The 113,552-nt window shown below is 61.4% G+C and carries 101 protein-coding genes and 16 pseudogenes (2 of these 117 running past the window's edge); 51 read left to right on the top strand and 66 right to left on the bottom strand.

What is annotated here, in order from left to right:
* Positions 1-588, bottom strand: partial view of an NAD(P)-dependent alcohol dehydrogenase gene (locus BJG93_RS24025; protein ID WP_027193848.1) — the 5' portion only. Its footprint begins 465 nt before the window's first position; only the first 588 of its 1,053 coding nucleotides appear in the window; its start codon is at positions 586-588; its stop codon lies beyond the left edge, outside the window.
* Positions 589-922: 334 nt separating this feature from the next.
* On the opposite strand from BJG93_RS24025, the gene BJG93_RS24020 reads away from it, so the two are divergent.
* A complete protein-coding gene (locus BJG93_RS24020) occupies positions 923-1,891 on the top strand; it encodes an AraC family transcriptional regulator (protein ID WP_027193847.1) in 969 nt (322 codons plus the stop codon).
* On the opposite strand, the gene BJG93_RS24015 is transcribed toward BJG93_RS24020, so the two are convergent.
* From BJG93_RS24015 to BJG93_RS24005, 3 genes are read right to left on the bottom strand one after another with little or no spacing between them, the layout of a single operon-like run.
* Positions 1,888-2,694 (bottom strand): molybdopterin-dependent oxidoreductase, encoded by an 807-nt coding sequence (locus tag BJG93_RS24015; protein ID WP_034476986.1) that lies wholly within the window; start codon positions 2,692-2,694, stop codon positions 1,888-1,890. The two genes, BJG93_RS24020 and BJG93_RS24015, sit on opposite strands and share 4 nt — an antisense overlap.
* The gene (locus BJG93_RS24010) at positions 2,691-3,341 is read right to left on the bottom strand and encodes a cytochrome b/b6 domain-containing protein (RefSeq protein WP_027193845.1); all 651 of its coding nucleotides are present in this window, start codon (positions 3,339-3,341) and stop codon (positions 2,691-2,693) included. The genes BJG93_RS24015 and BJG93_RS24010 overlap by 4 nt, the downstream gene beginning before the upstream one ends.
* A gap of 41 nt (positions 3,342-3,382) precedes the next feature.
* Positions 3,383-4,024: a hypothetical protein gene (locus tag BJG93_RS24005; RefSeq protein WP_034476984.1), complete on the bottom strand. Its 642-nt coding sequence runs from the start codon at positions 4,022-4,024 to the stop codon at positions 3,383-3,385.
* Between the two features lie 229 nt (positions 4,025-4,253).
* Here BJG93_RS24005 and BJG93_RS24000 point away from each other — a divergent pair, with 229 nt between their 5' ends.
* The 3 genes from BJG93_RS24000 to BJG93_RS23990 all read left to right on the top strand — a co-directional run bounded on the left by BJG93_RS24000 (position 4,254) and on the right by BJG93_RS23990 (position 6,730).
* Entirely contained in the window at positions 4,254-4,925 is a 672-nt protein-coding gene (locus tag BJG93_RS24000) for a heavy metal response regulator transcription factor (protein ID WP_027193843.1), read from the top strand.
* Complete coding sequence (locus BJG93_RS23995; protein ID WP_027193842.1) at positions 4,922-6,322, top strand: heavy metal sensor histidine kinase; 1,401 nt, start codon at positions 4,922-4,924, stop codon at positions 6,320-6,322. The genes BJG93_RS24000 and BJG93_RS23995 overlap by 4 nt, the downstream gene beginning before the upstream one ends.
* Positions 6,323-6,427: 105 nt before the next feature.
* Entirely contained in the window at positions 6,428-6,730 is a 303-nt protein-coding gene (locus BJG93_RS23990; RefSeq protein ID WP_027193841.1) for a putative quinol monooxygenase, read from the top strand.
* A gap of 388 nt (positions 6,731-7,118) precedes the next feature.
* Here BJG93_RS23990 and BJG93_RS23985 read toward each other — a convergent pair whose 3' ends face one another.
* Positions 7,119-7,301 (bottom strand): hypothetical protein, encoded by a 183-nt coding sequence (locus BJG93_RS23985; protein WP_154671668.1) that lies wholly within the window; start codon positions 7,299-7,301, stop codon positions 7,119-7,121.
* 252 nt (positions 7,302-7,553) lie between these two features.
* Between BJG93_RS23985 and BJG93_RS23980 the strand changes: the two genes are divergently transcribed.
* Together BJG93_RS23980 and BJG93_RS23975 are read left to right on the top strand one after the other, a co-directional pair.
* Entirely contained in the window at positions 7,554-9,266 is a 1,713-nt protein-coding gene (locus BJG93_RS23980) for a ShlB/FhaC/HecB family hemolysin secretion/activation protein (RefSeq protein ID WP_231337511.1), read from the top strand.
* A gap of 26 nt (positions 9,267-9,292) precedes the next feature.
* Positions 9,293-16,660 carry a YDG domain-containing protein gene (locus BJG93_RS23975; RefSeq protein WP_231337510.1) on the top strand — a complete coding sequence of 2,456 codons (7,368 nt, stop codon included), beginning with the start codon at positions 9,293-9,295 and terminating at the stop codon, positions 16,658-16,660.
* 280 nt (positions 16,661-16,940) lie between these two features.
* Here the strand turns inward: BJG93_RS23975 and BJG93_RS23970 are convergent, their stop codons facing one another.
* The 3 genes from BJG93_RS23970 to BJG93_RS23960 form a co-directional block, all read right to left on the bottom strand.
* Entirely contained in the window at positions 16,941-19,190 is a 2,250-nt protein-coding gene (locus BJG93_RS23970; protein ID WP_027193838.1) for a two-partner secretion domain-containing protein, read from the bottom strand.
* 454 nt (positions 19,191-19,644) lie between these two features.
* The gene (locus BJG93_RS23965; RefSeq protein ID WP_231337509.1) at positions 19,645-19,998 is read right to left on the bottom strand and encodes a TetR/AcrR family transcriptional regulator C-terminal domain-containing protein; all 354 of its coding nucleotides are present in this window, start codon (positions 19,996-19,998) and stop codon (positions 19,645-19,647) included.
* A 96-nt stretch (positions 19,999-20,094) separates the two neighbouring features.
* Positions 20,095-20,922: an SDR family oxidoreductase gene (locus tag BJG93_RS23960; RefSeq protein WP_027193837.1), complete on the bottom strand. Its 828-nt coding sequence runs from the start codon at positions 20,920-20,922 to the stop codon at positions 20,095-20,097.
* A gap of 100 nt (positions 20,923-21,022) precedes the next feature.
* Between BJG93_RS23960 and BJG93_RS23955 the strand changes: the two genes are divergently transcribed.
* Positions 21,023-21,937, top strand: coding sequence for a LysR family transcriptional regulator (locus BJG93_RS23955; RefSeq protein WP_027193836.1), 915 nt, complete (start codon positions 21,023-21,025; stop codon positions 21,935-21,937).
* 86 nt (positions 21,938-22,023) lie between these two features.
* On the opposite strand, the gene BJG93_RS23950 is transcribed toward BJG93_RS23955, so the two are convergent.
* Both BJG93_RS23950 and BJG93_RS23945 read right to left on the bottom strand, forming a co-directional pair.
* Entirely contained in the window at positions 22,024-24,618 is a 2,595-nt protein-coding gene (locus BJG93_RS23950; RefSeq protein ID WP_027193835.1) for an adenosylcobalamin-dependent ribonucleoside-diphosphate reductase, read from the bottom strand.
* Between the two features lie 234 nt (positions 24,619-24,852).
* A complete protein-coding gene (locus BJG93_RS23945) occupies positions 24,853-25,140 on the bottom strand; it encodes a DUF3331 domain-containing protein (RefSeq protein WP_027193834.1) in 288 nt (95 codons plus the stop codon).
* Positions 25,141-25,481: 341 nt separating this feature from the next.
* On the opposite strand from BJG93_RS23945, the gene BJG93_RS23940 reads away from it, so the two are divergent.
* A complete protein-coding gene (locus BJG93_RS23940) occupies positions 25,482-26,576 on the top strand; it encodes an AI-2E family transporter (RefSeq protein ID WP_027193833.1) in 1,095 nt (364 codons plus the stop codon).
* A 61-nt stretch (positions 26,577-26,637) separates the two neighbouring features.
* On the opposite strand, the gene BJG93_RS23935 is transcribed toward BJG93_RS23940, so the two are convergent.
* On the bottom strand, positions 26,638-27,510 hold the full coding sequence (locus BJG93_RS23935) for an alpha/beta hydrolase (protein ID WP_027193832.1): 873 nt from the start codon (positions 27,508-27,510) through the stop codon (positions 26,638-26,640).
* A gap of 109 nt (positions 27,511-27,619) precedes the next feature.
* Positions 27,620-28,729 (bottom strand): OpgC domain-containing protein, encoded by a 1,110-nt coding sequence (locus BJG93_RS23930; protein WP_027193831.1) that lies wholly within the window; start codon positions 28,727-28,729, stop codon positions 27,620-27,622.
* A 522-nt stretch (positions 28,730-29,251) separates the two neighbouring features.
* Between BJG93_RS23930 and BJG93_RS23925 the strand changes: the two genes are divergently transcribed.
* Positions 29,252-30,430, top strand: a complete 1,179-nt coding sequence (locus BJG93_RS23925) for a porin (RefSeq protein WP_027193830.1) — start codon at positions 29,252-29,254, stop codon at positions 30,428-30,430.
* A 422-nt stretch (positions 30,431-30,852) separates the two neighbouring features.
* On the top strand, positions 30,853-31,800 hold the full coding sequence (locus BJG93_RS23920) for a peptidoglycan DD-metalloendopeptidase family protein (RefSeq protein WP_027193829.1): 948 nt from the start codon (positions 30,853-30,855) through the stop codon (positions 31,798-31,800).
* 250 nt (positions 31,801-32,050) lie between these two features.
* On the opposite strand, the gene BJG93_RS23915 is transcribed toward BJG93_RS23920, so the two are convergent.
* On the bottom strand, positions 32,051-32,449 hold the full coding sequence (locus BJG93_RS23915; RefSeq protein WP_027193828.1) for a hypothetical protein: 399 nt from the start codon (positions 32,447-32,449) through the stop codon (positions 32,051-32,053).
* A gap of 359 nt (positions 32,450-32,808) precedes the next feature.
* On the opposite strand from BJG93_RS23915, the gene BJG93_RS23910 reads away from it, so the two are divergent.
* The 3 genes from BJG93_RS23910 to BJG93_RS23900 are packed head-to-tail and all read left to right on the top strand — an operon-like array spanning position 32,809 to position 36,807.
* Positions 32,809-33,264, top strand: coding sequence for a (2Fe-2S)-binding protein (locus BJG93_RS23910; RefSeq protein ID WP_027193827.1), 456 nt, complete (start codon positions 32,809-32,811; stop codon positions 33,262-33,264).
* A gap of 1 nt (position 33,265) precedes the next feature.
* The gene (locus tag BJG93_RS23905) at positions 33,266-35,518 is read left to right on the top strand and encodes a xanthine dehydrogenase family protein molybdopterin-binding subunit (protein WP_071336598.1); all 2,253 of its coding nucleotides are present in this window, start codon (positions 33,266-33,268) and stop codon (positions 35,516-35,518) included.
* A gap of 17 nt (positions 35,519-35,535) precedes the next feature.
* Positions 35,536-36,807 carry a c-type cytochrome gene (locus BJG93_RS23900; RefSeq protein ID WP_027193826.1) on the top strand — a complete coding sequence of 424 codons (1,272 nt, stop codon included), beginning with the start codon at positions 35,536-35,538 and terminating at the stop codon, positions 36,805-36,807.
* 229 nt (positions 36,808-37,036) lie between these two features.
* Here the strand turns inward: BJG93_RS23900 and BJG93_RS23895 are convergent, their stop codons facing one another.
* Positions 37,037-37,651: a TetR/AcrR family transcriptional regulator gene (locus tag BJG93_RS23895; RefSeq protein ID WP_027193825.1), complete on the bottom strand. Its 615-nt coding sequence runs from the start codon at positions 37,649-37,651 to the stop codon at positions 37,037-37,039.
* 131 nt (positions 37,652-37,782) lie between these two features.
* Here BJG93_RS23895 and BJG93_RS23890 point away from each other — a divergent pair, with 131 nt between their 5' ends.
* From BJG93_RS23890 to BJG93_RS23875, 4 genes are read left to right on the top strand one after another with little or no spacing between them, the layout of a single operon-like run.
* Complete coding sequence (locus BJG93_RS23890; protein ID WP_027193824.1) at positions 37,783-38,865, top strand: alkene reductase; 1,083 nt, start codon at positions 37,783-37,785, stop codon at positions 38,863-38,865.
* 53 nt (positions 38,866-38,918) lie between these two features.
* Entirely contained in the window at positions 38,919-39,707 is a 789-nt protein-coding gene (locus BJG93_RS23885) for an SDR family NAD(P)-dependent oxidoreductase (protein WP_027193823.1), read from the top strand.
* A gap of 3 nt (positions 39,708-39,710) precedes the next feature.
* Positions 39,711-40,541 carry an alpha/beta fold hydrolase gene (locus BJG93_RS23880; protein ID WP_027193822.1) on the top strand — a complete coding sequence of 277 codons (831 nt, stop codon included), beginning with the start codon at positions 39,711-39,713 and terminating at the stop codon, positions 40,539-40,541.
* 47 nt (positions 40,542-40,588) lie between these two features.
* Complete coding sequence (locus BJG93_RS23875; RefSeq protein WP_027193821.1) at positions 40,589-41,590, top strand: NADP-dependent oxidoreductase; 1,002 nt, start codon at positions 40,589-40,591, stop codon at positions 41,588-41,590.
* Positions 41,591-41,704: 114 nt separating this feature from the next.
* Here the strand turns inward: BJG93_RS23875 and BJG93_RS23870 are convergent, their stop codons facing one another.
* The 7 genes from BJG93_RS23870 to BJG93_RS23840 form a co-directional block, all read right to left on the bottom strand.
* The gene (locus tag BJG93_RS23870) at positions 41,705-42,361 is read right to left on the bottom strand and encodes an amino acid ABC transporter permease (RefSeq protein WP_027193820.1); all 657 of its coding nucleotides are present in this window, start codon (positions 42,359-42,361) and stop codon (positions 41,705-41,707) included.
* Between the two features lie 2 nt (positions 42,362-42,363).
* Positions 42,364-43,122, bottom strand: a complete 759-nt coding sequence (locus BJG93_RS23865) for an amino acid ABC transporter permease (RefSeq protein WP_027193819.1) — start codon at positions 43,120-43,122, stop codon at positions 42,364-42,366.
* Positions 43,123-43,184: 62 nt separating this feature from the next.
* Positions 43,185-44,006, bottom strand: a complete 822-nt coding sequence (locus BJG93_RS23860) for a transporter substrate-binding domain-containing protein (RefSeq protein ID WP_027193818.1) — start codon at positions 44,004-44,006, stop codon at positions 43,185-43,187.
* 60 nt (positions 44,007-44,066) lie between these two features.
* A complete protein-coding gene (locus BJG93_RS23855; protein ID WP_027193817.1) occupies positions 44,067-45,164 on the bottom strand; it encodes an ABC transporter ATP-binding protein in 1,098 nt (365 codons plus the stop codon).
* Positions 45,165-45,189: 25 nt separating this feature from the next.
* The gene (locus tag BJG93_RS23850; protein ID WP_027193816.1) at positions 45,190-46,083 is read right to left on the bottom strand and encodes an ABC transporter permease; all 894 of its coding nucleotides are present in this window, start codon (positions 46,081-46,083) and stop codon (positions 45,190-45,192) included.
* Positions 46,080-47,051 (bottom strand): ABC transporter permease, encoded by a 972-nt coding sequence (locus tag BJG93_RS23845; protein WP_027193815.1) that lies wholly within the window; start codon positions 47,049-47,051, stop codon positions 46,080-46,082. Before BJG93_RS23845 ends, BJG93_RS23850 begins: the two co-directional genes overlap by 4 nt.
* Before the next feature lie 5 nt (positions 47,052-47,056).
* Complete coding sequence (locus tag BJG93_RS23840; RefSeq protein ID WP_027193814.1) at positions 47,057-48,151, bottom strand: ABC transporter substrate-binding protein; 1,095 nt, start codon at positions 48,149-48,151, stop codon at positions 47,057-47,059.
* A gap of 317 nt (positions 48,152-48,468) precedes the next feature.
* On the opposite strand from BJG93_RS23840, the gene BJG93_RS23835 reads away from it, so the two are divergent.
* Entirely contained in the window at positions 48,469-49,362 is an 894-nt protein-coding gene (locus BJG93_RS23835) for a LysR substrate-binding domain-containing protein (protein WP_027193813.1), read from the top strand.
* A gap of 35 nt (positions 49,363-49,397) precedes the next feature.
* On the opposite strand, the gene BJG93_RS23830 is transcribed toward BJG93_RS23835, so the two are convergent.
* On the bottom strand, positions 49,398-50,480 hold the full coding sequence (locus tag BJG93_RS23830; RefSeq protein ID WP_027193812.1) for a calcium:proton antiporter: 1,083 nt from the start codon (positions 50,478-50,480) through the stop codon (positions 49,398-49,400).
* 252 nt (positions 50,481-50,732) lie between these two features.
* Positions 50,733-51,095, bottom strand: a complete 363-nt coding sequence (locus BJG93_RS23825) for a BON domain-containing protein (RefSeq protein ID WP_027193811.1) — start codon at positions 51,093-51,095, stop codon at positions 50,733-50,735.
* Between the two features lie 366 nt (positions 51,096-51,461).
* On the opposite strand from BJG93_RS23825, the gene BJG93_RS23820 reads away from it, so the two are divergent.
* Together BJG93_RS23820 and BJG93_RS23815 are read left to right on the top strand one after the other, a co-directional pair.
* Positions 51,462-52,091 (top strand): DNA-3-methyladenine glycosylase, encoded by a 630-nt coding sequence (locus BJG93_RS23820; protein WP_027193810.1) that lies wholly within the window; start codon positions 51,462-51,464, stop codon positions 52,089-52,091.
* Between the two features lie 230 nt (positions 52,092-52,321).
* On the top strand, positions 52,322-52,663 hold the full coding sequence (locus BJG93_RS23815; RefSeq protein ID WP_027193809.1) for a DUF4148 domain-containing protein: 342 nt from the start codon (positions 52,322-52,324) through the stop codon (positions 52,661-52,663).
* Positions 52,664-52,912: 249 nt separating this feature from the next.
* Here the strand turns inward: BJG93_RS23815 and BJG93_RS23810 are convergent, their stop codons facing one another.
* Positions 52,913-53,356 carry a CBS domain-containing protein gene (locus BJG93_RS23810; RefSeq protein ID WP_027193808.1) on the bottom strand — a complete coding sequence of 148 codons (444 nt, stop codon included), beginning with the start codon at positions 53,354-53,356 and terminating at the stop codon, positions 52,913-52,915.
* Positions 53,357-53,678: 322 nt separating this feature from the next.
* Here BJG93_RS23810 and ribA point away from each other — a divergent pair, with 322 nt between their 5' ends.
* Together ribA and BJG93_RS23800 are read left to right on the top strand one after the other, a co-directional pair.
* Positions 53,679-54,329: a GTP cyclohydrolase II gene (gene ribA / locus BJG93_RS23805; RefSeq protein WP_027193807.1), complete on the top strand. Its 651-nt coding sequence runs from the start codon at positions 53,679-53,681 to the stop codon at positions 54,327-54,329.
* A gap of 221 nt (positions 54,330-54,550) precedes the next feature.
* Positions 54,551-55,825, top strand: coding sequence for a tyrosine-type recombinase/integrase (locus tag BJG93_RS23800; RefSeq protein WP_027193806.1), 1,275 nt, complete (start codon positions 54,551-54,553; stop codon positions 55,823-55,825).
* Here BJG93_RS23800 and BJG93_RS23795 read toward each other — a convergent pair.
* Positions 55,770-56,051, bottom strand: a complete 282-nt coding sequence (locus BJG93_RS23795) for a helix-turn-helix transcriptional regulator (RefSeq protein WP_082194463.1) — start codon at positions 56,049-56,051, stop codon at positions 55,770-55,772. The genes BJG93_RS23800 and BJG93_RS23795 overlap by 56 nt on opposite strands.
* Before the next feature lie 1,211 nt (positions 56,052-57,262).
* Between BJG93_RS23795 and BJG93_RS23790 the strand changes: the two genes are divergently transcribed.
* Both BJG93_RS23790 and BJG93_RS36125 read left to right on the top strand, forming a co-directional pair.
* Positions 57,263-57,544, top strand: a complete 282-nt coding sequence (locus BJG93_RS23790; RefSeq protein WP_027193805.1) for a MotA/TolQ/ExbB proton channel family protein — start codon at positions 57,263-57,265, stop codon at positions 57,542-57,544.
* A complete protein-coding gene (locus BJG93_RS36125) occupies positions 57,513-57,641 on the top strand; it encodes a hypothetical protein (protein WP_269217462.1) in 129 nt (42 codons plus the stop codon). The genes BJG93_RS23790 and BJG93_RS36125 overlap by 32 nt, the downstream gene beginning before the upstream one ends.
* Positions 57,642-57,756: 115 nt before the next feature.
* Here BJG93_RS36125 and BJG93_RS23785 read toward each other — a convergent pair.
* The 4 genes and pseudogenes from BJG93_RS23785 to BJG93_RS23770 all read right to left on the bottom strand — a co-directional run.
* Positions 57,757-58,653 (bottom strand): annotated as a pseudogene (locus tag BJG93_RS23785) (IS701 family transposase); the annotation flags it as partial.
* 46 nt (positions 58,654-58,699) lie between these two features.
* Positions 58,700-59,893: an MFS transporter gene (locus BJG93_RS23780; protein WP_051374136.1), complete on the bottom strand. Its 1,194-nt coding sequence runs from the start codon at positions 59,891-59,893 to the stop codon at positions 58,700-58,702.
* A 4-nt stretch (positions 59,894-59,897) separates the two neighbouring features.
* A complete protein-coding gene (locus tag BJG93_RS23775; protein WP_202904053.1) occupies positions 59,898-60,227 on the bottom strand; it encodes a hypothetical protein in 330 nt (109 codons plus the stop codon).
* Positions 60,187-61,221, bottom strand: a complete 1,035-nt coding sequence (locus tag BJG93_RS23770; RefSeq protein ID WP_202904052.1) for a SidA/IucD/PvdA family monooxygenase — start codon at positions 61,219-61,221, stop codon at positions 60,187-60,189. The genes BJG93_RS23775 and BJG93_RS23770 overlap by 41 nt, the downstream gene beginning before the upstream one ends.
* A gap of 375 nt (positions 61,222-61,596) precedes the next feature.
* On the opposite strand from BJG93_RS23770, the pseudogene BJG93_RS23765 reads away from it, so the two are divergent.
* The 3 pseudogenes from BJG93_RS23765 to BJG93_RS23750 all read left to right on the top strand — a co-directional run.
* Positions 61,597-61,816, top strand: a pseudogene (locus tag BJG93_RS23765) (IS6 family transposase); the annotation flags it as partial.
* A gap of 936 nt (positions 61,817-62,752) precedes the next feature.
* Positions 62,753-63,577: pseudogene (locus BJG93_RS36720) on the top strand (IS110 family transposase); the annotation flags it as partial.
* Positions 63,578-63,598: 21 nt separating this feature from the next.
* Positions 63,599-63,800, top strand: a pseudogene (locus BJG93_RS23750) (IS3 family transposase); the annotation flags it as partial.
* A 7-nt stretch (positions 63,801-63,807) separates the two neighbouring features.
* On the opposite strand, the gene BJG93_RS23745 reads toward BJG93_RS23750, so the two are convergent.
* Entirely contained in the window at positions 63,808-64,587 is a 780-nt protein-coding gene (locus tag BJG93_RS23745) for an IclR family transcriptional regulator (protein ID WP_051374135.1), read from the bottom strand.
* Positions 64,588-64,651: 64 nt separating this feature from the next.
* Positions 64,652-65,848 carry a M24 family metallopeptidase gene (locus BJG93_RS23740; RefSeq protein WP_027193800.1) on the bottom strand — a complete coding sequence of 399 codons (1,197 nt, stop codon included), beginning with the start codon at positions 65,846-65,848 and terminating at the stop codon, positions 64,652-64,654.
* Positions 65,849-66,155: 307 nt separating this feature from the next.
* Between BJG93_RS23740 and BJG93_RS23735 the strand changes: the two genes are divergently transcribed.
* Positions 66,156-67,055, top strand: a complete 900-nt coding sequence (locus BJG93_RS23735) for an EamA family transporter (RefSeq protein ID WP_027193799.1) — start codon at positions 66,156-66,158, stop codon at positions 67,053-67,055.
* Positions 67,056-67,255: 200 nt separating this feature from the next.
* Complete coding sequence (locus BJG93_RS23730; RefSeq protein WP_167544160.1) at positions 67,256-67,429, top strand: hypothetical protein; 174 nt, start codon at positions 67,256-67,258, stop codon at positions 67,427-67,429.
* 727 nt (positions 67,430-68,156) lie between these two features.
* Here the strand turns inward: BJG93_RS23730 and BJG93_RS36500 are convergent.
* Positions 68,157-68,546 (bottom strand): helix-turn-helix domain-containing protein, encoded by a 390-nt coding sequence (locus tag BJG93_RS36500; protein ID WP_407675321.1) that lies wholly within the window; start codon positions 68,544-68,546, stop codon positions 68,157-68,159.
* A gap of 661 nt (positions 68,547-69,207) precedes the next feature.
* Here BJG93_RS36500 and BJG93_RS23725 point away from each other — a divergent pair.
* The 5 genes and pseudogenes from BJG93_RS23725 to BJG93_RS23710 all read left to right on the top strand — a co-directional run.
* On the top strand, positions 69,208-69,621 hold the full coding sequence (locus BJG93_RS23725; protein ID WP_174566115.1) for a ParB N-terminal domain-containing protein: 414 nt from the start codon (positions 69,208-69,210) through the stop codon (positions 69,619-69,621).
* A 636-nt stretch (positions 69,622-70,257) separates the two neighbouring features.
* Positions 70,258-71,253 carry a PLP-dependent cysteine synthase family protein gene (locus BJG93_RS23720; RefSeq protein WP_051374134.1) on the top strand — a complete coding sequence of 332 codons (996 nt, stop codon included), beginning with the start codon at positions 70,258-70,260 and terminating at the stop codon, positions 71,251-71,253.
* Between the two features lie 69 nt (positions 71,254-71,322).
* Positions 71,323-71,958 (top strand): transposase, encoded by a 636-nt coding sequence (locus BJG93_RS23715; RefSeq protein ID WP_202904051.1) that lies wholly within the window; start codon positions 71,323-71,325, stop codon positions 71,956-71,958.
* On the top strand, positions 71,846-72,220 hold the full coding sequence (locus BJG93_RS36495) for a transposase (protein ID WP_202904050.1): 375 nt from the start codon (positions 71,846-71,848) through the stop codon (positions 72,218-72,220). The genes BJG93_RS23715 and BJG93_RS36495 overlap by 113 nt, the downstream gene beginning before the upstream one ends.
* A gap of 352 nt (positions 72,221-72,572) precedes the next feature.
* Positions 72,573-72,752, top strand: a pseudogene (locus BJG93_RS23710) (DDE-type integrase/transposase/recombinase); the annotation flags it as partial.
* Between the two features lie 179 nt (positions 72,753-72,931).
* Here BJG93_RS23710 and BJG93_RS23705 read toward each other — a convergent pair.
* Both BJG93_RS23705 and BJG93_RS23700 read right to left on the bottom strand, forming a co-directional pair.
* Positions 72,932-73,690, bottom strand: a complete 759-nt coding sequence (locus tag BJG93_RS23705) for an IclR family transcriptional regulator (protein WP_071336596.1) — start codon at positions 73,688-73,690, stop codon at positions 72,932-72,934.
* Between the two features lie 64 nt (positions 73,691-73,754).
* Positions 73,755-74,951 carry a M24 family metallopeptidase gene (locus BJG93_RS23700; protein WP_027193800.1) on the bottom strand — a complete coding sequence of 399 codons (1,197 nt, stop codon included), beginning with the start codon at positions 74,949-74,951 and terminating at the stop codon, positions 73,755-73,757.
* 198 nt (positions 74,952-75,149) lie between these two features.
* Here BJG93_RS23700 and BJG93_RS23695 point away from each other — a divergent pair, with 198 nt between their 5' ends.
* The 6 genes and pseudogenes from BJG93_RS23695 to BJG93_RS23670 form a co-directional block, all read left to right on the top strand.
* Positions 75,150-75,917: a substrate-binding periplasmic protein gene (locus BJG93_RS23695; RefSeq protein WP_154671663.1), complete on the top strand. Its 768-nt coding sequence runs from the start codon at positions 75,150-75,152 to the stop codon at positions 75,915-75,917.
* A 13-nt stretch (positions 75,918-75,930) separates the two neighbouring features.
* Complete coding sequence (locus tag BJG93_RS23690; protein WP_034476975.1) at positions 75,931-76,581, top strand: amino acid ABC transporter permease; 651 nt, start codon at positions 75,931-75,933, stop codon at positions 76,579-76,581.
* An 86-nt stretch (positions 76,582-76,667) separates the two neighbouring features.
* Positions 76,668-77,390: an amino acid ABC transporter ATP-binding protein gene (locus BJG93_RS23685; RefSeq protein ID WP_027193795.1), complete on the top strand. Its 723-nt coding sequence runs from the start codon at positions 76,668-76,670 to the stop codon at positions 77,388-77,390.
* A 10-nt stretch (positions 77,391-77,400) separates the two neighbouring features.
* On the top strand, positions 77,401-78,576 hold the full coding sequence (locus tag BJG93_RS23680) for a trans-sulfuration enzyme family protein (protein ID WP_202904049.1): 1,176 nt from the start codon (positions 77,401-77,403) through the stop codon (positions 78,574-78,576).
* A 264-nt stretch (positions 78,577-78,840) separates the two neighbouring features.
* Positions 78,841-79,989: a porin gene (locus tag BJG93_RS23675; protein ID WP_027193793.1), complete on the top strand. Its 1,149-nt coding sequence runs from the start codon at positions 78,841-78,843 to the stop codon at positions 79,987-79,989.
* A 209-nt stretch (positions 79,990-80,198) separates the two neighbouring features.
* Positions 80,199-80,395: pseudogene (locus BJG93_RS23670) on the top strand (IS110 family transposase); the annotation flags it as partial.
* A gap of 171 nt (positions 80,396-80,566) precedes the next feature.
* On the opposite strand, the gene BJG93_RS23665 reads toward BJG93_RS23670, so the two are convergent.
* Positions 80,567-81,865 (bottom strand): cytochrome P450, encoded by a 1,299-nt coding sequence (locus tag BJG93_RS23665; protein ID WP_027193792.1) that lies wholly within the window; start codon positions 81,863-81,865, stop codon positions 80,567-80,569.
* 397 nt (positions 81,866-82,262) lie between these two features.
* Between BJG93_RS23665 and BJG93_RS23660 the strand changes: the two are divergent.
* A pseudogene (locus BJG93_RS23660) lies at positions 82,263-82,561 on the top strand (transposase); the annotation flags it as partial.
* Positions 82,562-83,521: 960 nt separating this feature from the next.
* Here BJG93_RS23660 and nodU read toward each other — a convergent pair.
* The 3 genes from nodU to BJG93_RS23645 form a co-directional block, all read right to left on the bottom strand.
* Positions 83,522-85,279 (bottom strand): nodulation protein NodU, encoded by a 1,758-nt coding sequence (nodU, locus tag BJG93_RS23655; RefSeq protein WP_269217461.1) that lies wholly within the window; start codon positions 85,277-85,279, stop codon positions 83,522-83,524.
* Positions 85,257-85,886, bottom strand: coding sequence for a nodulation methyltransferase NodS (gene nodS / locus BJG93_RS23650; protein ID WP_027193788.1), 630 nt, complete (start codon positions 85,884-85,886; stop codon positions 85,257-85,259). The genes nodU and nodS overlap by 23 nt, the downstream gene beginning before the upstream one ends.
* Positions 85,887-86,077: 191 nt before the next feature.
* Positions 86,078-88,090 carry a carbamoyltransferase family protein gene (locus BJG93_RS23645; protein ID WP_071336679.1) on the bottom strand — a complete coding sequence of 671 codons (2,013 nt, stop codon included), beginning with the start codon at positions 88,088-88,090 and terminating at the stop codon, positions 86,078-86,080.
* Here BJG93_RS23645 and BJG93_RS36120 point away from each other — a divergent pair.
* Positions 88,089-88,532: a hypothetical protein gene (locus tag BJG93_RS36120; protein WP_154677405.1), complete on the top strand. Its 444-nt coding sequence runs from the start codon at positions 88,089-88,091 to the stop codon at positions 88,530-88,532. The genes BJG93_RS23645 and BJG93_RS36120 overlap by 2 nt on opposite strands.
* A 49-nt stretch (positions 88,533-88,581) precedes the next feature.
* On the top strand, positions 88,582-89,502 hold the full coding sequence (locus BJG93_RS23635) for a LysR family transcriptional regulator (RefSeq protein WP_071336594.1): 921 nt from the start codon (positions 88,582-88,584) through the stop codon (positions 89,500-89,502).
* Here BJG93_RS23635 and BJG93_RS23630 read toward each other — a convergent pair.
* The 11 genes and pseudogenes from BJG93_RS23630 to BJG93_RS36115 form a co-directional block, all read right to left on the bottom strand.
* A pseudogene (locus BJG93_RS23630) lies at positions 89,489-89,634 on the bottom strand (IS3-like element ISBvi4 family transposase); the annotation flags it as partial. The gene BJG93_RS23635 and the pseudogene BJG93_RS23630 sit on opposite strands and share 14 nt — an antisense overlap.
* 198 nt (positions 89,635-89,832) lie before the next feature.
* Positions 89,833-90,318 (bottom strand): hypothetical protein, encoded by a 486-nt coding sequence (locus BJG93_RS23625; protein ID WP_027193789.1) that lies wholly within the window; start codon positions 90,316-90,318, stop codon positions 89,833-89,835.
* Positions 90,319-90,490: 172 nt separating this feature from the next.
* Positions 90,491-90,975 (bottom strand): annotated as a pseudogene (locus tag BJG93_RS23620) (electron transfer flavoprotein subunit alpha/FixB family protein); the annotation flags it as partial.
* Positions 90,972-91,328 (bottom strand): nitrogenase-stabilizing/protective protein NifW, encoded by a 357-nt coding sequence (gene nifW / locus BJG93_RS23615; protein WP_167544159.1) that lies wholly within the window; start codon positions 91,326-91,328, stop codon positions 90,972-90,974. The gene nifW (BJG93_RS23615) and the pseudogene BJG93_RS23620, both read right to left, overlap by 4 nt.
* Positions 91,329-91,370: 42 nt before the next feature.
* On the bottom strand, positions 91,371-92,507 hold the full coding sequence (gene nifV / locus BJG93_RS23610; RefSeq protein ID WP_071336593.1) for a homocitrate synthase: 1,137 nt from the start codon (positions 92,505-92,507) through the stop codon (positions 91,371-91,373).
* Positions 92,508-92,860: 353 nt separating this feature from the next.
* Positions 92,861-93,088, bottom strand: a pseudogene (locus BJG93_RS23605) (glutamine synthetase); the annotation flags it as partial.
* A gap of 302 nt (positions 93,089-93,390) precedes the next feature.
* On the bottom strand, positions 93,391-94,107 hold the full coding sequence (locus BJG93_RS23600; RefSeq protein WP_231337508.1) for a glycosyltransferase family 2 protein: 717 nt from the start codon (positions 94,105-94,107) through the stop codon (positions 93,391-93,393).
* On the bottom strand, positions 94,085-94,777 hold the full coding sequence (gene nodB / locus BJG93_RS23595; protein WP_082194575.1) for a chitooligosaccharide deacetylase NodB: 693 nt from the start codon (positions 94,775-94,777) through the stop codon (positions 94,085-94,087). Before nodB ends, BJG93_RS23600 begins: the two co-directional genes overlap by 23 nt.
* Positions 94,774-95,406 carry a NodA family N-acyltransferase gene (locus tag BJG93_RS23590; protein ID WP_027193781.1) on the bottom strand — a complete coding sequence of 211 codons (633 nt, stop codon included), beginning with the start codon at positions 95,404-95,406 and terminating at the stop codon, positions 94,774-94,776. The genes nodB and BJG93_RS23590 overlap by 4 nt, the downstream gene beginning before the upstream one ends.
* Positions 95,403-96,050 (bottom strand): response regulator, encoded by a 648-nt coding sequence (locus BJG93_RS23585; protein WP_154677404.1) that lies wholly within the window; start codon positions 96,048-96,050, stop codon positions 95,403-95,405. Before BJG93_RS23585 ends, BJG93_RS23590 begins: the two co-directional genes overlap by 4 nt.
* Entirely contained in the window at positions 96,047-96,169 is a 123-nt protein-coding gene (locus tag BJG93_RS36115) for a hypothetical protein (protein WP_018423232.1), read from the bottom strand. The genes BJG93_RS23585 and BJG93_RS36115 overlap by 4 nt, the downstream gene beginning before the upstream one ends.
* Before the next feature lie 381 nt (positions 96,170-96,550).
* On the opposite strand from BJG93_RS36115, the gene BJG93_RS23580 reads away from it, so the two are divergent.
* Entirely contained in the window at positions 96,551-97,498 is a 948-nt protein-coding gene (locus tag BJG93_RS23580) for a LysR family transcriptional regulator (protein WP_027193780.1), read from the top strand.
* A gap of 56 nt (positions 97,499-97,554) precedes the next feature.
* Here the strand turns inward: BJG93_RS23580 and BJG93_RS23575 are convergent.
* Both BJG93_RS23575 and BJG93_RS23570 read right to left on the bottom strand, forming a co-directional pair.
* Positions 97,555-97,680: pseudogene (locus tag BJG93_RS23575) on the bottom strand (IS3-like element ISBvi4 family transposase); the annotation flags it as partial.
* A gap of 218 nt (positions 97,681-97,898) precedes the next feature.
* A pseudogene (locus BJG93_RS23570) lies at positions 97,899-98,213 on the bottom strand (transposase); the annotation flags it as partial.
* 397 nt (positions 98,214-98,610) lie between these two features.
* Here BJG93_RS23570 and BJG93_RS23565 point away from each other — a divergent pair.
* From BJG93_RS23565 to BJG93_RS23550, 4 genes and pseudogenes are all read left to right on the top strand, one after another.
* Positions 98,611-98,847, top strand: a complete 237-nt coding sequence (locus BJG93_RS23565; protein ID WP_027193778.1) for a hypothetical protein — start codon at positions 98,611-98,613, stop codon at positions 98,845-98,847.
* A gap of 216 nt (positions 98,848-99,063) precedes the next feature.
* Positions 99,064-99,207, top strand: a pseudogene (locus BJG93_RS23560) (ATP-binding protein); the annotation flags it as partial.
* A gap of 169 nt (positions 99,208-99,376) precedes the next feature.
* Positions 99,377-100,165, top strand: a complete 789-nt coding sequence (locus BJG93_RS23555; RefSeq protein WP_231337507.1) for a helix-turn-helix domain-containing protein — start codon at positions 99,377-99,379, stop codon at positions 100,163-100,165.
* Positions 100,166-100,363: 198 nt separating this feature from the next.
* The gene (locus tag BJG93_RS23550; RefSeq protein WP_027193775.1) at positions 100,364-100,744 is read left to right on the top strand and encodes a CBS domain-containing protein; all 381 of its coding nucleotides are present in this window, start codon (positions 100,364-100,366) and stop codon (positions 100,742-100,744) included.
* Positions 100,745-100,872: 128 nt separating this feature from the next.
* Here BJG93_RS23550 and BJG93_RS36490 read toward each other — a convergent pair whose 3' ends face one another.
* The gene (locus BJG93_RS36490; RefSeq protein ID WP_162162767.1) at positions 100,873-101,133 is read right to left on the bottom strand and encodes a group II intron maturase-specific domain-containing protein; all 261 of its coding nucleotides are present in this window, start codon (positions 101,131-101,133) and stop codon (positions 100,873-100,875) included.
* A 472-nt stretch (positions 101,134-101,605) separates the two neighbouring features.
* Between BJG93_RS36490 and nifA the strand changes: the two genes are divergently transcribed.
* Positions 101,606-103,441 carry a nif-specific transcriptional activator NifA gene (gene nifA, locus BJG93_RS23545; protein WP_051374168.1) on the top strand — a complete coding sequence of 612 codons (1,836 nt, stop codon included), beginning with the start codon at positions 101,606-101,608 and terminating at the stop codon, positions 103,439-103,441.
* Between the two features lie 420 nt (positions 103,442-103,861).
* On the opposite strand, the pseudogene BJG93_RS23540 reads toward nifA, so the two are convergent.
* The 14 genes and pseudogenes from BJG93_RS23540 to BJG93_RS23480 all read right to left on the bottom strand — a co-directional run.
* Positions 103,862-104,591: pseudogene (locus tag BJG93_RS23540) on the bottom strand (IclR family transcriptional regulator).
* An 11-nt stretch (positions 104,592-104,602) separates the two neighbouring features.
* Entirely contained in the window at positions 104,603-104,806 is a 204-nt protein-coding gene (locus BJG93_RS36265) for a hypothetical protein (protein WP_322786929.1), read from the bottom strand.
* 41 nt (positions 104,807-104,847) lie between these two features.
* The gene (locus BJG93_RS36260) at positions 104,848-105,021 is read right to left on the bottom strand and encodes a hypothetical protein (protein WP_322786928.1); all 174 of its coding nucleotides are present in this window, start codon (positions 105,019-105,021) and stop codon (positions 104,848-104,850) included.
* Positions 105,022-105,416: 395 nt separating this feature from the next.
* On the bottom strand, positions 105,417-105,716 hold the full coding sequence (locus BJG93_RS23530; protein WP_027193773.1) for a ferredoxin family protein: 300 nt from the start codon (positions 105,714-105,716) through the stop codon (positions 105,417-105,419).
* On the bottom strand, positions 105,713-107,023 hold the full coding sequence (locus tag BJG93_RS23525) for an FAD-dependent oxidoreductase (protein ID WP_027193772.1): 1,311 nt from the start codon (positions 107,021-107,023) through the stop codon (positions 105,713-105,715). The genes BJG93_RS23530 and BJG93_RS23525 overlap by 4 nt, the downstream gene beginning before the upstream one ends.
* Before the next feature lie 11 nt (positions 107,024-107,034).
* Complete coding sequence (locus BJG93_RS23520) at positions 107,035-108,138, bottom strand: electron transfer flavoprotein subunit alpha/FixB family protein (RefSeq protein WP_027193771.1); 1,104 nt, start codon at positions 108,136-108,138, stop codon at positions 107,035-107,037.
* Complete coding sequence (locus BJG93_RS23515) at positions 108,135-108,983, bottom strand: electron transfer flavoprotein subunit beta/FixA family protein (RefSeq protein WP_027193770.1); 849 nt, start codon at positions 108,981-108,983, stop codon at positions 108,135-108,137. Before BJG93_RS23515 ends, BJG93_RS23520 begins: the two co-directional genes overlap by 4 nt.
* Positions 108,984-108,999: 16 nt before the next feature.
* Positions 109,000-109,338, bottom strand: a complete 339-nt coding sequence (gene nifW / locus BJG93_RS23510; RefSeq protein WP_027193769.1) for a nitrogenase stabilizing/protective protein NifW — start codon at positions 109,336-109,338, stop codon at positions 109,000-109,002.
* 5 nt (positions 109,339-109,343) lie between these two features.
* Positions 109,344-109,496 carry a hypothetical protein gene (locus BJG93_RS23505; protein WP_154671662.1) on the bottom strand — a complete coding sequence of 51 codons (153 nt, stop codon included), beginning with the start codon at positions 109,494-109,496 and terminating at the stop codon, positions 109,344-109,346.
* A complete protein-coding gene (gene nifV, locus BJG93_RS23500) occupies positions 109,493-110,629 on the bottom strand; it encodes a homocitrate synthase (protein WP_027193768.1) in 1,137 nt (378 codons plus the stop codon). The genes BJG93_RS23505 and nifV (BJG93_RS23500) overlap by 4 nt, the downstream gene beginning before the upstream one ends.
* Before the next feature lie 216 nt (positions 110,630-110,845).
* Positions 110,846-111,118 carry a hypothetical protein gene (locus BJG93_RS36485; RefSeq protein ID WP_407675303.1) on the bottom strand — a complete coding sequence of 91 codons (273 nt, stop codon included), beginning with the start codon at positions 111,116-111,118 and terminating at the stop codon, positions 110,846-110,848.
* Positions 111,119-111,195: 77 nt separating this feature from the next.
* Entirely contained in the window at positions 111,196-111,570 is a 375-nt protein-coding gene (gene erpA, locus BJG93_RS23490) for an iron-sulfur cluster insertion protein ErpA (RefSeq protein ID WP_027193766.1), read from the bottom strand.
* Between the two features lie 66 nt (positions 111,571-111,636).
* Complete coding sequence (locus BJG93_RS23485) at positions 111,637-111,750, bottom strand: iron-sulfur cluster assembly scaffold protein (RefSeq protein ID WP_231337596.1); 114 nt, start codon at positions 111,748-111,750, stop codon at positions 111,637-111,639.
* A 12-nt stretch (positions 111,751-111,762) separates the two neighbouring features.
* Positions 111,763-112,548, bottom strand: a pseudogene (locus BJG93_RS23480) (aminotransferase class V-fold PLP-dependent enzyme); the annotation flags it as partial.
* Between the two features lie 270 nt (positions 112,549-112,818).
* Here BJG93_RS23480 and BJG93_RS36480 point away from each other — a divergent pair.
* Positions 112,819-112,975 (top strand): annotated as a pseudogene (locus BJG93_RS36480) (helix-turn-helix domain-containing protein); the annotation flags it as partial.
* 245 nt (positions 112,976-113,220) lie between these two features.
* Positions 113,221-113,552, top strand: the 5' portion of a protein-coding gene (gene nifB / locus BJG93_RS23475; protein WP_231337506.1) for a nitrogenase cofactor biosynthesis protein NifB. Its footprint extends 1,264 nt past the window's final position; 332 of the gene's 1,596 nt are visible here — the first part of the coding sequence; its start codon is at positions 113,221-113,223; the stop codon falls past the right edge of the window.

Below are 113,552 nucleotides of genomic sequence, written 5' to 3'. Positions count from 1 at the left end.
CCGCGCCAGCTTCACGCCCATATGGCCGAGACCGCCGAGGCCGACAATGCCGACCTTCTTGCCCGGACCCGCGCCCCACGTGCGCAGCGGCGAATACGTGGTGATGCCCGCGCACAGCAACGGTGCGACACCCGCGGGGTCGAGATTCTGCGGCACGCGCAGCGTGAAAGCCTCATCGACGACCAGTTGCGTCGAATAGCCGCCGTACGTGACCTGCCCGTCGACGCGATCGACACCGTTATACGTGCCCACCCAACCGTTTTCGCAATACTGCTCGAGACCTTCCGCGCAACTCGCACAAGTGCGACAAGAATCGACCAGACAGCCCACCGCGACGAGTTCGCCGACCTTGTACTTCGTCACGTTCGGACCGACCGCGGTCACGCGGCCCACGATCTCGTGGCCCGGCACCACCGGGTAAATCGTGTTCTTCCATTCGTTGCGCGCCTGATGCAGGTCGGAGTGGCATACGCCGCAGTACAGCACTTCCATCTGCACATCATGGGCGCGCGGCGCACGGCGCTGGATTTCGAACGGGGCGAGCGGCGTGGTGGCGTCGGTCGCTGCATAGGCATACGTCGTGGTCATGGGTAGCTCCAGCAAAAAGGGTGATGGCGCAACCTGCGACGCGCCGGCGATCCGCAACACGAGGTTGCGAATGCGGCGGGCCGCAGCATGAACCGGGATCGGGGCGCAAGCGCCGTGGCCGCCGTTGGCAAGCTGCGGCTCATGGCGGTCGATGACCGTGCACGCTGCGCGCGGCGAAAAGGCGATCCGGCAGGGTTCCCATGTTAGGAGCCCAGCACCGCTGGGGGAATACCTGATCGTCTTGAAGGTTTGCCTAAAACTCCGGAGGGGCAGCGCGGTAGGCTGTTTGATGCTAAATTTCAAGCACTATTCTCTTGACCGTCACCCTATCGTCATGTCCACCCAAGCTGTCGGTTCCGCTACGGACCACCCCGCGCAACGCCGCGTGCTGGAACTGTTCAATCTCCTCGCGCCGCATGCCGGCATGACGCGCTCGAGCCTCGAAGGCGTCAGCTTCCTGCGCGCGAATCGTCCGATGCCGCGTATGCCAGTCATGTACGAGCCGAGCATCGTGATCGTCTGTCAGGGACGCAAGCGTGGCTATCTTGGCGATCAGGTGTTCCAGTACGACGCGCAGCAGTATCTGGTGCTGTCGGTGCCGCTGCCGTTCGAATGCGAGACCGAGGCGAGCGAACAGGAGCCGTTTCTCGGCATCTCCGTGCGCGTCGATCTGACGATGGTCGCCGAGCTGCTGATGGCACTCAACGAAACTCAGGCCATCGGGCAGCACGAACCGGCTGGCATCTACTCGACGCCGCTCGATTCCGCACTGAGCAGCGCTGTGCAGCGTCTGATGGAAGCGCTCGCGTCGCCGCTCGACGCGCAAATCCTTGCACCCGGCATCGTGCGAGAAATCTGTTATCGCGTGCTGACCGGCGAGCAGGGCGGCGCGATTCGCGCGGCGCTCACGCACCAGAATCACTTCGGCCGCATCGCGAAGGCGCTGCGGCGCATTCATGGCGACTACCACGCGTCGCTCGACGTCGATACGCTCGCGGCCGAAGCCGGCATGAGCCTCGCGGTGTTTCATGCGCAGTTCAAGGCGGTCACCGCGACCTCGCCGATGCAGTACGTGAAGACCACGCGCCTGCATCACGCGCGTCTGTTGATGGTGCAGGATGGCTTGAATGCGGGTGCGGCTGCCGCGCGGGTCGGGTACGAGAGCGCGTCGCAGTTTAGCCGCGAGTTCAAGCGGCTGTTCGGCCTGAGTCCCGTCGACGAGGTCAAGCGCATGCGCATCGCTCACGATGCGCCGCCGCCACGCGTACCCAAGCCGGTGCCGCGTTACGTCACCGCGGTCTAAAGCCCGCTGAACCAGTTGTAGCCCTGATCTTCCCAGTAGCCGCCCGGATTCGTGTTCGTCACGAAGATCGCGGCAATATGCTTCGGGTTCTTGAAGCCGAGCTTGGTCGGTACGCGCAGCTTCAGCGGATACCCGTATTTGGCCGGCAGCGGCGCGTTGCGGAAATCGAGCGTCAATTGCGTTTGCGGATGCAGCGCGGTCGCCATGTCGAGGCTCGAGTAGTAGCGGTCCGCGCATTTGAAGCCTACGTAGCGCGCGCTCAGATCGGCGCCGATCCGTTCGAGGAACGTGCGAAACGGCACGCCGCTCCATTGTCCGATCGCGCTCCATCCTTCGATGCACACGTGACGCGTGATCTGCGAGACCTGTGGCAACGCGCGCAACTGTTCGAGGCTCCAGCTGCGTTTGTCCGCGACGAGCCCGGATACCTCGAGCCGATAGGCCGAACCGTCGACGTCGGGCGCATCGAACTCGGCATAGAACGAGTTGAACGGAAATGGATCGGTGATATCGCGCGCCGAATAGGTCGGCGCGAGCTTGTTACGATCGAACAGCCACGCCTGCACGCGATCGTTCCAGCGCGACATCGCCCATAGCACCTTGTCGACGGAATCGTTGTCCTGCAGGTTGCAGCCGGACAGCATCGCGAGCGCGCCGATCGATAGCGACGAGCGCAGGAATAAACGGCGTTGCAACTGTTCGATCCGCGGCCGGTGCTCCGCCAGCACGATGCGGGAGCGGCCCGCGTCTTCTGCACTGATGGGCGTATCGTGCGCCGTATCGTTTGATTGCGGGGCGCTCATGCGCGAGTCCTCTCGGATGCTTGATCGATGCGAGGCGCGCTCGGCCGCGCGCGTCCGGTGAACATCGGTGGCAACGTGCGCGGCACCAGCAGCACCAGCAGCAGATGCACGACGAGGAAGCCGACCACGCCGGCCATCGCGACGAAGTGCACGCGCCGGGCGAAATCGAAGCCGCCGAACAGCGCGCTCAGCCAGCAGAATTGCACCGGCTTCCAGATCGACAGTCCCGACGCCACCAGCAGCACGCCGAGCAGCAACACCAACAGATACAGCGCGCGCTGCACGGCGTTGTATCGGCCCGGCTGATGCGGCAGCCTGAAGCGCAACGCGAGCGCCGCATCGCGCGCCACGTCGCCGGGACGCACCGGCAGCAGCTTGCGATGCAAATGGCCGCTCGCCACGCCATACGCCAGATACAGCAGAGCGTTCGCGCACAGCAGCCACATCGCCGCGAAGTGCCATGCGATCGAGCCGCCGAGCCACCCGCCGAGCGTCGCCCATGCGGGAAACCGGAACGGAAAGATCGGCGACGCGTTATAGATCGCCCAGCCGCTCATCACCATGCAGACCATCGCGAACGCGTTGGTCCAATGCGTCAAGCGAACGACGAGAGGATGAACGATCAGAGATGCTTGCGATTGTGGCATTGGCTTGAAAGGCGAGGTGCGGAAGAAAGAACGGCGCGGCTTCACATCGGCGGTGTCACCCCGTGTTCGCCGGCCGAAATGAAATTCGCCGCCATCGAGCCGTCCGCCTCCTTGTGCGCAAACAGCACGACCTTCGTGCCGGGCGTGAGCAACGCGCGGCTACCCGGCTCCAGGCTGACGATCGGCACGTCCTGCGGAATCACGATCTTCTTCTCGCCATCCTTGTACTTCACCGTCATCGTGCGGCCGTTGCTGACCACCAGCGAGCCGACCGTGCCGTTCGTCATCGTGCTGTTCGCACCGAGATCCCACGGCCGATGACCTTCGCCCGAGCCGCGCATACTCGCCGGGAACACATGCACTTCGAGCGCCTTCAGCGTGCCGTCGGGCTGCGCAATCGCGGCGGTGCCGACGTAGCTGTCCGGCTTGATGTCACTGACGTTGGCGAGCGTGACGCCGCGAATCGGCGTGTCGGCGGCGAGCTTCACGTCGACGTCCTCGCCGCCGCGCGTGTGGACTTTGAGCAGATCGCCCGACAGCGACGTCACCGTGCCGCGCACGCCGGTCGGCGTCGCGTTCTGGGCCGAAGCGACGGGCATCGTCGCGAACAGCGCGGCGGCGAGGGCGGGGACGGCGAGGGCGCGCAGCGTTCGTGCGCGGGCTATCTTCATGCGGGTCTTCATGAGGCAACTCCAGGAAGGGATGCAGCGTGGTGAACGGTGCGCTCAGAGTAGGCTTGGCGTTGGCTCTTCAGCGTGACCGCAGCATGACAAAAACGTCATCAACGGCCTATGGCCGCGACGTAGAATGGCCGACGGGCGTGCCGCATGTTTTTCCAGGCGCTTTCATCAGGCGTTTTTTGCACGCGTGAGAGGCCTTCGGGTCCAGTCGCGCGCAGGAGCAGCGAGCATCATGAGCATCCTCGTCATCGAAGACGATCCGAAGACCGGCGATTATCTGAAGAAGGGCCTGCGCGAGAACGGCTACGCGGTCGACCTCGCGCGCACCGGCACGGACGGCCTGCATCTGGCGCTCGAGCACGACTACGAACTCGTGGTGCTCGACGTGATGCTGCCCGGCATCGACGGCTGGGAGATCATCCGGGCGTTGCGCGCGCGACGCGATCTGCGGGTGATTTTTCTGACCGCGCGCGATCAGGTCAGCGACCGCATTCGGGGTCTCGAACTCGGCGCCGACGATTATCTGGTCAAGCCGTTTTCGTTCGCCGAGCTGGTGCTGCGCATTCGTACGTTGCTGCGCCGTGGCGTGATCCGCGAGAGCGACGTGTTCGAAATCGCCGACCTCAAGCTCGACGTGCTGCGCCGCCGCGTCACACGCGAGGGCGTCGACATTGCGCTGACCAACAAGGAATTCATGCTGCTGCATCTGCTGGTGCGCCGCGAGGGCGAAGCGCTGTCGCGGTCGCAGATCGCATCGGAAGTGTGGGACATGAACTTCGATAGCGACACCAACGTGGTCGACGTGGCGATCAAGCGTCTGCGCGCGAAGCTCGATCACCCGTTCGAGAAGAAGCTGATCCACACCGTGCGCAGCATCGGCTACACGTTCGGCGACGGTGTATGAAGCTGTGGACCGAACGCTCGCTGATTGCGCGCACCACCTTGCTGTTTGCGCTGATTGCCTGCGCGGTGATCGGCTCGCTCGGCGCGTATTTCTATCATTCCGCCGAGGTCTCGCTGCAACGCCGCGCCGACGTCGTGCTGAGCGGGCGCGTCGAGCATTTCAGCCGCATCGTGCACGACCTCTATTCGGTTAGCGAATTAAAAAAGCGCCCGCTGCTGTTCGAGACGATGCTCGGCGCGGAAGAGGACGTGCTGCTGTTTCGCCGCCCGGGCGAAGCGCCGTTCGTCGACGTGAATCCGGGCAGGCTCGCGGTGCCTGAGTTGCCGGCCGGCCCGGCGGACGATCCGCCGCGCGCGGCCGACATCCGCCAGACGCGTCTGCCCGGCGGCGTGCCGGTGCATTGGGCGATCGCGACCGCGACAGCGCGCGAGGATGGCGCCCAGGTCGAAGTGATCGCCGGCCATCCGATGACGCATGAAATGCGCATGCTGGCCGAGTACCGCAACCGCATCCTGCTGGCGACGCTGACCGGCATGCTGGCCGCGACGCTGCTCGCTTACTGCGTGCTGCGCCGCGCGCTGCGACCGGTGCGCGAGATCGCCAGCCGCGCCGCGCAGATCAGCCCGACGAATCTGGCGGTGCGGCTCGACGACGAGGCGGCGCCCGTGGAACTGCGTCAACTCACCCACGCGTTCAATGCGATGCTCGATCGTCTCGCCGACGGCTATCAACGCCTGCAGCAGTTTTCCGCCGATCTCGCGCACGAGATTCGCACGCCGGTCGGCGCGCTGCTCGGCCAGACCCAGGTGGCGCTCGCGCAGCCGCGCGAAGCCGACGAATATCAGCAACTGCTCGAATCGAATCTCGAGGAATTGAACCGCCTGAGCCATATCGCGGAGAACATCCTGTTTCTCGCGCATGCGGATCATGCGGCGTTGTCGATCGAGCGGCAGCCGGTCGATCTGCATGGCGAGCTTGTCAGAATCGCCGACTATTTCGAAGGCCTGGCCGACGAACGCGGAATGCGTTTCGACGTCGACGCGGCGGGCATGGTATCGGCCAATCCGATGCTGTGCCGCCGCGCAATCAACAATCTGGTCGTCAACGCCGTGCGTTACGGCGCGGGCGACACGATCGTGCGCCTGCGCGGCGCGCAGGACCAGGCGGGCGCGCTTGTGACGGTGGAAAACGACGGCGAGCCGATCCCCGCCGCGCAGCTGGACCGGCTGTTCGACCGCTTCTATCGCGGCGACGCGGCGCGCAGCGCATTCACCGAATCGAATGGACTCGGGCTTGCGATCGTGAAGGCGATCATGCATCTGCATGGCGGCAGCGCACGCGTGGTGTGTCCGCTGCCGGGCGTCGTGCGTTTCGAGCTGCGCTTTCCGGCTGCGTGACTTGCCCCGCGCATCAAGTTCGGCGCCGCTAAGGCCGAGGCCGCCTATACTTTTCGAAACGCCTTAAAAGGACCGCTCGCTGCCGCACTCACAAGGAGTCGCATCATGGTCACGCTCGCTTTGTATGTCCGTCTGGAAGCCAAGCCCGGCAAGGAAAAGGAAGTCGAGGCGTTTCTGCTCGGCGGCCTTCCGCTCGTGGAGCAGGAACCGGGCACCGCCGCGTGGTTCGGTCTGAAGCTCGGTCCGTCGACGTACGGCATTTTCGACGCGTTCGACGACGAAGCCGGCCGCGACGCGCATCTGAACGGCAAGGTCGCTGCCGCGTTGATGGAGAAGGCGGGCGAGCTGTTCGCATCGCCACCGGCCATCGTCAAGCTGGACGTGCTGGCGGCCAAGCTGCCGGGCTGAACGCTGCGCGCTGCGCCGGCGCGTGGCGCCGCCCGTTGCGTTTCGGCGTGCGCGTTTCCTCGTCCATCAGCAGGTCGCGCCGCCCCGCAACGGCGAGGCCGTTGTCTGCTCTGCACATTTACCTAACCGGCGTCATTCAACGAAAGTACGCATCTTCCTGCAATTCATCGAAGCCCAGGACCATGCCGTGCTCTTCCGCCATTCGCAATCGGATTACGGAGAAACGTAAAACAGGTAATTTTTTCCGCGCAAACGTTTTACGTAATTCCCATAAAGCGACACTGGTTTCCATAAATAGTGGGATTCGCGCGACAATTGTTAAATTATGTCAGATATAGCCCGTGACGGCATGTTTAAGGCCGTAACAATTGAAAACTTATTGTCACTTCTAAAGAAATTGACCATAATTGCCGTAATCAAAACTATTCATTTCTAAATGGCCGCCAATACCAAATAGCGTTCGTTGAACGACAAGATTGGGTTGTTGCAAAACGGGGAATTCTTCTTCTTTGGTCAATTCGATTAATCGAATATGACCGCCGTATTTCAATACTTTTCCAATTGCTGTCACACAGTCGCCTGCTATTGCACGCGGCTGCGTGGATGCTCGCCCTCGCGTGACGCGACGCCTGCCATTGACCGGCTCACTGGGGTCCTGGGATTGCGCTCGCCGGAATCGGCTCGGGGTGGCCGCGGCCTCCGCCCGAGTCCGCTTCGGTAGTTCATGCGGTATGCACTTTACGTTACAAGCAAGGTACATCAGTTCATGCATAAACCTCACACCTGGTGCCGGATTAAAGCCGTCTCTCCGTGCAGCATCGCCTTGGTCGGAATTCTTGCCTCGTCGCATGCCCATGCACAAGCGCTCCCGAGCGCGGGTAGCCTGCTCAATCAACAGCAACAACTTGCGCAACCGCCGAAGCCGCAATCCACCACCCCGGCTGAACTCGGCCTGCCTGCCCAACCCGAGGCCGGCTTGCACGCGCAGGCCCCCGAGTTGAGCGTCCAGTTGCGCTCCATCAAGTTCAACGGCGATACCGATCTGGCGGCCAAAGAAGACTTGTCCGCATTGACGCAGCCCATGGTGGGGAAGACGCTCGGACATGCGGGCCTGCAGCAGCTGGCGGACACGCTCACCGAATATCTGCGCGGACGCGGCTACGTGCTGGCCCGCGCGTACCTGCCGCCGCAGGATCTGACCGAAGGCAATCTCATCGTTACGCTGGTCGCGGGGCGTCTGCAGTCGGGCGATCAGCGCATCAGCATCGCCGGCCGAACGCGCAGCAGCCACGAACGGCTGGCGTCGATTGCCGAAGCAGCGCTGCCGCAAGGCGTTCCGCTGAAAAAGGAAGACCTCGAGCGCGCGCTCCTGCTGATCAATGACCAGCCGGGCATCACTGCGCATGCGTCACTCGCCAAAGGCGACGAGCCCGGCACCAGCAAGTTGCTGGTGAACGCAACGCAAGGGCCTGTCGTGAGCGGTCAGCTATCCGTCGACAACTATGGCAATCGCAGCACCGGTACCGTGCGCGGCAATGCCATCCTGTCGCTCGCCGATCCGTTGCGCATTGGCGACCAGCTGACGCTGGGGCTCAGCAAGACCAGCGGTAGCGAGGTCGCTAATCTGGGCTACAGCGTGCCGCTCACTGCAAGTGGCTTGCATCTGCTGATGGGCGGCTCATATCTGCACTACAGGGTGAATCAGGACACCTACAGTGCGCTCGATCTGTCGGGTGACGCCGTGGTCGGATCGGTCGGCCTCGACTATCCGCTGATTCGCAGCCGAACGCAGAACCTCAATGCGACCGCGTTGTACGAGCACAAACAGCTCAGGGACAACGGACTCGGCACCAACCTGAGCAAACGCAAACTGGACGACGCCACCTTGGCGCTCGCAGGCAACCGTTTCGATGGACTCGGTGCGGGCGGGGTGGTGGAGGGGCGTGTCGCGTTGACCGTGGGACACGCGAATCTGTCAGGCAATGCAGAAGATGCGGCGGCAGACGCCATGAGCGCACGCGCCGCCGGCAACTACGCGAAGCTGGTGCTGAACCTGTCGCGTCTGCAGACGCTCGACAAGGACTGGAGCCTTTACGCCGGTGTGGCCGCGCAGCTTGCCAACCAGAACCTGGACAGCTCCGAGAAATTCCTGCTGGGCGGACCGACCGGCGTGCGCGGCTATCCGGTGGGCGAGGCAGCCGGCGACGAAGGCTGGCTGAGCACGCTCGAACTGCGCCGCTACATCGATGTGGGACTTCCTGCCGTCAAGGTGCAGGCGCTGGCGTTCTTCGACGCAGGTCAGATCTCTCTGCATCACCGGCCTTGGGCGGGTTCGACGCCCAATGCAGACAACACCAACAGCTATTGGCTCACCTCCGCGGGGCTTGGCGTGAACGCGTGGAGCGGCCGCTGGAACGTACACGGGGCCGTCGCTCGCACGATCGGCCGCAATCCGGGCAGCAGCCCGACTGGTGCAAACGCCGACGGGCTCGCCACTGACTGGCGCGCGTGGATACAGGTTGGTATGGCGTTCTAACGAATCATAAAAGATAGGACTTCCACATGAAACGCGCATCACTCAATCACGTATATCGCCTCGTCTGGAGCGCATCGTCGGACGCCTGGGTGGCCGTAGCCGAGAACGCATCAGCGCGCGGCAAGGGCAGCCGGGCCAGCCGGCAACTCACGGCCGCCTTGCTGGCCGTGGCCGTCGGCTCGGCCGCCAGCGCAGCCTGGGCTGGCGGACCGCTGCCAAGCGGCGGCGCCATTACCGCTGGCAGCGGCAACATTGCCCAGGCGGGCACGCAAATGGTCGTCACCCAGACCAGCGGTCGGATGGTCACGAACTGGCGCAGCTTTGACGTCGGCAGCAATGCCAGCGTCCAGTTCGTGCAGCCGGGCCGGGATAGCGTCGCGCTGAACCGCGTCGTGGGCGGCGGCGGCCCCAGCCAGATCCTCGGCAAATTGAGCGGGAACGGCCAGGTGTGGCTGGTCAATCCGGGCGGCGTGATGATCGGCAAAGGCGCGCAGATCAATGTGGGCGGGCTCGTCGCGTCGTCGCTCAATATCAGCGACGATGATTTCCTCGCCGGCAAAGCACGTTTCACCGGCGGCGCGACAGGCGGGGCCGTGATCAACCAGGGCAACATCACGGCCTCAGGCGGCGTGGTGGCGCTGATCGGGCCGCAGGTCAGCAGCAGCGGCACGATCAGCACGCCGAACGGCAGCGTGGCGATGGCAGCGGGCGATGCGGTCAGCCTCGATTTCGACGGCGATGGGCTCGTTAGCGTCAACGTCGACCGTGGGGTGCTGAACGCGCTCGTGCGTAACGACGGCAAGATCTCTGCCGATGGCGGTAGCGTGGTGCTCAGCGCCCGGGCGGCAGATGCAGCCGTCAGCAGTGTCGTCAACAACACCGGCGTCATCGAGGCGAAGAGTCTCGAGTCGCGCAATGGCCGCATCGTGCTCGACAACGACACCGCGAACGGTACGACCGCCGTTTCCGGAACGCTCGATGTCTCGTCCGCGAGCGGGTCCGGTGGCAACATCGTCGTTGCGGGGACCGACATCGCCGTCAACGGCGCGACGCTTAACGCGAGCGGAGCGACCGGCGGCGGCACCGTGAAGGTCGGCGGCGGTCTCAAAGGCGAAGACGCCAGCGTTGGCAACGCTCACTCGGTCACCACGGGCGGGGACGTGAACGTCTACGCCGACGCCACCAACACCGGCAATGGCGGAACGGTCACGTTCTGGTCGGATGGCAACAACGATTTCGCCGGCAACATTTTCATCCGCGGCGGCGCCAACGGCGGGGACGGCGGCCTCGCGGAAGTATCGGGCAAGGGCGGGCTGCATTACACCGGGCTCACCAACGCACTTGCTCCGAAGGGCATTACGGGCGACCTGCTGCTCGATCCGACGACCATCGAAATCTATGGCGGCGATGATCCCGGCACCGGCGCAACCAGCGGCTGGGACAGCTCCAGCAGCACCGGCGACATGAAGATCTACGAAGGCACGCTTGAAAAGCAGACCGCGAATGTCGCGCTGCTCGCGTCGGGCGACATCACGTTCGAAGATCTGAACAAGAACGGCGCGGGCAGCACGATCGCCTCCACTACCACGCACGCGGCACCGACCAACGACGGCCTGACGAAGGCCTACGTCACGGGCGACGGCATGATCACGATGCAGCCGGGCGTGAGCGTTTATGTCGAGTCGGTTTCGTCGACGAAGAGTTCGATCCAGTTCTTGAACAGCAGCAACACGCTGGCTGTATCCGGCAACGCCTTCATCTACATTGAGGGGGGCGGGTCTGGGACAGGCACGATCGGGCAACCGCTGAACAGCAACGGCCAGCTTGTCACCGGTAACTATGGCGTGTTCAATCTTGTAGTGGGCAGCGACACCGACCTGACGAATCCGTCGTACAACCTTGGCCCGGCCAACATGCCCGCGCATGTCGGCACGAACTATCAGCTCGGCACGGCCTACACCACGCTTGCCGATCATCCCGCGCCCGGCAGCATCACGCTACTAGGCGCCGATGGCCTCGCGGTCAACGGCGATCTCACCACGCACGGCGGTTACATCCGGGTGTCTGGTGACTCGGATAGCGGCGGCGTCGGGAACGTGATCCTGAGCCATAACGTGACCACCAACAACGGTAACCTGTATCTGGGTTTCGGTTATACGGACGACACGTCGTACGCGCTCCTGTCCGGCGTCACCAATCTGGGCAGTGGGCAGTTGTACACGGGGCTCGACATTGCCAAGGCCAAAGGATTTACCGGCAGCAGCGTCAACAACACCTATAACCAGTACGTGATGGGCTGGTCCGGTCTGGGGGGCAAAAGCGGTGGCGTTATCCTCGGCGGCCAGCTCATCGTGTCGCAGTCCAATCTCGATCTGACCGGCTATACGATTCAGGGTGGCGCCGACATCCAGAACACGACCGGATCGGTCAGCCTCGGCAATGTCACGATGACAACGACGGACAAGGCGACGGGGCACGCCACCACGTCGTCCGTCGTGGGCTTGCAGGGCTCGCAGATCACGCTCGACTCGAGCGCGGTCATCAATGGCCTGAACAGCGTCGATCTGCAGATCAAGTCCCAGAACGCGAGCGACAACCTGTTTCTCAACAACACCCAAGGCGTGATGGTTGGCGATGGCACCGTCAAGCGGGATGGGACGGTCACCGGTCAGACCGGGCGTAGCAGCTTCATCAGCGAGGCCGATCTCGCGAAGCTGCAAGCCGATGGCGTGCGCAGTCTCATCATCGGCCGCGCCGATGGCACCGGTACGACGGAAGTGGAATCGTCCACCAACAGCGCGGGCGCTGCGGTCACGCCAGGCTTCACGTTCACTGTGCCCGGCGAACTCGGTCTCATCAACGGCAACATTGTCGTGAACGGCCCGCTGAGCAACAGTAGCGGCTCGGTGGTGCTGCAGGCCGTGAACGCACGCGACGGCATCGACCAGGCGGGCACGCTGCCCTCAGCCGGCCATGCCTGGACGCCGGGAGTGGCGAACAACGACAACATCACCGGCAACGTGACGATCACGGGCAATGGCACCGTGGCCGCTGGCAGCGACATCATTGCATCGTCGGCCAATGGCAATTTCGTCAATGACCGCGGTTCCGACGCGTTCTCGGCAGGCGGGCGCTGGCTCACCTATTCGACGTCGCCGGACATGGATGTGACCGGTGGGCTGACCTACGACTTCAAGGTCTACAACGCAGCCTATCTGGATGCCGACGGCGCCTTCGCACAGGCCGATGGTACGTACAGCTATGCGAACGGCACCCAGTCCGATACACACCCCGATACCCGGCTGATCGACGGCACGCACACGCTCAGCCAGCTGCTGACCCTGTCGGGCGGCTCCGGCGCCACGGCTTTCGACAACTCGACGGTCAACGGCAAGGTCTACAAAATCTCGCCGACGGTGGAAGCGACCTTCGTTGGCGCGGTCACGAAGACCTACGATGGCACGACCGGGCTAACCAACACAACGGTCACGTATCAGGACGGCACCACGGGCTCGGCGTTGACCGTCAATGGCAACGTCAAACTCGTGAGCAACGGCATCGACGGCGACAACGTGCAGGTGGCGGTCAGCCAGGCGGGCCTGACGTCCGCCCAGTTCAGCGACAAGAATGCGAATCCCGATGGCTCGGTGAGCGTCGGTGCCGGCACGGTCACGGTCGCCAATGGCAAGACGGTGAGCGCCACAGGCGTGACGATCGGCACAGCGACCAACGGCGGCGACAGCAATTCTGCCGATGACGACGTGGCGGGCCATCAGATCCGGGCGTACGGCTACAACCTGAGCGGCGGCACCGGCGGCGTCGGTGCGACGGGCGGTGCGATACAGGGTGATATCGGTGTGATCAACCAGGCGACGGTGACCGTCAGCGCCACCGCCAGCAACAAGGTCTACGACGGCACGAAGGCAGCCACGTTGAGCAACCCGCAAGTGGTGACAGGCGTGCTCGCCGGCGATGCCGGCAAGGTCGCAGTCACCGGCACGACGGGTGTTTTCAGCGACAGGAACGCCGCCAGCGGCAAGTCGGTCTATGGCACGGGCCTCACGCTGACCGGCGCTGAAGCGGGCAACTATGCGATTGACTACGGCAGCGCGGTCGCGACGGCCGGCATTACCGCGAAGTCAGTCACCGCCACGGCCACCGTTGGCGACAAGGTGTACGACGGCACGACCACGGCTCAGCTTGGCAACGTGACACTCGCTGGTCTGGTGGGCAGCGATACGGTGTCGGCGGCGGGCAGCACCGGCAGTTTCGACACGAAGAATGTCGGCACCGGCAAGTCGGTCGATGGCTCGGGGCTGTCGCTCGCGGGCACCGATGCAGGCAACTACGTGCTTGACACGTCCGCCCAGGTGGCGACTGCGGCCATCACGCCGAAGTCGGTCACGGCCACGGCGACCGCCGGCGACAAGGTGTACGACGGCACGACCACGGCTCAGCTTGGCAACGTGACGCTCGCTGGGCTGGTAGGCAGCGATACGGTGTCGGCGGCGGGCAGCACCGGCAGTTTCGACACGAAGAATGTCGGCACCGGCAAGTCGGTCGATGGCTCGGGGCTGTCGCTCGCGGGCACCGATGCAGGCAACTACGTGCTCGACACGTCGGCGCAGGTGGCGACTGCGGCCATCACGCCGAAGTCGGTCACGGCCACGGCGACCGCCGGCGACAAGGTGTACGACGGCACGACCACGGCTCAGCTTGGCAACGTGACGCTCGCTGGGCTGGTAGGCAGCGATACGGTGTCGGCGGCGGGCAGCACCGGCAGTTTCGACACGAAGAATGTCGGCACCGGCAAGTCGGTCGATGGCTCGGGGCTGTCGCTCGCGGGCACCGATGCAGGCAACTACGTGCTCGACACGTCGGCGCAGGTGGCGACTGCGGCCATCACGCCGAAGTCGGTCACGGCCACGGCGACCGCCGGCGACAAGGTGTACGACGGCACGACCACGGCTCAGCTTGGCAACGTGACACTCGCTGGGCTGGTGGGCAGCGATACGGTGTCGGCGGCGGGCAGCACCGGCAGTTTCGACACGAAGAATGTCGGCACCGGCAAGTCGGTCGATGGCTCGGGGCTGTCGCTCGCGGGCACCGATGCAGGCAACTACGTGCTCGACACGTCGGCGCAGGTGGCGACTGCCGCCATCACGCCGAAGTCGGTCACCGCCACGGCGACCGCCGGCGACAAGGTGTACGACGGCACGACCACGGCTCAGCTTGGCAACGTGACACTCGCTGGGCTGGTGGGCAGCGATACGGTGTCGGCGGCGGGCAGCACCGGCAGTTTCGACACGAAGAATGTCGGCACCGGCAAGTCGGTCGATGGCTCGGGGCTGTCGCTCGCGGGCACCGATGCAGGCAACTACGTGCTCGACACGTCGGCCAAGGTGGCGACCGCGGCCATCACGCCGAAGTCGATTACCGCCACGGCGACCGCCGGCGACAAGGTGTACGACGGCACGACCACGGCTCAGCTAGGCAACGTGACACTCGCTGGGCTGGTGGGCAGCGATACGGTGTCGGCGGCGGGCAGCACCGGCAGTTTCGACACGAAGAATGTCGGCACCGGCAAGTCGGTCGATGGCTCGGGGCTGTCGCTCGCGGGCACCGATGCACGCAACTACGTGCTCGACACGTCCGCGCAGGTGGCGACTGCGGCCATCACGCCGAAGTCGGTCACGGCCACGGCGACCGCCGGCGACAAGGTGTACGACGGCACGACCACGGCTCAGCTTGGCAACGTGACACTCGCTGGGCTGGTGGGCAGCGATACGGTGTCGGCGGCGGGCAGCACCGGCAGTTTCGACACGAAGAATGTCGGCACCGGCAAGTCGGTCGATGGCTCGGGGCTGTCGCTCGCGGGCACCGATGCAGGCAACTACGTGCTTGACACGTCCGCCCAGGTGGCGACTGCGGCCATCACGCCGAAGTCGGTCACGGCCACGGCGACCGCCGGCGACAAGGTGTACGACGGCACGACCACGGCTCAGCTTGGCAACGTGACGCTCGCTGGGCTGGTAGGCAGCGATACGGTGTCGGCGGCGGGCAGCACCGGCAGTTTCGACACGAAGAATGTCGGCACCGGCAAGTCGGTCGATGGCTCGGGGCTGTCGCTCGCGGGCACCGATGCAGGCAACTACGTGCTCGACACGTCGGCGCAGGTGGCGACTGCGGCCATCACGCCGAAGTCGGTCACGGCCACGGCGACCGCCGGCGACAAGACGTACGACGGCACCACCGCAGAGCACCTGACCGACGTGAAGCCGACCGCAGGCGACGTAGTGTCCGGCGATGACCTTCGCGTCGCCGGCAATACCGGAACGTTCGCCGACAAAAACGCCGGCGCCCAAAAGGCAGTCTTCGGCGCGGGGCTTTCGCTGACAGGTGCCGATGCGGGCAACTATGTGCTCGACGGCAGCAGCGCGGTCGCCACGGCTAGCATCGCGCCGAAGTCGATCGCGGCAACTGCCACCGTCGCTGGGAAGACTTTCGACGGCAATACGAATGCGCAGTTGAGCGACGTGGTACTGAACGCCGGCGACATCGTCGCGGGTGACGATATCCACGTGAACGGTGGGCGTGGAAGCTTCGCCGACCAGAACGTCGGTAGGAGCAAGTCGGTCTCTGGATCGGGGTTGTCGCTCGCGGGCACCGATGCAGGCAACTACGTGCTCGACACTCATGCGGAAGTCGGCAAGGCGGACATCGTCGCCAATTACTCACCCGTCGCGGCGGTCGCGCCGGTTCAGGGAGTGAACGGCACGGCAAAGTCCGACCAGAATGCGAGCGGCAGCGGCAGCAACACAGCAGGCAACGGCATCGCGACGCGCGACGGAGCGCCGCAGTCGATCGCTGGGCTCTATGATGCACCGCGGCCCGGCAGTGCTCCGCAGGGGGCGAACGATGCCAACGCCGTCACGACAGTGCTCGATACGTCCATCGTGAGAGCCAATGGCTGGACCAGTTTGGCCCTAGGCGACGAGAAGGAACAGCCCGCGACGCACAATACGTTGGTCCTGTACCGCGCGGAAGCTGCCCATAAGCTCGATAACAAGGGGACTTTCGAAGTCGTCGACCAAGGCAACGACATCGCACTGGAAGGCGTCGCCAATCTGGCGTTCAAGACACCCGATCTCGCCGGGCAGGGGAGCGATTGGGTTCATGGCGTGGTCGCACGTGCCGATGGCGAACTGATCGAGATGCATGTGCGTCTGCTCAACGATGGCACGCTGGTCGTGAATCTGCCGTCCAATATCGCGCACCAACGCGACGAGGACGCAGCCAGCTACGGCTTGGCGGTCGCCAAGAAACAGCTTGGTGTGCACGTCCAGGCCATCAAGGCTGTGGTGCTGGAGGCGTCCAACAGCCAGCAAGGCTGACGACAGCAGGTAGCGCTGCGGCAGTCGAGCCGGTTCCGCTGCGATGCGGGGCCGGCCGGCGGTTGCTGCGGTGGCATCGCTTGCATTCAACGATGAAATGAAAGCGCGAATTGATCGCCTTGGTGCAACGAGCCCGTGCGTCGACAGACGCGCGGAGTTTTTTGCGCCAGTATGTGCGCACTACACGCTCGCCGTCGCTCGCAACGGGTGGAAGCTCCCGAAGCGGCCCCGCGGGTTGCCGGCTGGGTAGAACCACCGACGCTCCGACGATGACCATCGCCTAGTGTTCGATCTGCCAGCGCAGCACCGGATGCGTTGTGCCGGCAGGCAGTGCCCAAGCCCCGCCGGTACCGAAGTCCCATCCAGCGAAGCTCGCGGGATTACTCATCTGCGCGGTCGTTAGCCCGTTTGAAGGCGGCAGATTACCGCCGCTAGTCGTCAATCCGGTTGTATCGACGTTCCAGTACACATCGCTGCCGAGTCCCGAGCAGTAGTAGCAGACCGCGCCGTCCAGTGCCACATTGAACGCGGAGACCTTGCCCGTCGCGAACGACTGCGTGACTGTGCCGGTGTTGCTGTGCACGAGGCCAGCGGATGAGCCGCGCGACTCGTTGCTCGACACGTCGCCGGTCGCGTATGACTGGGTAATCGTTCCCGTGTTGCTATAGACCAGCCCCCCGCCACACGAGTCGGCTGTGACGTTCGCACTGCTGCCCGAACGCGCGATCGTGCCGTAGTTGCTACCGACCAGGCCGCCGATCGTCGCGCCGGAATCGTTGCTCGGCGGCCGGATCGCGCCCGAGGTGAAGGTGTTCACAATCAAGCCGTGGTTGGTGCCGGCCAGAATGCCGACGGACCTGAACGAGGGCGCATAAATATGTGAGTTCGCGTTAACGTTCACGTCTCTGACAACGCCGTTCGCGGCAATATCGCTGAACACCGCATTGGCGTCGGGTGAGATGTTCGACACCGTGTGCCACATTCCGTTGAACTGCCCGGAAAACGACGCATTAGTGGCGAAACCGAGCGTCCTGAACGCATAGTCGCTCGCATCAATATCCTTGCCAAGTGCGTAGTTGCCGCCCATTTCCTCGACTATGTTCTGCAAATCCTGCACCGAATTGACGAGCTTGTAACCGGTGATCTGCGTGACGAGACCGCTGTAGGCGGGCGGCCTCCACGCGCTATTGCTGAGCACGGTGCCCGGCGTATAGCTGCCGCTGATGTCGTAGAGCGCACTCACGATGCCGGTACTCGAAGACCAGTCAATGGTGCCGCTATTGGTGACGCTGCCGCCGTTATTAATGCTTCCTGCATCTGCGCGAAGTGTGAGCGCGCCGCCACCCTGGTTGCTGAGCGTCACGCCCGACGCGACTGAAACGCCATGTGCCGCGTTCAATGTGAGTGATGAGTCGCCCGTCCATTGGATGCTGTGCTCGACGCCGATATCGCCGCTTTGGCCCGATGCACCTGTCGTCGTCATGCCGATCGACGTGCTCGCATTCAGACTGCGCGCAAAGGTGCGCGCCGCGCCGTTATCGAACGTGTATGCGGGCAGCGTAATGTTCCATTGACCGGTCGTGACCTTCGTGAGATCGCCCCAGAAAGTGAGAAGCCCCGTACTGGTATCGACCGTGCCGCCAGTGCCGTCAGCGTTCTGCGCGCCCACGTTACCCGCAAGAATCACCTGTCCCGCGGTGCCAGCAACCAGCCACACATGCCCGCCCCGGGTTGCGGTGCCCGTCGCCCGTACCACGTCGTCGCAACCGGCGAGCGCATAGATGTTGCCATCCACGGCTTGCAGGCTCACCTGTGCGGCTTCGATCACACCTGTGTTGACGATTGCGCCACCGCTCGCCGTCTGCACGAACATCTGCTGCGAGCTGGACGAATCCTGCAGTAACACCTTGTTGCCGACAGCGACCTCAGCCGTGCCTTGCGGCGCTCTGATGCTGCCATAGTTGTCTACTTCCTTAGCGGCGATGAGCAGCACGTCGCCATTCGTAGAGCCAATGCGGCCAAGATTGACGACACGCTGCTCCGACTGGCCGGAGAACGTCAGTGCGCCCCCGTTCATGAACGACGCGTTGTCAGTGTCGAGCGTAGAGGCAACAAAGCGACCGCCAGTGCTAACGACACCTTGTTGACCGACTACCACGCCTTGCGGATTGATCAGATAGACACTCCCGGTTGCGTTGAGCTTGCCGAGAATCGCGGATGGCGATCCGCCTGTCACGCGATTTAGCGTCGCGCCAGAACCGTTGTTAAACACGACGGTATTGTTTCGGCCGATAGAGAAGCTGTTCCAGTTGATCACACCGCGGGTTGAACCCGGTTGTGTCACGGTCAGCGTATTGCCGGCACCGGCAATGGAGCCATTTCCGCTTACATAGGCTCCACCTTGCGGCAACGTGCCTGCTGCAAAAACCGGTGCCGCGCACGACAGACCAAGCAGCGACACGACGATGGAGACGGCGGGCAGCTTGCGCGCACCGCGCGGCGGGCGCATGGAAAACATATTGAGTGACATACTTTCGCCCTCTTATGCACGCGGAATGACATGGCACTCGACCCCGGCGCCGTTTCAGAGCGTGGCCAGAGCAGCATAGGCGCAATTTGTATTCTTAACTAACACGAACTGTCGGCGTTTTGCGCCTTGATCTACCGTTAATGCGACGATGCAAGGCCCGCGAAGGGCACGGTCAAAATGCGACGCGTCGAAGGAAGCTTGATTTCAACATCGCAGCATACAGATCGCGACCGATTGGCAACTGCCGACATTTTGAGGATGGACCGGTGCGGCTTTCATCTCGGAACATGGATTACGGATAGGTTTGTGCAAGCCACGAGGACGTCAAATCCAGAAGTTGCAAATCTCGGGCCGGCCATAGATTCAATATACCCAGCCGGCCGAATGCAGGGTTAGAGGTCAGCAGGCGAAAGCGCTATTCGTTCCAATGGCTCGAGATCTTATGCGGCGCTCCTTAGCGAAGTGCAGCCGTCACCGCCTCGTCAATCTGCAGCGCAAAGCGCGCTTCAACATCGGGCACCGTGTAGCCAATTGACAGTTCCAGATACGCGTCCCCTAGCACCAACTGGACGAATGTCGCTGCGCGCAATGCAGCAGTCGATTCGTCAAATCGCTTTCGCAGAATTTTTGCGGCGAAGGCTCGTACGACCTTTGCACCATTTTCGTAAAACACCTGGCCGGGTTCCGGAAGACGCTCGGCCTCAGCAACGATGGCCCGATAAAGCCGCAGATAATCCGGTGCGATAATCCTCGCGACGCCTTGCTGGCTCAGCGGTGCGCGGACCCCGTCGCCACCGGCACGCAGCACACGGTCTTGTATGGGAATCAGCGAGCGTCTGCTGCCGGGCCGACTACGGACGGCCCGGATGAACACTGTCATCGGCAGGGAGTGGCTCGCAATCGGCTATCCACGCTCCATCACCGACAACGCGATCTCCTTCTGCGCTTCGAGACTACCGAGTTGCTTTGTCAGCGACGCACGTATCGATTCGTACGCGGACTTGCCCAGCGCAAGCCGTAGCGGAGGCGCCGGACTGTCGATCGCGGCGATCATTGCGTCGACCGTTTTCGCCGCATCCGCAAAATCGAAATAGCCGCCGTCGAGTGCGCGCCGGATTTCACCGACGGGCGTGTCGTCGTACACGCGCATCGGCGCCGCGCGATCGAGACCAGCGCCGAAGTTGGTGCGCGTAGGACCGGGTTCCATGATCACGAAGTCGATGCCGAACGGTGCGACTTCTTGCGCGGCAGCTTCGACGAAACCCTCGATTCCCCATTTCGTCGCGTGGTAAATGCTAAAAGCCGGATAGCCGATGCGGCCGCCTTCCGACGACACCTGCACGATGCGTCCGCCACCCTGTTTCCGCAGACGCGGAATGACCGCGCGTATCAACTGGATCGACCCGGTCAGATTGGTCTCGATCTGCCGTGCAATTTGGGTGTCGTCGAGCTCTTCGGCCGCGCCGAACAGCCCGTAGCCCGCGTTGCTGACGACGACGTCGACGCGCGCGAACGCAGCAAATGCCTGCGCGACAGCGGCTCTGATTGCATCGACGTTGGTCAGTTCGCAAGTGACGACCTCTAGTTGGCCGCTGTATTGCTTGCGCAGGTCGTCTAATGCGCCGGGCCTGCGCAGCGTCGCGACAACGCCGTCGCCGCGTGCCAGCAGCTTCTCCGTCAGCCCACGCCCGAGGCCGCTCGATGCGCCCGTGATCAGCCAGTTCTTCGTCATGCTCATACTCCGTTGGAAAGATCAGGTGTTCATGCTAGAACAATGGAATTCGTCGGAGAAGTCACGCCAATCGGCATGACGTGTTGAAGGATATTCACCAATGGGCAAACAGACTCTCAACGATCTGCGGGCTTTCATGGTCGTCGCCGCGCGGCGCAGCTTCGTGCAGGCCGCAGGCGAACTGGGTGTGTCGCGTTCGGCGCTGAGCCATGCGATGCGCGGACTCGAGAACGATCTGGATGTGCGCTTGCTGCACCGGACCACTCGCAGCGTGTCCTTGACGGAAGCGGGCGAGCGGCTGCTTGCACGTCTGCGTCCGGTGTTGAGCGATCTCGATCACGCGCTCGACGATGTCGCACGGGAAGACGAGGCGCTTCGCGGCACGCTGCGGATCAATGGAAGCGACGGGGCGATCCGTCAACTGCTCCAGACTGCCGTGCCGCGCTTTCTGGCGATGTATCCGCAGATGGAGCTGGATCTCGTTGCGGACGGACGTTTCGTCGATATCGTCGCGGAAGGCTTCGATGCAGGCGTAAGGCTCGGTGAAGCGGTACCCAGGGACATGATCGCGGTACGGGTCAGCGAGGATTTACGCTTCGTTGCAGTGGCGTCGCCACGTTATCTGCGCAAGCATGGCCGGCCTGCCGTGCCGGACGAATTGCAGGCCCATCGCTGCATCCGGCAACGTCTGCCCAGTGGCAAACGATATCGATGGGAGTTCGCGCGTCACGGTCAGAGCTTCACGATAGATCCGCCCGGCGCGCTCACGATGGACAGCAATACGTTGATGATCGAAGCGGCACTGGAAGGACTTGGCATTGCATACGTACCCGAGCCGTATGCGCGCGACGCGATGGCACGCAAGCGGCTCGTTGCGGTGCTGAGTGATTGGTGCCCGCTCATTCCCGGACTGTTTCTCTATTTTCCCGGAAGCCGACATATTCCTGCCGGATTGCGGGCATTCATCGAGCTGGTGCGGCAACTGCCCGGCAGCGAGTCCACCCCGTCGACGTAGGATTTTTTCATACGGACCGACCGTACCGGCCTGCGCGGAATGGCCGATCTCTTCCAACGCGGAATCGTCGCCGAGTTCGCATTTCGCTACCCGCACGCCCCCACCTCCCCACACGCGGTACAAAAATCGCACCCGTCCTTGCGAATCACGGCATTCGCGCCACACGAACCGCATTTGCGCCCGAGCATCGTATGCAGACCTTGCGTGCCGTTCGGCTGCAGCAATGCGTCCGAGCTATCCTCCGGATTCGGACGGATGCCGAAATCGGCGGACAGCGCGGTCTCGGTCTTCGTTTGCCCGCGCGGCAAACGCGCGAGCATCCGCGACGACACCTGATTGCCCTCGGCGTCGAGAAAGCCGCGTCGGTACAGGATCTGCTGGATCGCGAATGCGAGCGCGGCGACTTCGGAATCGTGCCAGCGCGGCGCGCGATGACCGTCGAGACGCTGCACGTCGCCAAGCCGCACCTGGCCGCGATCCCACGACACCTTGCGCATATCCTGAAGATTGCGCGCGACAAAGCCGCCGCGCGCGGCAAGCGACAGCGAACGCATCGTCGCGGTGATCCACTGCTGCGACTCGTCGCGCTGACCGGTCGGAATGAAGAACTCGATCGGCCGCTCGATCGTCACTTCGTCGCCGCCGAGCCGCCCCGTCACCTCGATGAACGACACCGCGACGTACAGCGACTTCTTGCCCGCCTGAGTCAGATATTCGACCTTCTCGATGATCGCCGGCAATTCGCCTTTGGGCCGATGATCGATCGCGATGCGCAGTGGGTCCTGGTCCATCTCGGCGAGCGTGTCGTCGGCCTGCGCCGGCGTCACGCTCAGCACCGCGCCGAGCGTGTCGTTCGGGCGATAGGTGGCAAGGCCCTTCAGCCCGCTTTTCCATGCATCGAAGTAGAGGCTTTCGAACGCGTCGAACGGATAGTCAGCGGGCACGTTGACGGTCTTCGAGATCGACGTATCGACGTACGGTTGCACGGCCGCCATCATGTCGAGATGGTCGCGCGCCGACATCTGCAGCGCGCTGACGAAATAGTCCGGCAGCCGGCTCACGTCGCCGCCAAGCTCGCGATAAAGCCGGTACGCATAGTCCTCGACGTCGAACGATTCGCGGCCACCGTCGGCCATCACCTTCATACGCGTATAGGTCCACGAGAACGCCGGCTCGATGCCGTTCGACGCGTTGTCCGCGAACGCGAGGCTCACGGTGCCGGTCGGCGCGATGGACAGCAGATGGCTGTTGCGGATGCCGTCGCGGCGGATTGCCTGCTGGATGTCCTCGGGCAGGCGCGAGGCGAAGGTGCCGGGTTCCAGATAGCGCGCGGCGTCAAACAGCGCAAACGCGCCGCGCTCCTTCGCGAGCTCGACTGACGCGCGGTACGCCTCGTCGCGTATCAGCCGCGCGATGCGCGCCGCGAAATCGCGGCCTTCCTGTGAGTCGTAGCGCAGGCCGAGCATCACGAGCGTATCGCCCAGGCCGGTGAAACCGACGCCGATACGCCGCTTTGCGCGCGATTCGTCGTATTGCTGCGGCAGCGGCCACAGCGTGACGTCGAGCACGTCGTCAAGAAAGCGCACCTGCGTGCGCGTGCGTCGCGCAAGTTCGTCCCAGTCGAACGACGGCTGGCGGCCCTGCAGTTGCGCGAACGGATCGACGACGAAGCGCGTCAGGTTGAGCGGTCCCAGGTTGCAGCAGCCGTACGCGGGCAGCGGCTGCTCGCCGCACGGGTTGGTCGCGCGGATCGTTTCGACGGCCCGCAGGTTGTTGTCCTCGTTCATCCGTGACATGAACACGATGCCTGGCTCGGCGACGTCGTACGTCGAGCGCATGATGCGGTCCCAGATCGCGCTCGCCGGGTGCTCGCTGTAGACCCACAGGCCGTCCTCGCGCTGCCGCACATCGCCTGCGGCGCGCAGCGCCGGCGACGGCTCGGCGCGATGGACCAGTTGCCACGGCTCGTCGTTCTCGACCGCGCGCATGAATTCGTCAGTAACGCCGACCGACACGTTGAAGTTGTTCCAGCGCCCCTTCGAATGCTTGGCTTCGATGAAGTCCAGCAGGTCGGGGTGGTCGCAGTCGAGTACCGCCATCTGCGCGCCGCGCCGCGAGCCCGCGCTTTCGACGGTGCGGCACGACGCGTCGAACACGTCCATGTAGCTGCACGGACCGGAGGCGGCCGAACTGGTCGTATGAACCCGCGCGCCCTTCGGCCGTATCGCGGAGAAGTTGTAGCCGACGCCGCCGCCGCGGCGCATGGTTTCGGCCGCCTGCAGCAGGGCCACGTAGATGCCCGGCAAGCCCTGGTCGTCGACGCCCTGGATCGAATCGCCGACCGGCTGCACGAAGCAGTTGATCAGCGTCGCGGCGATGCCGCTGCCCGCCGCGCTCATGATGCGGCCTGCGCCGAGTGCGCCGTGGCGCAGGTTGTCGACGAACTGCGCTTCGACCGACGCGCGCAATTCGGGCGGCTCGGCGTCGGCGACGCCGCGCGCGACGCGGCGGTATACATCGTCGGCCGATTGCTCGTCGCCTTTCGCGTATTTTTCGAGCAACACGTCGAGCGCGAACTGCTGCGGCGGGATCAGCGAAGCGGGAGGAGCGGAGGAAGCGGACGAAGCGGAAGGCGTGGAAGCGGCGTTGGCCGCGCGGGTTAGCGGCGTGTCTTCTGCCATGATCGGCCCTCAAACGGCGTCGCGGGCGCGGCGCGGTGGTGGAAGGCGCGCCGCCAGCGCCGGATAGTGAGCCGGCGCTCGGGCGGGCGCAACGAATCCACCTTAACGCACAGGGCGCGGGCCGGCAACCGGAAGCGGGACCCGCGGCGCGGTTCGTCGTGCGCCGGCGCGGCGGCCGGACACGTGGACTTTTGGGAGACCGGCCTTGAGCGCGGCGTTAAAACCCGCGGCGCGTCAGGCCGCTTCGAGCAGCGGTTCGAGGATGTCCGCGCAGATCATCGCGGAAGCATTCGACGGCGCCGGGCGCTCGGCCGGTTTGAATACCGCGTCACCGCGCCGGATCTTGCGGCGCGACACCGCGCAGGTGCCGGACGAGTGGGCCGAGCGGCGGCGCCAGCGCTGCTCGCCATAATGGCAGCGCCCCGGCTCGACCCAGCGGATCACCAGCGTCGTGTCGGAGCTCTCGAGAATTTCGATGCGTACGCCATTGCTACCGTCGAGGGGGATGGACTCTAGGGTCATCATCGGCTCCGTATTGTGGAGTGCCGAATTTAGTCCCGCGCGCGCCGAAGAGCCATTGTGTCACCGTTGAAACACTGTTCCGCGAATGGCAATAATCAGACTTGACATTCGCAGCGGGCCGCAACGACAGGCGTTGCAAGGCTTTTTTATGTGATTTTTTAATAAGGCGGCTTTTTGCAACGCTGTGTTGCCTACGGCGCGACGAGGACAGCGGCCGCAAAAGGACGGCAACGCTTCCTTTAAGATGTGATGGTGGGCCGGCGAACTGAGCCGTCAGTGTATCGGGTTTGAATTTTTGAGGTCGGCACACGCGCACACCGTTTAAAAACATAAGAGTTCACATGATTCCTCGCCCTCCGGTAGTCCCGCCCAACTCTCCCGAATCGTCGTCCGTCGCCGCCGAGCACCTGAAAAGGCAGAAGGCGGCATCGGTCGTGCTCTATATCGGGCTCGTGCTGCTCGCATTGTGGGTAGTGCGCGACTTCATCGTGGTGGTGGCATGGGCCGGGGTCGCCGCGATTGCGCTGTGGCCGCTGCTGCACAAGGTGGCGGGCAGCCGCTGGTTCAAGGGGCGCACGACCTTGCTCGCGACGGTTTTCACGCTAGTGATCGCCGTGCTGGTGCTGCTGCCGGTCGGGCTCGGCATCGCGCAGGCGCTGCGCGAGGCGCACGAACTGAACGACTGGTTCCGCGGCGTGCAGGAGAACGGCATTGCGCTGCCCGACTTCATCAACCGTCTGCCGTTCGGCGCGCAGCAGATCACGACCTGGTGGCAGGCCAATCTCGCGCAGCCGCTGCGCGACTCGGCCGCGATGAAGGGCCTGCACAGCAACACGGTGATGACGCTCGGCCGACATTTCGGCGCGCGCGCTGCGCATGCGGCGATGGTTTTCGCGTTCATGCTGATCACGCTGTTCGTGATTTTTCAGGCGGGACCGCGGTTATCCGGCTCGCTGCTGAAGGCCGCGCGACGCGGTTTCGGCGAGAGCGGCGCGGACCTCGTCGCGCATATGGGGACCGCGGTGCGCGGCACGGTGTCGGGGTTGATCGTGGTCGGCGTCGGCGAGGGCCTGCTGCTCGGCGTCGCCTATTTTGTGACCGGCATGCCGCACGCGGCGCTGCTCGGCTTCGTCACCGCGATCGCCGCGATGCTGCCGTTCTGCGCGCCGATCGTGTTCGGGCTCGCGGCCTTGTGGCTGCTCGTGCAAGGCTCGATGGCCGCGGCGGGCGGGCTGCTGCTATTCGGCGCGATCGTCGTGTTCGTCGCCGAGCACTTCGTGCGGCCGGTGCTGATCGGCAGTTCGACACGTCTGCCGTTCCTGCTCGTGCTGTTCGGCATTCTCGGCGGTGCGGAGACGTTCGGGCTGCTCGGGATTTTCATCGGCCCCGCGTTGATGACGGTGCTGATGGTGCTGTGGACCGATCTCGTAGAGTAGCGCGGGCGTCGATGGGCGCCGGACAGGGCGGTCTTGCGCGCGCCGTGCCGTGCCGCCCGGCTCAAGGCCGTTGATTCGACGGATGCTCCTGCGCCGGCGGCTTCATGCAGCCCAGCGTGTATTTGAGCGCGGCAGGCAGCAGCGCGCTCCACACGTCCCACGCGTGGCCGCCGCCGATGATCCGCAGCGCGGCCGGGTTGCCCGCGAGCCGCAGATGCGTGTACAGCAGCGACGCGTCGGCCTGGATGTCGAGGTCGTCGTCGCCGGATGCGATGAACATCGGCAGGCGGTATGGCTGGCTCATGTACCGGTCCCACTGCGCCGGATAATTGAGTTCGTGCCATACGCGCGGATCGAAATGGCGCTCGCCGAACACGCCGACCCGCCGCGCCGCCGACGCGCGCGGCGGCTCGTTCGCATAGATCGCGGGACTGAGCAGCAGCGCGCCGCAAAACATCTCCGGGTGAGTCAGCGCGTAGCGCAGCGCGCCGAAACCGCCCATCGACACACCGCCGATCATCCGGCCCCCTCGCTGCGTCGCGACCGCGTAGTGCGTTTCGATCTCGGGCAGCAGATCGTCGAAGAACGCGCTCTCCATCTTTTCCTTGCGGTCGACGTACCAGTCCGTGCCGCCTTGCGGCATCACGATGACGACGGGCGCAATCTCCTTGCGCTCGATCAGCGTGTCCGCGGCGCTCTGCAGATGACCTTGCGTGAGCCAGTCGTTGGCGTCGCCGTTATTGCCGTGCAGCAGGTAAAGCACCGGCAGGCGTGGACCGTCCGCGCGATAGCCGCCCGGCAGATAGATCGTGTAATTCCAGTCGCGGCCGAGCGCATCGGAGTGAAAGCTGCGGCTCGCGACCGTGCTCGCGAACGCGGGCGCGCCGACAGCGAAGCCAAGCAGCGCGAGGGCGAAATAGAGGAATCGACGCATGTCAGTGTGGAAGGCCGGCAGTCGCGGGATGCGCGCGCGGCCGTCATGCTATCAGCATTGGCGCCGGATTTGAGGCGGAAACAGGGGCAGACTTCACGGCGGTTTTCGTTTAGCCCGAGGTCCCGAGCCGCCCGGCCACGAACCGCCCGATCAACCGCTTCAGCGGCTCGACGCCCAGCGCGACGGCGAACAGCGCGCCGACCGCGGCCGCATCGGCGAGCAGCCCGAGCGGATAGTTCAGGTAACCATCGGTCGCCGCGTAGAGCACCGAGTCGATCACCAGTGAAATCACCGCGCCGGCAATGAAGCACAGCAAGCCCTGACGCCCGATCAAGCCGACCCATGTCAGCCGGCGCGCGACTTTGTTGGCCCAGCCGAGCGCGATCAGATTCGCGACAAGCCACGCGATCGCGACGAAGTTGCCCGCGCGCAGGTAGGACAGGTTTTGCTTGAGGCTCGCGGGTAGCGGCGCGTGCAGCACAACGAGCTTGTAGTACGCGGCGCCCACGACCACCGCGAACGCCAGCACGCTCACAAGCCAGCCGAAGCGGTGCGCGCTGATCCGCTGATACACAGGCTGGCAGCGCGCGAGCACGCCGAGCACGAACATCAGCTGCCACGCGAACGGGTTGAAGTCCCAGTGCATGTCGGGCGCGCCGGGCAGGTACTTGCTGATCGCCGGCGCGCCGGCCCACAGCGCGATGCTGCCGGCAAGCAGCAGCCACGGCTTGCTGCGCGCGTGCGGCAGAATCGTGGGCACCAGCAGCGCGAAGAACGCGTACATCGGCAGCACCGACGCGAGATACGGCTGACGGCGCAGCAGTACGATATCGCGCAGCGCGGCAAGCGGCGTGTCGATCAGATCGTCGAGATCGGTCGTGGCGAGATTCGGCCCGTCGATGCTGAATGCGGTGAGCACCGCGCTGACGAGCAGCATCAGCCCGGCGGTGACGAGAAACGCGCGATAGATTTCGAACGAGCGGCGCAGAAAGCGGCTGCGCGCGATCGTCTCGTTGCGTCGCTCGGCGAGCGTCGCATAGGCCGTGGCGGTCGCGAAGCCGCCGAGGAACACGAACACTTCGGCGGCATCGCACAGCGCGTACGCATGCAGCGTCACGCGCGACAGAATGCTGCCGCCGATGTGATCCACGACGATGATCAGCAGAACCAGTCCGCGAAAAAAGTCGAGTTCAATCAGACGGGAGGAGGACTTGGTCATGGTTTGCATGAAAAGCAGCCCCGTGCGACGGCGCGCTGATTCAGCGCGGCGGGCGTCTCACAGGGCTTTTTAATATGGGATCGGATACTGCGGCGGGAGGCGTCAAATGCTGGCTTCGCCTGTGGTCCGCTTCGGCGCTTTCGGCCAACTTCGCGAGGCGGTCGCCAGCGGGCCGTAAGGATGACCTTCGCTGCGGCGTCGAGTTCCGTTGCATCGCAGCAAAGGCGCAAGATTATATTTCTTTTTGCGGCAATGACGCAGCGAGATCGGCAGCAGCCGCTGCCGTTTACCTGAAGCGACGCCACGAAAAAAGAGGCAGCAACGCGCAGTGGAGAATTAGCAACGTTCTTGACGATCGGCGCATCCTCTCATGGACGGACAGACGATGTCGTGTGAGGATTTCTGGAAAGAGCAGCCATTGGAGCCGTCTTCAGAACGGCTGCGAAAGTGACGAAAAAAGAACGTAGCGAACAAAGCGACCGGATCGAGTTGGCCTATCACTCGAGGTGCAGGGAGATCATCATGAACAAGCACGTGTTCGCGCTGGCTGTCTCCGTTGCTGCATCTGCCGTTTTTGCCGCGCCTGCCGCCGCGCAGACTAGCGTCACGCTGTATGGCGTGATCGACGAAGGCGTCAACTACACGAACAACGTAGGCCACGGCCACGTTTATGAACTTGCGAGCGGTCTTGCGCAGGGAAGCCGCTGGGGCCTGAAGGGTGCGGAAGATCTCGGCGGCGGGCTGAAGGCGATTTTCCAGCTCGAGGGCGGTTTCGATCTCAATTCCGGGCGGCTGGGGCAGGGCGGCCGCCTGTTCGGCCGGCAGGCTTTCGTCGGACTCAGCTCGCAGCCGTACGGCACGCTGACGTTCGGCAGACAATATGATTCGGTCGTCGATTATCTGGCGCAGACCACGGCCAACGGCAGCTGGGGCGGCGAGCTGTTCTCGCATCCCTACGACAACGACAACACCGACAACACGTTCCGCCTCGACAACACGGTCAAGTACACGAGTCCGTCGATCTCGGGCTTCCAGTTCGGCGGCGCGTACAGCTTCAGTAACGACACGAGCTTTGCCAACAATCGCGCCTACAGCTTCGGCGGCCAATACACCTACGGCGGCCTGCTGGTCGCGGCGGCCTATCTGCAGGCCAATCATCCGGGCAACGGCCCGAACGGCGCGATCACCACGAACGACGCCGGCTTCGTCGCGACGCGCCTGCGCGTGTTCGGCGGCGGCATTACCTATACGTTAGGACCGGCGACGGCAGGCTTCGTCTATAGCAACTCGAACTATCTCGAGCCGACCGCAAACGGCTACCTCGGTATCGCGCCGCTGGTGCCGCTCGTACCTGTCACGCCGTCGGGCGTCCTGCTGAACTCGCTCAAGTATCAGAACTTCGAGATCAACGGCAAGTATCAGATTTCGCCGGTGCTGTTCGTTGGCGCGCAGTACGTGTACACGATGGAAACCTACGACGCATCGAACGGCGGCGTGAAGCCGCGCATCCATACGTTCGGGCTGATGGCGGACTACAACCTGTCCAAGCGCACCGACCTCTATCTGCAGGGCGCCTATCAACAGGTCACCGGCGATTCCACGCTGTCGATCCTCGATTACGCATTCATCCCCGGCACGCAGTCGCCGTCGTCGACGTCGAGGCAGGTCGTCGTGCGCGCGGCGATCCGGCACAAGTTCTAGTTCGCTGCTCATCGACGCGATTCGGCCAGCCTTCAGATTCGAGGGCTGGCTTTTTTGCGCCCCTCCGCCGCGACGCGTGGCCGTTCAAGTTTCGCCCGCGTCTGCCGATAAGTCGAATGTCAACGAATCTCAACGCGTCGCGGGCGCGCGGCGAAGTGCGCGCGTTGGCGTCCCAAAGCACGGCCGTCGTCACGCGGAAATACGGCTCGTAACGTCTGTATCAGAGTGTGTGAAGCGGAGCGTTTTCATCGAACGACACCTTAGAATTCCGCGACCTATTCGATCGGCGGGCAGGCGCGGGATGAGCGCCGTACGAGGCGGCTTCGCCGTGTCGTCCGCAGGGCCGCGCGGCCGAAGATCGCGCGCCTTCAGCGGCATCGCGGCGTCCGGCTTGGGCATCTATACAGCAGGAGTCGAACAACATGAGAAAGCGTTTCGATAGAACGCTATTGGCCGGTCTCGCCGGGGCTTGGGTCGCGCTGGCGGTCAGCGGTTGTGCGAACGTCGGCCAGCCGAATGCGACGGACACCGTGGCAACCGGCGCCGCCACGGTGTCCGGCGTGCCGGCGGCGAAGCCGGCCGGAACAGCGCCTGGCGATCAGGCGGCAGCCGCAGCGCTGTCGATCGATGCCCGCGATAGCGCGCCGCCGAAAAAATCGCCGCCGCTCGTGTATCGCGTCAGGCGCGGCGACACGCTTGCGCGGGTCGCGCAGCGTCATCACATCGGCGTCAAGCAGTTGCAGGCATGGAATGGGCTGAAGGCGTCGGCGCGGCTGAAGCCGGGGCAGGTGCTGCACGTGGCATCACCGGAGACGGTGCGCGCGCTGAAGATGGCCAATGCCGCGGCAAATGCGGCGGCCGCGGCGCAATCCGCGGCGCCGACTGTGTCGCAAGCGTCGGCACCAGCGCCCGCGCAAGCTTCGGCGCAGGCTGCCGCGCCGGCTCCGAATGCGACCGAAGCGCGCGAAGTCACGCAGGAAACCCGCCGGCATGCGAGCAGCGTGACGCTCGCGTGGCCCGCTGCCGGCAGCGTCGTCGAAGCATTCCAGCCAGGCGAAACGCGCGGCATCGAGATCGGCGGCAAAGCGGGCGATGCGGTGCGAGCCGCCGCCGACGGCAAGGTGATGTACGCGGGCACCGGACTGAACAGCTACGGCAGCCTGATCATCGTGCAGCACAACAAGGACTTTCTGACCGCGTATTCGCATAACCGCAAACTGCTGGTCAAGATGGGCGACGTCGTCCGCAAGGGACAGCAGATCGCGGAGATGGGTGACGAGAGCAACTCGCGTGTATCGGTCGGCTTCGAAGTGCGGCGCGATGGCAAGCCGGTCGATCCGCTGCCTTATCTGCCGCAGGGACGCGGCTGAGCTTCGGCGGTCCCGAAAAAGCTCACCTTGATTTTAGTCAGCAAAGCCAGGTAATTGGATCGACCGCGCAGTCTGGCGGTCGTCAAATCGTTGCGAAAGTACCGTCGTGCGAGCGCATTCCTGTCAATCCGCGAAACAGTACCCGCTCTCGACGATGCGGCCTCGACCCGCAGCCGTCTACGAACGGTGAGGAAATACAGGAGCCGCCACGCAACGCATACGCCGCCCCCGTGCTGCCGATGAACCGCCGTTACTTCGTTTGCACGCCGCGCAGCAATCGCGCAACCTCGCCGTGATGATGCAGGATCGCCGGATCGGCCTGCAATAGCGGCAGATAACGGGGCAAAAAGCCGTTGTTCGGTTGATCGGGCGAGAACAGGCCGACCACGGCCTCGGCGGTCGCGAGACGGTCGCCGGCATCGGCTTCCGCGTCGTCGAGCGTTTCGTCGACGCTCGCGATCACCGTCGATAGCGGCGTCAGCCAGCGAAACCCCGAACCGTTGATCAGCACCTGCAGGAAAGCCGCCGGCGTGACCGGGCCGAACTCTTTTTCATACGCGGCGCGTTCGTGATCGAGAATCGCCTTGTGCAGCGCGAGCAACGGTCGGCGAATATCCGTGAGGAATTGAGTGCATTGCGGGTCGTTCATCGGCGGCTCCTGCGGCTGGGGTGACTCGACGGAATCGTGCGTCGCCACCGCGCAGTGCGATGCAGCGGGTCGCGCGATCACGCTAACGGATTGATCCGTCGATGGTAACGCATCGGTCCCACCGACACATGCGAGCCAGCGCGCATAGCACGCCACGTTCGGCCTGGCACCCTGAAAGCGAACTTCTTTCGACACGACTACAATCGGCCGGTTTTCTGGCGACACCCGCTCGATCACAGGCCGCATTTCATCGCGTATTAGCGCGACGTGCCGAACAAAACCGGCACCTTTCGCGCTCTGGTGCGGCGTCGCAAGCTAAACCGTGTGATCACAACGACACCCCCCACCCGGAGCCGCTCATGACAACGTTCAATATCAACGGCGAAACGCATACCGTCGATGCCCCGCCCGACATGCCCCTGTTGTGGGTGCTGCGCGATCTCGTCGGGTTGACCGGCACCAAGTTCGGCTGCGGCATCGCGCAATGCGGCGCATGCACCGTGCATCTCGATGGCGTCGCGGTGCGCTCGTGCGTGTTCCCGGCTGCGGCGGTCGGCGAGCGCAAGATCGTCACGATCGAAGCGGTCAGCGCCACGCCCACGGGCCAGAAGGTGCAGCAGGCCTGGCGTGAACTCGACGTCGTGCAATGCGGTTACTGTCAGTCGGGGCAGGTGATGTCGGCGGCGTCGCTGCTCGCGCGCAATCCTAATCCGAGCGATGCCGACATCGATGCCGCGATGGCCGGCAACATCTGCCGCTGCGGAACCTACCATCGCGTGCGGGCGGCGATCAAGCACGCCGCGAAGGGGGCCTGACATGTCCCAAGGATTGCTCGATGCACAGAACGGCGCGCAGCCGTCGGACACCGACACGCGGCAGGTAAGCGGCATCTCGCGGCGCAGCTTCCTCAAATTCGGCGTGACAGTGGGCGCCGCGGCCGGCGGCGGTCTGCTGCTCGGCTTCAGCATGCCGGCCGCGAGCGAGGATCGGAAGGCGGGCAACAGCGTGATCGGCGGCGACGCGAACGAGGCGCCGCAGAGCGGCGTGTTCGCGCCGAACGCGTTCATCCAGATCGACACCGCCGGCAAGGTGACGCTCGTGATGCCGAAGGTCGAGATGGGGCAGGGCGTCTATACGTCGATTCCGATGCTGATCGCCGAGGAACTCGAAGTGCCGCTCGACGCAGTCACGCTCGATCATGCGCCACCGAACGAACAGCTGTTCAAGGACCCGCTGCTCGGCGGGCAGTTGACCGGTGGGTCGACGTCGATCCGCTTCGCGTGGGAGCCGATGCGTCGCGCGGGCGCGACAGCGCGCGTGCTGCTGATCAACGCCGCCGCGCAGCAGTGGCAGGTCGATCCGTCCAGTTGCCATGCGCAGGCCGCTCAGGTGATCCACGCGGCGAGCAATCGCAGCGCGACCTATGGTCAGCTCGCGCAGGCGGCCTCCGCGCTGCCCGCGCCGCGGAACGTGCCGTTGAAAGATCCGAAGGATTTCAAGCTGATCGGCACGCCGGTCAGGCGTCTGGATTCGCCGGAAAAAGTCGACGGCACCGCGCAGTTCGGTCTCGACGTGCGCTTGCCCGCCATGGTCTACGCGGCGATCGCGAACTGTCCCGTGTTCGGCGGCACGCTCGCGAGCGTCGACGATACGCATGCGAAGACGATCCCCGGCGTGCGCGAGGTCATCAAGCTCGACAACGCGGTCGCGGTGATCGGCGCTCATACGTGGGCCGCGAAACGCGGCCTGCAGGCGCTCGACATCAAGTGGAACGAAGGCGCGGGCGCGCAGCTATCGATGAAGCGCATCGTCGACGATCTCGCTGCGGCCTCGCAACACGGCGGCGCGGTGGCACGCAAGGACGGCGATGTCGGCCGCGCGTTCGGCGACGCGAAGTCGCGCGTCGACGCGGTCTACCAGCAGCCGTTTCTCGCGCACGCCACGATGGAGCCGGCCAACGCCACGGTCCACGTGCGCGGCGACGCGTGCGAAATCTGGCTCGGCTCGCAGGTGCCGACGCGCGTCGTCGATGCGGCGGTCGCGGTCACAGGCTTGCCTGCCGACAAGATCATCGTGCACAACCATCTGATCGGCGGCGGTTTCGGGCGGCGCCTCGAAACCGACATGGTCACGCAGGCCGTGAAGGTCGGCAAACACGTGTCGACGCCGGTCAAGGTGCTATGGACACGCGAAGAAGACATCCAGCATGACATGTACCGGCCGTATTACTACGACACGATCTCGGCCGGGCTCGACGCGAACGGCAAACCGATCGCGTGGCAGCACCGCATTGCCGGTTCGTCGATCATGGCGCGCTTCGCGCCGCCCGCGTTCAAGAATGGAGTCGATCCTGACGCCGTGGAAGTCGCCGCCGATCTGCCGTACGACCTGCCGAACCAGCTGGTCGACTACGTGCGCGTCGAGCCGCACGCGGTACCCACCGCGTTCTGGCGCGGCGTCGGGGCGACGCGCGGCACGTTCGTGGTCGAGAGTTTTATCGACGAACTCGCCGCGCACGCGAAGATCGATCCGGTGCAGTATCGGCGCGATCTGCTCGGCAAATCGCCGCGCGCGCTGAACGTGCTCAATGTGGCCGCGCAAGCCGGCAACTGGGGCAGCGCGCTGCCGCAGGGGCAAGGGCGCGGCGTCTCGGTGATGCACGCGTTCGGCAGCTTTTTGGCGATCGTCGTCGAGGTCGCGGTCGAGCAGGGCGAGGTGACGGTCAAGCGCGTCAACTGCGCGGTCGATTGCGGGATGTTCGTCAATCCGAACACGATCGAGGCGCAGGTGCAGGGCGGCATCATCTTCGGCATCACGGGCGCGCTGTATAGCGAGATCACGATCAAGGACGGCCGCGTCGAGCAGAACAACTTCACCGATTATCGGATTCTGCGCATCCACCAGACCCCGCCGGTCGACGTGCATATCGTGAAGAGTGGCGAGGCGCCCGGCGGTATCGGCGAGCCCGGCACCGCGGCGCTCATGCCCGCGCTGACCAACGCGATCTATGCGGCCACCGGCAAGCGGCTGCGGCAACTGCCGGTTGGCCGTCAACTGCACAGCGCCTGACGCAAAAGGAGCCCGACATGAAAAACATGCTGAAGGGTCTCGGCGCGGTGTTGTGCGTCGCATTGCCGATTCTCGCAAACGCTGCCGCCGATCAAACACTCGTGCAACGCGGCGCCTATCTCGCTCGACTCGGCGATTGCGCGGCCTGCCATACCGCGCCGAAAGGCAAACCGTTTGCCGGCGGCCTGCCGATGAACACGCCGATGGGCCGCATCTACGTGACCAACATCACGCCCGACGCGCAGACCGGCATCGGCGGCTACACGGAAGCGGACTTCGCGCGGGCACTGCGCGAGGGCGTCGCGAAAGACGGTCACAACCTGTATCCGGCGATGCCGTATCCGTCCTACGCGAAGGTCAGCGACGACGACGCGAAGGCGCTGTACGCGTTCTTCATGCACGGCGTCGCGCCGGTGCGGCAGGTGAATCGCGAGTCCGACATCAAATGGCCGCTGAGCATGCGCTGGCCGCTGAGATTCTGGAACATGGCGTTTCTCGAGAAGGGCGTGTATCGCGACAAGCCGGGCAAGGACGTCGCGTGGAATCGCGGCGCGTATCTGGTGCAAGGGCTCGGGCATTGCGGATCGTGCCATACGCCGCGCGGCGTCGCGTTCCAGGAAAGCGCGCTCGACGAAAGCGGCAGCGCGTTCCTGAGCGGCGCGGTGCTCGACGGCTGGTTCGCGTCGAACTTGACCGGCGAGCACAACACCGGGCTCGGCCGCTGGAGCGACGAGGATCTGCGCACGTTCCTGAAGACCGGCGCGAATCGCCATGCGTCGGCGTTCGGCGCCATGACGAGCGTAATCAACAACAGCACGCAAGCCATGAACGATCAGGACGTCGCGGCGATTTCGACGTATCTGAAGTCGCTGCCGCCGGCGGGCGGCAACGGCGCGCCGCCCTATACCTACGATCCGCAGGCGACGAAGGTGTCGCTCGAGCGCCCCGCGAACGATGCCGGCGCGCGCGTCTATACCGCGTATTGCATGCATTGCCACGGCGTCGACGGACGCGGTTTCGCGCCGATGCTCGCGCCGCTCGCCGGCAATCCGAACGTGCTCGCGAAGGACGCGTCGTCGTTGATCAACGTGACGCTGAACGGCACCGGCGATCTGGTGATCAACGGGCTGCCGTCGCCGTTCCCGATGCCGGGCTTCGCGGTGGTGCTCGACGATCGGCAGATCGCCGACGTGCTGAGCTTCGTGCGCGCGGGCTGGAACAACGGCGCACCGGCGCTCGGTGCGGCGGAGGTCGCGAAGTTACGGCAGTCGACGCAGACAGCGCGGTGATCGATCGGTCAGTGCAGTGAATGTAAAAGCGGCAACCCTGCATCGCACGGTTGCCGCTTTTTTGGGGGGAGCTTCGGGGGTTTGTGAGGAAGGGTACTTGTCGACCCGTCGCTGCCGGTCGAGCTACCGGCAGTGCAAAGACAAAGCGCGCGGCTAATTTACGGCGCGTACGTGCGACAACCGCATTGCCCACAGTCGGAACCGGCTACCTTGTTGTTGCACGGCGTGGCTAGGCGCCGCCACTGTCGACACGCGCTTGCACCGGCGATTTCGCGGACTGGCTCAGTGACGCAAGAATCTCGTCGCGACAAACCGCCAGGATTTCGTCCGCCAGCGGCGAGTCGTCCGGACATGCCCGCGACATGATAATGGCGCCCACCGTGTGCGCCAGTATGTCGAGGGCCCTGGCGCGCGCCTGGGCCGGATCCGCGCCGTCCGATGCAGTACCGTCGGGGCTCAGCGCAGCCAGCAGGCTTTCAATGCCCGCCGCAAACGTGGCCCGGACCGCTTCCGGCTGACGCGCGGCATCCCCGCCCAGTGCGGCCATCGTGCAACCGGTCGCGCGGGTGTCGCGGTGCTCGCGAGAAACGTAATACCGCACGAACTCGGGCGCCTCCACACCTGCGCTCAGCGCCACCGTCTGCGCGATGCCGCAGGCCGCCGATTCCGCCATCAGATCGGCCTTGGAGCGGAACTGCTTGTAGAAGCCGCCGTGCGTGAAGCCGGCTGCGGCCATCAGATCGGCAACGCCAACCCCATCGTAGCCGCGCTCCCGAAACAGCTTCGACGCCGTCTCGACGACGCGTTCCCGGTTGGCCTGCGCCTGTGCCTTGGTGATCTTCATTTCCTGACCACTGTGAGTGCATGTCTGCGAAGGCTTAATTATACATTGATGTCGGTCGTCATCAAAACCTTGACAGGTTAGATTATGATCGTCATTATTGGCGCCATTCCAACCCCAGAAGCTGACGCAACATGACCGAAAAGACGCTTTTCGAGCCCTACGTCCTTGGCCGCCTGACACTCGCCAATCGCGTTGTCATGGCACCGCTGACCCGCAATCGCGCAGGCGCGGGCCTGGTGCCCAGCGAACTGGCCGCGACCTACTACGCCCAGCGCGCCTCGGCCGGCCTGATCATCACGGAGGCCACTCAGGTGTCGCGCCAGGCTCAGGGCTATCAGGACACGCCGGGCCTGTACACGCTCGAGCAAATCGCCGGCTGGCGCAAGGTCACCGAGGCTGTGCATGCCAAGGGTGCGCGCATCTTTGCGCAGCTCTGGCACGTCGGCCGTGTTTCGCACGTCGATGTCCAGCCTGGCGGCGCAGCGCCGGTCGCGCCTTCGGCCATCCGTGCGGCGACGAAGACCTTCGTCAACAACGGCTTTGCCGACGTGTCGCCGCCACGCGCCCTCGAACTCGACGAATTGCCGGGCATCGTTGGCGACTTTCGTCGTGCCGCGGCCAATGCCATGGCCGCCGGTTTCGACGGCGTCGAGATCCACGGTGCCAACGGCTACCTGCTCGAGCAGTTCATCAAGGACGGTGCGAATCAGCGCACTGACGCCTACGGCGGCTCGGTCGAGAACCGTGCGCGCCTGTTACTGGAAGTCGTCGCCGCCGTGGCGGAAGAAATCGGCGCCGATCGCACCGGTGTGCGCATCTCGCCGGTGTCGCCCGCAAACGGCATCTCGAGCAGCGATCCTCAGCCGCAGTACGACTACATCGCCGGGCAACTCAGCGCGCTGGGCATCGTCTATCTGCACGTGGTCGAGGGTGCGACGGGCGGCCCGCGCGATGTCGCGCCGTTCGACTACGACGCGCTGCGCCGCCGGTTCAGGCAAACCTACCTGGCCAACAACGGCTACGACCTGGGACTCGCTGCCGCCGGGCTCAACGAGGGTAAGGCTGACCTGTTCGCCTTCGGCCGTGCCTTCATCGGCAACCCCGACCTGGTCGAACGCCTGAAGACCGGCGCAGCGCTGGCCCAGCCCGACTTCGCCACGCTCTATGGTGGCGGCGCTGCCGGCTACACCGACTACCCGACCATTGCCGCCTGACGCGCGCGCTGCTTGCGTCCGCGTCCGAACCTCTCTTGCAAAGGAATTAACTCATGACCACGCTTCCGACTGTTCTCATCACCGGCGCCTCCTCCGGCATCGGCGCCACCTACGCCGAGCGCTTCGCTCGCCGCGGCCACGACCTCGTGCTGGTTGCACGCGACAAGGCGCGGCTCGATACGCTGGCCGCGCGCCTGCGCGAAGAAAGCGGTGTGGCCGTCGAAGTGCTGCAGGCCGACCTAACCCAGCCTGCGGATCTGACCGCGGTCGAGACTCGCCTGCGCGACGACGCTCGCATAGGTATCCTCATCAACAACGCCGGGGCGGCTCAGTCGGGCGGCTTCGTGCAGCAGACCGCTGAGGGCATCGAACGCCTGATCGCGCTCAATACCACGGCGCTCACGCGGCTCGCCGCCGCGGTCGCTCCGCGCTTCGTGCAATCGGGTACTGGCGCGATCGTCAACATCGGCTCGGTGGTGGGTTTCGCGCCAGAGTTCGGCATGTCGATCTACGGCGCCACCAAGGCCTTCGTGCTGTTCCTGTCGCAGGGCCTGAACCTGGAGTTGTCGCCCAAGGGCGTCTACGTGCAGGCGGTGCTGCCGGCGACGACCCGTACGGAGATCTGGGAGCGCGCCGGCATCGACGTCAACGCACTCCCCGAGGTGATGGAGGTCGGCGAACTGGTCGATGCTGCACTGGTCGGATTCGACCGCCGCGAACTGGTCACGATTCCGCCGCTGCACGTGGCCGCGCGCTGGGAGACGCTGGATGGCGCGCGTCAAGGGCTGCTGTCGGACATTCGACAAGCGCACGCGGCCGATCGCTATCGGGCGCAAGCTTGATCAATGTCCTATGCCCACGCACAGAACAACCAGGTCAGGGCGGATGGAACCGCCTTCGCTTATCGCGAACTCGGCCCGCATGGCGGCGTCCCGCTGATCCTCCTCAATCACTGGGGCGCCGTGCTGGACAACTTCGACCCGCGCATCGTCGATGGCCTGGCCCGCAAGCAACGCGTTATTGCGATCGACTACCGGGGAATCGGTCGGTCCGGCGGCATCGCGTCGGAGACCGTGGACGAGATGGCGCGCGACACCATCGCGTTGATCCGCGCGATGGGCTTCGATCAGGTCAATCTGCTCGGCTTTTCGCTCGGCGGCTTCGTGGCGCAGGACGTGGCGCTAAAGGCGCCGGACTTGGTGCATAGGCTCATCCTCACAGGCACGGGGCCCGCGGGCGGTCAGGGCATCGATCGCGTGGGGGCCACGTCCTGGCCACTGATGCTCAAGGGCCTCGTGACGATGCGCGATCCCAAGACGTATCTGTTCTTCACTTCCACAACCAACGGCCGGCAGGCAGCGAGCGCATTCCTGAAGAGGCTGAAGGAACGCAAGGCGGGGCGCGACAAGGGGCCGACACCCCGCGCGTTGCTTCGCCACCTCAAGGCGATCAAGGCCTGGGGCCAGCAGGTGCCGCAGGACCTCACCCGCCTGCTGATGCCTGTCCTGATCGCCAATGGAGACAACGACATCATGGTGCCCACCGCCCTGAGCCACGACATGGCCCGCCGCATTCCCAACGCGCAGCTCGTCATTTATGAGGACGCCGGGCACGGAGCCATCTTCCAGTATCACGCCGACTTCGTGACCAAAGCACTAGCGTTTCTGGCGCAATGAATCCTTCACGGTCAGCGACAGATATCCAACATTGAATCTAGAACACCATGAAAGCACTGACCTTCAAACGCTATGCCAAGTCGCCCGAGATCGGGTTCGCCGAAGTGCCTCGCCCAACGCTAAAGCCTGATGAACTGTTGGTCCAGGTCCACGCGGCGGGCTTGAACCCAATCGACAACATGATTCCGGCGGGAACGTTCAAGCCCGTCCTCAAGTTCGACTTGCCGGCCACGCTCGGCAGCGATATTGCTGGTGTGGTGACTGAGGTCGGCAGCCGCGTGACGCGTTTCAAGCCGGGCGATGCAGTCTTTGCCAGCCTCTTCGATCTCGGTAGAGGCTCGATCGCCGAATTCGCGGCGGTGCCGGAGAGCGTTGCCGCGTCGAAGCCGGTCAACCTGGACTTTGTGCAGGCTGCCGCCGTTCCGATGGTCGGGCTCACCTCCTGGCAGGCGTTGAAGGAGCGCGCCAATCTTCGAGCTGGCCAGAAGGTGTTCGTCCCCGCAGGGGCTGGCGGTATTGGCACGTTTGCGATCCAGCTGGCAAAGTACTTCGGCGCCACGGTGGGAACGACCACCAGTACGGGCAATGTCCAACTGGTAACCCGTCTGGGCGCGGACGAAGTCGTCGACTATAAGAAGCAGGAGTTCGAAAAAGTGCTGCACGGCTACGACGTCGCGCTCGGCACTCTCAGAGGTGATGCGATTGAAAAATCCATGGGCATCCTCAAACCGGGGAGCAAGATCGTGTCTCTGATCGGGCCGCTGGACGCAGCGTTCGCCCGTGCTCGCGGGCTGAACTTTATTCTGACATGGGTATTCGGGCTAATGAGCCGCAAGATCATGCGGCTCGCGAAAAAGCGCGATGTGGCCTATTCGTTTCTCTTCGTGCGCCCCGATGGAAACCAGCTCGCCGAAATTGGCGAACTCCTCAAGTCAGAACAGGTTCGTCCAGTGATTGACAAGGTGTTTCCGTTTGAGCAAGCGAAGGAGGCGCTTGAATACCTGGCCCAGGGACGCGCCAAGGGCAAGGTCGTCGTGAGGATCCAGTGAGCTGCTGAACGGTTGACGGTTGACGGTTGACTCTGTCCGGTCCGCAAGCAGCCCCTCGGAAATCCGCGAACAAGTTTTTGAGGCTCGAGCTAGTTCAGCCTTCACTTCACCACGTTACCGGTGCTGTCCCACCTTCTGCCGCTTTTCGAGCACGCGCGCATACCAGGTCAGCGGAAAGCACATCGCGAAGTAGATCACCGCGACCATGCCGTAGATCGGAAACGGCCGGAACGCGGCATTCGTGATCATCGTGCCGGTCTTCGTCAGTTCGATGAAGCCGATGATCGACGCGAGCGCCGTGCTCTTCACCACCTGCACGAGAAAACCGACGGTCGGCGCGACCGCGATCTTGAGCGCCTGCGGCCACACGATATAGCGCAGTTGCTGGCCGAACGTCATGCCGAGGCTCGCGCCCGCGGCCCACTGACCGCGCGGCACCGCTTCGACGCAGCCGCGCCAGATGTCGACCAGATACGCGCTCGTATAGAACGTCAGCGTGACGGTCGCGGCGGCCCACGGCGACACGTCGATGCCAAGCAGCGGCAAACCGAAGAACGCCAGAAAGAGCTGCATCAGCAGCGGTGTGCCTTGAAACACCTCGACGTACAGCACGACGATGCGCCGTAGCCATGCGATCGGCGACACGCGCATCGCGAGCAGCACGAGCCCGACGATCCCGCCGCCGACAAACGCGATCAGCGACAGCAGCACGGTCCAGCGCGCGGCGAGCAGCAGGTTGCGGGCGATATCCCACAGCGTGAATTCGACCATGATCAGCGCTCCGTCGGCAGGGTGCGCGCGCCGCGCCACATCAGGCGGCTGCGCCAGTTGCGCAGCAAGCCGTGGTTGCCGCTGCTGTGAGCACGTGCCGAGCGGCCCGCGAACAGCCGACGGCCGAAGCGGTTCAACAACTGACGCAACGCGATCGACATCAGCAGATAGGTCGCCGTGATGATCAGGTAGCTCTCGAACGAGCGGAAGTTGCGCGACTGGATGAAGTTCGCCGCATAGGTCAGGTCGGGCACCGAGATCTGCGACACGACGGCCGAGCCGAGCATCACGATCAGCACCTGGCCGAGCAGCGCGGGAAACACATTGGCGAGCGCCTGCGGCAGCACGACGTGGCGGAACACCTGGCGCCCATGCAGCCCGAGCGCCTGCGCGGCCTGCACCTGGCCGCGGGAAATCGAATCGATGCCGGCGCGCACGATCTCGGTCGCGTACGCGCCGAGATTGACGGTCATCGCGAGAATCGCGGCCTGGATCTCGTCGATATGAATGCCGAGGCTCGGCAGGCCGAAGAATACGAAGAACAGCTGCACCAGAAACGGCGTGTTGCGGATCAGCTCGACGTAGCTCGCGACCAGCCAGCGTGCCCACTTCGGGCCGGCCGCCGCAATGCTCGCGCCGGCGATACCGACGAGCCCGCCCGCCAGGGTCGAGACCGCAGTGAGCCCGAGCGTCACGGCGGCGCCGCGCGCGAGCATCCCCGCATAGAGGCCGAAGCCGCTGAAATCGAACGCGTAAGTCATGGCCTCGTGCCCATCGTAGGATCAGGTGGGGGCGCGGCCTTCAGGGCACCACGCCACAGGGTTCAAAGATCGGCCGGCAGCGGCGCGCGCAGCCACTTCTGCGAAATCGCGTTCATCGTGCCGTCCTTGCGGGCCTTGGCAATCGTTTCGTCGACCTTCGCCTTCAGGCGCGGCTCGTTCTTGTTCAGACCGACGTGATCGGGCGAGCTGAACAGCGCGAACTTCTGCTGCGGATCGTTCGCCGGATGCCGCGCGAGAATCGTCGCGCCGACGTCGTTGCCGACCACCATCAACTGTACCTGACCAGAAAGAAACGCCGAAATAGCGCCGTTCGGATCGTCGAAACGTTTGATGTTCGCGGACGGCGGCGCGATCTTCGTCACGCTCAGGTCTTCGAGCGTGCCGCGCGCGACCGAGATCGACTTGCCGGCGAGATCGGCGGCGCTCTTCACCGGCAGCGACTTCGGGCCGAACACCGCAAGATAGTACGGCGCGTAGGGCTGCGAGAAGTCGATCACTTTTTCGCGCTCGGGCGTCTGGCCGACCGACAGCAGCATGTCTGCCTTGTGGTCGGCGAGGAAAGCCATGCGATTGTCGCCCGTGACCGGCACCAGTTCGACCTTCGCGTTGAGCGCCTTGCCGATCAGATTGGCGACGTCGATGTCGTAGCCGACCGGCTTCATGTCCGGACCGATCGAGCCGAACGGCGGATAGTCTTCGAACACGCCGATGCGCACGGTGCCGGACTTCGCGATGTCGTCGAGCGCGTCGGCATGCGCGGCTGAGGGCAGCGCGCACAACGCGCCGAGCGCCGTCATCGCGAGCGTCGCGGCGAGTGTCGCGAACACGCGGCGGGTCGATTGGAGAGCGGGGCGCTGGTTCATGATCTGTTCCTCTGTCGTAGTGCGGTCGTGATTGAAGCAAAGCGTGCGTGACGGGTTCGGCTATCGGGCGGCGCGTGCGGCGATCAGCTTACACGCGTGCGGTGGCAGTTCGGCGAACACCGGCATGCCGAGCACGAGCCCAGGGGTTTCGCGCGGCGTGGTCGCGGCGGTCAGTGTGAAGCCCGCACAATCGATCGTCGCTTCGAGCGAGGCGCCGACGTCGCGAATGAACGTGACGGTGCCGGGCAGGCGGTTTGGGTTCGGAGCTTCCGTGGCCGCCTTCACGCAGATGTCCTCCGGACGGATCAACAGGCGGATCGCGTCGCCGGCCGCAACCGGCTGCCGCGCGTCGGCGAGCGACGCGCGTGGATTCGGCGTCACCGCGATGCGCTGTCCGCCCGGCAGGCTCACGAGCCCCGCGCCGTCGTACCGCACCGGCAGGATGTTGCCGAGGCCAATGAAGCCGGCGACGAACTCGCTGACCGGATCGCGATAGATGTCGAGTGGCCTGCCGACCTGCGCGATGCGGCCTTGTTCCATCACGACGATCTCGTCGGCCATCGTCATCGCTTCGCGCTGGTCGTGCGTGACCATGATCGTCGTGATGCCGAGGCGTTGCTGTAGCAGGCGGATTTCGACCTGCATCGCTTCGCGCAGCTTCGCGTCGAGCGCGGACAGCGGTTCGTCGAGCAGAAGCAGTTGCGGCTCCGAAGCGATCGCGCGCGCGATCGCGACGCGTTGGCGCTGGCCGCCCGACAGTTGCGTGACCGGCCGGTTCGCCATGTGCGGCAGCTGGATCAGTTCGAGCAGCTCGGCGACGCGGCGCGCTTGCCGGTCTTTCGCGACCTTGCGCAGCTTCAGCGGATACGCGACGTTCTGCGCGACCGTCATATGCGGGAACAGCGCGAGCGACTGGAACACCATGCCGAAGTCGCGCTGGTTGGCCGGCAGCCGCGTGATGTCGCGGCCGGCGAAATGGATGCTGCCCGAGCTCGGCGTTTCGAGCCCGGCGATCATCCGCAGCAGCGTGGTCTTGCCGCAGCCGGACGGGCCGAGAAAGCACACCAGCTTGCCGTCGGGCACGCTCAGATCGACGTCGTCGACGGCATGCACGGTGCCGAAGCGCCGCGTGACGGCCTGCAAGGTCAGATGGGTCATCGGAGGCTCCAGCAAGGTGGCGGGTTCACAGCGCGACGCCCTCGTCGCCGATCAGCTTTTCGAGCAGCCAGATCAACGCGAAGTCGATCGCGACGATGACCACGGCGAAACAGAACACGGTCGGATCGAGCGACGATACGGTGCGGCTATAGAGCCACACCGGCAGGGTCATCGTGTCGATGCTGTACAGGAAGAACGTCACCGTGAACTCGTTGAACGACACGATGAACGCGAACAGCATGCCGGCGAGCATGCCGGGGCGCATCAGCGGCAACACCACGTCGACGAGCGCGCGGCCGGGGCTCGCGCCCATCACGAGCGCCGCTTCCTCGAACTCGGGGCCGATCGACGCGACCGACGCCGCGCAGTTCTTCACCGTGAACGGCAGCGCCAGAATCACGTGCGCGATGATCAGCCGGCCGACGCCAAGCTCGACCGGCAGCACGTTGAACACCAGCAGCAGCGACAGGCCGAGCATCACCAGCGGATAGACGAGCGGCAGCGCGACCAGTTGCTCGACCGCGGGCTTGCCGCGAAAACGGTAGCGCGACAGCGCGTACGCGGCGGGCACCGAGACCAGCGTCGCGATCAGCATCGTCGCTAACGCGACGACGAGGCTGGTGGTCAGCGCGGCGCTCATCGACAGCGTATCGGTCGCGTCCGGTGACACGAAGCTGTGCCACGCCGCGCGATACCAGTGCAGGCTGTACGCGTGCGGTGGGAATTCGAGCGTGTCGGCCGCGCTGAACGACATCGCGATCATCGTCAGGATCGGCAGCGCGGCGACAAACAGCACCACGCCGGCGGCGAGCGCGGTCGCGCGGCCGAGCTGGCCGGGCATCGTCCGAGGCAGGCGCGGCACGCGTGGCGAACGAGGTTCGGTGCGCGGCAGGCGCGAGCTCGGCAGCGGCGTGCTCATGCGTGATGCTCCCCGGTCAGACGTTGGGTGCGGCGCACGAGCCGCTGCGACAACGCCATCACGGCGAGCGTCGCGACCATCAGTACGACGCCGGAAGCGGACGCGGCCGGCCAGTTCAAGAGCGGCGCGACCTGATCGTGCACCAGCACGGCGAGCATCGGCACGCGCCGGCCGCCGAGCAGCAGCGGCACCGCGAAGGCGCTCGCGTTATACGCGAACACCAGCAGCGCGCCGGATACGAGGCCCGGCATCGCGAGCGGCAGCAGCACGTGACGCAGTGTTTGCCAGCGGGTCGCACCGAGCGTCGCGGCGGCTTCCTCGTACGAGATCGACACCGCGCGCATCGCGCTGGAAAGCGGCAGCACGGCGAGCGGAAACGCGGTCTGGATCAGCCCGAGCAGCACGCCATGCTCGCGATACAGCCACATCACCGGACGCTCGACCAGTCCACTCGCGAGCAGCGCGTGATTGAGCAGACCCGCCGGGCCGAGAATCACGAGCCAGCCATAGCCTTGCAGCAACAGATTGACGAGCAGCGGCAGCAGCACACCCGCGAGCAGCAATCGGCGCGCGAGCCGCGACGTGGTGCGCGCCATCGCGAGCGCGACCGGAATCGCGAGCACGACCGCGCACAGCATGCTCTGGAACGCGAGCCGCAGCGTGAGCCACAACGACTTCAGGAAGTAGCCGTCGAGCAGGTCCGCATAGTTTTGCAGCGTGAAGCCGCGCCACTCGTTGCCGGACGTGCCGAAGCTCATCCGCAGCACGACCAGCGCGGCCGCGCCGAGTATGGCCAGAAACAACAGGATCGGCGCGAGCAGCAGCCACGGGCGCGCGCTCGCGAGCGTCGTTGCGCCAGCAGCGGGGTCCGCCACGACAGCCGCAGCGACGGCGCAAGCGGGTGCAGCGGCGCCCGGCGCCGCTTCGTCCGGCATCATCGCGGCACGCCGCGAGAAGCGCGCGAGCATCGGGGTTACGCCGAGAAGATTTCGGTGTAGCGCTTGATCCATGCCGGCTGCACGACGGCGAGCGCCTTGTCGTCGTGCAGCACGGCTTTGTCGGCGATCTGCTGCGGGCTCGGCACGAACGCGCGGCTTTCGGCCGGAATCATCGCTTTCGAATTGACCGGGCCGTTCAGCACGTCGGCCGCCATGCGGCCTTGCACGCCGGCATCGAGCGAATGATTGATGAACGCGTGGATCAGGTCGGTGTCGCCCGGATGCGCTTTCGGAATCACCGTGAACATCAGTTGCGTCGCGAAGCCTTCCTTCATCCCGTAGGTCACGCCCATCTTGTAGTCGGGCTTGCGGATCTGGTCCGGGAAAAACGCCGGCGAATAGATGCCGCCGATATCGAGCGAACCGGTGCGGAACAGGTCGGCCACCTGGTTCGGGTTTTCGCCGAGCGTCATCACGTGGTCTTTGAGCTGCGCGAGTTTCTTGAAGCCTGGCTCGATATTCTGCCGCGAGCCGCCGTTCATCTTCGCGGCGATGATCGCGAGATCGACCGCTTCGGCCCATTCCGGCGGCGGCAGGAATACCCGGCCGGCGTATTTCGGGTCCCACAGCGCTTCGTACGACGAAGGTGGCGTCTTGACCGTCGCGGTGTTGTAGATGAGACCGTCGGACCACAGCAGATAGCCTACGCCGAAGCCGTTCGCGCCGGTGCGGTATGGCGGCGCGACTTCCTTGAGATTCGGCAGGCGGTCGAGATCGGGCTTCATCAGCAGGCCCGCGTCGGCGAGGCCGGATGCGCCGACGCCCGCGAGCGTGATCACGTCGTAGGTCGGACGATCGCCCGACGCCTTGACTTTGGCGACCATGCCGGAGGTGCCGTCAGCGCGATCGGCGATGACCTTGGCGCCGGTCTTCGCGGTGAAGGTCGCGGCGATGTTGCGCAGCGCGGCCGTGCCGGTATCGTCCGACCACGTGAGGATGCGCAGCGTCTTGCCGCTGAAGTTGTGTTCCTGCGCGCGCAGATTGAGGAACGGCATCGGCAGTGCGGACGCCGCGAGCGCCGTACCGATGGTCTTGATGGCCTGCCTTCTACCCCGTCTGATCTGCTGCATGGCGGTCTCCTCTGTTGAACGCCTGTTGCCCATGATTCGCCGTGACCGCTGCCGGATAGACCGCGCGTGAATGCACTGTAGGTTTGCCAAAATCGCCCAACAATCGAAATATGCGCATGGATCGCATGAGGTGCGCTCATGGCTTGCCGCCCGCGAACGCAGCGGCGAGCGGTTTGGCGATGCGGCCGAAGCATGCGGGTTTGCCCCCGCGCGCCGGCTCGTGCGCGTGGGGCCGATCGCGTATGCTGTGAGCTTGTCGGCACGGCGGCGGCGGCCGCTGCCCCAGCCACGATGATTTTTTCTGATCCGGACATCCGATGCGACGCCTACCGCCGCTCAACGCGCTGCAGATTTTCGAAACCGTCGCGCGCCATCGCAGCTTCACGCGTGCCGCCGATCACCTTTGCCTGACGCAAGGCGCGGTCAGTCGGCAGATCATCGCGCTCGAGGAGTACTACAAATTTCCGCTGTTCAAGCGTCATGCAAAGGGGCTGACGCTGACCGCGGAGGGCGAAATGCTGCTGCCGGCCGTCAAGGAGAGCTTCGCGCGGATCGAGGAAATGTCGCTGCGCTTGACGAGGCAGCGCACCGACTTGGCGCTCAAGGTGCCGACCTGCGTAATGCGTTGGATGCTGCCGAAGATCATGCGCTTCCAGTCCGACTATCCCGATCTGCATGTGCAGATCACGACCACCTGGCAGCACGACGTCGATTTCCAGAGCGAGCCGTTCGATGCCGCGATCATCTACGGTTCGTCGCCCGGTGCGGACGTGCAGACGGTGTCGCTATTCGAGGAACGTCTGACGCCGGTCTGCACGCCCGAGCTGCTGAAGGACAAGCCGCTCGCCCAGGTCGCCGATCTTGCGCGGCACACGCTGCTGCATCCGACGCGCGATCATCGCGACTGGAAGATGTGGCTCGCGAAAGTGGCGCAAACCGATGCGTCGGGCGCCGGCACGATCGACGCGGAGCTGGGCCCGAGCTTCGATACGCTCGACATGGCGACCAACGCCGCCGCGCAGGGCTTCGGCGTCGCGATCAGCGATCTCGCGCTGATCGACGAGGACGTCGCCGCCCGGCGCCTCGTGCGGCCGTTCGACACCGTGCTGAAGACCGGCTGGCGCTATTACTTCGTGTATCCGGAGTCGGTCGCGCATCAGCAGAAGCTGAAACTGTTCCGCGACTGGATCGCCGAGCATTGGGAAGAGTGAGGCGGCCGTCGGTCTGCGTCGGATCCGGCATCGCGTCACGGCGCGAACGACAGAAACAGATAGGCCGCGAACAGCGACAGATGCACGGCGCCTTGCAGAATCGTCGTGCGTCCGGTGCTGAGCGTCAGCGTGGCGACCACCAGCGTGAGCGCGAGCAGCACCATGTCCTTGCCGTCGATGCCGAGCACGATAGGCTGACCGATGTACAGAAACACGCCGGCGACGGTGGGAATGGTCAGGCCGATACTCGCCAGCGAAGAGCCGAGCGCGAGGTTCAGGCTGGTCTGCAGACGATCGGCGCGCGCCGCGCGCAGCGCCGCAAACGCTTCCGGCAACAGCACTAGCGACGCAATCACGATACCGACTACTGCCGGCGGCGCGCCCGCACTCAGCACCGCGGATTCCACCACCGGCGACAGCACTTTGGCGAGCAGCACGACCGCGACGAGGCTCACCACCAACAGCACGCCACTGATCGCTGCGAGCCGCGCGCTCGGCGGCTCGGCATGCACGTCTTCGTCGGGCACGCCGGCGAGGAAGTAGTCGCGATGGCGCACCGTCTGCACGAACACGAACACGCAGTACAACACCAGCGACGACACGCCGGCAAACGCGAGCTGCGACGGCGACAGCACCGGCCCGGGGCGGGTGGTGGTGAAGTTCGGCATCACGAGCGTCAGCACCGACAGCGACGCGAGCACCGCCAGCGCGGCCGCCGCGCCGCGGCTCTGAAAGTCCTGTTCCCGATGGCGGATGCCGCCCACCAGCAGGCAGAGCCCGACGAGCCCGTTGCAGACGATCATCACGGCCGCGAATACCGTATCGCGCGCGAGGCCGGCTTTCTCGGGACCGGATGTCAGCATCACCGAAACGATCAGCGCCACCTCGATCACGGTGACGGCGACCGCGAGCACCAGCGTGCCAAACGGCTCGCCGACGCGATGCGCAACCACTTCGGCATGATGCACGGCGGCAAACACGGCCGCGCATAGCGACACGCCCACCAGTGCAAGCAGCAGAGCGTGACCCGGCATCGCGTAGGCGGCACCGAGCACGATCCAGCTAACGATCGGCGCGCCGAGGGTCCAACGGGGCAAGACGGTCGCGGGCGAAGTCATGCGGCCTTCCTTTCGATGCGTGGGGCGGACGTGAAGTAATGTCTTAACGATAGACACTAACGTGCTGAATGATAAAGAACAGTTTGTCTGCGAGGCGAGGGGGCCTGCACGTTCGAGCCCTCGGTTCGGCACTGCGTCGCAGGGCGACGATCGAGTGCTGGACTGCGGCGGTGGGCTGACGTCGCGTCGACGGTTTCACCGTCGACGCCAGCTTGCTGCTGTTACCGCAACTTCTTCGGCTGTTTGACCGGCTTACTGGCCGCCGACCGCGCGGATCGTCAGAGCGCTCTTCACCGATGTCACGCCTGCCACGCCTTGAGCGGCGTTCGTCGCGATTTCGATCTGGCTCTGTTCCGGCACCGAGCCTTCCAGCGTGACCGCGCCGTCGCGTGCGCGCACGATGATGTTGCCGACCGTCAGGCCCTTCGTACGCGCAAGGGTGGAGCGGACCTTGCGCTGCAGTGCGCGGTTGGCTGCACGAGTCTGCTTGGCGCTAGGCGCCGCTGCGGCCGGCGCTGCGGTCGCGGCCGCATCGCTGGTTTGCGCGTACGCGTTGAGGGAAGCGAGAACAACCAACGCGCCGCCGATCATCTTGATTGCCGAGAATGCTTTCATTCAACCATCTCCTGTTGTCGTAGAAACGTCGACCCCCGGATGGGGACCATTTTTTACACCAGCGGGTACAGCGGGATTCGATGTGGATGAACCGTTACAACAGCCGTGCGAACGCTCTCAGCCGACACGCCGTTTCGGCGAGCCGCGCAGCGTGCGCCGAAACATGCAAACGGCCGTGTGACCGGCCGGAAACACACAATACAACAATTAGTGCCACGTTGACCCCCGTGGCGGAGAAAATGAGGCTTCGGTACAACGAATCGGCCGATCTCAACGAGCCGATCGCGCGGGAGCCAGGACAGCGCGCTGTTCGCGAGGCCGTAGGCTCTGCCACCCATTCAAGACCCCTATCCAGGACACCAGCGCATGCGAAGCGAGCCTCTTCCCATCCGTCCGTTGCGCCGCGACGATCTGCCGGTCGACACCGTCGAACTCGCGCGCTTCATGGTCGGCAAATATCTCGTGCACGATCTGCGCGAAGGACGTCTCAGCGGACGCATCGTCGAGACGGAGGCCTATCCGCTCGGCGATTCGACCAGCCATGCGTTCATCGGACGCCGACCGTACAACGGGTCGATGTTCCTCGCGCGCGGTCATGCGTATGTGCGGTTGACCTACGGGGTCTCGTACATGCTCAACATGTCATCGGAAGCGCAGGACGTCGGCGCCGGCATCCTGCTGCGCGCGATCGAACCGCTCGAAGGACTCGCGCTGATGGAAGCGCGCCGTCCCGGCGTGCCGCTGCGCGATGTCGCGCGCGGACCCGGGCGGCTGACGGTGGCGTTTGGCATCGGGCAGGCGTTCGACGGCCGTGATCTGTGTACTGGACAGGGGCTCTGGATCGGCGTGATCGAGACCGGCGACGCACCGATCGGCGTGACGACGCGCATTGGCCTGTCGCGCGAAACGCACCGGCCGTTGCGGTTTTTCGAGCCGGGCAGCGCGTTCGTCAGCGGACCGCGCAGGTTACTGACGATTCCGCATTCCGCCGCGTGACGTCGCCGCCCGCGCGTGCGCGTCAATTTTTCGATCGGCAATTGTTAACCGAAGGATCACGCAGGCGGATGCCGTTCCACAATATTCCCTCGCATTATTGCGATAGGAACAATTTTTTATCTTGAAATTAAGGGTTTTCCCTTGGCCATGCGGTGACTAGACTGAAGATATTCGCTGCACACCACAGTGTGTGGGCGATGCACATAAAACCACATTGGAGGGAAGTCATCATGAAATCGCTGATCAAGGCAGTTGCTATCGCAGCCGTTCTCGCCGCGCCGGTCGTATCGTTCGCGCAATCGAACCAGCAGCCGATCACCCGAGCGGAAGTGCGCAGCGAACTGATCCAGCTGGAGCACGCAGGCTATAACCCGTCGGTATCGAACGACCCGAATTACCCTGCCGACATCCAGGCCGCCGAACAGCGCGTCCAGGCGCAAAATCCGACCGTCGCGCAAACCCAGCCGACCGCCGACACGAGCGGCTACGGCGCGCCGATGAGCGGATCGACGCAAGCGGGCGGCGTCGCGCAGCCGATGAGCGGCCAGAAGAGCGTCTATTTCGGTAACTAAGCGCGGCACGACGCTGTGCGCCGCTTGCGGCGGCGCACAGCGTTTCATACCAGGTACTGTTTCAATCGAGCGTGCCGCACAGGCGTGCGCGAGCGTGTCATCCGTGCGCGCGCTGCGTTCCTCGTCGTGAAGGAACCTCCGCTGCCGCAAGGTAGCTTGGCCCAGGCTTTTCGAGGCTTGGGCTTTTTTTGCGTCCGGTCTCGCGCGAACGATCGATGCGCTGTCGCGCAGCGAAACCCATGCTCGATCTCAGGGCCGTTCGCCGTGAATGTAGAACTCGAGTTGCTGGATGGTGAACTGCTGTTCCGCGATGATGTTCTTCACGAGGTCGCCGATCGACACCATGCCGATCAGCCGCTCGTTCTCGATGACCGGCAGGTGACGCATGCGCCGCTCGGTCATCAGCGCCATGCAGTCTTCGGTCGTCTGGTTGGGACGAACGAAACGCACCGCCTTGCTCATGATGTCGCGCACCGGCGTCGCCTTCGACGACCGGTCCATCAGCACCACCTTGCGCGCGTAGTCACGCTCCGTGACGATGCCGGCGATGCGGTCGCCGTCCGTCACCACCAGCGCGCCGATGCCTTTGTCGGCCATCAACCGGATCGCCTCGTAGACGGAATCGTCGGCGCCGATCGTGTAGACCTCGGAGGAGTTCGGTTTCGTTTTAAGAAGCTGTGCAACGCTTGTCATGGAGCGGCTCCGTTTCGCAGTGCAGCACGCCGAAGTGGCGCACCGTCGTGGGGGACAGGCGGTTCCAGTATAGGCGCGACATGCGTCGGCGGTACACCCGCAATCCTGGGCGCGCGAGACGATGCGCGCTGGGTTGGCGCATTTCGCGCGGGCTCGTCTTGGTGTAGGTGTTGATGCGCGTGCGCTTTGTGGGGCTTAGCACGCGGCTGCGTGCTGCGGCCGCGGGCGCCATCCGCGTGCGACATGCGGATTAGCGGTAAACTCGCAGTCCACACCTTATCCCCGGCTCGCCCGGGTTCATGTCAGCACCATTTCCAACGCCATGCTCACGTCTCAGGATTCATCGCCCGCAGCGGACGGCGCCGTCACCGGCGAATGCGTCGTGCTCGATGCGACCGCAACATTGCCCACGCGCTACGGCACGTTTACTTCCTATGTGTTTCGTGTGCTCGACAGCGGCGCCGAACATCTCGCGCTTGTGATGGGCGATGTCGCCAACCAGTCGTCCGTGTTGACGCGCCTGCACTCGGAATGTCTGACGGGCGACGTGCTCGGCTCCTATCGTTGCGACTGCGGTGAGCAGCTCGATCTTGCACTGCGCTATATCGCGGCCGAGGGTTGCGGCGTTCTGCTGTATCTGCGCGGGCACGAAGGACGCGGCATCGGCCTGTCGAACAAGATCCGCGCGTATGCGCTGCAGGAGCAGGGGCGCGATACCGTCGAAGCCAACCTCGATCTCGGTCTGCCCGACGATTCGCGCGAATACGATTCGGCCGCGGGCATTCTGCGCACGCTGAAAGTCACGTCGGTGCGGCTGATGAGCAACAATCCAGAGAAGTTCGACACGCTGTCGAAGCACGGCATTCCGGTGTGCGAGCGTGTCGCGCTCGCGATTCCGATGCGCGAGGAAAACGAGCGGTATATCCGTACCAAGCAGCTGAAGTTCGGGCATTACTTCGACGAGAATGAGTGACGAGATTTTGGGGCCGCCAGCGAGCCCCGCTGAGCAAGGGTTTGAGCCGTGAAACCCGCTCTGGTAAAGCGAGAACGCCCGTCTGGACATTTTCGCTGAGCCGTAACGTCACTTGACTAAACATCGGGAAACTTGGCATGCTGGCGTAGGTTTTTTGGGGATTCGACGGAAAAGCTACGCTGAACGTCGGGTCGTGGTCGAAAACCTACGCTGCCTTCCCGATGAGATTCGATGCACGCAACGCCAGCAAGCTCGAGCCCGGCCAACACTTAACGTTTGATGGCTTTCCCGGCCTGCGTCTGCAGGCAAGCGAAAGCCGTCGCTCGTGGATCTACCGCTACAGGTCGCCGGTCGACGACCGTATGCGCCAGGTCAAGCTCGGCGAGTGGCCTGCTATGGGATTTCCTGCGGCAATAGCGGAGTGGGAGCTGAAGCGGTCGGCACGCGACAATGGGGCGGACCCGGCCACCGAGAGGCGAGAGAAGCGTCAGTCCGTAGCTATATCACGTGCGGTCAACGCCTACACGGTGAAGCAAGTCTGCGCGGACTATGTCGAGGGATACCTCGAACCCACTCGCAAAGAGAAAGGGGTCGTCGAGGTGCGGCGTATGTTCAACTCAATGCTCGTTCCGATCGCGGGCTTGTCGGCAGCCTCCATTACGCGCGCGCAAGCATTCGAATTTCTGGATTCGTACCGTGCAACGCCCTCACTTGCCGCGAGATTGCGGATGGAACTTGGTGGTGCATGGGACTATGCGATGGACGCTGGTCGGCTACCCGATGGAACGCCAAACTGGTGGCGAATGATCCTCCGCGGCAAGCTGCGCAGCAAAGGTCGGACGGTCGCTGGCGTCGCGATGGGCACAAAGAAGCGAGTCCTGAGCGAGAGTGAAACCGGCACGCTGCTTCGATGGCTTCCCAACATTAGTCTCACGGTTGCGGACGCCATTGCGCTTTATCTTTGGACGGGCGCGCGAGGTGGCGAAATCATCTCCATGGAGAAGCACGAAATCACTGACGAGGACGACGGGCTTTGGTGGACCGTGCCGAAGGAGAAGACGAAAAATTCATGGCGTTCGAAGGCGGGCGATTTGCGGGTGCCGCTTGTGGGCCGTGCAGAAGCGATTGTGATGCGTCGCCTTGAGCAAGCTGTCAACGGTTACCTGTTCCCGACTTCGGACGGGCATATGATGAGCCAGACTGTCATTCAGCACGGCATCTACTACCATCAGCCGTATTGTAAGCAGGCGCCCGATCACAACAGGCCACGACTACCTGTCACGCACTGGTCGGCGCACGACCTTCGCAGAACTGCTCGAACTTTTCTGGCGGCGCTAGGTTGTCCTCACGACGTGGCGGAGGCTGTGCTGGGGCATATACAGCCAGGCGTTGCCGGCATTTACAATCGGCATCACTATGATCGGGAGCGACGCGAATGGCTCATGCGCCTTTCGCAATTTCTCGAGGAGCTTGCGCTTCAGTATCCGAAGAAGTAGCTTTGCGGCGCCGGTTGCTATGGCCAGTGTTCGGAGGAGGGAGTAGGTCTGAAACGGGGCGTTCCTCAGCCCATGCTTCGACTTCGCGCATGAGCCAGGCAACGCGGCGGCCGGACAGCATGCGAGGCCTTGGGAATCGGTTTTCGCGGACCAGTTTCTGGATGCTCGCCTCCGATAGCGACACCGTGGCCGCGACAGTCGGCAGATCCAGGTAAAGCGGTTTCATGTTGGTCGGTGCGGACATGCTGTGATCCTCTCGTCTCAGGATCGCGCTGAACCAATAAAGCGGTTTTTGTGATTTGTGTCTCGGGGGGGCCGTCGACGATCGACCGCCGCCTCGGTTGATGCTCTCCTGCTGATTGTCCTAGCTGGTGTCCGCATCATTGCCCTTCCCCTGATACATCTTCTACCTGTCGGGCGAGGTCTTGAAATGCCCGTAGACTGCCGGAGCGCCGACGTCGTCCCATTACGACGCAGACCGCTTACCTACTCATTTTGCGCGCCACGATTCCGCGACCGGACAATAGATGACGCCGTTGTCAACGTTCCTATGGCAATGGAAGGCCGAGACCGCCCGTGCTTTGAAGGGCTGGGCCGCGAAGTGGCCAGTTTCGCAGGCGATTACATCGCGCACGCGTGCCCGACACCCGAGCCTTCCTAGGTGAAGTCAAGCATGTGCGGTATTGAAAGACTGGCCAGTGGACAACGATTCCCCAAATGGAAAAAGCAATCGCTAAGTCTCGTCGGGGATTACGACGATGCCACGGGGACAAGCAGGAAAGGAGGCTTCTGGTCAAAAGACCCGCGGCGGTCCAGACAAAGAGACGAAGCACGACCGCGAAAAGTACCGCATGAGTGAGGCACTGCGAAGAGCGCTGGACGAGATCCAGCGGGCGACTTCAATTGCCCATCATAGTAGCTCGACCGGGAACGGCAAGAAAAGTTTATACACGATCTTGTGTGGGGGCTCAGACAACAATGCGGGATTGAGCTGGAATTCCCGATACGTCACGATGGCAAACGAGTGATTAGCCGTGTCGGTTGCGCATATCGAGTCGGCGCTTTAGGTATTTCCGTGCCAGACGGCATCGATGGTTGGCGGTTGCCGATGGCTAAGTCGTTGAGCGGAAAGTTCGCGACCCCGAACTTTGAATGTGTTCGCAAGTGTGCCGGCTGGCCTGTGGCTAGCCCCGTCTCACAGATGAACAAAAGCGCCCAGCAAATTCCCGAGATCGGTGAGGCTTGTTCGAACTCTTCTCCACTTTTCCACGGTTATTCGACGCCCAGGAGAGGACTCGGATTCCGGACCGAAGTTTTTGATTTATTTGGATGTTTTCATGATTTTCATTCGTTGATGTACTCGCTAATGTACTCGGCTGCGATTGCCTTGAATAAACTACGCATGTTGTGTAAGCGCAACGCAACTACGACAGCGACATGAGCACTGTTCAAATAGCGCAGCATCTATCCCCGTGGGGACTCTTTTTGCAGGCGGACGCCATCGTCAAACCGATCATGGCGGTGCCTGTACTCGCCTCGCTCGCAAACTGGGCCGTCATCGTCGACAAGCTGTGGCGCCTTCGCGAACTACGCATGAGGGCCGTGCGCTGGCATACGGCGCTCGCGCAGCCAGACGGGCTCGCCGCGCTATCGGACGCGCTCGCGAAAGAGCCCGCAGGTGACGCGGATGCTCGAGCAGGCGGCCGCGCTCAACTATGACGGCGTAGCGACGACGATCGCCGACTTCGACGTGGTTCAGCGGCCAGTCACGACCATCGTCGAGAAGGGGGCGCCGGTCATCAAATTTAATCCGTGAAGCGAGGCGCAGAGCCGTCAGCTCGGCGTGCTGTTGCATGTCGGGCAGCCCGAATACGAAGCCGGCAAGCAGGCCGATGAGCGCGCCAAAGCGGCGGGAATAAAAAGCTTCCTGTGCGTACGCGTACGGCAGCAAACCGCGAACTCAAGGCGGCACGGGTTCCTTCGCGCCAGTTGATCACCTGGTAGCACTCGGCATCTAGACCGAGCGCGAGCGCTTTGACTGATACCGGCTCGTGCCCGGGCGCGCGGCGCAACAGTTTGCGTGGCCGCCCAGGCTGTCCGGTGGGCGGCTCGACACTCAGGGGGGCCGTGCCGGGAGCCCAGACGCGGGCGCTGGACTGAATACCCACTGCGTAGGCCAGTCCCAATTCGCTGACGGCGTCACGAAAGACGCTGTCGTTCCCGTAACCGGCGTCCGCCAGCACAATACCGTGAGGCGCGCCGCTTTCGCGCGCCTCACGCAGTTGTGCTGCCGCCACTTGCGGTTTGGTCGAGAACGCTACCTCATCGGGTACGCCAGCGCGCTGACATCGTGCCGTGTCTTCGCTCCATTCGCGGGGCAAATAGAGTTGATATGCGACGGGCAAACTGGCGTCCTCGGCGGCAACCGACAAGCTCACGGCGACCTGACAGTTGTCCTGCTTGCCTAACTGCCCGCAGTATTGCCGCGCCACACCCACCGAATGTTTGCCCTGCTTCGGAAAGCCCGTGTCGTCGATGATCCAGAACAGTCCGTTGGCAGGATTCATATGCGGCAGCACCCAGCGCCTTACCCGCTCGAGCAAGGCTGCAGCTGACCATTCTGACTTCGAAACGAAGTGATGCAACGACTGGTGGCGCGCGCTGACACGTTCAGGTTCGAGGTGGGCCGCCAACGGCTCCACGCTTTTACGCCGCAGCGGCAACATCAAACCTTGGCAGTATCCAACCAGCCCAGCGTTGCGATCGCTGTGCCCGAGTGCCTCGCAGAGGAATTCCAGGTACTCATCGAACGACGATTTCCCGACCATCGCTTCCTCATGCCATGTCTGAAGAAGTTTCTATAATGGCATGAATCTATTGACACAGTAAAACTAGCAGGACGACGAGCATTGCATCGGCGCCGAAAACGTGAATCAGGGCGCCACATAGGAAAGGGCATCCGAACAGACCGATGAAATAGGCAAGCGTAAAGATTTGCGAAGTCACCGGCACCGAAACGCCGTGGTCTCCGGCGAGGTTCACGGCCATGCCGTTCAGGGTCGAGTAGCTCAGTCCGTAGCCCGTGGCGAACAGCGCGGTGGCGACGATATAAAGCGTCGTGCTGCCGTGGTTCAACAGGAACAGTACGAGCGAGGCGCCGGTCAGCAAAAGCAATGCGAGCGCCAGTCGCGCGGGCTTGATGCGTCCCATGGTTCTCGCGAGCGACAAGCGCAGTGCCACGCTGGTTATCGTGAACGTCAGGAAGAACAGGTCTGGCCTGAGGTTACGCGAGACGGCATAGGGTGTCTGGTAAGTTGCCAGCCCGGCGAAGACACAGGCTGCCAGTGAGAGCATTGCGATCGGCACTGCTGTTCGTGCCCTGAGCAGGGCCGACGTGTCGGTCGCGGTAATGGCCACGCGCGTCATCGGCAAACAGGACCTATCCCTCATCGCGTCGCCGGCGATCTTGACGCAGACTGCCGCCACCGCGCATGCCGCAGCGAACAGAAGGTAGGCCAGCGCGATCGAGCCGGCATGTTGGGCAATCAGGCGGCTCAAGGGCGCCGCCATGCCTAGGCCGGCCATTTGGGTGCCGGAGACGAAGGTCAGGTACTGGATACGCGCGTTGGGGCACAGATGATGGATGATTTGCAGCGGCGCGAGTATGAAGAACACGGACCACCCAGCGCCCAACAGCAAACCGCCTGCATAGACCGCACGAATGTCCATTGGCGCAGCGGCGAAGCAGAGCATGCTGCCTGCCATGACGAGCGAGGCCAGCGCGATGGTCGGCATGACACCGATACGCTGGGCTATACGCCCAGCCACGCAGCAGCAGATCATGGTCGAGACCATGCCGCTCGAAATCACGGCGCCGGCGACATCGCTCTTCATGCCCAGGGATTGCAGGTACTCGGGCAGGAGAAAACTCGTCCCGTACGAAGCAGCGATCACCAGTGACGCGATCAGAAACGGAATGAACGCCCGTAATTGGAGGGATGCCGGCAAGTGCTCGGCGTGTGAGATCGCACGCTCGCCAGTCGATAGATAAATGGAAGAGCCAGTCATGCGCTTACGCCACTGCCGGTTGACGCGAGGCCTGAGGCGCGTCGCACAGTATCGATCCTGCTTCAGTCTCCTGATCCTCAAGGCTGTCGAGCAGTTGCCGGTCCGGAACATCCGGATAGAACGCACGACCTAGCAGACTGTTGATGATGCGGCTGTTCCTGTGCGCGACCAGCGAAAGATTGACGCTTTGCAGGCCATGCTGCACGCGGCTTTGGCTTTGCAGATACACGGGACCGGGCATTGACGCATCGAAGCGCACGGCGTAATCGGGATCGAGCGTTGGCAGACCGTCTTCACGGCTTGCGCCGTCGAGCAGCTTCTGAACGAATGGCAAATGGAGCGGCTGAAAACCGGTTGCCAGGATGATTCTGTCCGCGCTTATGCCGTTGCGCTGCGACGTGACGAGCGAGGTCAACCCGATATGCCAGCGACCGCTGCGGCGTGTGATCTCGTCCATTGGCACCGAAGGCAACAGACGAAAAGCAGTCGGCTAGCGTGCTATGGACGCTGCGTTCGTACAACGCTTCATAGAGCCGGTTGCACAGGCTGGCGGAGATGCCGTCGCTGGTGAGCTTTTCGCTTTCGACAATGGCCCGGCGCCGCTGGATCGGCAGCGTGTGAAAGCGTTGGCTATAACTGGGCATGTATGCTTCATTGACAAATGCGTTGTCGTCCATCGCAAACAGATTGGCGTGCGACGTCGCCCAAGTGATCTTGTCGGGACCTGACTCGGTCAGCATGTGCTCGACGACTTCCGCGCCACTCTGCCCGCCGCCCACCACCAGCACATGTTCGTCTTCGCTGAACGGTTTCCGGTTAAGGTAGTCGTCTACGTGATAGACCGTCTCGCCAACCACCTGCCGCGCACATGCCGGCACCTTGGGTTCGACGCCGACCCCGACCACTACCGCGCGCGCATGATATGTGCGCGCGGTAGTGGTCACGCAATAGCCCTTATTGCAAGGCCTGATATCGATCACCTCCTCGCCGAATCGAAGCGTGTCCGGGCATTGCGCGACCCATTGGTAATAGTGGGTGAACTCACGTCGCGACGTGCTGTTTCCACCTTTATTCACGAAGCTGTACAGGCGTCGATGTACAGCGAGATAGTTGAGAAAGGAATATGGGCTTGTGGGATTCACCAGGGTCACACAATCCTTGAGCGGCGACACCTGGAGTTGACTTTGGGGCAGCATGAGCCCCGGATGCCAGGAGAATTTTACGCGCTTCTCAAAGAAAAGCGCTCGCAAACCGGTGGGCTGAATGAGCGCCGCGAGGCTTAGATTGAACGGTCCGATACCAATACCGATGACGTCTAGCATGTCCATAGGAACTTGTTCCGCCGTTAGAGGGGAATTGGCCAACCGATATAGTGCAACGCAATTCCCGTGGACTAAGATTGAGGCGGTGGTGCCGGCGTACTGCGTAGCCGATGCCCGCTGCAGGAAAACGAAAGCCGTAGATGACGATCGCTTTTCTTCCTAGTGGCATTCTGACCAGCACTATGCTTGGTTTGACATTACCTCGGGCCGCGTGAGTGAATCATACGAGGAATTGAGACGCTGAACACCTTGAACATACGCAAACCTCGCGGTGCGTCAATTGTCCATGCGGCGTTGTCGGATTCAGACGCCGGATCACCCGCAGTCCAAAGGGAGTTGTCACGTTGCTCAGTGGTTCGGATAACATCCGGGACTCGGAACATCGAATCGGTCTATCGTGGCCGTCGCCTTCCGGCGATCGTCATCAATCGCGTCGTGCGATGGTACTGCCGGTTTCAGTTGCACCTGCGCGACGTCGAGGACTTGCTGTTCGAACGCGGTGTTGTCGTCAGCTACCAAACAATTCGAGGCGGGCTTCGCGCGGCAGGTCAAAGCTGCTCACCGCACCTCCGGCACCGCAGGGCAACGGGACGAAGTGTTTTGCAGGCGGTGGGTATCGTAGGTTTTTGCAAAGCCTCGGCGTTTCCATCGAAGAGGTGATCTATCGCGCAGTCGATACGCGCAATATCGGGCGTCGCCGCCTGCCGTCGTCGCACCCCGCTGCAGGTCGCGCAAGCTAGCAGTACCATCGGCCCCCACGCGTCACAGGCACGTTTGACACTGTCTGAGCCGACTGCTCCGTCATGTTTGCGCCGAGTCAGCGCTGACGCGAAAGAAGAAAATCCATTCAATTTTCCATGGTGGCAGTGTCCGGAGTACCAGGTCTTCACGGTAGAAGATATCAATCGCACTATCAGCCGAGGCGTGCGCCACTGTCCCGTTGCTATTGCCGAAAGGAGGGGACCCGGTTCCCCCAAAGAGTACCCATATCGCGTTCCGCGCGAGGAGTAAAAATAGTTTGCGACGAGCCGGGTCACAGGCACTTGAGAGTTGCCGCAGCGCGGCACAGGTAGCTTGTCAGCGTTTCAACGTGTCCAGTTTCTCATCCAATCAGATCAAGTCGATAAAGCGACGAACATGGCTCGTGCTGGGTTTCAAAAAGTTTCGCTGCCCCCGCGTCCTTCGGGCCCGCATTGAGGTGATGCATACGATTTCGAAAGGGCAGATGGAGTGTGCTCACGGAGCCGGTCCGTTCCGCCGTTGATCAATTCCATGACCTCGCAACGTCAAGCAGTACTTCGCATGCCAGTCGTGTTGTCACTCAATCCTTACCAGGACAAAGCCAGGATGCGTCCGCCGAGATGCGACAGGGCATGTTTTTGCCAGACGACCAACTATGGAAGAGACTTCTTATACCGCAATCAGCGGCTGCGTCGGTGCACCGGCGGGATCCTTCAATAGATCCTCTGGAGCGAGAGAGTCGTTAAGGCCGGAGTCGTAGAATTGACGGTGCCAGGTTTGCTCTAGGGAGGGCATCATGGACGCAAATCACGTGACCGGGCCCCATGGTGGAAATGTCGTTCTGGCGGTGTCACTCGAACTGTCGGCCGCCCAGTGGAAAGTGGCGCTTCAGAGAGAAGCCGGCGGTCCACACGGTCAGCGCGTCGCAGGCGAACCTGCGACTGCAGGCCGTTCTCGAACCCATCGCGCAAGACAGGCAGAAGTGGTCCCTGCCGTCGAACGTGCGCGTGGTTGTCAGCTACGAAGCGGGGCGGGACGCATTCTGGATCGTTCGTGCGCTGTGCTCCCGCGGCATCGAGAGTTATATGATCGATGCCGCGAGCATCCCTGTGGAGCGCCACAAGCGGCGTGCGAAGACAGACAGGCTGGATGCCATCAAGCTGGTCACCATCTGCGCGCCTGGCTGCATGGTGAACGTGACCGGATGCACGTCGTGCGTGTGCCGTCCGTTGATGACAAAGCCGTGCGTCATCTGATCCGTGATGGCGGACAGTTGCACAAGGAAGTGCTGCAGCACCGCGAGCGCATGCGCAAACTGCTTGTCACGATGGGTTGCTGGGACGACGTTGATCACCGGTCATTCGCCAGACTGCTCTCCCGCGGCGAACTGGTCTGTCGCGATGGAACGCCGCTGCCGGAGGAGTTGCGCGAACGGCTGGTGCGTGAGACAGCGCGGCTGGAGCTCGCCGAGCAGCAGCTCGCCGCGCTTGAGCGCGCGCTCGAGGAGCGCCTGTCCACTCCGGTGCGTGAGCGAATCACACACCTCAGACGCCTCAGAGGTGTGGGTCACATCGGCGCGTCGCGCCTCATGCTCGAACTGTTCTGGCGCCAGTTCAATAACCCGCATCATCGATCTCAAGGCAAGGACTACGGCATGCGCAGTTCGATGAGCCGCAAAGGAAATTGCTGGGACGCGCTTTGTAACGCATCGCGAACCGATGGACGAAGTAGTCGATCGGTTGAGCTTCTACAATCACGGCCGTCTTCACTCGACGTTGAGCTACCCCAGCCCGATGCAATTCGAACGGGACTGGTACGCCGCCCAGAACCAACGGGTGCCATAATCTCCGCTCAGTTAAGGCATCCGAAATTCGCGGGCAACGTCAACCCGCAATTGCGCGTGATCCGACTCGCTGCGCCGAGAATGGCTTCAATCACGTCTCGTTGTTCGAGTTCGGGGCTAAAGTGCTTCGAGTAAGCGACGCTAATCGCTGTCCGCATCTGCCCGCTGGCGTCGCCGACGAGGGCGCCAACTGACGAGATGCCCACGACCTGCTCGTCCTCGATCAGGGCATATCCGTCGGTCCGTATCCTATGCAAGGACGCGACAAGTTGTTCCGGGTCAGTAATCGTCTTGGCCGTGCTCTGTTCCAGCGGTTCCATTTGCAGCAGTTCCAGCGCTTTCTCGTCCGGAAAAGACGAAAGGATGGCTTTGCCGATGGCCGTGTTGTGCAATCCGATTGGTGACCCGGGATGTACCCTGACGGTGACTGGCCCCTTGCCGTCGACACAAAGCAGATACATCGGGGTCTTGTCCTGGAGCGCTCCGAGATAACCATCGATACGCATGCTGTCAGCCAGCAACTGGAGTTCTTTGCGGGCCTCCAGCAACAACGTGTCTCGCGCCATCAGCGCTGCGCCCAGATTCAGCGTCTGGTACCCGATACTGTACCGTCGCGTGACAGGGTCGCGCCTCAAATAGTGCTTTGCCGTCAAGGTGTTGAGGAGGCGCTGAACGATGGCCGGACTTAACCCGAGCCGACGGGATATCTCGCGGGGACCCATCGGCTCTTGCGACGCATTGAGTAGCTCCATGACGTCGAGGCCTCGTTCAAGTGACTGGCTCTTCATCGGGTCTTCTTGTCTATGCGAATGTTTAACGGCCTATGAATGGCCGGTGTTGGGCGGTGGGCCATTACTTTACCCGATCCTGGCATAGTTCCCGAGCCGAATGGGTCAGAAGTTCGTGCCCGTCGTCCGTGATGATAGCTGTATCTTCCACCATCATACCGCCCCAACCGAGCTCGTAGTACGGAGTCTCTACACAGAACACCATGCCAGGCTCGAGTAGTACGTTAGAGTCGGGAGCGATCGGCGGGAACTCATGGGAGTGCAGACCGATACCATGTCCGCAGTGATTCCGCTGATAATCCGGCAAAGCGCCTTTTCGAACGGCCCCGATGGCGATCTTGAAAATATCGCTGGCCAGTGCGCCCGGTCTCAAGGCCGCAATTTGCGCCTGTTCGCCGGCCAGCAGTGCCGCGTAGCGCTCGGCCTGTTGATCGCTTGGGCCGCCAACAGTCAGTGTGCGCGCCATGTCCGAGCAGTACCCATTTACGGTGCAACCAATGTCCATGCGCACGAGGTCTCCGTCTTCGAGGCGTTTGTTGCGGGCGTAGGCGTCAACCCGCGAGCTGCGCTCGCCCGAGGTAACCACGACGAAGCGCGGGATGCCTCCCCCTTGAACGATAGTGCTGGTGATTTCGCGTGCGATATCGAGTTCCGTGACGCCCGCGCGAATCATCGGCACGATGGACTCGAGGGCTTTATCGGTAATGCATGACGCATGGCGAAGCAGCACGAGTTCGTCTCGCAATTTCGTCGCGCGCGCACGCTTTAACGATGGTGCCCCGTTCTGGAACGCCGCTTGTGGGAATTGCCGCCAAATCGTGTGCGCCAATCTTTCGTCACGCGTATCCAGGCCGACACGTGCCCCGCGGAGATCGAAGCTGGATAAGGCAGACACGATCGTGTCGGCGTAATTCGCTCCGGGTGCAGGCATGTCCGCATAGCTCGCCACTCCCGCCGTTGCGCCCACATAGAAGGTGCCGTATCGCCAGATGCAGAAGGGATCTTCCAATTCCTCAAGAGCGGCAGCTGCGTCGCTCGCACCGGTAATCAGAGCCACCCGATCGCGTGTGGCGATTGCAGCCTGCGCATACGGCCCGGCATCCTGGAGGATGCTCCGATAGCCCGTCAGGTAACCGACGTGAACCGGGTCCGTTGTGATGATGAGGTCGAGTTCCGGCGCGGTTGAAAAGAGTTTCTCCCGGCAGGAAAAGGCAAGATTGGCGGTACGTTGCTCAAGAGTCTCAGTGTCGGCGTAGCTCATCGGTTTCTCCAGTTAGGGGCTTGATGCAGGCATGAGGGAATATACTTCGTATGATGCAACTTCCTAGAAGCATAGCCATAAAGAGGCTCACATAGAAGTCATGTCGCACGGGTGCCAGCATCAATCTGTGCCTCCACTGACCAACCCAACAAGGGGCGATGCCATAACGAACTTTGTTATTTATTGTCCCCTTCCCAATTTCCGCTCGTTGACGTTGATCAATTCTCGTGATGAGTTTCACCGGTACTATCGTTATCGTCGTCCGATTTCCCTGAGTTCCGGAAAGAACCAATGGAAGATTCTCCGCATGCAAAACCATCGACAGTCGCCGCTTCGTACTCCTCTCATATGCAAACGGCCAGATCTACGTCGGCCGTACCCGGTCGGCGGGACGGCCCTACTCGGCTTGCTGTCCATGCTTTGCGTGCAGTTTGGCGTCGCACTGTCCGTGCCGACGATGGATGCGTTCGGTACATTCAGTACAATCTGGCTGCGGCTTGCGTGGGCGGCCGTCATTCTAGGGCTCATCGTCCGTCCGAAGCTGCATCGTTACTCACGGACGCACTGGGTCGCTGCGGGCGCGCTCGGCATCGCAATGGCCGGCATGACGTTGTGTTTGTTCTCGGCGATCAAGCGAATTCCGGTTGGCCTCACTGTGACAATCGCCTTTCTCGGTCCACTCACGGTCGCGACGATCAGCGCACGGCGACTGCGGACTCTGCTCTGGCCGCTTCTTGCGGTCGCGGGTGTGCCGCTGCTTGCGCACGACCACGCAGGATGGATCGGCGATCCCATAGCCACGCTGCTCGCCGTAGGTGCCGCAGCGGGCTGGGGTAGCTACATTGTATTGATGAAAAAGACCGGCACGCTCTTCAACGGCCTCGAAGGGCTGTCTATATCGCTCATCGTGGCTGCGCTGGCCGTCACGCCGTTTGGGATTGCTGAGCATCGTTTGCACGTCCTCCTCCCGCAATTAGCCGCGACGGCTGGGCTCTCGCTACTGGTGCCGCTCCTGCCTTACGCATTGGAGATGGTGGCTCTGCGGCACATGCCCGCTGCATCATTTGGCATTCTGATGAGCCTGGAACCGGCGATCGGCGCACTAGCGGGCTTTGTGGTGCTCGATCAGGCGATGACAGCACTGCAATTCGCGGGCACGGTGCTCGTCGTCAGCGCAAGCCTCGGCGTGATTGTTACGTCAAGGTGATGCGCTGCGGTGAATTGTTCGAGACGATAAATCGAATGGCCCCCTCTCTTTCTCAAGCCAGCCCTCGTAGCTCGGATAAATGGCCCAACAACTGGTTGCGGGTTTTTTCAGGCCTGCTTTATCGGGTGAAAGGCGCGTGGAGCATGGGTTCCGGCGACCGCACGCGAATCGGCTAGAATCCGGATGCTTTGAAGGTCAAAATGGCTCAAAGCCAGCCGTGGCAAGAGATTCCAACGACATTGAGTGTCGAGGAGTTCGGGCAATTTGTCTGGCCGCATCTGAGCAAGGGCCGTCGCGGCCCCGGGCGAAAGCTCAGCGCGCATGCGATGTTCAACTACATCCTGAAGGCGCTCTATCTAGGCTGCCAGCGCTGATCCACCGCCACGCAGCCTTACCGGTCCCGTGTGCCAGACTGAGCGCTTACAGATAGTCGCTATTTTTAGCAACGATCGATCCTGCTTAACAGGTTCTCGGGTGTCGCTGGTATCCTGCGGGACTGCGCAGTCGCGAAACTAGACAGTATGACTCTATATGGATACCTCCCCTTTTTGCGAAGGTTTTTCGTGTGCATGACGTGATGGGGCGGTTGCTGCTTTATACATGGCCTCGTCCCGTTTGCCAAACGATCTGTTCTACAGCGAGCAGGTGCAGGATTGCATATACACATTCGGCCTTTCTGTGGCATGCATGTGCCCGGCCCCGATGGATTTCGCCCGGCGACTCCTACTTATATCCACGGCTTCGAGAGCCCCAAGACTGCGCAGGTTTTGTCACCGACGGTCCGACCTGTTTGCCATTGACTCAGGTCGCTCGTGCAACCAATGAAGAGGCAAAACAATTGCCGCCATCCGATCGTTGCTCCGTTCATACCGGCGCAACCGGCAAGGTTTCCAGTGTATTAGCCGGTACTCGACCGGTCAGAAAATGTCAGCGGAGATATCGCCCGCTCCCGATCAAGGGAATGATTTTCCGGGGCGAGTCGAAGCTCAAGCCTGCGCCTGTGGCGCACCGCTTCGCGGTTTTGCGCTTGACCTTTTTCTCACCCCGGAAAGGCAGGTATCAAGTCGGGAACGACGAAATGAACTGACACTGTCTGTCGAGTCAAGTGCTACTGTCTACATTTCCAGTGCGCATGGCATCGGTTCGCCATGCACGGCTTCGATGCGCTTCGCGATTTGCCCGAGCGTCATGGACTGTGTGCTTGCAACTTTCGTCGCAGTGGCCAGCATGCCTTCGGACAGCGCGCGGGGACGGACCGCCCTTATGACCGATCAGCAAGCCGCAAACGCCATGCTCTCGCCACGCGTGCGCCCAGTTGTAGACCGATTGGCCGCCGACGCCAAGTTTCGAGGCAATCCCGGTCAGCTTGACCCTGCGTCCGAGCAACAGCACGCCTGCGGCCCGGGTGCGCACGTCGCAACGTTTGTGGTTCACGGATAACTGTTGCAACGTCTGATCCTCGGCTTCGGTCAGTTCTACGACACACTTCATTGGTACCCCGGCGTGATGACGACGCCGAAAGTTAGCAAATTCAAATGCGTTTACTAGCAACACTTACCCAACCCGCGGATATCAGTGCGATCCACCGTCGAGACGTACTGCTACGTCGCCCTCAGGAAATTCCGCATAGTGTGTCCATTTAAAAACTGAAAAAACCGATCCCGATTGACACAGGGAGTCATATCAGCAACCAGTTGAGTAATACTAGCGTTTCCGATCAGTGTCGCGATTCTTCGTTTTCCGACAATGTCGGACACGCGACTCTACCAGCGGCCATTGAATAACATGGGCTCTTTTGAAAATGGAGTGAGTTAGAATTTGCACATTTTTTTAGCATCGCGCCTTCTTGGCTAACGATGCCCCACCCCTGACCCCGCCTCGAGGCGGGGAAGTCCTCGCCGCCGGACGGACTCGGGGGCAGGCGCAGCAAGGCTTCGCCTGCCCCAAGCCCTCTAGCTTGTTCGGGAAAGTGAGCGCGTCAATGGTTCGCTTCGCCGGACGTCCCGTCCGCCATTGACCCACTCATTTTTCTTGTCGACGACCCGCGTCACCCACTCGAATTTCAAAAGAGGCATAACACCACCATGATCTCTTCATGTGGCACGATGCGTGCATTACCTCCTGATAGAACGTTGATATTCAGGAGAAGCCCTTGTCACCCGCAGAAGCTATCCCAACTTACCCAGTCGTCAAATTGCCAGTACGTCAACTTCGCCCAAGCGAGAAGATCAACGTCCCACGTGCCCGGACGCTGATCAAATTGATCGTGGAAGCGGGACAGTGGACCACACCTATTCTAGTCGAACACCGCCACTCCATTATTATGGATGGCCATCATCGATATTTTTGCGCCATGGAATTAGAACTGTCGTTTGTTCCATGTATTTTGCTTTCCTACGATGACCCAAACTTGAATGTCACCTACTGGGGCAATCCTGCACCGGCGGTTGTCGACCATATCATCCAAGCTGGTCTTTCTGGAAATTTGATGAGTTTCAAGACCACTCGACATAGGTTGAATGTCACATTGCCGAGTTGCGCGGTCGCGCTCGATGAGCTGAAGTGAGGTGGTGTCTATGATTCGCAACCCCCGCTTTGAATGCGAGTCGAAGCCGTTATTCAGATTCGGTGCACCATTTGCTCAATAGCCGATTTGGAATGCCTGGCTGGGATAGGCAGATCCATTGGCATTGCCTACCGTACATATAGGGCAAGATAGCACAAACCATCTCAGGAAAAACATGTTCAATGGCGGGATAATGTGTATAAGCTCGATGGCGATTGTCACGCTTGGCTTGCGCTTCGGGCATGCAGTTGCTATTCGCTCCTCTCTGGGCGGAAGACAGCGCACATATCGTCATTTCGTCGAAAGGCCTCTTGCATCCCAGCCTGTTGGTGTCCGTATGCGGATGCTGGCCTGGTTGCTTTGCGACACATGGAATGGGCTCGAACACACCACGAAGCGCAGATTACCGTGCTGTCGGATGCCGTTCTCTTGAGTCCAAACATAGCTTTATAGCACGGGCTAAAATTAGGGAGAATTTATCACACGCCGTCTGCTCACAATTATTTGTATCTCTATAGGATGAATAGAAGGAAGTTGAAAATCATCCCATCAATAGCCTCACCGAAAAAATTCCGGTCGTCCGCTCGGACGGCACGTTCTTGCCGATGAAACCGCACCAAGATCTGGAGCAGATAGATGATCGTCAATAGCATACTAGATACTATCGGGCGTACGCCGCTGCTTTTCATCCCTTTACGTGGGGGGGAAGTTAGTCTTTATCTTAAGCTAGAGATGTTCAATCCGTGTGGATCAATGAAAGACCGAATGGCGCTCGCCATGATCAACCGTCTCCCGACTTCATCAAAAGAAGAAACTATTGATATAGTCGAATCTTCTTCAGGGAACACAGCTACTGCATTGGCCATGATCGCAGCTGCGCGAAAAATCAGGTTCACAGCTCTTATGGACTCTCATGCAAGCCTTGATAAAATTCTTACGATTCGCGCATTCGGAAGCAACGTTCGGGTCGTTGGCAGCGGCGACGGCGTGTTGGAGACTGACATACGGGACCGAGAAGCCATGCGAATTTCTATAGAAGAGGGCGCCTACTGGACAGAACAGCACAACAATCCGGCAAATGCAGCCGGTTACGCGGAACTGGCTGCAGAATTGCTCGACGACCTCGGCGCAACGATTACGCATCTCGTTTGCGCTATTGGTACCGGTGGGTCACTATGCGGTTCTGCGCGCCAGTTGCGGATGCATATTCCTGAACTTCAGGTGATCGGCGTGGAGCCTGTCGGAAGTATCATCTTCGGCGGTGAGGGTAGAGACTACCTCCAATCGGGGACTGGCACGCCTGAAGGTGCCGATGTGGGTCTGGTCATTGACTACGACGTGATAGATGCGGGCCGCAAAGTGAGCGACGACATGGCCTTCTCTACATGCCACTATCTTGCCCAGCAGCACGGTTTACTGGTTGGCGGATCAACGGGGGGGGCGATTTACGAGGCGCTCAGTGTGGCTCAACACGCACCGATAGGATCGCGCATCGTAACAATAGCCTGCGACAGTGGTACCAAGTACTTGGACTCGGTTTTCAATCGAGACTGGTTGTCGATCCATGGCATACAAATTGTCGACATTGAAGAGCATTTCGGGGGCTTATTGCGAACGCGTCAGCTGCACTAAACCAGCTTTGTTCGGAAGGGTGCTTGGTCGTTGTAGAATCGTAAGCTCAACGAGCCCGAAAAAACATGGATGTCGTGCAAAGCCAGACTCAAAGCTGGTCAGGAACGCAAGCGCAAGAATCCTGGTTATCGGGTGACGAACTGGCGCGAATATAACGGGAGCTCGAAGAAGCGCGGAAAGATCAGCCTCTATTTCCCTGAGGGTGATCTCAAGTCGCAATTCATTACAGCATCGCCGTACGTGCTTGGAGTCTCGGGCAGGCTGCCGTTATACACCCGTGCGTACGTTGAACTGCTCTATACGTTCTACCGGCTGTTCGGCTGGGGGATGCGGCAGACCACCGGGTATACGGAAGATTACTGGGCCAGTCGGGGACTGGACATCCCGGTTCCCAGCTTCGGCCATCTGTGCGATCTGTTTGCCGCGCTGGACATTAAGGTTACGCAACGTTGCGAACGACTGGCCCGACGTCTGGCGAGGGGCGAAGATACGAGCATCATCATCGACAGTACAGGGATGAGTTTCGGTCGGGCCAGCGAGTGGGTACGAGCAGAAGTACGGCAAAAAGGCGGCGAAAACGCCGTGGCGCAAGATGCACCTGTCGATCGACGCGGAAATGAATGTTCACGCGATCGCGATCACCGGCACAGACGTTTCGGATATCGAAGGGATGGACCGGGTGCTGCCCGACGATATCCCGATTGACCGTGTGACTGCCGACGGCGCGTACTACAGCATCGAGCGGACGGAAGCCCTGTCTCGATCAGGCGTGCTGCCCGTTATATCGCCGCCTTCTCACGCGGTGGTGCATGGCGAAGAACAGACACAATGGCATGACAAGGTCGTCGGCTACATCAAGGAAAAAAGGGCATTTATGCGTTCCACAAGAAGTATGGCTATGGGCAACGCTCGCTGGTCGAAGCGCAGATCTCGCGGATCAAACGATGTATCGGTTCGACCTTGTTGACCCGGAAAATCGGATCACAGGACCGCGAAGGCGTAGTCATCGCGAACATCCTTAACCTCTGGCGTGTGAATCACACACCTCTGGAATTCGTTTGGCAGACCCCCTTCTTTCAGAAATGGATAGTTGCGTCCATCCCACGGAACGCCGGCCCCTTCCGAACAAAGCTGGTCGGATGCAGCAAGCAACCTTCAAGTGCACCATCTCGATTGCCGTAGAAATCCGCAATACGCCTGAGTAGAAGTTGTGCCACCGGGTGTCGACAGATGCCTTTGTAGAGGCTTGCGCCGTATTCTCCTAAAGGCGCACGTACGGTTCTTAGGGGGCGTGCCGCAGCAATGCGGTACGGCTACCCAAGGACCATCGGGCTATCAAGCGCCGCATTCGTCCCATGCTGGGATTTAAGAGTTTTCGTTGCGCCCGCATCTTACTGGGTGGCATCGAAGTCATGCACATGATTAAAAAGGGGCAGTTGATGTGTCGCCACAGCACCGCGCGGTCTGCAGCCAAGCAGTTCTATGAGTTGGCGGCATAAGCAGTACTCAAGATATAGCCTCTGCTTGGCCTCACCTCGTTATTGCGACAAAACCCGGACCGGTGCCGTGCTGCTGTCTTTTTGATCGTATTGCTTGATTATACCTTCCGCAAGAATTCGTTTCGCGAAGTCGCGGCCACGGGCCAAAATATGCTGGCGAGTTCGAGAGCAATCTCGACTCAGGCAGAATGGAACCCGCAATTGCGCGTGATCCGACTCGCTGCGCCGAGAATGGCTTCAATCACGTCTCGTTGTTCGAGTTCGGGGCTAAAGTGCTTCGAGTAAGCGACGCTAATCGCTGTCCGCATCTGCCCGCTGGCGTCGCCGACGAGGGCGCCAACTGACGAGATGCCCACGACCTGCTCGTCCTCGATCAGGGCATATCCGTCGGTCCGTATCCTATGCAAGGACGCGACAAGTTGTTCCGGGTCAGTAATCGTCTTGGCCGTGCTCTGTTCCAGCGGTTCCATTTGCAGCAGTTCCAGCGCTTTCTCGTCCGGAAAAGACGAAAGGATGGCTTTGCCGATGGCCGTGTTGTGCAATCCGATTGGTGACCCGGGATGTACCCTGACGGTGACTGGCCCCTTGCCGTCGACACAAAGCAGATACATCGGGGTCTTGTCCTGGAGCGCTCCGAGATAACCATCGATACGCATGCTGTCAGCCAGCAACTGGAGTTCTTTGCGGGCCTCCAGCAACAACGTGTCTCGCGCCATCAGCGCTGCGCCCAGATTCAGCGTCTGGTACCCGATACTGTACCGTCGCGTGACAGGGTCGCGCCTCAAATAGTGCTTTGCCGTCAAGGTGTTGAGGAGGCGCTGAACGATGGCCGGACTTAACCCGAGCCGACGGGATATCTCGCGGGGACCCATCGGCTCTTGCGACGCATTGAGTAGCTCCATGACGTCGAGGCCTCGTTCAAGTGACTGGCTCTTCATCGGGTCTTCTTGTCTATGCGAATGTTTAACGGCCTATGAATGGCCGGTGTTGGGCGGTGGGCCATTACTTTACCCGATCCTGGCATAGTTCCCGAGCCGAATGGGTCAGAAGTTCGTGCCCGTCGTCCGTGATGATAGCTGTATCTTCCACCATCATACCGCCCCAACCGAGCTCGTAGTACGGAGTCTCTACACAGAACACCATGCCAGGCTCGAGTAGTACGTTAGAGTCGGGAGCGATCGGCGGGAACTCATGGGAGTGCAGACCGATACCATGTCCGCAGTGATTCCGCTGATAATCCGGCAAAGCGCCTTTTCGAACGGCCCCGATGGCGATCTTGAAAATATCGCTGGCCAGTGCGCCCGGTCTCAAGGCCGCAATTTGCGCCTGTTCGCCGGCCAGCAGTGCCGCGTAGCGCTCGGCCTGTTGATCGCTTGGGCCGCCAACAGTCAGTGTGCGCGCCATGTCCGAGCAGTACCCATTTACGGTGCAACCAATGTCCATGCGCACGAGGTCTCCGTCTTCGAGGCGTTTGTTGCGGGCGTAGGCGTCAACCCGCGAGCTGCGCTCGCCCGAGGTAACCACGACGAAGCGCGGGATGCCTCCCCCTTGAACGATAGTGCTGGTGATTTCGCGTGCGATATCGAGTTCCGTGACGCCCGCGCGAATCATCGGCACGATGGACTCGAGGGCTTTATCGGTAATGCATGACGCATGGCGAAGCAGCACGAGTTCGTCTCGCAATTTCGTCGCGCGCGCACGCTTTAACGATGGTGCCCCGTTCTGGAACGCCGCTTGTGGGAATTGCCGCCAAATCGTGTGCGCCAATCTTTCGTCACGCGTATCCAGGCCGACACGTGCCCCGCGGAGATCGAAGCTGGATAAGGCAGACACGATCGTGTCGGCGTAATTCGCTCCGGGTGCAGGCATGTCCGCATAGCTCGCCACTCCCGCCGTTGCGCCCACATAGAAGGTGCCGTATCGCCAGATGCAGAAGGGATCTTCCAATTCCTCAAGAGCGGCAGCTGCGTCGCTCGCACCGGTAATCAGAGCCACCCGATCGCGTGTGGCGATTGCAGCCTGCGCATACGGCCCGGCATCCTGGAGGATGCTCCGATAGCCCGTCAGGTAACCGACGTGAACCGGGTCCGTTGTGATGATGAGGTCGAGTTCCGGCGCGGTTGAAAAGAGTTTCTCCCGGCAGGAAAAGGCAAGATTGGCGGTACGTTGCTCAAGAGTCTCAGTGTCGGCGTAGCTCATCGGTTTCTCCGTTGTGGTGATTGTTCCAATTATAGGAACGATGTTCCAATAAAGCAAACGACATCTGAATGAGCATAAACCCCCATAACATGCGTCATTGACGATATCCATAATATAGGAACATTGATCCGATATTCGGAACGCCCGACTCCTGCGCGGCTGCAGGTTTCGTCAACCACTTTCTTGGAGGAGATCTGCGTGTTGAAAAAGAGACCTTGTATTGCGATGTTCCTGTGCATCGCGGCTGCGGCATTCGGGCATTCGTCAGCTGCGCTGGCAGACGGCAACCCCACGAACGCGACGGTAACGGTCGGGGCTGCGCCCGATGCGCCACCTTTCTCCTATATCCAAGGGGGTAAATTTCTAGGGATCAGCAACGACATCCTGCGGAGGGTAGGAAAGCTCGAAAACCTCGATATGCGTTATCAGCAGATGGCATTCGACGGTTTGATCCCGGCGCTCCAGGTTGGTCAGCTCGATATCGCCGTAAGCGGTATTTTCATTACGAAAGAACGTCAGGCAATCGTGGACTTTTCGACGCCCTACTTCATCGAGGGCGCTCTCGTCATAGTCCCGGTTAATAGCGGAATCAAGAGCCTTTCCGATCTCAAGGGCAATACGATTGCTTGCGAGCAAGGCTCGGCCGCGTTGAAAGTCGCGCGTCAGCACGCGCCTGAATGGGGTGTCAATCTGCGCATCCTCCAAGATCCGGCGAGTATGCAGCTAGCTATGAGGTCGGGCGACGTCGCTGCGATGATCTACGACTCCGCGTTGGTGAGCTATCAGTTGCGGGTCGAAGGCGCGAAGCCCACGATCAAGATCGTGAGTCCTATGCTGGATCCGACAGGTATCGCATTCGCTTTCCCCAAAGGAAGCAAGTGGGTCGCAGTCGTCAATCGTGGCATCGCGAAATTGAAAGCCAGCGGCGAATTGGATGCCATCGCCAAGACCTACAACATGAATTGAGGAGCGGCCACTCATGACAGATATGATTTGGCTTTGGGATTACCTACCCTCTCTTTTGGAGGGGATGAAGTTAACCGTGATCCTGACAGTGACATCAATGGCTTTCGGCGGTGTGCTAGGTCTGCCGCTCGCGTTTATGAAAATGTCCAGGCTCCGGTTGGCGGCTTCGATTGCCGCGGCATATGGAACCCTCATTCGCGGCATGCCGCTGCTCGTCCAGATCTTGTTGGTCTACTTTGGCTTGCCCGTGTTGACAGGGGTTCGGACACCCGCGATAGTCGCTGGCGGAATCGCCATGGCGCTATACACGGCGGCGTTTCTGGCCGAAGTCTTTCGCTCCGGGATTCAGGCAGTCGATCAAGGGCAAATGGAGGCCGGACGTGCAATCGGGTTCGGTCATTGGCAAACCATGAGACTGGTGATCATGCCGCAGGCGTTTCGAACCATGATCCCAAACCTGGCGAATCAGCTCAGCATCACGCTCAAGAATACGTCGCTATTGTCTGTTATAGGCGTGACGGAACTCACGCTCGCCGGGCAGAACATCTACATGCAGAACTTTGACATGATCCGTGTCCTCTCCATCGTGGGCGGCATGTATCTATTCATATACCTCGTAGCCGAACGCGTGACCGGCTACCTCGAACAAAGGGTTTCTCGATGAATGCGCCAATCCGTATCCTTTCGGAGCTTGCAGATCAACCCGCTCCCGGTGCCAGCGAGCGCCGGGTTGCAGCCGAAAGCGCGTCCATGATTTCTGCGAGCGGTATCGAAAAAGCGTTCGGATCGGTTCACGTGCTCAACGGCGTCAGCATGTCGGTCGCCGAGGGCGAGGTAGTCGCTTTAATCGGCGCATCGGGATCTGGAAAATCAACGCTGCTCCGCTGCCTGAATCTGCTCGAAACGCCGGACGCGGGAACCATACACATCGACGGCGACGATGTTCTCAGCAGGAAGTACGACGTCAACAAATTGCGTCGAAAGATCGGGATGGTGTTCCAGAACTTCAACTTGTTCAACAATATGACGGTACTCGAGAACGTGACTCTCGGGCCGACGCGATTGCTGGGGATGTCAAAGCTGCAGGCGAGGGACAAGGCTGAGGAACTATTGGCCAAGGTAGGCCTGAGCGACAAAGCAAACGTAGTGCCGCAAAAGCTGTCCGGCGGGCAGAAGCAGCGCGTCGCGATAGCCCGCGCGCTGGCCATGAAACCGAGTGCGCTTCTTTTCGACGAACCAACGTCGGCGCTCGACCCCGAGATGGTACGCGAGGTACTGGACGTCATCCGGAATCTTGCACGCGACGGGATGACGATGGTTGTCGTTACCCATGAAATGGGATTCGCTCGTGAGGCAAGCAAGCGCGTCGCGTTCATGCACGGCGGGAAAATCCTGGAAATTGGGCCGCCCGCCCAGGTGCTCGGCAACCCGCGTGAAGAGCGAACGCGCGAGTTTCTCTCAAAAGTGCTGTGAGGTAACGCAAATGGCAGATCATGTTTTTGAACAATCGACTATGTGCGTTCATAGGGCGGGCGCGAGCACCGAGGGATTTCAGAGCTTTTCGACGCCCGTGTATCGGGCGTCCACGATCGTATTCCCAAACGCGCAAAGTTATCGTGATCGTTCCCTTCGGTTTCCGGACGGATACAGTTATGGGTTGATGGGGACGCCGACGACGCGTTCACTCGAGGAACAACTGACTCGACTGGCGGGCGGCGTGCGGTCCGTTCTTGTTCCGTCAGGGCAAGCTGCTGTATCGGCCCTCATGTTGACGCTATTGTCGCAAGGCGATCACGTCCTGATTCCCGACAACGTCTATCCACCGGTGAAGCAGTTTTCGCAAGAGGTCCTCCAACGCTACGGTGTCGCGGTCGACATCTACGATCCGATGAACCTGCAGTCGCTCCGTAGCTCGATCAGAATCGGACGGACGAAGTTGATTTGGATCGAAGCTCCCGGTTCAACAACAATGGAAGTCTGTGACACCCGCGCGATCGTAAGCATCGCAAAGGAAAATGGCGTGTTGACCGGCTGCGACAACACATGGGCAACGTCGCTTTTTTGCAAACCGATTTCGCTCGGCGTCGACGTCGTAGCTGAAGCGTTGACCAAGTATGTCGGCGGACATTCCGATCTGTTGCTGGGTGCGTTGAGCTTTGCATCGATGGATCTTTATCTGCAAGTGAAGGAACAGCTCGCCAATTTGGGCGTAGGTGTATCGCCCGATGATTGCTCTCTAGCGCTGCGCGGAATTGAAACCATGTCATTGCGCTTGGCTCATGTCGGGTCGACTGCCCTAGCATTCGCACAGCGCTTGAAGGATCGTCCCGGAATCGCCCGCGTGATTCACCCGGCGCTTCCCAAATCTCCCGGGCACGAGTTCTGGAAACGGGATTTTCAAGGGAGTACCGGCGTATTTTCGGTCCAACTGCAGGTGCACGACACGGCGCTTGTCGACCGGGCACTGGGCCGTCTTGAACTGTTCGCAATCGGCGCTTCATGGGGAGGGACTCGAAGCCTCGTTGCACCGATGTCGCTCGATGGTCAGCGTAGCTTCGGAACAAGTGGTTCCACTTCAATGTATCTGCGATTCAGCGTCGGATTGGAAAGCCCGCTCGATCTTTGGCGAGATATCGAGCTAATGTTGTCGGCTTTCTAGTTCAAGTGGCCCGATCGAAGGTGACGGGTGCTCTTTTCGAATCTTACTTTTGCAAGGCGGGTGTTTGCATGGGAAGCGTCCTTCGCACGCACCGGCTTCACAGGTTTCACAGGCAACAGATCACAGTACTACGCCAGTCTCTGCAATAAAACTCAAGCGGGAAGCGTTGCGCGACGTTGACCCAAGCGGTCGACTCATCGCCGGAGCAGCGCGGAACTCGCTTCGTCCAACAAAACGTGCAAAGCGGGTATCAGGGAGAAAACGATGAAGAAGCGAAATGCCGTAAAGCTTTCGGCCATAGCATTGAGCGCAGGTGCGGTATCCGCACCTGCCATGGTTCATGCGCAAAGCAGCGTAACGCTGTACGGCATCATCGATGGCGGTATTACCTACGTCAACAACGCGGGTGGTTCGCATGTTGTCAAGTTCGACGACGGCGTCTCTTATGCTAACCGGTTCGGCTTCAAGGGCACGGAAGATCTGGGCGGCGGGTTGAAGGCGGTCTTCGTGCTCGAGTCCGGCTTCAACCTTGGCAACGGCACGCTTGCCCAAGGCGGTGCGGAATTCGGCCGGCAGGCGTATGTTGGCTTGCAGAACCAGTGGGGCACGGTGTCGCTCGGTAACCAGCTCGACATCACGAACGAGTTCATGGAGGGTTACAACATCTCGTCGTTCGGCAGCGGTTATGCCATCCACCAGGGCGACTTCGACCGCATGAACGGCGACCGCTTGCCGAACTCGATCAAATACATGTCACCCGATGTTAGCGGCCTGACCTTCGGCGGCATGTATTCGTTCGGCAACACCGCGGGTGATTTCCACGAGAAGAGCGCGTACAGCTTGGGCGCGCACTACGCGCACGGCGACTTCACGGTCGGCACCGCGTACACGCGCCTGAACAATCCGAATGGCATCTACGCATTCGACCCGTACGCAATGATTGGCGCGAAGACGTTCCTCGGCCAGACGGTGGCAACGGTGAATCCTATGACGGGCGCGGTGACCGACCTGTACAGCAGCATCCCTTTTAATGTCGATAGCCAGGCCACCTTCGGCATTGGCTCGTCGTGCGGGATTGGGTATTTGATGCTGTTTGGTAACTACACCTACACCACGATCAAGGGCTTTGGGCAGTCGTCACACATGCACGTAGGCGAAGGCGGCGCGTCGTATAACTTCACGCCGGCGCTCACCTTGTATGGCGGCTACCAGTACACATACTACGAAGGTACCCACTGGAACCAGGGTTCGCTCGGGCTGCATTACCTGTTGTCCAAGCGCACCGATGTCTATGTGTCGGGCGACTACCTGAAAGGATCGAATGGTGTGAACGCGGTGATTGGCTATAGCTTCACGCCGTCCACGTCGAGCACGCAAAGCGATGTCCGCATCGGCATGCGGCATTCGTTCTAAAGCGTTTTATCGGCTGCGACGGCTTCTTGAAACGGGACCGTCGTGCGTGGAGAAGTGCGGTCCTGCCACGGGCTGGAACCGAGTCGCGTACGGTAGGTTCGCGAAAAATGCGATCTCGAACAGTTCCTGGCTGACCGCGAGCGACGGATAGCGCTCCTGGAACGCCGATGCTGCTTCCCAATGAAGTGTCACGCGCTCGTGCTGCAGCAGCAGTCGCTCCTGACCTTGGTGTCATAGTCGCATCCTTACCAGCCTAGCTATGCGCCGCATTGCCGACCTGCTCGATGGCAATGCCAAGATTGATGCGCGCGATGCCGCCGTCATTGCTATAGCCGCGCGCTTAATGCCGCTTACACTGCGCTGCCTCCGACTGGCTGACGTACTTCTCGCCGAAATCACCATGCTGCGCGCCCGCCACAACCCACGCTGCAGGCAAAGGTGCGGAAAGAGGACGCTCGGTTCATCGTCAAGGCCGAGCTCATATGCGGCTTATGCCGGGACCGGTACGTAGGCGCCTGGTGAGTTCCGCAGTGAAGGCCGAGCCTCAAGGGTTCACTCCAACTACAGGCTCGGTGGTTCAATGCGGATGCACCACGCAACGAACTGGAAGATGCTTCGGGCCGCTCACGAAGCTGGACGCAACGAATTCGATTTCGCCCGCCGGCTCAATAAGCCGCAACCTCGGGACCAGTTCCTCAAAGAAGATGCGCATTTCCATGTTGGCGAGATGCTGACCCAGGCACACGTGGGCGCCGACGCCGAAAGCGAGATGCCGGTTCGGTTTTCGGTCGATATTGAATGCGAACGGATCAGGGAAGACTTGCTCGTCACGATTTGCCGAGCCATAGCAGAGCATCAGCCAATCGCCCTTGCGGATTGTCCGACCCCGGACGTTGGTATCGGCAGTCGCTGTACGCATGAAATGACGCACCGGCGATGCGTAGCGAAGGGTTTCGTCGATAAACTGCGGAATCAGCGAACAATCCGCCTGTAGTCGCGGCAGTAGCTCAGGGAAGCGGCTCAACGCCCACATCGCGACCGATATGGACGACGAAACCGTATCATGTCCTGCTGCAGCGATAATCACGTAATAGCCAAGACGGGTCGCCTCGTCGATAGGCTGTCCATTGATCACCGCGTTGGCCAGCAAGCTTGCGATATCGTTACGTGGGTTCTTCCGGCGGTCTTCGGTCAGGCGGTCGAAATAATCCTTGAAGTCGGCCACAATGGACAGGAGAGCCTTGCCCATCGCACTGCTCGCATCGCCTTGGCGCTGCACTTCGCGCTTGTATTCGGCATCCTCGCTTCCAAACATCTCCTGAGTCAGCGTCAACATGCGCGGGGAATCTTGCTGTGGAACGCCGAGAATATCCATCATCACGCTCAGTGGGAAATGCAATGCAAAGTCATTCGCAAAATCGATCACTTGCCCGCTGTGAAGCAACAGCTTCGCGATCGTCATATTTGCCAGCGATCGAATGCGGTCGTCAAGCTCGAGAATGCTGTTCGGCATCAACCACGACTGTGTCAGCGCACGTAGACTCTTGTGCTCGTCGCCGTCAACGTGCACGAGCGATCGGACGATGTTTGGACTACCGGTGGTGGAAATGACATGCTCGATCGACGCTCTTGGCCTGCAGACGACAGAATAGTCGCCGTTGTGAAACAAGACGTTTTCTCTTGAAATCATGGAGACGTCGGCGTGTTTCGTGACCACCCAGAACCGATCATGTCCATCCGCCATTGCGCGCCCGACAGGGTTGTTTGCACGCGCCCAAGTATAGGTTTCATGGAGACGATTGAGGTTGGTATAGGACTGCGGATCAACCAGATGGTTAGCTATGTCTTTCGGTAGGTCGTAATTTGGCATGCTCATGATATTGATAGTGCGGTTTGTTGGTGGGCGGGCAGCACCATCCAGGCAAGAGAAGGGCGCCTCTTCCCGCCCCATTCCGCCACTTTTGACGGCCGCTCGTTCGCATGTACTGAGATCGTTTCCACGCGCTTTGAAGTAGCATTCATGTATAGAGCTTGCTGTCATCCGATATCTGTGGATCGGTTCCCCCGTTGGCGTAGGCACTGCAGCGTTCGCATCGGTAATTTGGGTGAACTGGCGTGACGGACGTCGATATCCGCCATCGTATTCCTTCATATTATCCGCGGTCTCCCTGTGTACCCTTAATCTAGGTCAACTCTTCTTGGTTAAGTGATCGCTCAGGTGGTCCTTGAGGGCTACTGTTTGTCCGGCCAGTACGCAACAATCTGAGCCGGCGCCAGAGGAGGCGAAGCTTGAGAAGTTTGTGCTCGTGACCAAGATGCGCTGGCGCATCGAGCGCGACTATCAGGACCGGAAACAGGAGTTCGGGCTCGGTCATTGCGAAGGGCGACGCTGGCGTGGCTTTCACCACCACGCCACACTGAGTATCGCTGCGTATGGGTTTATGATGGCTCAGCGACTCAGGATGGGATCAGATGCAAACGATAAAAAAACTTCCTTGAACGCACGCTGCCTGTCCTTCCCCCGGATTACATCCCACGGGGCAGTCCAGCGCACACAACGCCACTTTCCTGATTTCGTTACCACGTTGTGTATCCTGCTTGGACTACGCCTCATACAAAGATGGCACTCTTCCTGTGCGGAAATAAACTGCATAACTAATTATATGACACAGTAAGACTTCTATGGGGCATTGGAAGTCAAGCCCTTTCGCGGTCCCATTTTCCGTCAGTTATCTCCATTGAAGAGTGGGTCAGGTTGACCACCGCCGGCCACCGTTGTGGTCGTAACAGACGACCCGCTGGCCGGCGGTGGTCAACCTGACGATTAAATGATTTGATGTTTTCCATATCAATCGATTAACTCAACAGGAGTGAGGCCGGGGTGCATGATGTCCGGACAGTTGGCCGGACCAACTTCAATCCGTGCCGGCACCAGGCCGGGCACCACATATCACATGCGCTAGGCGCTGGAAACACCCCCTACGGGCGCGCCCCAAACTACGGTCACCTCGGGGTGACCCTCTTACTGTCCGGGCGCGCTGAACCTTCAGACGCTGTTGCCGATCGACGTTGGTTGCTCAGACCGCCACCGTTTAACTGACAGGTGCTTTGAGTGTTGCGCCGAGGCCGGCGCAGCGTCATGCCAACCTTGATCAGGACATTCTGCATCGACGCGTGGCGCTCTACGAGACTGCCCGACAACGCAATCCGCTCCGATGGAAAGGCCGCACGCGCACAGCGCGTAAGTGCTGTGCATCTGAACCCGGATCGAACTCACAACCTGCCAGGCACTCCGCAGCGCGATAAGCAGGAGCGAAAGGCCGTCTGAACTCTAATCTTTGAGGCCACAACTACCTTGAAAATTTCCGAGGATGGCATCGAAGTTCAGCGGGTCGATAAGCAATCTCCGCCCGGGATAAGTGCTTGCGAAAATCGAGCCAAGGGCGGCCTGCTCATCGTCTTCGGACCGTAGCGATAGAGCGAACTCTGCCGGGACGATTGACCGCGTCGTACTGACCACTGAGCTGCAACGTCAGCAATCTTCGAACGGCGACGTAGCGAAAATTGTTTCGTCGACTGACGGCGACAGACCAGTCCTGGTCAGTAACAAACCATCGCACCACACACGTTCGACGCGTCCCCACGCACAGGCTGAAGCAGCGTCCGGGAAGAAACCTCGTCCGTGATAGTTGGCGCTCGTGTTGCAGAGCAACGGAATACCCGTCAGTTTTTCGTATTCGACCAGAAGTTGCGCCACCGGATGCTCGGAAGTTCTTGAAATGGTCTGCAATCGGGCAGATCCGTCTAGATGCACGACGGCAGGGATTTGTTCTCGCCATTCCGCGCGCGTCTGATGATCGAACAACATATAGGGATCAGGGCTCCCCGGGCTAAAAATGGTCGGCGCACGATCCTCAAGGCATATTGGCGCTACGGGACGGAAGTGCTCTCGAAACTTGATGTCGTTGAGATGATCCTTCATTGTGGGCAAAGTCGCGGCGGCCAGAATGCTTCTGCCCCCCAATGCTCGTGGTCCGAGCTCGGCCCGGCCGGCAAGGAAAATGACGGGCTCGCTACTGGCGAGTATGCTGGCGAGTTCTGCAATGGAGCAAGTAGACGCCGTCCATCCGGGCGGTACTTGGCAACCTTTTAAGGCCGGTCCGCTATATACCGACCACTCCAGCGGCACGAAGCCCTTCTCGGCTGCCAGCGCGCAACAAGCGGCGCCAATCGCAGACCCGCTATCGTTGGGAAACGGCGGCACCCAGATTGCGTCGAACAAACCGCTCGCGCGCAGGGCGCTGTTCCATTTGATATTGAGTCCGCATCCGCCAGCGATGCACAAATTTTTCGGGCCCGCAATCGAATGGCGCTGCAGCGCGATACCCATTTCATGAACGAGAAGACGCTCGAGGAATACATGGAACGAGGCGAGTACGTCTTCGGGCGGCTTGGCTTCTAGTCGCAGCGCGCTTGCTTCGAAGAACTCTCCTACAGCCGCTAGTGACGCGTCCGCGCTGTGGATGTTCTCGCGATAAGCTTGCGCACACTCCGTGTCGCCAGCAAAGCGTGCCTGATAAAGCCCGCGAAATACCTCAACGATCTCTTCGTCAACGGAGCCCAGCGCGATGTAAGCCATCAGCTTGCCGGCCACACCCAGATCCCACCGGGCACCGCCCGGCTTCTTATAAGGACCAAAGTGATGACCCGCCGCAGCGTAGATGTGACCTATCACGGGGAACAGGCAGTCAACATGGCGGGCGTGGTGGCGTTCTACATGATAGAGGCGTGGGACGATGCCACCATCCCACACCAAACAGAATGCAGGTTGCCCGCTTTGGGCAAAGGGACTGGTGCAGTACGCGGAGGCCACATGGCCTGACACGTGAGGATAGCTTTTATAAGGAAAGGACTGGCCGCCGACAAGCAGTCCGGAGCCGTCGAGCGAAGCGAGAAGATCATCGGCTCGGCGTTCGGCATAAGGAGCCCCTTTCAGGCTGACGGGAATCGACCCACTGAGAACGCGAAACTGCGACTCGACTACTCCGTCCCAGCCGTCGATGACAAACTGGTCGATATCGTGCGCACGGAAACCATGCTCGGCCAACGCGATCACGATCGCGTCGAGGTCGTCGATCGCCTGATACCGCGGATTGTTGTCTCGCTTTTCCTGCTCCACGCAAAAAACCAGTTTTCCATCCTCAACAAGGGCGATCGCACCGTCGTGCGTCAGTTTGATCCCACAAATGCGCATAATATCTCCCGGCCTAACGCTGGTAAGTTGGTCCACACGAAGGCGAAGCCGCGTTTCGAAAACAGGCGAGCAGACAGTCTTCATTCAACGACTGACCGACGCAGCTCAAACGATTGATTTCAACCAGCTCTTCTTCCAGGATGGCTATGACCGTCTCGGCTCCGGCAATGTGGCCCCATCGCCGGCAATTGGCGTCACGTGCCGATCCGAAAACCAGCTGTCCACCGGGGGCAAGCATCCGTGCTAAATTGCGGACAGCGGCGCGCACCTCGGCGCCGCCGTCGAGGTAATAGAGAACCTCTGCCACCACGACCAGATCGAACTGTTGCTCAGTCGAAAAATGCTGGACATCGGAGACGATCCAATTGATGTTCGGCGGGTCCATCATCCGTTCGCGTGTCCTAGCAATTGCGCGTGGCACGATATCGATCACGGTGAGCCGTTGGCAGTGCGGTGCCAATTTTTCCGTGAAGGCTCCGCCTGCGCATCCGACTTCGAGCGCATTTTTGACGGATCCCTGCGAAAGTGCCATCCGAAGCATTTGCCTGTGGCGTTCGTGCTCAAAGGGATTGCTGTCGAGCCGCCATGGATCGTCTGCGTCCAATTCCCGACTCAGCAATTCGAAGTTCGTTTGATGTGTCAATTCCGCCTACCTTTATGGTGCGCCGCTGCAAGTGTCCGGACCTTGGGCCGGGACTGGTGCTCCGTTGGAAACCGGCGTGTTGGTACAAGAACTGCACGGTGGCCAAACGCTATGTTTAACGTTCTAGAAAAATAGCTCGCGAGCACTGTTACCTAGTTTCAGATCTTCAGCCACTCATTGGAAGAGCGTCGTTACCGTGACAACGCCCGTGAGGGATGTAGCCGAACCCGACGCTGTTCCCACAATCCGCGCAGCTCCTTAACGAGGGCTTCACGTCGAGTCTGCTCAGGCGTAATCGTATCGAGAAGATGTCCGAGCACGGCTTCGCCTTCGATCAGCATCAGCAGATCGAACAACTCATGTGAAATACGCACACTGTCACAGTTGGAGCCGCCGGTGCGAATTTCGCACACCGTTTCCTGACGATCCCGCGCTGTGTGAGCGCGGACTCGATAGAGCGATGCATAGGGCGGCAGTGAAACCGCGAGCGCAGTCCAATGTTCCTGCGTTGCGGGCCGCTTTTTGACGAGGAACGGCCCGACCACAAGTCCATCCAGCTCTGTCGTCAGAAATGTGGCAATCGCGTCTGCAACCGAATCTACGATCGGCTCAGCGTTGTTATTAAAGGAAGTATTGAGCAGAATTGGGATTCCTGTCCGCTTCTTGAACGCATTAATAACCTCCCAGTAGGCGGGATTGGTCTTGCGCGAAACTGTTTGCAGCCGCGCTGTACCGTCAATGTGCGTGATGGCGCCGAGGAAGGCACGCTTGGAGTCGCGCACGCGAACTACAAAATTCATAAAAGGGAATTCGCGGGTGCCCTCTGGGAGGTCAAAAAATTCGCGCGCATCGTCCTCGAGCACTGATGGCGCGAACGGTCGGTAACCCTCACGCTTTTTGACCATGGCGTTGATCCGGTCCTTGTTTGCGGCCGGCCTGGGATCGGCAAGAATGCTGCGGTTGCCAAGCGCGCGTGGCCCGAACTCCGAACGACCCTGCACCCAGCCGATCACGGCGCCATTGGCCATCCAGTCCGCTGCTCTGCCTGCCACGTCATCACTGCGTTCAACGTGGAGGTGTCCTGCCCACGCATTCAATTCTTGCTCCACGACCAGATCGCTCCCCAGATCGGGCCCCCAATAAACCTCCTGCAATCGCTCACGCGGCGCGGGCCGACCGAAGTCGTTTGACATCATAAGGGCAGCGCCTAATGCGCAACCGGCGTCATGCGCTGCGGGCTGCACGAAGATGTCTTCGAAAAGTCCCGAATACAGCAGCTTACCGTTCATGGTGCAGTTATGAGCTACTCCCCCGGCTATACACAGCCGCTTCATACCGGTGACCTCCCGATGATGGCGGAGAATGTGAAACACGATCCGCTCCAGCGCTTCCTGCAATGAAGCACCCACATCTCGATGCTGCTGTGTGAATGGCATTCCCTTTCGCCGGACCTGGATGCTGCGGAGCAACGTCGGACCGATGCGGTCCAGGTAGACGCGGTACTCACCGTTGGCGGACAGTTGATAGAATTGCTCGAAGAGCCCGCGATAGGGAGCGGGATCCCCATAAGGTGCAAGCCCCATGACCTTGTATTCGTCGAACAAGCCGTAACCGAGATACCGGATTGTTTCGAGATAAAACAGTCCTAGAGAATTATGCTCTGCGAAAGTCGCGAGTTGCGTAATTTCGGTTCCAGATCCGAGCGCCAAGAGCCCCGAGAGGAAATCACCGCCGCCATCAACCGCGAGGATCAGACTTTGCTCGAATCCAGACATCGCAAACGCGCTCACGGCATGCGCCAGATGGTGACTCACGAATGAGACTCGCGAAGGATCGATCTCGGTACCGAATTCTTGCATTAGTAAGTTACGCAGAAACAGCTTGGCATCCACCGGAACGGAGATGTTCGGCTGGGACAGGAACAGGCGTTCGAGCATAACGTTGCAATAGGCCTCGGTAGCGTAAAACGCGATGCGGTCGATATCGCTGAGCTGAATCCCTGCGGATGCGAGGCAGTATTGAATTGAACTGCTCGGGAACTTGTTAGAGTGCTTGATCCGGTTGAGGCGCTCCTCTTCGACGGCCGCTATTACGCGTCCGTCCCGGACAAGCACCGCAGCGCCGTCGTGCAGAAATGTGTTCGGCAGTGCGAGTGGATTTTCATGAACTTTGTCTAGTCCGCCGCTCACTCCTAAGCACAGCATGTCTCTCTCCTTCATCGTGGTAGGAAGGCCCTATTGGCAAGGCTCGAATCCCTACCACCTAAGCAAGGCAGGGTATCGCTCGCCGCTGGGAACACCGGTCAGACGTCACCAGCCCCAAAGAATCTCGCCGCAATTCATGAAAATTCTGTGCCGTTTGGTCCAGGGATTGCGTTTCTTGGCGCTGAAGGATGGCGCGACCAGAAAGCTGAAGCGCTGGAACCCCGAGGAAATCCCCAATCTCTGCGAGACATGCGGCGGGTTCGCGAGAAGGCTGCCGATGCATGTGATTGATCGTCAACTGCTGCAACGTCATTTCCTCGGCTTCGCTCAGTTCTACGACACACTTCATCCACTACCCGGGCACCACGAAGGCGCCAGCAGGTTTTGCGAAATTGAAATGGATCTACCAGGAACACTATCCTCCATGCCGTACAATTCGTAAAATCGATTGTTTTGATGGAACACATCTACATTATGGATAACTTGGGATCATGCGTTTCAAGGGCCTCGATCTGAATCTCCTCGTCGCGCTCGATGCTCTGATGACCGAGCGTAATCTCACCGCGGCGGCACGCAGCATCAACCTGAGCCAGCCGGCCATGAGCGCGGCCGTCGCCCGGCTACGCGCCTATTTTTGCGATGAACTATTTACGATGAGAGGCCGGGAATTTGTCCCAACACCGCGTGCAGAAGGGCTCGCTGCTCCAATCCGCGAGGCTCTGGTGCACATCCAGCTCTCCGTTATTTCCCGGGACGTCTTCAACCCAGCCAAATCGGATCGCCGCTTCAGGATCATCCTTTCCGATTTCATGGCAGTCGTATTTTTTCGAAAGATCGTGGAGCGTATTGCACGGGAAGCTCCCGCCGTCAGCTTCGAATTGCTGCCACTTGCCGATGACCCCGATGAGGTTATTCGGCGCGGCGAAGCCGATTTTCTTATCTTGCCGGAAATGTTCATGTCGAGCGCGCACCCTAAAGCGAAGCTGTTCGAGGAGACACTCGTGTGCGTAGGCTGCCGCACGAACAAGCAGCTATCAGGGCAGCTTACATTCGAGAGATACATGTCGATGGGGCACGTGGTGGTCAGGTTCGGGCGTACGCGGCAGCCCTCCATCGAGGAATGGTATTTGCTTGAGCACGGTCTCAAGAGACGGGACGAGGTCATCGTGCCGAGCTTTAGCATGATCGCGCCTATGCTATTAAACACTGACCGTATAGGGACGATGCCCTTAAGGCTGGTCAAGCACTTCGAAAAAACGATGCCTCTGCGGATCGTCGAAGTTCCACTGCCATTTCCCGCATTCACCGAGGCCGTCCAATGGTCTGCCTTTCACAACAGTGATCCGGCAAGCAATTGGATGCGGGAGATAATATTGCAGGAGGCGTCACGCAGCCCCCATTCGGCACGGTGACGGCCAACGCCTGATCGAGCAGGTTCGGCGCGACCGGCAAGCCGTGTGTCAATCTGGTTGTTGCCTTGATTTGCGTTTCCGGTTGCAACGCAACCCCTGCTTGCGACGCAGTCTCTTTATCGGATGTACGCCGAATTATCGGCACGGCTGGGCTACCGGTTTCCACGGCTCGCTGAAAAAACGTCCACGGCATGGCGTGCGCGCCCGCGCGAAGTGTGCGGTGAGCGTCGGCTTTGACTACTGAAACGATCGCCACGAACTGCAATGGAGTTCTGCCATAGCCAAGTCGGGGACATATTGTCAATCTGTCAGTTGATCTTCCGGCGGCGATTATCGGGACCCGGACTGTGCGAGCAAGGCTTCCACGACGTCCAAGCCTATGCAATCGATCGGGTCTAGCCTGCGCAGCTTGGCGATCAGCTTCAGTGCAACGGCGCGCTCGCCGCGCCGCACGCTGATGAACGCGAGGGCCTTCAGTGTGAAGAGCCAGAAGCGGCCTGGACCAGGAATGGTGAAGTCGGTGTCACCCGGCTGTACCGCACACCAGTCGCTGTCGAGCGACGCCTGCCGGGCGGCGACCGCCAAAGCCTTGGTCGCGACCTCCTGCGCCTCGCCAAGTTCACCCCGGTTCGCATGGAACTTATACAGCAGATAGTAGGGTGGCAGGCAGCGCGGGTACGACAGGACCGCAGTCCACAACGCGGCGGCCACATCGTCATTGCTGCCGCCGCGGGTTCTCTCGATCAGCTGTAGCACGGGGGAGGGAACGTTGCCGCCGAAGAGATCGGTCGATTCGATACCAGTAATGAGATCCATCAATTTGCTCCGATATGGTGAGTGGTGAGGCGTCCGGCCGCTTTTGCGGCGCTCGGAAGCCGATGTGACGATGGATGTGTTTGTCTACGCGAACCTGAACTGGATGCGATGCCCGCCGCGCGGACACGCCCATTCGAGGTTGTGATGGTCCGTGCACATAATGCGGCAACTACGGGTCAATGTTCAGCTCAGTGCAGTCGGCGGTGAGGCCGGTCAAGAGCGTCGTTGCGACAGATCCGGCGAGATCGCGGGCCATCGAGGTTGCACCGAGCAGCAGAATCTCGGGGCGGTACTTGTTGACCGGGTCGGTCAGCCCCTCCTTCGTGAACGGTTCGTTGCGATAGCCGAGCGACACAGGGCCTTGAATCACATACGCTTTGTCCCCGCCGAAACTGAACGCCTCACTGGCAAACTGCTCAAGCGGCACGTCGGTACCGCCGAGCACGGCCACAGCGACACGACTGCCGAGTTTGTCGGCGGGCTGGGTGCCTCACCGAGCAGCTCCCATGACACGCTATGCACGTGGCCGCGGTCGTGCTCGAGAAAGACCCAGGCGCCCTGGCAGGCTTTCAGATCTTCGGGCAGATCGAGGTTACGGCCGGCGGCTCGTTTGACCGGCGCGGCCGGCTTCTTTTCCGAGGCAGCGGGCGAGTTCAAGGGGCCCTCTTCATCAACAGGTTCGCCTCCAATGTCGGATGGCGAGCGAATATCTTGTGCACGAGTTTCAGCGACACGTCGCGCAGGCTGGACGCTTTGAAGACTTTTTGTTCCGCGGGCGTGGAGACAACGAACTCGTTGTAGGCCTTCTGCAGTAAGCATCGATAGACGGCGAGCAGGGCCGTCGCGTTGTTACGCGGCAGTTCTTTCTGTTGCTCGATATTCTGAAAGAAGCGCTTGAGGATGTGCAGGCGGCTCACGTTCACCACCTTCTCGTCGAATGCGATGTCGAAGAATCGCAGGAAATCCTCGGCCGACGACAGGTGACGCAGTTGTTCGATAACTTCTTGCATGTCGTTACTTCTATTGGACAAGTTTGGCCGCCATAACCACACTCACGACACCTTCACCCGCGTGCTGTGGGCTTGGGTCAGGAAGCGGCGCAGATCGCTTGCATTCGGCGCCTGCTTGTACTGCGTGACGAAAGAGCGGATGCGCGCAAGCAGGAGCGGGATGAGCCGCTCCGACACCCTCACGCCTAGAGCGTCGTAGGCCTCACGCACACTTTGAGATCCAGAATGTTTCCCGAGTATCGTCGACCGTTGCCGGCCGAGCTCTGCTGGATCGAATCCCTCGTAGGTCGTGGGGTGCTTCGCGAGGCCGTCGGTGTGAATGCCCGACTCGTGAGTAAAGATGCTCCTACCGATGATGCTCTTGTTGAAGGAAACTGCGCGGCCTGAGGCTTGTTCGACCAGCGACGAAATGTGGGGCAGCGCTCTGGTGTCGACGCCAGTGTCTCGTCGCAGCAGGTGCCGCGCGCCCATCACGACTTCTTCCAGCGCTGCATTGCCGGCGCGCTCACCCAACCCGTTGACGGTGGTGCTCGCATGTGTCGCGCCGGCCCCAAGGGCGGCCAGTGTGTTGGCTGTGGCGAGCCCGAGGTCGTCACGCGCATGGATTTCGATCTCCAGATCGACGGCGACGCGCAGCGCTGCAATGGCGTAGAAGGTCTTAAAGGGGTCTAGGATACCGACAGTGTCGGCAAAGCGCACGCGCTGGGCCCCGTGCTGCTGCGCGCATTGAGCCACTTCTATGAGAAATGAGGGATCCGCGCGCGAGGCGTCTTCCATGCCGAGGGAAATCTTGGGATGGTTTTTCGCTGCCTCGTCGACGACGCGTGCGATCTGCGCCAGTACCCAACTGCGCGACTGCCGCAGCTTGTGTTGCAAATGAATATCCGAAACGGGAACTGAGAGATGAACGATATCGGCATCGCAGCGCAATGCCGCGGTGAGATCCTCGTCGGTGAGGCGCCCCCAAACCATCAGGCGGGCGTCGAGGTTCAGGTCGACGATTGCAGCGATGCACGCCATTTCGTCTTCGCCCATGGCAGGAATTCCGATTTCGAGTTCAGCCACGCCGGCTTGCGACAGTGCGGCGGCGATTGCGCATTTTTCCTCGGTGCGAAACGCGACGCCGGCGGTCTGCTCGCCGTCACGAAGTGTCGTGTCATTGATAATCGGATTGAGCATGTCAGGTCTCTTGAGTTGTCGGCGATGGATCGCAAGCGTTGTGCCAAGCGAGCACCTACAGTCGGAGCACAATTTGCGGGATGTTGACCGGCACAATGTCGGGTTATGGCGGTGCATCGTCCGATTGTTCGTGTCGCGAATGTTAAGTTCCGGACAATGCGGCCGCGCTGGAGGTGGCTCGATCGGTTCCATCCGCTAGCGGACAGAATGTCGAACCGATGTCGGTGGCGTCCCGCAGCGTTTTCGGAATTTCCGGTAGCTCGGCATCCCGATACGCGCCGCCGACAAGCGGGTCTGGCAATGCCAGCTTCTCGTTCGACGCCCGCAAGACCCGCCGCGATCAGGGCCGCAAAAGCGGGATACGCATTCAGCTCCGCACCGCCAATACGGCACTCAACGCGGACGGCGTCCGAGCCTTCGCCGTAAAGGCGGAAACCGACCGTCCGATTGTCTTGGCTCCATGCGACCTTGGTCGGCGCGAACGTACCGAACTGGAATCGCCTGTAGGAGTTGATGTGGGGCGCCAGAAAGAGGGTGATGTCCTTCGAATATTTCTGCAGGCCCCCAAGGTAATGGTGCATCAGATTGAGACGTTTATATGCGGATGCGGTACGAACGCTTTGCCGCGCGGCAACGTTTCACAGGGGAATCTTCCTCTCCGTGCAAAATCTGGCGGTGGGCGAGTGCCGAGCTGCTTGCGGTAGGGCTCAGTAGCTCCAGTTTTCACGGAGTCGACGGATGCACAAATCGTTAGTCGGTAAGGGATTTTAGAAACCAACTGCTAGATTCTCAAACGGAAAGCACGATCGTCTCATTGCATCTAAGATAAGTGGCGTGCACGATCACTCGTCGCTGCAAACGCCGTCATATGCCACCACCAACGTCAAAGAACCGCGTAAGATCCGCTCTGCGAAGCGCCATCGCAATACCGAAAATTCTGTAGCGTTCGGTCCCGTCTTCGGGTTTCCGGTGGCGGCCTGTTTCCACCTCCGTATGGTACGTTGGCAGCAGCGCTCCGTGACAGCCAATCACTATTGCTTAATGTACGCAGCGCATAGGCTTTCAGGGGGAGCAAGAGAAAGAGGTTAATGGGTGTGTGAAGAGAAAAGCCAAGAAATCGAATCTGGCGAGCGCGAACCGATGCCACCCTACAGCGGATCATGGTCAATGATGCGATTATCAGGGCAGTCCACCACGGCACTGTCGCTGTCAATGCGAGCTGCGCGAGCCCCGCTAGAAGCGAGAAGGCGAGAAATAGCGAGCCCAGATTCTGTCCGATCACGTCCAGCGTAAGGTAGCGATCTAGACAGGGCAGCAGGCGCAGCGAAAGCAACGTGTCCCGATAAGTACTGCGCGCCCAGCGCAGTTGTTGGCGCAGATACGCCCCCAGTCTGTCCGGAACGACTGTCGCCGCAATGGCGTCCGGAACGTACTCGGTCCGATAACCTGCCGTCAGCATGAGAATCGTGAGATGACGGTCCTCGCCGAAGTCGCTCGGCTTCCCGCGAAAAAGTTGCGTCTCGTACTGATCTAGCAGCAAAAGGAGCCGGAGCGCATAAGACGAGACAGCGACAGTGCTAGTTGCGGCAAGCATGTTCATAGGGTGTCTGGTTTGTCCGGTTAGGTTGAGGAAGCGATCGGATTGCAAACCCCCGGTCATGCAATGCTGGAATCATGAGGGAAAGCGCCATGAGGGTCTGCTCGCGCCGACCAGCGTGAGTGCATCGTCCCAACTCATCGGGAGGGCATCCGTCGTGCAAGAGCACAATTGCACCCGGCCGGACAGAGTCCAGCACTGCGCTGACAATCGCGTCCACGCCGGGACGAGACCAGTCTCGCGGGTCTACCGACCAGTGGAGGGGCGCCAGACCAGCGCTCGCTGACGTAGTGAACACTGCTTCGGTCCACATGCCATACGGGGCACGCATATACCGCAGCGAAGCATGAGGGCTCGCCATCCTGATGACCCTGCTTGCCGTTAGTATTTCCCGTTGCACTTCGGTGGGTTCGCATCTGGACAGGTCTGGATGAGTCATCGTGTGGTTTGCGACCTCGTGCCCTTCTGCGATCATCCGTCGGATCAGCTTCGGCTGGTCCGCTGCGTACGCACCGATGACGCAAAAAGTCGCTGGCACCCGGTGTTCCGCCAGCACATCGAGGACGTCCGGTGTGCAAAGTGGATCAGGGCCGTCGTCAAACGTCAAATAGACGTCGCGACGTCCGTTGGTGTCAGCGCACTCGCTGCGCGCTTCGGATAAGCAGTGCCTCACAGCTCTGGCCCGTTCCGATCAATTATCGTTCCGGTCGGCCAATCGCTCATTGACCGTCCAATCGGTAAGACGACAATGAGTACGTCCTCGATGCGCGTGGGCGGCGTGTCGAGATGCACTTCTCGAAGGGTCGACCTCACGCGAACTCCAGACACAATAGTCGCCAGACCGGGTCGGCCGAGCAGCCTTGCAATATGTTGCCGCAACGCGTGTCGAACCGTGCCGAAGCCAAATGGAACGCCAAGTTCCTGCAACACGGGATACATCACGCGCATTAATTGAGGGATTCCGAGTCCCTCAAGATCCGGACGTACCGCGTACAATCCTAGTTCGGCCACTAGTAGATCGACTGCGCCAACCTTGATGAAACGACGCAGTGCGCCGATATGAGCCGCTACGCCGCGCGCGTCGTAGCCGATTGCACGGAACTCTGGCCTCGCACCAGCCCAACTGTGATTGCCTTCGAATGGTTTTGCATTAAACGCCCCGGTCGGTCCGTAGGACTTTCGGAAGAACTCGGACAGTTCGATGTGGTCGGCGAGTCGCAACTCATTTTCCCAAACCAGCCTCCACCGCACCTGAGAGCGCATGGAGAGAGGTCCTCTATCTGTGGACACGGCCAAATTCACGACTGCCTCCTATGCGCCGTCCGGCCTTTGAGGGCGGACCTGACGGACGCGAAGGACTTGCTGAGAAAGCGGTTCGATTTCAAGAAATCATCTGCACTCTGGAACAGTTCTGGGATGAAGCCCGAAGAAAAGAGTATTTCCGTCAACGCTTCACGGACCGTTCGAACCTCATCCACGATGGAGATTACATCGAGTGCGCGTGCCTTTCGTACCAGATCTACCAAAGACTTCCCCCGCATCTTCCGCACGATCTGACCGCGATTGACACGAGATCCATTTGGCCGGGTCGCTGAAGCATTTGGCACCTGCAATCGGCTGCTCCCGATTCGACGCGAAGCCAAGGCGAAGTCGAGGGTTGCCTCAACTGTACGAAGGTAACCGGCCGATATAGGAAGGGTTTGGAAAACTTTGCGAAGGTTTGCCGGTAGTAAGTGCCTACGCGACCTGCCAGACGCTTGTCGCGTCGTGTCGGCGCGATCCAGCTTGCCCATGCGGCCGAAGGCCGTGGCCGCATTGGACATGTGCCTCGGTGGATGCTCGACGTACACCTGAGGATTTTTCTCGGAGTCAAGGCAAAGATCGACAACCGTCTTGATATGCCTAAATTCTATTTCTCCGGCCCGACGTTTTGCTAGAGGATTCATGAGAGCGTCCACGAGAAATTGACTTGAAATTTGGTGCCGTATCCGCCGAGAAAGTTCAGCGAGTTCGGCATCGGCGTTTCCTTCGTGCAGGTGATGAAGCGTCGCCAGTGGTGCTTCATGTTCCCACCGTTATGGCCGCCCGTCGGGCCATACACGCCGATGTTGCGCCATGCGTGAGCCAGTCACGGACCGACTGCCCGCTCACGCGGAGTTGCTCGGCGGTGAGCTTGCAATTGGTCCTGTGTCCGAGCAGCGACAGGGCTGCCGCTCGCGTGCGCGTGTCCCGATGCATGTGCTTAATCGACAACTGCTGCAACGTCATTTCCTCGGCTTCGCTCAGTTCTACGACACACTTCATCCACTACCCGGGCACCACGAAGGCGCCAGCAGGTTTTGCGAAATTGAAATGGATCTACCAGGAACACTATCCTCCATGCCGTACAATTCGTAAAATCGATTGTTTTGATGGAACACATCTACATTATGGATAACTTGGGATCATGCGTTTCAAGGGCCTCGATCTGAATCTCCTCGTCGCGCTCGATGCTCTGATGACCGAGCGTAATCTCACCGCGGCGGCACGCAGCATCAACCTGAGCCAGCCGGCCATGAGCGCGGCCGTCGCCCGGCTACGCGCCTATTTTTGCGATGAACTATTTACGATGAGGGGCCGGGAATTTGTCCCAACACCGCGTGCAGAAGGGCTCGCTGCTCCAATCCGCGAGGCTCTGGTGCACATCCAGCTCTCCGTTATTTCCCGGGACGTCTTCAACCCAGCCAAATCGGATCGCCGCTTCAGGATCATCCTTTCCGATTTCATGGCAGTCGTATTTTTTCGAAAGATCGTGGAGCGTATTGCACGGGAAGCTCCCGCCGTCAGCTTCGAATTGCTGCCACTTGCCGATGACCCCGACGAGGTTATTCGGCGCGGCGAAGCCGATTTTCTTATCTTGCCGGAAATGTTCATGTCGAGCGCGCACCCTAAAGCGAAGCTGTTCGAGGAGACACTCGTGTGCGTAGGCTGCCGCACGAACAAGCAGCTATCAGGGCAGCTTACATTCGAGAGATACATGTCGATGGGGCACGTGGTGGTCAGGTTCGGACGTACGCGGCGGCCCTCCATCGAGGAATGGTATTTGCTTGAGCACGGTCTCAAGAGACGGGACGAGGTCATCGTGCCGAGCTTTAGCATGATCGCGCCTATGCTATTAAACACTGACCGTATAGGGACGATGCCCCTAAGGCTGGTCAAGCATTTCGAAAAAACGACGCCTCTGCGGATCGTCGAACTTCCGTTGCCGCTTCCCGCATTCACCGAGGCCGTCCAATGGTCTGCCCTTCACAACAGTGATCCGGCAAGCAATTGGATGCGGGAGATAATATTGCAGGAGGCGTCACGCATGGTTCCTCCGCGTGAGACCACGCGAAGACCAATCCACCCAAGTTAGGAAATGGGATCTTTCAGCAAGGTTTTTGCGGCATGGATTTTGTTGGGTTTCGAGGGTTTTGTGGCGACATAACGGATATCGCCACACCAAGCCTGATTCGGCGCAGTGACGGCAAACGCCTGATCGAGCAGGTTCGGCGCGACCGGCAAGCCGTGTGTCAATCTGGTCGTTGCCTTGAATTGCGCTCCGAAGTGCCTTGCAAGCGTTCGGCCCCATAACTCTCACGGGAGCGCTGATGTGCGGCAGTATCTCCACCTCAAGCCGGGCCCCTGCTGCGCGCGGTGACGCCGCCATCGCTCTATCCACGAATCAAAGACATAGTGCGGGTAGATAGTCGATCCTGCAAAATTCAGTTTGCGGTGGCGAGCCAACCAAGGGTGCGCCTGTCGGCGAACAGGAATCAGCCCATCGAAAGCGGTTGTGCCGAGCAAGCGCTCGGCTGCAGCGTGACATTGGCGAGCCAATGCAGCACCGCGAGGATAAAAAATGCAGGCCCCAGGCCCAGACGGACGATGGCGCGCAGCAACCAGCGCAGGTTGTAACCGGCAGCACACAGTACCGCGTGTAGCGCACCGCCGGTTTGCCCTTTGAGCCAGCAACGCCGCATGCCGTGGTCGTCCTTCACATGGCCGATGACCGGTTCGATCGCGTGCCGTCGCTTGAGCCAACGTCGCTGCGTGCTGGTCAGGGTCTTCCGTTTTCCGCGATTAATCAGTTATACTGATGACACTTAGGCATTGACGCCCCGAACCCCGAGATCGATCGGCACGGCCTTCGGTTGCGGCGTACCCGGGCAGATCCTCCAACAGAATGGTGTCACGGATCGCCGTATAGGAGCCATTTGATGATCGGCGCATAGGCGCCACCTGCGCTGTGTAGCAGAACGCGGTTCGAACTTTCCCCAACTGGGTACGCTTCGCTCTTTTCTGAGTGGAGCGCCCATGGCCAACCGGAGATTCGAATTGTTTGAGTACCGCCAAGTCCTTGTCCGCATGCGGCAGGGCGATTCCGACCGCGACATCGCGCGCGTCGGGTTGATGGGCCCGCCGTGAGGCGGTGTCGCCCTGGAGCTCGGCTGGCTCGATCCAGCGCAGCCGCTGCCGGAAGACACCGTGATCGCCGGACGCTTCGGCCGCACACCACACCTGCCCAGCATCTGCGTGTCGACGCTCGAGCCCTTTCGCGAGCGGATTGCTCGCTGGTTCGAGTCCGACGTCCAGGGCACGACGATCCACAGTGTCCTCAAGCGCAACCACGGCTACTCCGGCAGCTATTCCGCGGTGCGCCTAGACAGCGTCAAGCAGCACGGCCGGTCGGCCAAAACAATTGTCGCTGCCCGACTCATTTAGAACCTGCGAGAAGAGCTCCAGCAGAGCATCACCGCGCCCTTCTCGGAGCTCTTGCAATCGCTGTGGGGAAACAAAGTATGTTGCCAACATGACGTCCTCCTGTAGTGGCGATCGGCCACGAAAGACATTATCATTATGCGGGGAGACAGGGGTTAGATCTGTCGCGTTCACGGCCCCATGGGGCTGACACTTCGCGTAAAAATAGACCCTGCATTTAACCTTGACGTCAGCGAGTGGGGCGAGGCATTCGCCGGCAACCGCATCCTCCGTGCCGCTACGCTCGACCGTCTACGCCACGGTGCCCACCGCATCGTGCTTGACGGCGACAGCTTCCGGTCACCCAAACCGATGCCCGAACACGATAAAACTCGCGGGGGACACTTGTCGCCCCGACGGATCGGTCTGCTTTGCTTGATCTGGATCATGGTTTGCCTCGATTCAGTTGTGCGACAGTTAGCCGCGCAATTTCGAGATGACAAAGACGGGTTTGTGAAACAGACTTGGACATCGATTGAGTAAGGAGAATCACATGGCAATTGCGCACAATCGCCTTACCGCGCCACAGACCGACACGTTTCGGCCTTCGACAACGGCTTCGCGGACGAAGCCCATGGGTTCGAGTGGCACGTCATGCAAGACCTGCACGATGCGTCCGTTTTGCGCGGTGAACCCCGATGAGCTCGCCTGCGACCGGCAAATGGACGACCTCGTTCTCGGCTATCGCCACGTGAGAAAAGGCGAAGCATTGCACCGCGCGGGCGATTCATTTTGCAACGTCTATGCGGTTCGCACGGGATCGTTCAAGAAGCTCTCGCTGCTTCCGGACGGGCGGGACCAGGTCACTGGGTTTTATGTTGCCGGCGATCCGATGGGCTTGGACGGCATCGCTACTGGCCATTATGCAAGCGACGCCATCGCCCTTGAAGACAGCAGCGTATGCGTGATGCCGTTCCATCTGCTCGAGTGGCTGAGCCGGGAAGTCAAAGCGGTGCAGAGTCACGTCTACCGAATGCTCAGCGCGGAACTCGTGCGGCAACGCGGTGTCAGTACGCTGCTCGGCACGATGGCGGCCGACGAGCGGGTTGCGTCGTTTCTTCTGGATCTCTCGCGGCGTTGGCGGGCACGCGCCTATTCGCCGACCGAATTCATCTTGCGAATGACGCGCGAGGAGGCCGGCAGCTTTCTCGGGTTGAAGCTGGAGACGGTCAGCCGCATATTGTCGAGGTTCCAGAGGCAGAGGCTCATCACCGTGAACGGTAGAGAAATCCGCATCCTCGACTTCGCCGGATTGAGCAAGGTCGCTAGTCTTTCGGCCTGAGGTAAGAAAGCGGCTTCCAACGCGGACAGGTCCGGTTGTTTCATGAATCGCATCGCTTGTCCAATCCGTTCGTGACTCCCCCAGAATCCCCCGAATGGAAATCGTCCGCGTGTTTTCGCACCATGATTCGGTCAAACCAGTGCGCAGAGCCGGGGGCGGCGATGCGATTTAGTCGCCTGATCGCTCCACGCGTTCCTGATGTCTTACTTGACCCAAATCAAGGCGCAGGCAGACGGTGTTCGATACGCTTGCGTCCATTTAAAGACGAGAATGATGGTTCGCCGGGAAGCCATGCCGAATCACACGTTGGATGTCGAAATCGGACGACTTGTATCGTGGCCGATACTGGAGTTCATGCTGCAGACGACCGTAAGGCACGCTGCCATGCAGATGGCGGCGCGCCGGTGCCTCCTTGAAAGCCGGATGCGTCATATCGGCGTGCTGGGCGAGCAGCATACGCTGATCGGGCCGCTTGGCTTGTCCGGGCCCGACCGCTGGCCGGCAGGCCCGTTCCTGGTCCAACCAGAGGCGTATCAGCTGTCCTCGGCCCGACAGGGTGTTCACCATTTCGAACCATAGCGGTGTTCAAAGGAGTGTTTCCATGCCGGGTCAAAGGGATTGGCTTCGCCACGGATTTACGTATGTTGCCGGATTGGGACGTCGGATGCTTTGCGTAGCCTCGTCCCGGGTTCCCTTCTGCCGTTAGTTCACCAGTATCGCGGACAATACCCAGTGCCGCGTTCCTTCACGATGGAAGTATCGCGCTCTGATCCATCGTGCGCCCTTGCACGGATGCCGCCCGCAGCACCACTTTCACAACGCCTGCCAGATGGCAGCGTCGACTGCGCTATATATTGTTTCGAGACCAAGCATCGATGACAGTTCGACCAGCCATCGATGATCGGGCTGAGCAGGCCGATGAGAGTGACCTGTTCGGCCGATGCATTGTCGTTGATGACTGAGCGCACTGTCACTAGAAACGTTTGAACATTCTGTTTTGATGGCTTGATGAGTAGCTTGCCGTTCGGATATTTTCGAATGTTATGCCCGAGAAATCGAACCCTTGCAAGACGTGCGTGATCCTGGTCTTTCCGGAGAGAGCGTCAGTCCGCGCTCCTGCAGAAAGACCCCGACCAGTGGCTTGACCTCGTCTTCCAGCAACTCTTTCGAGTAACCGGTGATCAGAAAGTCATCGGCATAGCGAACCAGACTGAGGTAGCAATTAATGAGGGACGACGCCTGTAATCGGCTGCACCTGGAGTAGACAAATTGCAGTTTGAGCGACATCAATTGGACTCGCGTTCTTGGCGGAATCCGCGCGGCGAGATGGCAAGAGGAGAAAATAGGCAAATCAAGGCACTATAGTTTCACCGCCCTGCCATGAAAAGACGTTATCTCTTGAAGTCAGTCCGTGAAATTGGGCGCGAGATCGAGGATGATATGCAACACAATACTCGTAAATCCGAACAAGGTGACAGGGAGGATGGCCCCAACAACGGAGACGTCGTCATGCTGCATATCGCTTCCGTACGCGAAAGGCGTATCTCAAAGTCCGAGACGGACCACGCGGTCCCTATTGTGCAGTGGTACGAGAGCGCGCTTACCGGCATCTTGGAAATATCGAAGGTACTCACCGCCCCCTGCCGGCTCGAAGTCATGTTGGCCAACGTCGTCGATCTCCTGCAATCGTTTGTGCAGATGCGGCTCGGTATCGTCTCTCTCTTCGACGATGATGGCGTACCGGATATTACCGTTGGTGCCGGCTGGGGCGAAGGCAGCGATGAGCGCTACCGGATGCGCCTGCCGCAGAAGGCAATTGACCAGATCATGGCGACGGACAGGCCGCTCGTCGCCGAAGACGTAGCGGTGCATTCGGGCTTCAGTACCGCCGACATGGGCGTGCTCGGTGCTTCCGACAACGTGCGAGTGTCGTTCATCGGCGTTCCTATTCGCATCGACGCAAAAGTCGTGGGCACGCTGACCATCGACCGCATCCTGGATAACGGGGCGAATCTCCGGCTCGATTACGACGTGCAGCTGCTTTCCATGATGGCCAACCTAGTGGGGCAGACGGTGAAGCTGCATCGCTTATTTAAGAGCGACCGCGACCGACTGATGGCGGGGAGGGACGGGCTGCAAAAACAATTGTCCGAGCTCAAGTACCCTGCACAGGAGCGTAAGAAGTTTCAGGTCGAGGGGATCATTGGCGACAGCCCGGCGCTGCGCGGCCTGCTCGAGAAGATCGCGGTGGTAGCTAAATCGAACAGCACAGTTCTCTTGCGCGGGGAATCCGGTACCGGGAAGGAGCTGGTCGCCAAGGCCCTTCACGAGCTGTCGCCGCGAGCCAAGCGGCCCTTCATCAAGCTCAATTGCGCGGCGCTCCCTGAGACGGTGCTGGAATCCGAATTGTTCGGTCATGAGAAGGGTGCCTTTACCAGCGCCTTCAATTCGCGCAAGGGGCGCTTCGAACTCGCCGACAAGGGGACGCTGTTTCTGGACGAGATCGGCGAGATCTCGGCCTCGTTCCAGGCAAAGCTGCTGCGCGTCCTGCAGGAGCAAGAATTCGAGCGAGTCGGCAGCAACCAGACCATTAAGGTCGATGTTCGCGTGATTGCCGCCACGAATAAGAACCTGGAAGACGCGGTGGCAAGGAACGAGTTCCGCGCCGACCTTTATTATCGCATCAGCGTGGTTCCCTTGCTGCTGCCGCCGTTGCGTGAAAGGCGCAGTGATATTCCGCTCCTCGCCGTTGAGTTTCTCAAGAATTTCAACAGCGAGAACGGCCGTACCCTGACCTTCGATGCGAGTGCGATTGAAGTATTGATGAACTGCGGTTTTCCCGGCAATGTCCGCGAGCTCGAAAATTGCGTGCAGCGAAGCGCGACCTTGGCGCCGGGACCAGCGATCGTGAGAAACGACTTTGGTTGCTGCCACGGCCAGTGCCTGTCCGCGCTGCTGTGGAAGAGCGGATCGGACGAAATCGCGCTGCAGCCCGGGCGAATCGTACCAGTGCCCGGGAAGCCGGCTACGCCTCGGGTTGAGGCTGTTACGTCGGGCGCAATTGCGGTCCAGCCTGTCGGCAGCGAGAGGGCTCCGTTAACGGCTGGTGGGGCAGTCCTCGGAAGTGATGCGAAGATGACCAACCGCGAGCGTCTCATCGCCGCCATGGAAAGATCCGGCTGGGTGCAGGCAAAGGCGGCGCGGCTGCTTGGACTGACGCCGCGCCAGATTGGCTACGCGCTGAGAAAATACGGTGTCGAGATCAAGCGTCTCTGAAAGGACTGCCTGACTTGCGGCGTGTCGGGGCCGCGACATCGCGACTGAGGCGAATGGCTCTGACAAGTCAAATCTGGATTTGACGTGGACGTTGGCACGATCACGATCGTGGATGGCACGACAGGTTAGAGCGTGGTCGGCAAAGCCGGGAATGTCCGAGCACCGTCGAGTGCGCGAAAGCGACAAGGAACCGACCAGCGAAACCCGTCAGGCTCAGCGGCACAGCCACCTTGAAAGTCCGAATGTACGGTTGCAATCTACCTACCCATCATCATCGATTGAAAAGTTGGCAAACTGGCGGCGTCCATGTACTGACATTCGTTGAGTCGAAGTTGGGATCGACGGCGGCTGGCCGCAATGGCCAACATTAAGACATTCAGTAAAAGCGATTAACAACGCAAGTTTGTTCCTCACGCATCACTACCCGTCTACCTGGCCCGGCTTTATTCCGCCAAGGTATCGTGTGAGAATTCGCCCGGAATTCCTCACTATCTCCGCCCGGAGTCCAGTCTCTCGCGGGGCATGGTCAGCGTAATGACACCGGCGAGTTGCCCGGACGGGCCGAACACCGGCGCGGCGATACCTGTCAATTGCGGATCGAGGTCTCCTGCTAAGGCGATGACCTGCTGGCGGCGGATCTGTTGACCGAGTGCCTCGTTGCCCTCATGGCAGTAGGCTTGCAACACCCGGCCTCCTGTGCCACGATCCAGCGGCAGTAGCTCGCCCACGCGGATGTGATCTCGCACAGGCTGTGGCGAGTCGACGCGATACAGGCATAGCCGTTGCGCACCTTGACGTACGTGAAACGCGGCGCTTTCACGGGTTGCGGCCACCAGTTCCTGCAGCACGGGCATCACCAGCGACTCGCTGGAGGACGATTGCGCATGGACGGCATGCAGCCTTGCGACGCCGGACCCGAGCACGTAGCAGCCATCGGCGCGACGTACCACGAGATGCGCATGTTCCAGCGACGCGCGCAGGCGCAGCACGGTGCTCTTTACACGCGCGTGCGTTCCGCGAGCGCGCTCAATGACAGCACGGGCGTGCCGTTGCCGAAGGAAGCCAGCAGGGTCAGCGCACGGTCGACTGCTGCCACGCCGGCTGCCAGATTGTCGTCGGCCAACGATGCGATGGCGGGCTGTTTGGACATCGTGCTTCTCCTCAGACGGACCGTTGCAGCAACGCTTCCACTGCGCCGAAGCCGATGTGATCCGCCGGATCGAGCTGCCGTAGTTGTGCGACCAACTGTGTGGCGGTTTCGCGTTCGCCGCGCCGCAGGCCGATGAAGGCGAGCGCCTTTAGCGTGAACAGCCAGAAGCAGGCGGGACCGGGCGCGTGGAAGTTCGCGTCGCCGGCTTGTACCATCCGCCAGTTCTCATTCAACCCGGCGGCATGCGCAGATGCTATTAGTCCCAGATGGGCCGCGTGCTCTGCCTATCGAGTTCGCAGCGTCCGGCATGGAACTTGTAGAGCAGATAGTAGGCGGCAAGGCTTTGCGGAGACGTCAGCGTGACGCTCCACAGGACCGCGACGATCTGCTCGGCCGGCGCGCCGTGCAGGCCTTCGATGAGGCGCCGCACGGCGGCCGACACCTCGCCGCCGAACAGTTCGGTCGACTCGACCCGACCCCGGACAGCAGGTTCACCACACCGTCTCCGCAGGGATGAGGCGCTGCACCCGTTCGCCGCCTTCGAGGTGACGCGTGAAGATTTTCTCCACGTCGGCCATCGTCACGCCGCTGTAGAGCACCGCGTCGGGATAGACGAGCCCGTGCGCGCCCTGATCGCACGGGCCGAGACAGCCCCGAAGACGTGATCGCGACTGTATCGGGCGCCTGGCGTTTCTGTTGTTCCGCCCAGAAGGCCTTCAGCAGCGCGGTCGAGCCCTTGCCGCCCGGCGCCCCGCGGATGCGGCGGCGGCCGGTTCTCGGCGCAAGCAAACACATGTCGTTCTGGTCCGGCCATGACGATGTTCCTCAACCGAACTTGAACAGGATGCCGTGACCACCGCGCGGGTAGTCCCACTCGATATTTTGGTGGTCGGTACAAAGGATGCGGCAACTGCCGCATTCGAGGCAGCCGTCGGTGATCAGCGTCACCGCGCCGTTGCCTTCGGCCTTGTAGCACGAGGCCGGGCAGACGAAGGTGCAACTCTTCGCGGTGCATTCGCTCTGGCAGACGTCGGCATCCTTGATGTGGACGTGCGGCCGTCCTGCATCGACGCGATAACGGTTCTGGAACAGCTTTTCCTCTACGTTGACGGGTAGGGTGCTCATCGGAAGGCCCTCAGGAGTTTGTAGGCGTCACCCACGATGCCGGAAAGCGAACGGGCTGTGCGGAAGCTCGAAAAAATCTCGCGCTCCTTGCTTTTCTTGTCCTTACCGTCGACTGTGATCATCGTGCGCGCGGCGCGCGCCACGAGGTCGGGGTAGGTCGTAAAGAACTGCGGATTCTGGTGCAGCACGGCCGGCATGTCGCGGTACTTGTGCAGGTCTTTCATCACGAAGCTCTGATCGAGCGCGGCCTTGTAGGCCTTGAGCGTGCCGGCGCGGTAGCCGTGGCCCGCGGCTTTCGCGTGGATCACCGTTTCGGCGGCGAGGCGTCCCGTGGTCATCGCGAGATTCGATCCTTCTCGGTGCGCAGCGTTCACGAAACCGCCTGAATCACCAACGATCATCCAGCCGTTGCCGTAGACCTGCGGGATTGCGTGAAAACCGCCTTCGGGAATCAGATGCGCGCAATACTCCTTCATCTCGCCGCCCGCAATCAGCGGTGCGATCGACGGGTGCTGCTTCATCTTTTCGAGGAGCACGTAGGGGCTCGTGCGGTTGGGGTTTTTCTTGAAGTCGCTCAGCATGCAGCCCACGCCTATGGTGAGCGATTCCTTGTTGGTATAGAGGAAGCCAGTGCCCATCATGCCGTCGGTGATCCTGCCGACCATCTCGATCACGACGCCGTCGTCCTCGCCGACGTTGAAGCGCTGACGGATCGTCTCCTCTGGCATGAAGAGAATCTCCTTGACGGCGAGCGCAACGTTGCCGGCCCCGATCTCTCCATGAAAGCCCGCCTTGCGCGCGAGCGTCGAATTCACGCCGTCGGCGAGCACCACCACGTCGGCATAGACATCGCCGTGCTCGCGGTCGCACTGCACGCCGACCACCCGGTCGCCGTCCATGATCAGTTCCTTCACCGTGGTCTCGCAGAGCAGCAGTGCGCCGGCTTCGCGCACTTTCGATGAAAACCACTTGTCGAACTGCGCGCGGATGATCGTGTAGCGGTTATAGGGCGGCTTGTTGTAATCCTCGCTGCGCACATGCGTACCGACAAACGACGTATCGTCGAGCATCCACATCCGCTGCTCGATGATGTGGCGCTCCAGCGGCGCATCGTCGCGGAAGTCCGGGATGATCTCTTCGAGCGCCTTCGCGTACAGGATCGCGCCCTGAACGTTTTTGCTGCCCGGATATTCGCCCCGCTCGATCTGCAGCACTTCCAGACCTGCCTTGGCCATCGTGTAAGCGGCAGCGTTGCCGGACGGACCGGCGCCGACCACAACCACATCGAACTGTGAAGGTTTTCTCATCGTGATTCTCCTCAGGCAGCCTGCTCGCGGCGTCGGGTCAAATGCTCCACAAAAGCCTGCTTCAGCGCGGGCAACACTTGCAACGCATTGCCGACAATCCCGTAGTGTGCAAAATCGAAGATGGGTGCGTTCGGGTCGGTGTTGATCGCCACGATCACGTCTGCGCTTTCCATGCCCACGCGGTGCTGGATCGCGCCGGATATGCCGGCGGCGATGTAGAGCTTGGGCCGCACCGTCTTGCCGGTCTGTCCCACCTGGCGCTCCCCCTCGACCCAGCCGGCCTGCACGCATGGCCGGGTCGCACCCACTTCGCCGCCGAGCACGTTCGCCAGTTCGAACGCCAGCTGGAAGTTCTCCGGGCTCTTCAACCCCTTGCCGCCGCTCACGATCACATCGGCATAGGGAAGGTTGATCCGGTTGCTGCTCGCATCCGGGATAAAGTCGAGCAGCCTCGTGACGATGTCCGTCTCGATCATCCCCAGCGTTCCATGGACGATGTTGCCGGTGCGTTCGGCGTCACGCAGCGGCATCGGCATCACGCGCGGGCGCACCGTCGCCATCTGCGGACGGTACGCGAGCGTCATGATCGTGCACAACAGCGAGCCGCCGAAGGTGGGGCGCGTCGCCGCCAGCGCCCGCGACGCGGGATCGATGTTGAGTTCGGTGCAATCGGCGGTCAGCCCGGTCAGCAAGGTCGTCGCTACGGAGCCGGCGAGGTCTCGGCCCATCGACGTCGCGCCCAGCAGCAGGATCTCGGGCTGATGCCGGTTGACGAGGTCAGTCAGCCCTTTCGTGAACGGCTCGTTGCGATAGCCTTGCAAGACCGGGTCGTGGACGATGTACGCATCGTCCGCGCCGTAAGTGAAGGCTTCTGCGGCGAACTGTTCGAGCGGTTCATTCGCGCCGCCGAGCACCGCGATGCCCACTCGGCTGCCGAGCGTGTCGGCCAATCTGCGCGCTTCACCGAGTAGTTCCCACGAGACGCTGTGGACGTGTCCACGGTCGTGCTCGATAAAGACCCAGACGCCTTTGTAGGCCTTCAGGTGTTCCGGCAGTTCGAGGTTGCGTCCTGCGCGGCCGACGGGTTTCTTCGCGGGGGCGGCGGGTGCGTTCATGACCCCTCCTTCATCAGCAGGTCAGCTTCCAGGGTTGGATGGCGCGTGAAGATCTTTTGCAGCAGGTTCACCGACACGTCGCGCAGACTCGATGCGTCGAGCTCGAGCATCTCCGCTTTCTCGCTGCGCGGCGTCGGTCCAAAGACTTTTCTGACCGCTGTCGGCGAGCCCTTCAGGCCGATCTTGCTGAGGTCTTCGATGCCGGCCTGTTCGCAGTTCCATTTGCGCACCGGGTAGCCGGCCGCATGAATCATCGCGGGCAGCGTCGCAAAACGCAGTTCGTTGGTGTTCTCCAGCATTGTGATCAGGCACGGCAGCGCAGTCCTGAGCACGTGCACGCCGCCCTCGGCGCGGCGCTCGACGGTGATCGTGCGCGCGTCGAGAGCGGTCTCGACGATGCGCGACACGTAGGTCAGCAGTTGCAGCCCGAGGCGTTTGGCGATACCGGGGCCGACTTGCGCGGTGTCGCCGTCGATCGTCTGCTTGCCAGTGAACACGATGTCCACCGCCTGCTCCTTCGCGATCTGCTGGATACCCGCTGCCAGCGCGTACGACGTAGCGAGCGTATCCGCGCCAGCGAATGCACGGTCGGTGAGCAGCACGGCGTCGTCCGCGCCGAAGCTGATGCACTTGCGCAGCGCTTCCTCGGCCTGCGGCGGGCCCATGCAAAGCAACGTGACCTTGCCGCCGAAGTGGTCCTTCAGTCGCAGCGCCTCTTCGAGTGAAAACAGGTCATACGGGTTGACGATCGCCGGAACACCCTGGCGCATGATCGTGTTGGTGACCGGATGAACGCGGATCTGCGTCGAGTCCGGGACCTGCTTGATGCAGACGACAATGTGCATGGTCTTGCTCCACCTGTCAGGCAAGGGTGCGCGCGGGCAGCGACGCGCGCAGACTGTCGAGTGAAACGTGCTGTCGTCCATTTGTGTCCCGGAACACCTTGAACACTTTTTCCTGCGCCGGCGTGGAGGTGACGAAGTCGCCGTAAGCCTTCAGCAGCAGCGCGTGATATGACGCGAACAGGGCGGGTTCGTCGCCTTCCGGCAGCGCGTCCTGCTGCTGGATGTACTGAAAGAAGCGCTTCAGGATGTGCAGTCGACTCACGTTGACGACCTTCTGGTCGAACGGAACGCCGAAGAACTGCAGGAAGTCCTCGGCTGAGGACAGCGCCTTGAGTTGCTGGACAAAGCTTTCCATCACGTTTACTCCTTGCAAGCGGATGAGGATAGGTGTGGACAGAACGTCGGCTCGGCGAAGTACTTGTCGCAGGCGCCGCTGGTGGCGCACGGCGTCGTCGTGCCCGACTGTTCGGGTTGCGCGACGCACTTCGTGAAGCCGACCACAGCGCCGCTCATGACAATTCTCCGACGGTGTAGCGCAACTCGATCAGGAAGCGATACAGGTCGGCGGCGCTGGGCGTTTGCTTATGCTGGGTGGCATGGTGGCGGATACGGGTCAGCAGCAGCACGAGCAGCTTTTCACTGACGGCCAGACCGAGCGCGTCATAAGCCCGGCGCACGCTTTGCGAACTCGAATGCTTGCCGAGCACGACCGAGCGTTCGCGACCGAGTTCGGCGGGATCGAAGCTCTCGTAGGTCGATGCATTCTTCGCGAGCCCGTCTGTGTGGATGCCGGACTCGTGCGTGAATACGCTGGCGCCGACAATGCTTTTGTTCAGCGCGACCGGGCGTCCTGAAGCCCGTTCGACAAGCCGCGAGATGCTCAACAGCGCGGTCGTGTCGACGCCGGTGTTGCGACCCATGATATGGCGCACGCCCATCACGATCTCCTCCAGCGCGGCATTTCCGGCGCGTTCGCCGAGACCATTGACAGTGGTGTTGGAGTGGGTTGCGCCGGCGCGCAGTGCGGCAAGGGTGTTCGCGGTTGCGAGTCCGAGGTCGTTGTGCGCGTGGATTTCGATTTCCAGATCGACCGCGTCGTGCAATCGCGCAATCGCTTCATAGGTCGAAAAAGGATCGAGGACGCCGAGCGTGTCCGCAAAGCGGATGCGCTGCGCACCGCACCGTTGCGCGTGCCGCGCCACGTCGGCAAGGAACGCGGGGTCCGCGCGCGAGGCATCCTCCGCGCCCAGCGAAACCTTGCGGCCGCTTTTGACGGCGGCGCTGACCACGCGATTCACCTGCGCGAGCACCCACGAGCGCGGCTGGCGCAATTTGTGTTGAAGGTGGATATCGGACACGGGGATCGACAGGTGAATGATGTCGGGATTGCAGCACAAGGCCGACGCCAAGTCCGCGTCGGTGAGGCGGCCCCAGACCATCAGATCGGCGTCGAGATTCAGCGCGACGATGGTCTGGATGCAATCGATTTCCTCGGCACCCATCGCGGGGATACCGATCTCCAGTTCGGGTACGCCGGCGCTTGAGAGCGCCTCGGCAATCGCGCATTTTTCGGCAACCGTGAATGCGACGCCAGCGGTCTGTTCGCCGTCGCGCAGTGTGGTGTCGTTGATGATCGGATTCGACACGGGAAGTTGTCCTTTAGGCATTTGATCATACGGTTTGCAAGTACTGCGCCATGCACGGTTAGTGCGAATAGCCGCTTGCCGCGGGGCTTTCCGGTGTTCGCTGGCGCTGTGATGAAGCGGTACCAACGAAGACCTGTCGCGAATGTCGTGTTTCGAACAGCCAGGTGTAGCGATGAACACGGCGCTGCAGAAAGCGATGCGATGCGATGGGCGTGGTCAGCCAGGACGTGCGGACGCGGTCGGCGCGATGCAAACGCTGTATGGATTGGCTATCCATTGCAACGGCGATGCGGGAAGATAAACACAGGCGGCGGCTATCAGCGCGGCTATGCGCTCGCGGCGATGACCGCTATGGCGCTTGAAGAGGCCGCACAGCGCTAAGGACGCATGCCCCCAATGCTCACGCGCGAGCTCGCGCGTATGTGGCGGCTGTTCGATCGTCAGGTCGGCGTCGCGCAGCTTCACGCAGCACGCGAGACGCGGTTGCACGTCGAGGCCTCACGCATTGTCGAACTGGTCGTTCTCCTCGTCGGGAGGCGCCAGTCAGTGAGATTTTCATGATTGCCTCACACGGAAAACGAACTGCCGCAGCCACAGGTGCTCTGCGCATTGGGGTTGTGAATGACGAAGCGCGAACCTTCCAGGCCGTCTTCATAGTCGACGCGCGCGCCGGGCAGGTATTGCTGGCTCATCGAATCGACCAGCAGCGTGACGCTGTCCGTCACGATCTGCATGTCGTCGTCCGCCACCTGGTCGTCGAACGCGAAGCCGTACTGCAAGCCCGAACAGCCGCCGCCGGACACGTACAGCCGCAGCTTCAGGTTGGGATTGCCTTCTTCCTCGATCAGCGAGGCCACTTTCGCAGCGGCCTGAGGCGTGAATTCGAGTAGGCCGGGCATGACGCCGAGTGTGGCGGAAGCCGGTTGGGCGAGCGTTTCCATGGAGGTTCCTCTCAGGCTTGAATGGACTCACTTCGGGCTAGAAGAGCAGGTCGGTTGCTCGGCGAGTTACAGGTCGTCGGCTGCTGCGCCTCGAATCGTCTGGCGCGAGCGAAAGTCAGACACGGCCGCCTTGATCGCGTGCTCGGCGAGAATCGAGCAGTGGATCTCGACCGGCGGCAATGGCAGTTCCTCGACGATCTGATGCGTGCACAACGTCCACGAGCGCATGCTGCGCTCGTGGACGCCGCCGTGCATTTGGCACGCGATCCGCATGCGCGGCCGGAGCCCCACATACAGCGCGCCAATGCCTGCGGGGCCGTCCATCTTGTGAGCCGAGAACGACATCAGATCGACCGGCAGAGCGGCGAGATCGATCGGCACCTTGCCGGCGGCCTGCGCGGCATCCACGTGCGGCAGGATGCCCTGGGCTCGGCAGAGCGCGCCGATTGCGGCGATGTCCTGGATCACGCCCGTCTCGTTGTTGACGAACATCACCGACGCAAGCACGGCGCCCGGCTGGAGCGCTGCTTCGAACACGGCGAGGTCCACGAAACCGCTTTCTTGCACCGGCAACACTGTGACCTCGAAGCCATCGCGATCAAGTTCGAGCATCGCGCCGAGCACCGACTGGTGCTCGGTCGTGAGCGTCACCAGGGGATTGCCTTTGGCGCGATCAAGGTGCGCGGCACCGTTGATCACGAGGTTGTTCGATTCCGTCGCTCCGGAGGTCCAGACAATCTCGTGCGGGTCCGCGTTGACGAGCGAGCTGACCTGCTCGCGGGCTAGTTCCACCGCTTCTTCGCCGACCCAGCCATAGGCATGCGAACGGCTGGCGGGATTGCCGTACATCTCGGTCAGGTAAGGCAGCATGCGTCTGATCACGCGCGGATCGCCCGGCGTGGTGGCGGCATGATCCAGATGCACCGGGTTGGCGCCGCGCGGATGGAGGCCGGTACTGACGCGTTGGAAATCCGACATCGCAGGCTCCTAAAAGCGGGGTAATGCGACCTTCAGGGCAACTTGCATGCCAGTGGATTTTCGGGCTCTAGCGGCCTCTTTCAGCTGGGCGTCCCGCGCCTCTGGGCGAAATACCGATCGCTGAAGTGCCGTCGTGGCAGCCGCCATACGGGCATCATGATCCGGATAAGGCGTCGGCACCGGCTGTCTGATCTGGCAGCGCGGCCACTGAGGCTACCGCTGATCTGGATCTAGTGGCGGACGACCACACGTTCGCGACATCGCAAGCCGGGGAAGCCAGAGGGTGAACGCGAACGATTGAACTAGGCGATGGAACGCTGCGGCTTGGTCCAGGAAGGCGGCGCGCTTGCTGGGAATCACACCCCGGCAGATGGGCGATGCGCTGCGTAAATGCTCTATTGAGGTTCGCCGGATCTGGCGAGGATAGATAATGCTTCGCCTGCCCAGTTTGTGCGGGTCCATTTCGCTGGTTCGGAACATGCTGTCCGGGTCGTGTGAGATTTGTCGCAACACCGACACGACGCAACGAAATTGTAGGGATACGTCGCGCGCCGGGATCAAACAGAACTGCGAAATATGTCCTAACCCGTTGATTCCTGGCGTTCTTGTCGAGTGGCATGGATCTGGCTCTATGGCTTGCGCGCGGCCGCCGTTGGTTGCGAGGAGATATCCATGCAAGCGAGTTCAAATGCGAGCGACTTGCCCGCAGCGGCCTACATCAGCGTCGGGCAGATTAAATCGGTCGGCGTGAAGATCGAAGACCCGTCCACGGGTGGCGGCTGCGGCACGCACGGTGGCGAGGGTAGGACCAGCTGCGGCGCGTCGGGTAGTCTCGACGACATGCCGCCGGACATCTGGGAGAAGGTCAAGAATCACCCATGCTACTCGGAAGAAGCCCATCATCACTATGCGCGCATGCATGTGGCGGTGGCGCCGGCTTGCAACGTCCAGTGCAACTACTGCAACCGCAAATACGACTGCGCGAACGAGTCGCGTCCCGGCGT

Source organism: Paraburkholderia sprentiae WSM5005 (genome assembly GCF_001865575.2).
In the GTDB taxonomy this organism is placed as follows: Bacteria; Pseudomonadota; Gammaproteobacteria; order Burkholderiales; family Burkholderiaceae; genus Paraburkholderia; species Paraburkholderia sprentiae.
Note: the sequence above shows the minus strand (reverse complement) of the source record. Positions and strands in the feature narration are given on the sequence as shown.

What these genes read in the sequence shown, in the direction of transcription:
- BJG93_RS23625 (WP_027193789.1), bottom strand. Translation starts at nt 90,318, where the DNA reads ATGGATCTCATTACTGGTATCGAATCGACCGATCTCTTCGGCGGCAAC.
- BJG93_RS23995 (WP_027193842.1), top strand. Translation starts at nt 4,922, where the DNA reads ATGAAGCTGTGGACCGAACGCTCGCTGATTGCGCGCACCACCTTGCTG.
- BJG93_RS23685 (WP_027193795.1), top strand. Translation starts at nt 76,668, where the DNA reads ATGATTTCTGCGAGCGGTATCGAAAAAGCGTTCGGATCGGTTCACGTG.
- BJG93_RS23945 (WP_027193834.1), bottom strand. Translation starts at nt 25,140, where the DNA reads ATGACCCTAGAGTCCATCCCCCTCGACGGTAGCAATGGCGTACGCATC.
- BJG93_RS23635 (WP_071336594.1), top strand. Translation starts at nt 88,582, where the DNA reads ATGCGTTTCAAGGGCCTCGATCTGAATCTCCTCGTCGCGCTCGATGCT.
- BJG93_RS24005 (WP_034476984.1), bottom strand. Translation starts at nt 4,024, where the DNA reads ATGAAGACCCGCATGAAGATAGCCCGCGCACGAACGCTGCGCGCCCTC.
- BJG93_RS23520 (WP_027193771.1), bottom strand. Translation starts at nt 108,138, where the DNA reads ATGAACGCACCCGCCGCCCCCGCGAAGAAACCCGTCGGCCGCGCAGGA.
- nifA (WP_051374168.1), top strand. Translation starts at nt 101,606, where the DNA reads ATGCAACACAATACTCGTAAATCCGAACAAGGTGACAGGGAGGATGGC.
- BJG93_RS36120 (WP_154677405.1), top strand. Translation starts at nt 88,089, where the DNA reads ATGTCTCTCTCCTTCATCGTGGTAGGAAGGCCCTATTGGCAAGGCTCG.
- BJG93_RS23705 (WP_071336596.1), bottom strand. Translation starts at nt 73,690, where the DNA reads ATGAAGAGCCAGTCACTTGAACGAGGCCTCGACGTCATGGAGCTACTC.
- BJG93_RS23975 (WP_231337510.1), top strand. Translation starts at nt 9,293, where the DNA reads ATGAAACGCGCATCACTCAATCACGTATATCGCCTCGTCTGGAGCGCA.
- BJG93_RS23955 (WP_027193836.1), top strand. Translation starts at nt 21,023, where the DNA reads ATGGGCAAACAGACTCTCAACGATCTGCGGGCTTTCATGGTCGTCGCC.
- BJG93_RS23665 (WP_027193792.1), bottom strand. Translation starts at nt 81,865, where the DNA reads ATGAGCATGCCAAATTACGACCTACCGAAAGACATAGCTAACCATCTG.
- BJG93_RS36495 (WP_202904050.1), top strand. Translation starts at nt 71,846, where the DNA reads ATGCACCTGTCGATCGACGCGGAAATGAATGTTCACGCGATCGCGATC.
- BJG93_RS23950 (WP_027193835.1), bottom strand. Translation starts at nt 24,618, where the DNA reads ATGGCAGAAGACACGCCGCTAACCCGCGCGGCCAACGCCGCTTCCACG.
- nifV (WP_071336593.1), bottom strand. Translation starts at nt 92,507, where the DNA reads ATGCTCAATCCGATTATCAATGACACGACACTTCGTGACGGCGAGCAG.
- BJG93_RS23875 (WP_027193821.1), top strand. Translation starts at nt 40,589, where the DNA reads ATGAAAGCACTGACCTTCAAACGCTATGCCAAGTCGCCCGAGATCGGG.
- BJG93_RS24015 (WP_034476986.1), bottom strand. Translation starts at nt 2,694, where the DNA reads ATGAGCGCCCCGCAATCAAACGATACGGCGCACGATACGCCCATCAGT.
- BJG93_RS23860 (WP_027193818.1), bottom strand. Translation starts at nt 44,006, where the DNA reads ATGAACCAGCGCCCCGCTCTCCAATCGACCCGCCGCGTGTTCGCGACA.
- BJG93_RS23795 (WP_082194463.1), bottom strand. Translation starts at nt 56,051, where the DNA reads ATGAAACCGCTTTACCTGGATCTGCCGACTGTCGCGGCCACGGTGTCG.
- BJG93_RS23555 (WP_231337507.1), top strand. Translation starts at nt 99,377, where the DNA reads ATGGCAATTGCGCACAATCGCCTTACCGCGCCACAGACCGACACGTTT.
- BJG93_RS23820 (WP_027193810.1), top strand. Translation starts at nt 51,462, where the DNA reads ATGCGAAGCGAGCCTCTTCCCATCCGTCCGTTGCGCCGCGACGATCTG.
- BJG93_RS23850 (WP_027193816.1), bottom strand. Translation starts at nt 46,083, where the DNA reads ATGAGCACGCCGCTGCCGAGCTCGCGCCTGCCGCGCACCGAACCTCGT.
- BJG93_RS23865 (WP_027193819.1), bottom strand. Translation starts at nt 43,122, where the DNA reads ATGACTTACGCGTTCGATTTCAGCGGCTTCGGCCTCTATGCGGGGATG.
- BJG93_RS23830 (WP_027193812.1), bottom strand. Translation starts at nt 50,480, where the DNA reads ATGACTTCGCCCGCGACCGTCTTGCCCCGTTGGACCCTCGGCGCGCCG.
- BJG93_RS23885 (WP_027193823.1), top strand. Translation starts at nt 38,919, where the DNA reads ATGACCACGCTTCCGACTGTTCTCATCACCGGCGCCTCCTCCGGCATC.
- BJG93_RS23585 (WP_154677404.1), bottom strand. Translation starts at nt 96,050, where the DNA reads ATGAATCCTCTAGCAAAACGTCGGGCCGGAGAAATAGAATTTAGGCAT.
- BJG93_RS23800 (WP_027193806.1), top strand. Translation starts at nt 54,551, where the DNA reads ATGAGATTCGATGCACGCAACGCCAGCAAGCTCGAGCCCGGCCAACAC.
- BJG93_RS23970 (WP_027193838.1), bottom strand. Translation starts at nt 19,190, where the DNA reads ATGTCACTCAATATGTTTTCCATGCGCCCGCCGCGCGGTGCGCGCAAG.
- BJG93_RS23910 (WP_027193827.1), top strand. Translation starts at nt 32,809, where the DNA reads ATGACAACGTTCAATATCAACGGCGAAACGCATACCGTCGATGCCCCG.
- BJG93_RS36265 (WP_322786929.1), bottom strand. Translation starts at nt 104,806, where the DNA reads ATGGTACAAGCCGGCGACGCGAACTTCCACGCGCCCGGTCCCGCCTGC.
- BJG93_RS23730 (WP_167544160.1), top strand. Translation starts at nt 67,256, where the DNA reads ATGGCTCAAAGCCAGCCGTGGCAAGAGATTCCAACGACATTGAGTGTC.
- BJG93_RS23870 (WP_027193820.1), bottom strand. Translation starts at nt 42,361, where the DNA reads ATGGTCGAATTCACGCTGTGGGATATCGCCCGCAACCTGCTGCTCGCC.
- BJG93_RS23645 (WP_071336679.1), bottom strand. Translation starts at nt 88,090, where the DNA reads ATGCTGTGCTTAGGAGTGAGCGGCGGACTAGACAAAGTTCATGAAAAT.
- BJG93_RS23780 (WP_051374136.1), bottom strand. Translation starts at nt 59,893, where the DNA reads ATGACTGGCTCTTCCATTTATCTATCGACTGGCGAGCGTGCGATCTCA.
- BJG93_RS36125 (WP_269217462.1), top strand. Translation starts at nt 57,513, where the DNA reads ATGCTCGAGCAGGCGGCCGCGCTCAACTATGACGGCGTAGCGACGACG.
- nifW (WP_167544159.1), bottom strand. Translation starts at nt 91,328, where the DNA reads ATGCAAGAAGTTATCGAACAACTGCGTCACCTGTCGTCGGCCGAGGAT.
- BJG93_RS23600 (WP_231337508.1), bottom strand. Translation starts at nt 94,107, where the DNA reads ATGAACATGCTTGCCGCAACTAGCACTGTCGCTGTCTCGTCTTATGCG.
- BJG93_RS23825 (WP_027193811.1), bottom strand. Translation starts at nt 51,095, where the DNA reads ATGAAAGCATTCTCGGCAATCAAGATGATCGGCGGCGCGTTGGTTGTT.
- BJG93_RS23735 (WP_027193799.1), top strand. Translation starts at nt 66,156, where the DNA reads ATGCAAAACCATCGACAGTCGCCGCTTCGTACTCCTCTCATATGCAAA.
- BJG93_RS23960 (WP_027193837.1), bottom strand. Translation starts at nt 20,922, where the DNA reads ATGACGAAGAACTGGCTGATCACGGGCGCATCGAGCGGCCTCGGGCGT.
- BJG93_RS23915 (WP_027193828.1), bottom strand. Translation starts at nt 32,449, where the DNA reads ATGAACGACCCGCAATGCACTCAATTCCTCACGGATATTCGCCGACCG.
- BJG93_RS23505 (WP_154671662.1), bottom strand. Translation starts at nt 109,496, where the DNA reads ATGAGCGGCGCTGTGGTCGGCTTCACGAAGTGCGTCGCGCAACCCGAA.
- BJG93_RS23745 (WP_051374135.1), bottom strand. Translation starts at nt 64,587, where the DNA reads ATGAAGAGCCAGTCACTTGAACGAGGCCTCGACGTCATGGAGCTACTC.
- BJG93_RS23690 (WP_034476975.1), top strand. Translation starts at nt 75,931, where the DNA reads ATGACAGATATGATTTGGCTTTGGGATTACCTACCCTCTCTTTTGGAG.
- BJG93_RS23855 (WP_027193817.1), bottom strand. Translation starts at nt 45,164, where the DNA reads ATGACCCATCTGACCTTGCAGGCCGTCACGCGGCGCTTCGGCACCGTG.
- erpA (WP_027193766.1), bottom strand. Translation starts at nt 111,570, where the DNA reads ATGGAAACGCTCGCCCAACCGGCTTCCGCCACACTCGGCGTCATGCCC.
- BJG93_RS23925 (WP_027193830.1), top strand. Translation starts at nt 29,252, where the DNA reads ATGAACAAGCACGTGTTCGCGCTGGCTGTCTCCGTTGCTGCATCTGCC.
- BJG93_RS23940 (WP_027193833.1), top strand. Translation starts at nt 25,482, where the DNA reads ATGATTCCTCGCCCTCCGGTAGTCCCGCCCAACTCTCCCGAATCGTCG.
- BJG93_RS36500 (WP_407675321.1), bottom strand. Translation starts at nt 68,546, where the DNA reads ATGAAGTGTGTCGTAGAACTGACCGAAGCCGAGGATCAGACGTTGCAA.
- BJG93_RS24020 (WP_027193847.1), top strand. Translation starts at nt 923, where the DNA reads ATGTCCACCCAAGCTGTCGGTTCCGCTACGGACCACCCCGCGCAACGC.
- BJG93_RS23770 (WP_202904052.1), bottom strand. Translation starts at nt 61,221, where the DNA reads ATGGACATGCTAGACGTCATCGGTATTGGTATCGGACCGTTCAATCTA.
- BJG93_RS23835 (WP_027193813.1), top strand. Translation starts at nt 48,469, where the DNA reads ATGCGACGCCTACCGCCGCTCAACGCGCTGCAGATTTTCGAAACCGTC.
- BJG93_RS23810 (WP_027193808.1), bottom strand. Translation starts at nt 53,356, where the DNA reads ATGACAAGCGTTGCACAGCTTCTTAAAACGAAACCGAACTCCTCCGAG.
- BJG93_RS23990 (WP_027193841.1), top strand. Translation starts at nt 6,428, where the DNA reads ATGGTCACGCTCGCTTTGTATGTCCGTCTGGAAGCCAAGCCCGGCAAG.
- BJG93_RS23920 (WP_027193829.1), top strand. Translation starts at nt 30,853, where the DNA reads ATGAGAAAGCGTTTCGATAGAACGCTATTGGCCGGTCTCGCCGGGGCT.
- BJG93_RS23815 (WP_027193809.1), top strand. Translation starts at nt 52,322, where the DNA reads ATGAAATCGCTGATCAAGGCAGTTGCTATCGCAGCCGTTCTCGCCGCG.
- BJG93_RS23580 (WP_027193780.1), top strand. Translation starts at nt 96,551, where the DNA reads ATGCGTTTCAAGGGCCTCGATCTGAATCTCCTCGTCGCGCTCGATGCT.
- BJG93_RS23675 (WP_027193793.1), top strand. Translation starts at nt 78,841, where the DNA reads ATGAAGAAGCGAAATGCCGTAAAGCTTTCGGCCATAGCATTGAGCGCA.
- BJG93_RS24000 (WP_027193843.1), top strand. Translation starts at nt 4,254, where the DNA reads ATGAGCATCCTCGTCATCGAAGACGATCCGAAGACCGGCGATTATCTG.
- BJG93_RS23895 (WP_027193825.1), bottom strand. Translation starts at nt 37,651, where the DNA reads ATGAAGATCACCAAGGCACAGGCGCAGGCCAACCGGGAACGCGTCGTC.
- BJG93_RS23930 (WP_027193831.1), bottom strand. Translation starts at nt 28,729, where the DNA reads ATGACCAAGTCCTCCTCCCGTCTGATTGAACTCGACTTTTTTCGCGGA.
- BJG93_RS23905 (WP_071336598.1), top strand. Translation starts at nt 33,266, where the DNA reads ATGTCCCAAGGATTGCTCGATGCACAGAACGGCGCGCAGCCGTCGGAC.
- BJG93_RS23840 (WP_027193814.1), bottom strand. Translation starts at nt 48,151, where the DNA reads ATGCAGCAGATCAGACGGGGTAGAAGGCAGGCCATCAAGACCATCGGT.
- BJG93_RS23550 (WP_027193775.1), top strand. Translation starts at nt 100,364, where the DNA reads ATGTCTTACTTGACCCAAATCAAGGCGCAGGCAGACGGTGTTCGATAC.
- nifW (WP_027193769.1), bottom strand. Translation starts at nt 109,338, where the DNA reads ATGGAAAGCTTTGTCCAGCAACTCAAGGCGCTGTCCTCAGCCGAGGAC.
- BJG93_RS23525 (WP_027193772.1), bottom strand. Translation starts at nt 107,023, where the DNA reads ATGAGAAAACCTTCACAGTTCGATGTGGTTGTGGTCGGCGCCGGTCCG.
- BJG93_RS24010 (WP_027193845.1), bottom strand. Translation starts at nt 3,341, where the DNA reads ATGCCACAATCGCAAGCATCTCTGATCGTTCATCCTCTCGTCGTTCGC.
- BJG93_RS23700 (WP_027193800.1), bottom strand. Translation starts at nt 74,951, where the DNA reads ATGAGCTACGCCGACACTGAGACTCTTGAGCAACGTACCGCCAATCTT.
- BJG93_RS23680 (WP_202904049.1), top strand. Translation starts at nt 77,401, where the DNA reads ATGGCAGATCATGTTTTTGAACAATCGACTATGTGCGTTCATAGGGCG.
- BJG93_RS23720 (WP_051374134.1), top strand. Translation starts at nt 70,258, where the DNA reads ATGATCGTCAATAGCATACTAGATACTATCGGGCGTACGCCGCTGCTT.
- ribA (WP_027193807.1), top strand. Translation starts at nt 53,679, where the DNA reads ATGCTCACGTCTCAGGATTCATCGCCCGCAGCGGACGGCGCCGTCACC.
- BJG93_RS23935 (WP_027193832.1), bottom strand. Translation starts at nt 27,510, where the DNA reads ATGCGTCGATTCCTCTATTTCGCCCTCGCGCTGCTTGGCTTCGCTGTC.
- BJG93_RS23515 (WP_027193770.1), bottom strand. Translation starts at nt 108,983, where the DNA reads ATGCACATTGTCGTCTGCATCAAGCAGGTCCCGGACTCGACGCAGATC.
- BJG93_RS23880 (WP_027193822.1), top strand. Translation starts at nt 39,711, where the DNA reads ATGTCCTATGCCCACGCACAGAACAACCAGGTCAGGGCGGATGGAACC.
- BJG93_RS23845 (WP_027193815.1), bottom strand. Translation starts at nt 47,051, where the DNA reads ATGCTCGCGCGCTTCTCGCGGCGTGCCGCGATGATGCCGGACGAAGCG.
- BJG93_RS23740 (WP_027193800.1), bottom strand. Translation starts at nt 65,848, where the DNA reads ATGAGCTACGCCGACACTGAGACTCTTGAGCAACGTACCGCCAATCTT.
- BJG93_RS23890 (WP_027193824.1), top strand. Translation starts at nt 37,783, where the DNA reads ATGACCGAAAAGACGCTTTTCGAGCCCTACGTCCTTGGCCGCCTGACA.
- BJG93_RS23530 (WP_027193773.1), bottom strand. Translation starts at nt 105,716, where the DNA reads ATGAGCACCCTACCCGTCAACGTAGAGGAAAAGCTGTTCCAGAACCGT.
- BJG93_RS36115 (WP_018423232.1), bottom strand. Translation starts at nt 96,169, where the DNA reads ATGAAGCACCACTGGCGACGCTTCATCACCTGCACGAAGGAAACGCCG.
- BJG93_RS23790 (WP_027193805.1), top strand. Translation starts at nt 57,263, where the DNA reads ATGAGCACTGTTCAAATAGCGCAGCATCTATCCCCGTGGGGACTCTTT.
- BJG93_RS23900 (WP_027193826.1), top strand. Translation starts at nt 35,536, where the DNA reads ATGAAAAACATGCTGAAGGGTCTCGGCGCGGTGTTGTGCGTCGCATTG.
- BJG93_RS23715 (WP_202904051.1), top strand. Translation starts at nt 71,323, where the DNA reads ATGTCGTGCAAAGCCAGACTCAAAGCTGGTCAGGAACGCAAGCGCAAG.